The organism is Nocardia sp. NPDC050412, assembly GCF_044458825.1.
GTDB lineage: Bacteria > Actinomycetota > Actinomycetes > Mycobacteriales > Mycobacteriaceae > Nocardia.
On sequence record NZ_JBITIJ010000011.1, the window covers coordinates 228,684 to 327,232 of the forward strand.

Below are 98,549 nucleotides of genomic sequence, written 5' to 3' on the forward strand. Positions count from 1 at the left end.
TCCCGTCACCGCTTACGACGAAAACGGTTCCGCTCGGCGCCCTTCCGTGGGTTCCACCAAGTTCGAATACGTGCGAAGGGCGAATGCGCGGCACAAAAAAGGCGCCTGCGGACCGAAATCCACAGGCGCCCTTCCGCTCCGGTAAGAGAGGGTCTAGCGTTGCGCGACCGCCGTCGGCGGGATCGGCGCGGGTAGCGCGGTCTCGCCTTCGAGGAACTTGTCGACCGCCGACGCGGCGGCGCGGCCCTCGGCGATGGCCCAGACGATCAGCGACTGGCCGCGGCCCATATCACCGGCGACGAAGACGCCCGGGATATTGGTCGCCCAGTTCTTATCGCGCTGGACATTGCCGCGCTGGTCGTAGCCGACACCGAGACCTTCGAGCAGGCCCGGCTTCTCGGGTCCGGTGAAGCCCATGGCGAGCAGCACCAGATCGGCCTCGAGGGTGAAGTCGGTGCCCTCGACCTTCTCGAAGCGGCCGTTGACCATCTTGACCTCGTGCGCCTCGAGCGCGGTGACCTTGCCGTCCTTGCCGACGAAACGCTCGGTGTTGACCGAGAACACGCGTTCGCCGCCCTCCTCATGCGCCGAGGAGACCCGGTACATGAGCGGGTAGGTCGGCCACGGGGTTGAGGAGGCGCGCTCCTCCGGCGGCCGCGGCATGATCTCGAACTGGTGGATGCTGGCCGCGCCCTGGCGATGCGAGGTGCCGAGGCAGTCCGCGCCAGTGTCACCGCCACCGATGATGACGACCTTCTTGTCCTTCGCATGGATCGGCGGCAGGCCGTTCTCGTCGGTGACATCGTCGCCGAGCTGTACCCGGTTGGACCACGGCAGGAATTCCATCGCCTGGTGGATGCCGTCCAGATCCCGGCCCGGGATCGGCAGGTCACGCGCCAGGGTGGCGCCACCGGCCAGCACGATCGCGTCGAACCGCTCGCGCAGCTGCGCGGCGGTGATATCGACACCGACGTTCACTCCGGTCTTGAAGATGGTGCCCTCGGCCTCCATCTGCGCGAGACGGCGGTCGATGAAGCGCTTCTCCATCTTGAACTCCGGGATGCCGTAGCGCAGCAGACCACCGATGCGGTCGGCGCGCTCGAAGACGGTCACGGTGTGACCGGCCCTGGTCAGCTGCTGCGCGGCGGCCAACCCGGCCGGGCCGGAGCCGACCACGGCGACCTTCTTGCCGGTGAGGCGGGTCGGGTAGACAGGGGTCACCCAGCCCTCGTCGAAGGCGTTCTCGATGAGCTCGACCTCGACCTGCTTGATCGTCACCGGATCCTGGTTGATGCCGAGGACACAGGACGCCTCGCACGGTGCCGGGCAAAGCCGACCGGTGAACTCCGGGAAGTTGTTGGTCGCGTGCAGCCGGTCGATGCCCTCACGCCACTGGCCCTTGTGAACCAGGTCGTTCCACTCCGGGATGAGGTTGCCCAGCGGACAACCGTTGTGACAGAACGGAATACCGCAGTCCATACAACGGCTGGCCTGGGTCTGCAGGGTCTGGTGCGAGAAATCCTGCTCGTAGACCTCTTTCCAGTCCATCAGGCGCAGCGGAACCGGACGACGCGTCGGCAGTTCCCGTTTGGTGTGCTTCAGAAATCCTTGCGGGTCAGCCACGTGCCGCCCCCGAATAGTCACAGCGCCTCGTCGACATTTTTAGAACTTTCTGGTCAGCCACGTGCCGCCTCCATAATCGCCTCGTCGACATCCGTGCCGTTCTTCTCGGCTTCGGAAATCGCGAGCAAAACCTTCTTGTATTCGCGCGGCATAACCTTCACGAAGTGGTTCACCTGCTGGGACCAGTCGCTCAGGATGCGTTCGGCGACAGCCGAACCCGTCTGATCGCGGTGCTGGGTGATGATGTCGCGCAGCCAGGTGAAGTCGTCACCGGCGAGCTGCTCGACCGCGTCGGCCTGCTCCGGGTTGAGCTTTGCCTCGAAGGTGCCGTTCGGGTTGTAGACGAAGGCGACACCGCCGGACATACCGGCACCGAAGTTGCGGCCGGTCTCACCGAGGATGACCACCCGACCGCCGGTCATGTACTCACAGCCGTGGTCACCGACGCCCTCGACCACCGCGGTGGCGCCGGAGTTGCGCACGGCGAACCGCTCGCCGACCACACCGTTGATGAAGGCCTGGCCGCTGGTGGCGCCGAACAGGATCACGTTGCCCGCGATGATGTTCTGCTCGGCGACGAATTCGGCCGGCGCGTTCAGCGACGGCCGCACGATGATGTGGCCACCGGAAAGACCCTTGCCCACATAGTCGTTCGCGTCACCCTGCACCCGCAGCGTGATGCCCGCGGGCACGAACGCGCCGAAGCTGTTGCCCGCCGAACCGGTGAAGGTGATGTCGATGGTGTCGTCGGGCAGGCCCGCGCCACCGTAGAGCTTGGTCACCTCGTGGCCGAGCATGGTGCCGACGGTGCGGTTCACGTTCGTGATCTTGGTCTCGAACTTCACCGCCTGACCGCGCTCGAGCGCATCGGCGCTCTGCGCGATCAACTGCACGTCCAACGCTCGGTCCAGACCGTGGTCCTGGGTCTTGGTGCGGTACCGGTCCTGGCGCATGAATGCCGTCTCGACATCGTCGAGGATCGGCGACAGATCCAGCTTGCTGGCCTTCCAATGCGCCTTGGCCTGGGCGGTGTCGAGCATATCGACCCGGCCGATGGCCTCATCCAGGGTGCGGAAGCCCAACTCCGCCAACAGTTCCCGGACCTCTTCGGCGATGAACAGCATGAAGTTCTCGACGAATTCCGGCTTGCCGGTGAAGCGTTCGCGCAGCACCGGATTCTGCGTCGCGACACCGACGGGGCAGGTGTCGAGGTGACAGACCCGCATCATGATGCAGCCCGAAACGACTAGAGGCGCGGTGGCGAAACCGAATTCCTCGGCGCCGAGCAGTGCGGCGATCACCACGTCGCGGCCGGTCTTCATCTGGCCGTCGACCTGCACGACGATGCGATCGCGAAGTCCGTTGAGCAGCAACGTCTGCTGGGTTTCGGCAAGACCGAGCTCCCAGGGACCACCCGCATGCTTGAGCGAGGTCAGCGGCGAGGCGCCGGTACCGCCGTCATGGCCGGAGATCAGCACCACGTCCGCATGCGCCTTCGACACACCGGCGGCAACCGTGCCGACACCGGGCTCCGCAACAAGTTTCACGTGAATCCGCGCCTGCGGGTTCGCGTTCTTCAGGTCGTGGATCAGCTGCGCCAGATCCTCGATCGAGTAGATGTCGTGATGCGGCGGCGGCGAGATCAGGCCGACGCCCGGCGTCGAGTGCCGTACCTCGGCCACCCACGGGTACACCTTGTGCGCGGGCAGCTGACCGCCCTCACCGGGCTTGGCGCCCTGGGCCATCTTGATCTGGATATCGGTGCAGTTGGTCAGGTAGTGCGCGGTGACACCGAAGCGACCTGAGGCGACCTGCTTGATCGCCGAACGCCGCCAGTCACCGTTCTCCTCGACCTCGAAGCGGGCCGGATGTTCGCCGCCCTCACCGGAATTCGAGCGACCGCCGAGGCGGTTCATCGCGATCGCGAGAGTCTCGTGCGCCTCGGAGGAGATGGAGCCGTAGCTCATCGCGCCGGTGGAGAAACGCTTGACGATGGCGCTGGCCGGTTCGACCTCGTCGATCGAAATCGGCTTGCGCTCACCGGTCTTGAACTTGAACAGACCGCGCAGCGAGGCCAGCCGCTCGGACTGATCGTCGACCAGCTTGGTGTACTCCTTGAAGATCGAGTACTGACCGCTGCGGGTGGCGTGCTGCAGCTTGAAGACGGTGTCCGGGTTGAACAGGTGGTATTCACCCTCGCGCCGCCACTGGTATTCACCGCCCACCTCGAGTTCGCGATGCGCGCGCTCGTTACGGTTCTCCAGGAACGCCACGGTGTGTCGGGCCGCCACATCGGCGGCAATCTCGTCCAGACCGATGCCGTCCAGGTGGGAACGCAGACCGGTGAAGTACTCGTCCACCAACTCCTGCGACAGGCCGATGACCTGGAACAGCTGCGCTCCGGTGTAGGAGGCGATGGTGGAGATGCCCATCTTGGACATCACCTTCAGCACACCCTTGCTCGCGGCCTTGTTGTAGTTCGCGACCGCCTTGCGGTAGTCGGCGGGCAGATCGCCGGTGCTGCCGGGCATCTGGAGCCCGCCGCGCTCGAGCAGGTCCTCGATGGTCTCGAAGGCCATGTACGGGTTGATCGCGGCCGCGCCGAAGCCGACCAGCATGGCCATGTGGTGCACCTCGCGGGCGTCACCGGCCTCGACGACCAGGCCGACCATGGTGCGGGTGCGCTCGCGCACCAGGTGGTGGTGCACCGACGCGGTCAGCAGCAGCGACGGAATCGGCGCCAGCTTCTCATTGGACTCGCGGTCGGACAGCACGATGATCCGCGCGCCGCCCTCGATGGCGGCCGAGACCTGGGTGTTGATGGCCTCGAGCGCCTTGCGCAGGCCCTTGCCACCCTTCTTCACCGGATATAGACCGTGCACAACCACCGAGCGCAGCTCCGGATGCGAGCCGTCGTCGTTGATGTGGATGAGCTTGGCCAGCTCGTCGTTGTCCAGGATCGGCTGCGGGATGGTGATCTGGTGGCAGGACTCCGGTCCCGGATGCAGCAGATCGGCCTCCGGACCCAGAGCCCGCCGCAGGCTGGTCACCACTTCTTCGCGGATCGCGTCCAGCGGCGGGTTGGTCACCTGCGCGAAGAGCTGGGAGAAGTAGTCGAAAAGCAGTCGAGGGCGCGAGGACAGCACCGCGATCGGGGTGTCGGTGCCCATCGAGCCGAGCGCCTCACCGCCGGTCTTGGCCATCGGCGAGATCAGCAGGTTCAGCTCTTCATTGGTGTATCCGAAGATCTGCTGCCGGATCAGTACGCGGTCGTGGGACATGTGCTCATGCGGACGATCGGGCAGATCGGCCAGCTTGGTGACACCGGCGTCGAGCCAGTCCTGGTAGGGGTGCTCGCCGGCGAGCTGGCTCTTGAGCTCATCGTCGCCGACGATGCGGCCCTGCGAGGTGTCGACCAGGAACATGCGGCCCGGCTGCAGCCGGACCTTCTTGACCACCTTGGCCGGATCGATGTCGAGCACCCCGACCTCGGAGGCCATGACGACCAGACCGTCATCGGTGACCCAGATGCGGCTGGGGCGCAGGCCGTTGCGGTCGAGGACGGCGCCGACCACGGTGCCGTCGGAGAAGCACACCGATGCCGGGCCGTCCCACGGCTCCATCAGCATCGAGTGGTAGCGGTAGAACGCCCGCCGCTGCGGGTCCATGTTCTCGTTGCGTTCCCAGGCCTCGGGAATCATCATCAGCACCGCGTGGGGCAAGCTGCGGCCGCCGAGATGCAGCAGTTCCAGCACCTCGTCGAAGCGCGCGGTATCGCTCGCCCCCGGGGTACAGACGGGGAAGATCTTCTGCAGGCGGTTGTTGCCCGCCTCGTCGATGCCGAAAACATCCGAACGCAGTAGCGCCTCGCGGGCGCGCATCCAGTTCTCGTTACCGGTGACGGTGTTGATCTCACCGTTGTGCGCGACCCGGCGGAACGGATGCGCCAGCGGCCACGACGGGAAGGTGTTGGTGGAGAACCGGGAGTGCACGATGCCGAGCGCGGACTCCATCCGGCCGTCCTGCAGGTCCAGGTAGAACGCGCGCAGCTGCGGCGTGGTGAACATGCCCTTGTAGACGAAGGTCTGACCGGACAGGCTCGGGAAGTACACCGATTCCTTGCCGACCGCGCCCTCACCCGCGCCGGCTTTGCCCAGTTCGTGCTCGACGCGCTTGCGCACGACGTAGGCCCGACGTTCCAGATCCATGCCCGAGAGCGGTTCGGCCGAACCCTTCGGCGAGCCGATGAAGACCTGCCGGAATGTCGGCATGGCGTCGCGGGCCAGCGCACCCAGGGTGGACTCATCGGTGGGCACTTCGCGCCAGCCGAGCACGGCCAGGCCCTCGGATTCGACGATCCGCTCCAGGCCGTAGGCGGCCTTGGTCGCCTCGCGGCGGGCCTGCGGCAGGAAGGCGATACCGGTGGCGTAGGAACCCTCCGGCGGCAACTCGAAATCGACCACGGCACGGAAGAACCGGTCCGGAATCTGGATCAGGATGCCGGCGCCGTCACCACTATTGGGTTCGGCACCTGCGGCACCGCGGTGCTCCAGGTTCAACAGAGCCGTAATAGCCTTGTCGACGATGTCGCGGCTGCGGCGGCCGTGCATGTCGACGACGAATGCGACACCGCAGGCGTCGTGCTCGTTCGCCGGGTCATAGAGCCCGATGGGTCCGGGGGACCTGTGGCCAGGAAGTTGCGTCATGCCTCTGCCTTCAAGAAAGTCGGCCTCGATGAATCGGCCTATGGGAAAGGGGCCTTTCGTCGATTGCCTCCGTCAAGACTGCGCCTGTACGTTGCGAAACCAGCCGCGCTGATGGTCTTCTTCGTGCAGTCACGTCTCCAGTTGTCCACCCGCTGCGATGACGTAGGGGTGCTCGTCGGTAACGGAACGCTTACGTGTTCCTTACCTCCGCACGGGTGCGCGCCCGCTACGCTTGGGCACCGGATTTCCGAGCCCGAGCGGGCGCTATTGCCGAACATTGTTGTGTTCGGCGTAAGAGCAAACGATAAGTCAGGTCCGGGGCCCAACCAACTTAGGTCGTGCTAATAACCGGGTCTAGCTGGGCTTCTTCAATCGGTCCTCCACGTGTGCGCGTCGTCCAGTGTAAAGCAGCGAACGCAGTGCGATCGATCCCCTTGGCACCGGGTGCCAACCAGCGAGAACGGGCGCCCAGGACCCGCACAACGGCGCACCTCGCACCCAGAGAACCGGCGCTCACCTGCATCGAAGTGGATTTCCCCTGCTTCAGTCGAGGCAAACCCGATTCGCTGTGGCTAACCGGTCAGCGGGCTGGATGAGAGATTTCTGACAGGGGTGTGACAAGCACACAACCCGATCCGACCGTCCGGACTCTTTTGCTCGATGTGGGATTCAGCACATCTCCAGCAATCTGATTCGAGTGGTTTACGACACATTTACACCGGGCGACACGCGGTGCCTGAAAACATGGCTCGCGGCACATACATCTAGGAACCGCATAGCGCGGCGGCGGCGCGGACCAGCGCCGCCTGATGCAGCGCATCGCGGTCGGCGGCGAGCACTCCGAAAACGGGCGGTACCAGGCGCTCGGTACAGGTCGGTCCGGTGAGCTCGGCACGCCGCAGAGCGAGTTGGTCGACGATTTCCACATTCACCCGGTCGATCACCGGGCGCACGGACGCCAGATCGGGCGGCGCGCTCGGGACCGCGGCCGGATCGAAGCGCCAGCGGGTGACCAGGCCGCGCTGCACGATTTTGTTGGCCTCGATCTGGCCGTAGAACACCTGGTGGATCCAGCTTTCCGGGAGACCCCGATCGGCGCCGAGGCGCGCCATCGCGTCGTAGACCTGCGCTTCGCGGACCGGATCGTCGATGGATGGTTCGCCCCCGTTCTGCGTGGCGGTCGCCCATTTGGCCGCGGCGACGGCGTCGGCGGTATCCAGGCGTTCGGTCACCAACGCGACGATGCGGTCCAAGGCCGGATCGTTGTCGAGTGTTTGCGCACGGCTATCGGGGGCGGCCAGCAACAGGGTCGCCGCCACACACACCAAAACCCTTGCCGAGCCTCGGAAAAGCATTCGCAACACCTCGTTCAGGTCCGGTCATTCATGCCAGATTAAGGGTGAGCGGGGGCACAAGTCCGGCGGCGTTGGCGAACGCTGTGAGCCTGACCACATCCCCGGCTCCGTGCTCGGTGTGTCGCGGTCGCGCCTGTCACGCTGTGACAACGAATCTGTGACAGTTTCGGCGAGTTCTTTCGAGCGACCTGCAAGCAGTCGCTAGCGGGCAGCCACTTTGACTTGGGATGTAGAGGATGTGGGATCCCATGACAATTACCGGCTTGTTCACCTGGCTCGGCGGGGGTCTCGGGCGCGAGCAGGGTGGGACCGAACTCTATTACCCGCATGAGCGGGCGGATTATGCCGTGACCGGCACCGTTGTACTGCTGTTCGCGGCGGTGGCCGGGATCGTCGGCACGGTCGCCCTTGCCACGGCCGATGCCATGCCGCTGTTCGCGGTCGCGTTCGTCGCGTTGGTCATCGCGCTGCTGGCCGGCGCGGTGGCCCGCGCCTTGGCGACCGCACGCCCCGCCGGTGGGCCGGATCGTCGCGGTCTCGTCGGACGGATCGCGGTCGCGATGCTCGCCGGGGTACTGGTCGCGGAGCTCGCTTCGACGGTGCTCTTCGGCGGCACCATAGATCGGCTGCTCGATGAAAAAGCGCAGCGTGCGGTCGATTCCGCACCCGCCGTGAGCACCGTGCGAACCGAGCTCGAGCGTGCGAAGGCCGATCGCGCCGCACTGGATCAGTCGATTACCAAGGCGCAGGCCGATATCGACCACGCGCTGGTGATCGCGCGCTGCGAATACAACCCGACGCCGGAGTGCCCGCAGACCAGGATCACCGGAGTGCCCGGTCGCGGCCCCGAATCGCAGACCGCCAATGCGATGCTCGATGACGCGCGCAAGCAGTTGGTCGCGGCGCAGGACCGGGTGGCCGGACTGGATCAACGAGTCACCGATGACCAGAAGGCCCTCGACACAGCCGGTTCCGCCGCGTTCACCGCAGCCGATCGCGGCCTCGGGGCGCGCTGGCTGGCCATGAACGACTACACCACCGGCAGCGCGGGCGCATTTCTGCTCCGGGTGCTGACCATCGGCACCTTCGTACTGCTCGCGCTGCTGCCGCTGACCCTGCGGTGGTGGCGCGGTGAGACCTCACTCGATCGGAGACTGGCCTTCCACACCGTGCAAGATCGCGCCGAACGCAGCGCCGATGCCGCCATCGCGGTGAAACGCGCCGAGGTGCGGACCGAGGCCGAAAATCTGCGCGCCGAACAACTATTGACCGCCGCCCGACTGGCCGTCGAGGCCGATACCGCCATCGATCGGGAGCGTCAGCGCACCCGGATCATCGCCGCCATCGGCGGGTTGGAAATCGGCGTCACCGAACCGGGGCGAGGTGAACTTCCAGCCGGTACGGCTGGCGATCGAGAGGACAGCACCGTGTCTCATGAGGTGACCCCCAATCTTCCGGCCACCGTGAGTGCGGGTGCGCTCGCACCGACCGGCGGTGCAGGCGCGGTGGTGCCGCATACCGCCTCGGCCGCACCCAAGGGCGGCGGCCTGGAACTTCCGCTGATCGGCACCGTGCCGTTCTCCGATACCGCGGCCCGCTTCATCCGCCCGCTGGTACCCGCCTTCGTCGCCAATGCGATCGACACCGCGACCCACCCCCTGCGCACCGCCCGCCAGGCCTTCGAAGAGGTCGAGGAAATCACCTTCACCCTGCGCCGCACCCGCAAAGTGACCGTGGACTCCCAGGACTCACACGCCCAGGCCATGACCCAGCCCCCGCACCCCGGCTACCAATTGCCCGGCACCCCCGACTCCTGGCACGCCCAGCGCGTCGCGGCCACCGTCGTCGACGCGGACTACACCCAGGACCCCCGCTACTCGGCCCTCCCCCCGGCCACCGCACCCCAAGGCTATGGCCTGCCCCAAGCCGTGCAGCGCGACGAGCTCTCGGCCCACCACCGCAACGAACTCCCCAACCACCGCGGCCCACGCGAACTACCACCCGCCAACTAGCCGATCGCACCATCCGGCGGGCCGATTCGTGCGGCCTACGGATTGCACCAGCCACGGCGCGACGCCCCCGGATCAGCCGCCGTGACTGGTGCACCCGAATAGCTCGGCGCGCGGGACGTGGAGCCCCCCTGCTGGCCGAAGTCACTCCGAAGGCGGAGGGAACTGTCCCGTCAACTGACCGGCGGCCGCACGATGCGGGCGACACGATGGCCACCCCTGGTGCATCGCGGCATTATTCGGCGTCCGCGGGGTGGTGCCCTCCTAGGCGATTCACTCCGCGGCCCGAAGACTGCAGCCCGCCGACTGACCGGCACGATCCAGCCGCCGATGCCGCCTGACAGATCGCACCATCCGAGACCCGACTTCCTTGGATCAGCCGCCTGGGCCACATCTGATGCATCGCAGCATCGTTCGACCGCGCACGATGCGATGCCCCGCTGCTGGCGAAACTCACTCAGCGACCGAGGAACTGCCGCCAACTGACCGCCGGCCGCACGACGCGACGCGCCACGCGGCCACACCTGATGCATCACAGCATTGCTCGACCGCGCACGACGCGATGCCCCGCTGCTGGCGAAACTCACTCAGCGACCCGAGGAACTGCCGCCCACCAACTGAGCGCCGCCGCACGACGCGATGCGCCACGCGGCCACACCTGATGCACCGCGGCATTGCTCGACGCATGCGGGAGGGGTGCCGGACATCGGTCGGCGGCGATGCGGGCAGCGCTGGCTGCAGGTGGGGCGCATAGTCTGCAACGCATGCCCGACAGTGACTTGCCGACCGTGCCGGATGCTGGGGCTGCCCCTTGGGGGTCGCGGCTGCTCGGGTCGGCGGCGGAGTCGGCTGGGAAGCGGCGGGTTCGGGTTCAGTTGTTGTTGACGGTGCCGTTGTTGATTGCGAATGTCACCGGTATCACTGTCTCGATCGCATTGATCGGCTTCGTATTGCCCGGGCCGACGGTGTTCACCAGGCGGTTGGTGCTGCTCAATTTTGTTGCGACGCCGCTGTATGGGGTGCTGGCGCTGCTGATCGGGATGTGGTGGGGCACGACGCGCGGGCTGCGGGCGTTGCGCTGGGCCATCGACCCGGATCAGGTGCCGAACGAGGCGGAGCAGGTCGCCGCGACGCGAGTGCCGATGCTGCTCGTAGGGTGCCAGGCGGTGCTGTGGCTGGGCGGGATGACGCTGCTGACCACGCTGTACGGATTGTCGGATCCGGCGCTGATTCCGAAGATCGTCTTCGGCATCGGGATCAGCGCAATCGTGGTGTCCGCCAATAGTTATCTGATCATCGAGTTCGCACTGCGACCCGCGACCGCGCGAGTCCTCGAAGCCGCGGTCTCCCGACAGCGGCGCGGGATCGGCGTCTTCGGCCGCTCGATTCTGGCCTGGACGCTCGGTTCCGCGGTACCGGTCGCGGGCTCCATGGTGCTCGCCCTCATGGCGCTGGCCATGGACAACATCAGCACGGCGCGACTGGCGGTGTGCATGCTCGCGCTCGGCGGGGCCGGGTTGTGCTTCGGTCTATTGCTGATGGCGCAGACGCTTTCGGCGACGGTCGCACCCATTCGTGGTGTGCGGCGCGCACTGCGTCAAGTAGAGGACGGCGATCTCGATGTCGCTGTCACGGTGTACGACGGCACCGAATTGGGTGAGCTGCAAAGCGGATTCAATCGCATGGTCGCGGGACTGCGTGAGCGCGAACAGATCAGGGACCTGTTCGGTCGACATGTCGGCCACGAGGTCGCCGAGGCGGCGCTCGAGCGCGAGCCGAATCTCGGCGGTGTGGAGTGCGAGGCGGCGGTGCTGTTCATCGACATCATCGGCTCGACGACCATGACCGCCACCCATCCCGCCACCGAAATCGTCGCCATTCTGAACAGCTTCTTCGAGATCGTGGTCGACGAGGTCGAAGGGTGCGGCGGCCTGCTCAACAAATTCGAGGGCGACGCCGCGCTCGCCGTCTTCGGTACGCCGGCACCGCTCGACGACGCGGCGGGCGCAGCCCTGGCCTGTGCCCGCGCCATCCGAAACCGCTTGACCGCAAAGGCGTCCGATTTCACCGCCGCCATCGGCGTTGCCGCGGGCCGCGTCGTCGCGGGCAATGTCGGCGCGCACCAACGCTACGAATTCACCGTCATCGGTGATGCGGTCAACGAGGCCGCCCGCCTCTGCGAACTCGCCAAAACCGATCCCGGTCGCCTGCTCACCTCGGCATCCACCATCGCCGCCGCCGATTCGTCCGAGGCGATGCATTGGCAGCTCGGCGAATCCGTCACCCTCCGCGGCCGTGTCACACCGACCGGATTGGGACGGCCGCGACTGGATTAGCCGGTCGGCACAGCACACCCGTATCCGCACCGATTACCCGCTACCGGGCTTCAACACGGAACCGGACAACTGTTCCGAACCGGACAGATATCCCGGTGATCTAGTGAAGTCGCAGGTCAGCATCGTAATTTCGAGACAATACGATACGAGCGCACGGCCGGGTGCGCACCAAGCAAATTCAGACCGATTGGTATCTAAAATGACTTCGCCCCCGCTCCGGATACGGAACAGGGGCGAAATCTTCACCGAGATATGCCGTTACGCATGAGCCGTCCGCAGCCGCAAGGCGACCACAGCGGCGATCAAAAGCACCACGGCGGTACCAACGGCGGCCGTATGCACACCCGAGACGAATGCCTCGTGCACCGAGGTCAGAAATCCATCGGCCACCGACTGCGGTAGCTGACGAGCGAATTCGGTAGCACCGCCGAGGGATTCCGACGCCGCACCGGCCTGCGCGCTCGGCACTTCGGACAGGTCGAGCCCAGCACGGAACACCGCCATGGTCACGCTGCCGAGGACGGCGACACCGAGTGCGATGCCGATCTCGTAGGCGGTCTCCGAAACCGCCGCGGCCGCGCCGGCCCGCTGCGCCGGAGCCGAACTCACGACCAGATCCGACGAAACCGTCAGCGCCACACCGACGCCTGCCCCGATGAACAGGAACCCGAGGACGAACGGCAACGTACTGGTCGCCGCATCCGGGCTCAGCCACAGCAACAGCACCGAACCCACCGCGGCAAGCACCAGCGCACCACCGAGCACCGATCCCGGACGCAGCACCCGAACCAACCACGCCGCCGCCAGCGAAGCGAATACGCTGGCCGCGAGACCGGGCAGCAGGAGCAGTCCGGCCTGCATCGGCGACTGCCCCAGCACCAACTGCAGATACTGCGAACCGGAGAACAGCACACCGGCCAGCGCGAATACCGCGAGCAGATTGGTCAGCACCGCGGTTCGGAATCCGGGCAATGCGAACAGCTTCAGATCGAGCATCGGATGCGCGAGTCCGCGCTGCCTGCGCACGAACAGCGCACCGGCGAGCACACCGATCGCACCGATTACCAAGAGCCGCAGGCTCATACCGTGCGCCGCGGCCTCCTTGACGGCGTACACCGCCGGCACCAGGGCCAGCATTGACAGCACCGCACTCACCGGATCGAAGCGGCCGGGCTTGGGGTCACGGGATTCCGGAACGAGCACCGGCCCCACCGCGAGCAGCACCAGCATGACCGGCAGATTCACCAGGAATACCGAACCCCACCAGTAGTGCTCGAGCAGCCAGCCGCCGAGCAGTGGACCGGCCGCCGCACCGCCACCGGCCATCGCCGCCCAGACCGAAATGGCGACGGTGCGCTGTCGCGGATCCAGGAACATCGACCGGATCAGTCCCAGCGTCGCGGGCATGAGAGTCGCACCGGCGACACCCTGCAGTACCCGTGCGGTGATGAGCATTTCCGGATTGACCGACCAGGCGGCGAGCAACGACGCGAGACCGAATCCGACAGCGCCGATCAGCAGCAACCTGCGCCGTCCGATCCGGTCACCCAGATTGCCCATTACGACGAGCAGTCCGGCCAGCACGAACGAGTACACGTCGATGATCCACAGCAGCTGCGGTGTGGTCGGCGCCAGTTCCGCGCTGATCGCGGGCACCGCGAGGTCGAGCACGGTCGCGTCGACGGCGAGCAACAGCAGGGCCAATGCCAGCACCACCAGACCGGCCCAATCACGCGCCGTGGCGCGCGGCGGCACGTGTCCGTTGTCCTTCTCGATCTGTGTGGTCATCGCCTTCTCGACTGCCATCGTTCGGTCTTATTACCGTCCAGACGGTACAGTACACCGACCTTACCGTCCAGCCGGTATAGTGACCGGAGTGACCGCAAACACCCGCGACCGGATCCTGGACGCGCTCGAGACCCTGCTGCTGGAAAAGGGCATGTCCCAGGTGACCCTGGAGAATGTGGCCGCGACCGCCGGGGTCTCCAAGGGTGGCCTGCTCTACCACTTCAAGAGCAAGGACGCCCTACTCGCAGGCCTGGTGCACCGGCTGAACGAACGCGCCGAACAACAACTCGGCGCCGCCGTCGCCAAGGGCTCATCCGTCGCCGAGTGGTATCTGCAGACCCCGAATCCGGACAATGCCGCGGACGCGCTCGAATTGGCGCTCTACCGTTCGATGGTCGCGGCCATGCGCACCGTCGACGCCAACTCCGGCCCGGCAGCCGACGAGGTGCAGCAGGCGCTGTCGGACATGATGGACAGCTGGTCGGACAGCCTGGACATCGACATCGACGATCCGGTGCGAGCCGACATCATCCGTTTGGTCGGCGACGGTGTGTACCTGCGCGCACTGCTGGGCTTCCCACCGGTCGACCCGAAGCGGTACCGAAAAGTCGTCGACCGACTGCTCGAGCGTTGACCCCCTATGTTGCGGCCAGCCCGGCGGGTCCCCGGCGGCTAGACTCGGCCGCGTGCTACCAGCCGCCGAGCCGGCCGGTGCCGTCGGGGCGGGGAATGATCCGGTGCCAACCTCCCCTGGAACGACGGTGCCGATCCGCCCACTGAGCTTCCGCGAACTGCTCGACGAGCCGTTCGCGCTGATCCAGGCGAATGTCATCGTGCTGGCATGCACGACCGCGATCGGACTCGTCCTCGCCGAACTGCTGGTCGTCGCGGTCACCGGCGCAATCTCCCATCTGACCGACGGCTCCGACGCGGGCACCGCATGGGCGGCCATCCTGACGACGGCGGCCGCCGCATGGTTGCTCCGGTTTTTGCTGCGCGGGATGACGGTCGCGCTCGGCCTCGCGACGGTCGCTGGATCACCGATCGGCTGGCGCACGGCGCTGGGCCGGGTGGGTGCGGTCGGCGGTCCGCTGTTGGTCTTCCACGTGCTGTTCACGCTGGTCGGTATCGGCGTGCTCATCCTCGGCAGCCTGCTGATCATCACGTATCCGTTCGCGCTGATCTGGCTGGGCTATCTGCGGGCCGGACGCTTCGTCGCGGTGCCGGTGATCTTCGTCGAACGGACCACGCACGCCGGGGCGGTCGCACGCTCGAAACTGCTCGTCCAGGGCGCGCAGTCGTCGATAACCGGATTGTGGTTCACGTGCCGCGCACTGGTCGTCCTCGTCGCCGTACCGCTGCTCGGCATTCCGTGGTACCTCTCGGATTTCACCGGCACCCATCGCTGGCAGATCATCGTCCTGCTTTCGACGTGCGCATTGTTGATCATCGCCTTCGGCGAGGTGGTCGAATCGGCGACGCGGGTGGTCTCGTATGTGGATCGCCGGTGCCGTCGCGAAGGGCTCGATATCCGGGTCCCCGGGACGGATAAGCGATGACAGAACCCACCTCGAACGAGCCCGCGGCCCCGGCCCCGCCACGACTCGGACCCGCCGACGCCCACCGCGACGCCGCCGAAAGCGCCGCACTGCACCGGGATTTCGATACCGCACTACGCGAGCGGTTCCGCGCGGTACTGCGCGGACTGGAACAGCGCGGCATGCTGGAGGTCCGCCGCTCGCGAACCGCGCGGGAAACCGCTGACGACGCGACCACCGCGCTGCCACTCGAGGATGCGAGCGAATTACATCCGGCCGCACACAGTTTCGACGAGGTCGTCTACGGCGGCCGCCGCGCCACCGAGGACGAATACCGCCGCCTCGAATACGCCGACCGCTACTCGCGCAGCGCCCCACCGCCCGCACCGGAACCGGTCGAGGCGACGATAACCGAGAAAACCAAGACCCGCAGACAACTTCCACCGCTGCCCGATCTACTGCGCAACCCGAAATTCTGGGCCGCGGTGCTCGCCGCCATCGCGCTGGTAGTGCTGCTGTACGCGGTGCTGAATTCGTGTGCGGCGCCCGCGCCACATAAGCCGACACCACCGGATATTCCGCCACCCAAACCGCCCGAGCAGCCGCCGGATGACAACCGCGACGACTCCGGCTTCGGTGCGGGCCAGGACTCCATATTCGGCCGGCTGCCCGCACCGGTCGCCTTCGGCGGCCTGCAATTCCTCATCGCCGCGGCGGTGCTGGTGTGGTGGCGGGCGCGTCGTCGCGGTGCGCTGGTCGGTGAACCGCGACCGGTGGAGGTGGCCGCGAACGAACTACTCGGCGGCCAGGCAGCGCTCTATCGCCGGTCGAAGGACTACGAACATGTGGCCGTCCGACTGCGCGCAGCCACCCTGCGCCGCATCCGGCCGATGCTCGGCGTCGGCACCGATGTCACGCCGGAGCGGCTGGTCGCGACCGTCGCCGCGCGTACCCGAGCCGATCCGTCCATGGTCGGCCCTGCACTGTACGGACCGGTGCCCGATGCGAGCACCCTGCAACTCGTTGCAACACAACTCGAATGGATAGAGGCAGAGGTCGGATGACCAGCACGGACACCAACCACACCCCGACCGCCGAGGAGGCGGGCGCCGCATTCGCCGCACTGCGTGCCGAGATCGGCAAGGCGGTGATCGGCAACGATAACGCGATCATGTACCTGGTGCTCGCACTGCTCTGCCGTGGCCATGTGCTGCTGGAAGGCGTTCCCGGCGTGGCGAAGACGCTGTTGGTCCGTGCGCTCGCGACGGCCCTGGACCTCGAGCACGCCAGGGTCCAGTTCACCCCGGACCTGATGCCGGGCGATGTGACCGGTTCGCAGATCTACGATCCGCACACCACCGAATTCACCTTCCGGCACGGCCCGGTCTTCACCAATCTGCTGCTCGCCGACGAGATCAACCGGACGCCCCCGAAAACCCAATCGGCGCTGCTGGAATCGATGGAGGAGCGTCAGGTTTCGGTGGACGGAAAGCCGCAGCCACTGCCGGACCCATTCGTCGTGGTCGCTACCCAGAACCCGATCGAGCAGGAGGGCACCTATCCGCTGCCGGAGGCGCAGCTGGACCGGTTCCTGTTCAAGGTCGATATCCAATTGCCCGGTCGCGATGACGAATTCCGCATTCTGCAGCGGCATGCGGGCGGCTTCGATCCGCGCGATCTGACCGCGGCCGGTCTGCGTCCGGTCGCGGGCGCGGCGCATATCGCCGCGGCGCGGGCGGCGATCACCCGGGTCACCATCAGTCCGGAGGTGCTCGCCTATACGGTGGATATCTGCCGGGCCACCCGCAACTCCCCGGCGGTCCAACACGGTGCGTCCACCCGCGGCGCGACCGCTTTGATGGCGGCCTCGCGCGCCTTCGCCTGGCTGAACGGGCGCGGGTTCGTGACCCCGGACGATGTGAAATCGGTTGCGGTCGCGGTGCTTCGGCATCGGCTGCAGCTGCGGCCCGAGGCCGAGTTGGACGGTGTGACGACCGAGGGTGTCATGTCGTCGCTGCTGCTTTCGGTTCCGGTTCCGGTGTAGCTCGTGGTCGTTACCGGTCGGCTCGCCCTGACGGCGGCGGTGCTCGCGCTGTTCGTCTGCTTCGTCATGCCGTCGTGGCTCGGTGTCGTCTTGATGACGAGTGTGCTCGCCGCCCTTGTTCTTTTCGACCTGGGCACGGTGGCGCGAGCACGCGACCTCATGCTGACCAGGGAATCGTTGACCGTGATCCGGCTCGGGCGCAGCGCCGAAGTGGAACTCGGCGTGGTGAACAACGGAACCAGAACCGCTCGCGGGCGGCTGTGGGACGACTGGCCCGGCAGTGCCCGCGCCGAAACCCGCACGCACCGCCTGGATCTGCCACCGAATACCCGCATGCGAGTGCAAACCACATTGACCCCGACCTACCGCGGCGATCGAGTCGCCGGTCCGGTGACGGTCCGATTGTTCGGCCTGCTCGGCATGGCCGGATGGCAGAGCCGCCACACCGTGCCCGCGCGGGTCCGCGCGCTGCCCGAATTTCGCAGCGAACGGCTGCTGCGCTCGAAAGTCAAACGGCTGCAACATCTCGAGGGCCGCAATGTCGCGAATATGCGTGGTCAGGGTACCGAATTCGATTCCTTCCGCGAGTATGTCGCCGGTGACGATGTGCGAGCCATCGACTGGCGCGCCACCGCCCGCGCTACCGATGTGCTGGTACGGACCTGGCGTCCGGAACGCAACCGGCACATGCTGATGATGCTCGATACCGGCCGCATCAGCGCGGGTCGCGTCGGTACGGGTACCCGTCTGGACGCGAGTATCGAGGCCGCGCTGCTGCTCGGCGGATTGGCCGCGGCCGCAGGCGATTCGGTGGATCTGCTCGCCTACGACCGCCGAGTCCGCACCGAGGTCCGCGGTGTCGGTGGCCGCCGCCTGCAACTGAAGCTCATGCACGCCATGGCGGGCGTCACCCCAGCGCTGGTCGATACCGACAGCGCGGGCCTGGTGCGCGCCGCCATTCAACGTGCTCGCCGACGCAGCCTGGTCGTCTGGTTCACCAGTCTGGATGGGGCTGCCGTCGAAGAGAACCTGCTGCCGGTCCTGCCGACCCTCGCCCAACGCCATCGCGTCCTGATCGTCTCGGTCACCGACCCTGACGTCGCTGCGGCCGCCGCCAAACGCGACACCCTCGCCGACCTCTATCCGGCTGCCGCCGCCGAATCCCTGATCGCCGAACGCGCCCTGGTCCAGGAATCCCTGCGCCGCATGGGCATTGCCGTCGTCGCGGCATCTCCGGAACGTCTCCCAGAAGCCTTGGCCGACGAATACTTGGAGCTCAAACAGTCCGGCACTATGTGACTCCAAGATCGCTCGGCGGGCCCGACGCCGCCTTGGCATCGATATCGATCCGGGACAACGGCATCATCCGTACCTGATCGCGATCTCCCGTTGTGGGGTGCCGCCAGCGGGTCGATCTTCCCCTCAGCGCGGCGTCCTGCGTCGACATCGTGTCCAGCTCGAGTTACGGCCGAATGACCGTATTGCCGAGAAAGATTCGACGAGGCTCAGCTCGCGCGGGCGATCGGCATCGGCCGCGGACCCGCCATCACCATCGGTGTGATGATCGGGGCGAGGGTGCGGCGTTGGCGTTCGGCGATGACCGCGCCGAGGATCTGCACAGGCGGGTACCCGGCGGGTACCGGGATTTGCATGCGGTCACAGACGGCGAGGAGCAGGGTGTGGCCGAGGTTCGCTTGGGCGGCAGGGGTGAGGGTATTGATGCGCGACAGGTACTGACGTATCGCGAGTGCGAGATCCTCGGTGATGCCGGACAGGTCCAACTGGCCGGACCAGGCGATGAGCCAGGGCGGTGCGACGGCCAGCAGCGGGTAGGGCACGCGGCGCTGACCGTGCACGACAACGGTGCCCGCGAGCACATCGCCGACCCGGCGCGCATTCGGCGAGCACATCGAGGTGATCACCCCGACCGCACCGAATGCGCCCAACATCCAGAAGTCGACGATCACACCCGCCAGACCCCGCGTCAGGGCATGGCGGAAATCAATCGGTCCGCCGTCGCCCCGCACCACCCGCAGCCCGAGCGCGAGCTTTCCGACGGTACGTCCGCGCAGGAGGGTTTCGCAGACCACCGGATAGCCGACCAGCGTCCCGACGATCGTGGTGATCGCCGCGGCGCCGTACCAGGCGGAGTCGGCGCCGAAGTACAGCAGTGCCATGCTGAGGCCGAGCATCAGCGTGCTGCCCAGCATGAATTGCACCAGCACGTCCAAGAGGAACGCGGTGGCCCTGGTCGGGATCCGCGCGATCGGCAGCTGGAGTGCGACCGCTTCGCCGGTGGTGAATTCAGCCATGTCGATAGCATTCTTCCGACCGGCGGTATGGGAGGCAACCAATGGACGTAGATGCGTACAGCTACGCGCAGCGGGGGGCATGGGATCGACTGGCGTATCTGGCCGGCCGACGCAAGCTCAGTGGCACGGAGGCCGACGAACTGGTCGCGCTGTACCGGCGCACCTCACAGCAGTTGGCGCGGCTGCAATCGCGCAGTCCGGATCCGGAACTCATCGCCGGACTCAGCGCACTGCTGACCAAGGCGCGCGGCCGAGTGCTCGGCACCAAGGGGGATGCGTGGAGCCAAGTCGGCCGCTTCTTCACCCATCGCTTCCCCGCGACGCTGTATCGGGCGTGGCCGTGGTGGGTCGCGGTGGCGGCGGTCTTCATCATCGTCGCCACCGGTCTGGCGGTCTGGATTGCCGGATCCGGTTCGGCCCGCGATCTGTTCGGCATCTCCGATGACAACGACTGGCTCACCGCACCCGGCGGTGAATTCGAGACGTACTACTCCGAACATCCACACGACGCGTTCGCCGCGCAGGTGTGGACCAATAACGCCTGGGTGACCGCGATGGTGCTGTTCACCGGGGTGCTGATCCTGCCTGCGGTGTACCTGCTGTTCGGGAATGCACTCAATACGGCGGTGACCGGCGGGTTGATGGCCGATGCCGGTCGGATCGATTCGTTCTTCGGATTCATCCTGCCGCACGGCACGCTCGAGCTGACCGCGATCTTCGTGGCGGGCGGAGTCGGCCTGAAGCTGGGCTGGACGCTGATCGATCCCGGGCGGTCGAGTCGGCTGGAGGCGGTCGCGCGCCAGGGCCGGGCCACCGCGACGGTCGCGCTCGGTCTGGTCGCGGTGCTGCTGGCCTGCGGGCTGCTGGAGGGTTTCGTGACACCGAGTTCGCTGCCGGTACCGGTGAAGGTCGGCATCGGATTCATCGCGGAGGCACTGTTTCTCGGCTACGTGTTCGTGGTGGGTCGCCGGGCCGCACTCGAGCAGGATGCCCGAGCCGCGGCTGCATTGGGATTCGGTGGCGCTGAGGAGGATTCCGCGAAGCGCTGGCAGACAACGCCGAGCACACGGTGAGTGAAATGGGTCCGGGGAATCAGTAGCAACGCTACGTTACGGATCAGTTCGGAAGTCCCCCAATTGAGTTCCGCTGGCCGCAGCGAGTCCAGCTCAGCTGCGGCCAGCGTTACCGTCAACTCTACACAATCGTTATCCCGACGCAACCCTCCCCGCCGAGGTCAGGCGTATAAAGCAGCGCTCCAGCAAACCCTGGTGAGTACCTCATTTTTCAGCCGTCCAGCAAACTTTTGGCGGTCATTTGGCGGGCTATACCGGACCGCCGAACCGACCATCGGCGGCCGATCCCAGATCACGATCCAGAAACCATAGGTCTCCTACAAACATTCTTCGAGCGATTAGCTATTTTGTTAACATAGAGCCCTCAATGGTCGCCGAATGCCAGTCGGACCTGCGCATTCACTACCCTATAATTAGGGTTGCTGACAGTTGGATGAGGTAAAAGAAACTTCAGGTTGGTTTACCGCGTTATAAACGTGATGTACACCTAGCCGTAACGCCTCGAGGTGGACTTACATCCGGTCAAGATCATGATTAACCAGTTGCGGAAATGTGGTCGCCGGAGTACGAGATCGGATCGCGGTCAGCACCACGACCGCAACCATAACCGGCTCTGTGATCTCTGCCACCTTCCGCTCCCAACCTGGCCGAATCGGGCGAAAACGACAGTGCGACAAGCGAACGCGGCCCCGCACTACGCATGCGGAGCCGCGTGACGTACGTCTCAGGCTTCGGCCAGGCCTACCCGCCCATGCACCAATCGCAACGGCTTCGGCGCGTACCAGGCGGCCCGACCGAGCAGTCGCATCGCCACCGGCACCAGCACGCCACGCACCAGCGTCGCGTCGATCAGAATCGCCAGGCCCGCGCCGAGCCCGAAGAACTGGATAAACCGGACATCACTGCTGGTGAAGGCCAGGAAGCTGATCGAAATCAGCGCCGCCGCGGTGGTCACCAAGCGCCCGGTGCGGGCCAGCCCTTCGATAACGGCTTCCTTCGTGGACGCACCGCGATCGTGCAGTTCCTTGATCCGGCTGATCACGAACACCTCATAGTCCATCGACAGTCCGAAGGTGATGCAGAACAGCAGCAGCAACATCGAAACATCCAGCGGCGCAGGGGTGAATCCGATCAATCCGGACAGGTGCCCCTGCTGGAAGATGAACACCATCAGTCCGAGCGTGGCGGCCAGACTCAACACATTCGACAGCAGAGCGCGCAGCGGCTGCACGACGCTGCCGGTGAACAGGAACAGCAGCACGAAGGTCGTCACCACGATCCACCCGATGGCGATCGGCAGTTTCGCACCGATCGATGCGAGACTGTCGCGCAGTTCGGCCACCTGCCCCCCGACCAGCGCATTGGCCCCGGCCGGACCTGGTATGTCACGCACTCGATCGACCAGATCGCGGGCGGCGGAGGAATTGCGGTCCAGATCGGTGAGCACGGTCAGGCGCTGCGCATCCGGTCGCGCGAACCGGGCATCGGCAGGGGTGCTCGCCGTCAGCTCGCCGCGCACGAATGTGCCAGCACTCGAATCGACCTGGGTGACGTGCTCGACGCGGGACAGATTGCGCGCGTAATCCGCGAGCGGCGCTGCGGCGACGCCGGTTTCGGTGATCACCGACAGCGCGTTGACATCTCCGCCGCCGAAATCGTCGCGCATCGCGTCACCGACCTGACGCACCTCGGTGCTCGTGGGCAGCACCCGATCGTCGGGCGTCCCGAACTGCACATGCAATAGCGGCGCGGCAGCGAGCAGCAGCACCGCCACCACCGGCACACCCGCCAGCAGCGGCCGACGCATTGCGAATCCGGCCACTGCGGCCCAGAACGGCGTCGCGTCACCGCGGATGCCGCGGACACCGGGCACCCGCCACGCATCGGTCCGCGTGCCGAGCACCGCGAGCAGTGCGGGCAATACGACCACCGCGGCAATGGCGGAGATGGCGACCACGCCGATGCCACCGTAGGCGAAGGACCGTAGGAAGTACTGCGGGAAGATCACCAATGCGGATAGGGCCGCCACAACGGTGGCCGCACTGAAGGCGATGGTGCGCCCGGCCGTCGATACAGCCGCGATCACCGCGTCGTCCGGTTCGGCTCCGGCCGCGCGGCGCTCGCGGAAGCGGCTCACCATCAGCAGCCCGTAATCCACCGCGAGCCCGAGTCCGAGTCCGGTGGTCAGATTGACCGCGTAGATCGACACATCGGTCACGGACCCGAGGATGGATAGTTCGGTGAAGGTGCCGAGGATGGCGATCCCACCGACCACCAGGGTGAGCAGCGCGGCGACCACATTGCCGAAGGCAAGCACCAGCAGCGCCAGAATCAGCGGCACCGCAACGGCTTCCGCGAGACCGAGATCCTTGCCGATCTGCTCGGTAATCGAGTGGAAGATCGCGGTGCCGCCGCCGACCTTGATCTGCGCGACCGGGCCGTCGCCACGGTAGGTATCGACAATCGAGGCGGCGGACTTCTCCTTGTCGGTAGCGTCCTTGTCGACATTGCCCGCCAGGACAACGGCCGCGGTCCCGTCACCGGAGCGCATGGCCGTGGATCCGGTATCCCAATACGAGACGACATTGGTCAGGCGCTGGTCAGCCGCGAGCCGCCGAGCCAGATCACGGCCGACGGCGGCAACCGCATCGCCGTCGACCGTGCCCTGCTTCGCCTCGACCAGGAAGACGTAGTCGGTATCGGTGCCGAACTTATCGGCCAATTGGGTTATCGCGGCACTGGATTGGGCGTTGGGATCCTCCTGGCCACCGGGCTGCATCTTGCTGAAGGCCGTAGCGCCGACCACACCGCCCGCGATGAGGGCGAGCACGCCGACGACCAGGATCCAGCGGGCGCGGTGGACAACGAAGCTGCCGAGTCTTTCGAACATATCGGGTCTCCGATCGGACATGTTGTCATGCGTAAACTTTATGGGTGTTAACTTGCCACGCCATGTGTGCAGGTGTCAACATCGAACTGATGACAGATTCGGAAGCAGCAACGAAGCACTCCACTCGCGACGGCCCGTATCACCACGGAGACCTGCGCAATGCCCTGGTGCGCGCGGCCGCCGAACTCGCCGAGATCGGCGGTCCGGAGGCGGTGACCGTGCGCGCGGCGGCACGGCATGTCGGCGTCACGCCGACCGCGGCCTATCGGCACTTCACCAATCACGAGGAGTTGCTGAACGCCGCGCAGGAACAGGCACAGCAGACCCTGTTCGGCGCGATGGCCGAGACGATGGCGAGCCTGGCGCCGCAAGCTGATGCGATCACTCGACTCGGTGCGGTGGGTCGGGGCTACATCACCTTCGCGCTGCGCGAACCCGGACTGTTTCGAACCGCATTCTGCGGCGACCAGATGCCGTCGCCCGCCTTCGATCTGCTGGCCGGACTCCTGGACGAACTCGTCGACGTCGGCTTCCTCGCCCCGGCGGACCGACCGGACGCCGAATACGCCGCCTGGTCAACGGTGCACGGCATGGCTTCGCTGATCATCGATGGGGTACTCGACGAGCTCGACGATGCGGCCAGGGATCAGGCGATTCACCGGACCCTCGCGGTGGTCGAGCGAGGTTTGGCCACCGGACCGAATGCCCGCGACTTCAGCTGACGCGCAGGATCCCGGTGATCGTGCCCTGCAGGATCTTGCGGTCGTGCGTGATAAGCGGTGATGTCTGCAGCGGGTCGTCGACAATGGTTCCGGCCAGCGGCCTATTCGAAATCACCGCGCCGGTATCGGGATCGACGACGGTGAAGGCGTAACCGTCGAGCGGGGTCGTGATGTCGAGTCCGATGCGGGTCACGGTGTAGATGGAACCGTCGGCGGTGGACAGATGCGGAACGGCTGCGCTGCGGACGGTGTTGTCCCACACCGTGTGGCAGCCGGTGTCGTCGACATCGACCCTGGTCATGCCGCCGACGAACGGCGCGGACGCCGGCACCGCTGGACCCGCGCCGTCGGGGACCGTCGGATACGGGTAGCCGTATGTGCTGGCGACGAACAGCGACCGGCCGATGCCGATCGGCGAGTTCTCGCTGCCCGCACCGCCGTGGGAGAGTACCGGCTGCGAGCACACCAATTGTCCAGTGCCGGAACCGAAGACCAGCGCGTGGACCTGTCCGTCCGCATTGTCGACGATGGTCAGATATTCCGCGCCCGAACTCGGCCCGAAGTAGGTCGGGGTTGAGCCGGTACCCCAACTGAGTTGGCCGGGCTTGCGCGCGGATCCGCGATCGTAGGCCGCGCGCCACAGCACCTCCGGCCGCCCCGCGGCATCGGCGCGCAATTCGTACAGCGCGTGCGTCGTGGCCACCGCGACCCGACCGCTCGGTGCCGACGAGATGCTGTTGGCCAGCGATTCACCCGCTGGCAGCGCGACGGTGGCCGCCGCGCCCGCGGGCGTCACCAGCCCGACCACACTTTTACCGGTGGCGAACCAGACATTGCCGGACCAGTCCGGCACCAGCCCGGTCACGTTGTCGCCCACCGGAATTACCGAGCTGAGATCGGTGGACGAATCGATCGATAGCCGCCATTTGCCCGTCGCGTCGCGCGCATGGCCGACGCGCAGCAGGGTGCGGTTACCGTCCACGATGACCAGGCGGTCGGCATTGTCGAGATAGGCGTAGACACCGCCGAGCAGGCTGCCCTTGGCGATCTCCAGCGAAGCCAGTGGCGTGCCGGCCGGACCTGCGAAGGACGGATCGAGCAGATGGATGGTCGGAGTCTGGCCGATGACGGGTGTGCACAGCGCGACGACCAGATTGTCCGCCCCCTGCAGCAGCGTCGGACAGGCCGATGCCAACGGGTACCCGGCCACCGAGATCCCGCCGGTGCCAGGCCCGGCCAGCGGCGTCGCATCCGACGATCCGGCATCGCCGTGCATGGTCGAGGTGCCGAGCGGCCCGAGGTACGGATTGGGCGGTGCCAGCGGACCCCAGGAGCCCGCCGCTTCGGCGGTACCGGTCGGCACGAGCGCCAGGACGGCGGCGGCAAGGAGTACGAAATACCGGCCGATACTATGGCCGCCATGAACGGTATCCGGACCCGCGTGCTGTCCACGATCGCCGGTCAACTCGGCAATCCGCACGGAACGCTCGGCAAGGGCTTCGCCTTCATTCTCAATCGTGGTAATAAACGCGCCATCGCGGGCGCGGTCGATGCGGCCGGGATCGCGGCGGGTGCGACGGTCGCGGATATCGGATTCGGCGGCGGCGCAGGGCTTTCGATACTGCTCGAGCGGGTCGGCGCGAACGGGACGGTGCACGGTTTCGAGATCTCGCCGGACATGTTGGCCAGGGCGAAGCCGAAGTTCGCCGAGGAAATCGGTACGGGCCGAATGCAACTCACGCAGGGCTCGATGACCGATCTGCCGCTGGCCGATGACGCCCTCGATGCCGCCATCACCGTCAACACCGTCTACTTCGTGCCGGATCTGGCCGCCGCCTGTGCCGAACTCGTGCGCGTCGTCCGTCCCGGCGGCAGTCTTGTCGTCGGTATCGGCGATCCGGACGCGATGGCGAAAATGCCGTTCACCGCATACGGTTTCACGCTGCGGCCGGTGGCCGAGGTAATCGCCGCGCTGGAAAGCGCGGGCTGCACCGTCGACCATAAGCAACTTGCCAATCCACCGATTCCGCATCATCTACTCGTCGCCCGACCCGCCTGACTACATCAGGGCGCCGCCGTCGATGCGGATCTCGGTTCCGGTCATGTAGCGGCCGTCATCGGAGGCGACCATGGCGACCACACCGGCGATATCCTCCGGACTGCCGAGCGCACCGCCGTTGAGCCAGCCGGTCATGCGGGAGAACAGCTTCGGATCGAAGCCCTCCGGCTGATCGAGGATGGACTTGGTGGTGATCCCACTGGTGATGCCCGCGGGCACGATATTCACCGCGCGCAATCCCTGCTTGGCGTATTCCAGCGCGATCGCGTGCGTGAAGGCGTTCACCCCGCCCTTCGACGCCGCATACGACGCCAGATACGGCGCCGCGCTGAAGGCCGCGGTCGAGGAGAGGTTCACCACGACGCCGTGGCCGGACTCCAACAGCGCGGGCAATGCGCTCTGGGTCATCAGGAAGGTCCCGGTCAGATTGACCCCGATCACCTGATTCCACACTTCGAGCGGCATCTCCTCGGTGCGCGCGGGCCGCAGAATGCCCGCCGCGTTCACCAGCACATCCAGACCGCCGAGGAATTCGACCGCCTCGCCCGTCGCGGTGCGCACCGACTCGATATCGGCGATATTCACCTGCACGGTGCGCAGCCGCTCAGCCGCATCACCCGCCTTCGCCGCGGTGCTCTCCAGACCCGCCGCATCGATATCGGCGGCGACCAACGTCGCCCCCTCATCGAGCAGCCGCAGGGCGATCCCCTGCCCGATACCCGATCCCGCTCCGGTGACCAATACGCGGCGGTCGTCAAATCTACGCATGCCAAAAATTAGAACAGGTTCTCATTAGGAGTCAACAGGTTCTGGCGGAACCGAGGTCAGGAGGCGGCGTTGCCACGGACTGCCTCGAGGTATTCGGCGATGGCGTCGCGGTTGCGGGACAGGCAGCTGATGCGGTCGGACATGCGGTCGCGTTCGCGTTCCAGGGTGGCCAGCATTTCCGGGGTCGCGTCCGGGAAGTAGATGGTGCGCGGCTTGTCCAGGCAGGGCAGGATCTGTTTGATGATACGGGTCGGCAGGCCCGCGTCGAGTAGGCCGCGGATCTGCAGGACGCGGTCGACAAAGCGGTCGTCGTAGGTGCGATAGCCATTGGCGCAGCGGTCGGCGACGATGAGGCCCTGCTCCTCGTAGTAGCGCAGCAGCCGCCGCGAGGTGCCGGTGCGCTCCGACAGTTCTCCGATCCGCATATTTCACCTCGCATTTGACCTTCACATGTATGTGATGGTTCGAGCATAGGCCGCATGGACAACACACTCTTCGACTACAGCCCGATCGTCGACCGCGCACCGATTCGCTGGCCCAACGATGCTCGGGTCGCGTTCTACGTCGGGCTCAATATCGAGCACTACCAGGTGGACCGGCCCTCGACCAGCATCTTCCCCGGCACGGCCACCCTCACCCCGGATCCGCTGAACTACGGCTGGCGCGATTACGGTCCCCGGGTCGGCATCTGGCGGATCGTGCAGGCGCTGGACAAGTACGGCATCCGCGCCAGCGCCCTGCTCAACTCCGATGTCGCACACCATAATCCGCAGATCATCGCCGCCGGGCGGGAGCGGAACTGGACCTGGTTGGCACATGGCAAGAACAACTCGATCTTCCAGGCCGATATGTCCATCGACGACGAGCGCGCCTACCTCACCGATATCGTCGAAACCATCGAGCGCGCGACCGGCCGCCGCCCGCACGGCTGGATGGGCCCCGCGCTCACCGAGACCTTCCATACGCCGGAACTGCTCGCCGAACTCGGCCTCGATTACGTACTGGACTGGACCAATGACGATCAGCCGTATCGGCTCAATGTGCCCGGACTGCTCAGCGTTCCGTACTCGGTCGAACTCAACGACAACAGCCTGTTCCTCGGAACCGGTTTGCGCGGTGCGGATTTCGTGCAGATCGTCAAGGACCAGTTGGACCGGCTCTACGAGGAGTCCGGTCGCGTCATGGCCCTTGCCCTGCACCCGTTCGTCATCGGGCAGGCCTTCCGCATCAAATATCTGGCGCAGGCCTTGGACTATGTGGCGAACCACCCGGGCGTATGGCTCACCACCAGTGACGAGATCGCCGACCATTACGGCGCTGCGGTTGGGTGAACAGCTATTGCGAGCAACGCCGCCTAGGACCATTATTCACACATGAGTAAGGTAACCCTAACTACAGAGCTGCCGATCGGCGCCGAGGTGGCGTGCGCACTGGCACGCACGTCGGAGTTGTTCGCATACGTTGTGGCACCGATCCTTTCGGTGCCACAACTGCAAATCCCGGACCACATCGAACCGGGCTCCGAGGGTTGCGCCCGTCTCTGGTGGTTCGGCATCATCCCCTCCTGGCGCCATCACCTGCGTCTGGTGCGACTCGATGCCCGGGAGATCTACACCAACGAATGGGGCGGCCCCATCCGCACCTGGAACCATCGCCTCACCTTTGAGCCGATCACCGAATCCAGCTGCCGCTACACCGACGAAATCGAAATCGAGTCCGGCCTGCGCGGTGCCCCAGCCCACATCTTCGTCCACCTGATGTTCCGTCACCGCCACCGCCGCTGGCACCAACTCGCCACCCTCCTCGCCAACAGCCCCGTCGAGCTCAGCGCCCCGGCCCGCGACCACTGACTACGACCGTGCTCACCGGTCGAAGCCTTCGGTGCCGTCCTGAATTCGGTTGCCGCACAGATACCGCGCCGGAATCGGTATCCGCCGGCGTCGACGAGGCGACCGGGATGGCACTGGCGGTCACTTTCCGGATCATCGCCCCGGCTGAAGGCTGGTTTGGACGAGTGCCACAGTCAGTAGGGCCGCCCCCAGCAGACCGGTTGGGGTCAGCCGTTCGCCGAGGATTGCGGCGGCCAATATCGCGCCGCTCAGGGGTTCGAGGAGGGCGAGCACTGCGGCTGTGCCCGGACCGACTTCGGCGAGACCGCGGAAATACAGGGTGTATGCCATAGCGGTCGAGATCAGGCCGAACACGATTACCAGGCCGACGCTGTGTGGAGTCGGGTCGAAGGTGAGTCCGGATATCGCGGCGAGTGGCGTCAGCAGCACGGCGCCGCCGGTGACGGCGAAACCCGTTGTGGTCATCGCGTCGAGGCCCGGCACCGGACGAGCACTTATCAGGGTGACCGTCGCGAAGGCGCAAGCGGAGACCAATGCCATTGCCGCACCGGCGAATATCGCACCGACTGCGGCGTAATCGGCGGGCGCGCCGACCAACAGGATCACACCGAACACCGCGATTCCGATCGTCGCCGCATGCCGACGATCCAGAACCCGCCTGCCGGTCAGATGTTCCAGCAGCGAGACAACCACCGGGGACAGACCAAGGGTGATCAGCGTCGCAAGGCTCACCGACGAGGCCGCGACCGCACCGAAGTAGCTCGCCTGAATGATCGCGACAAGAACCGCGACCACACCGATCCTGCGCCAAGCCGAGGCATTTCGTGGCAACGGCCGCCGTGTCACGGTCAGGAGAGCGATCAGCAAAAGCCCGCCGACGGCGAGCCGACAGGCGGCGACGGATACCGGCGAAAGACCGGTCGCACGGTGCAGGAGGGTGCCGACTGAACCGCCGGTCCCCGCCGACAGCCCGGCGCCGAGAAGACAGACCAACCCGAATCGGTTGACCGCGGATAGCGGCGTGGACATTCGCGCTCCTGCGACAGAAATGGATTGCGGTCGCGGAAGCGAGGTGCACAACCAGATGGGGCGCGCGGTCCTACACCTCGCTCAGGAGCGCGGCGGCGGGGTAATTACGAACCATCGGTACACCCGACCGATACTAAGGATCGCCGGAACGAGCTGTCATTCGATTTTCCGCCGTGGTCGGAGCGGGCCACGGGCATAGCTGGTTCGGCGTTGGCCGCCGCGCCAGCAAATCGAGTTCGATGGGCCGACCAGATCGAGATACTTCGCGACGGTAACCGGCACGCCGGGATGCCGCCGCTGTGCCAGCTACCAGCCCTATTGCGCCTTCGACAGTGGATATCTCGGCTCTACCGTGGCGTCCACGCACACCATCGACGCGCCTCCCCGGATTCGGAAACGGTCAGCCGAAAGAATTCCGGCAAACTTACGGCATTTGCCTATGTGGGATCAGTTATTCGAGCGAGTCGACGCCGGTGGACGGGACCGAGTGTCGGTAGCCGGCGGCCTGAGTCGTTTCGTCGGCCACCCGGACGCCGTAGTGGTAGGCGAGCTTGCCACCGAGAAAACCCGAGACGCCGAGGACGGCGAGGGCAATGATCGACAACACCAACTGACCGATCGGCACGGCGCCATCCGGTCCGCGACCGGACTGCCGCCACCAGAAGTCGAGGGCGAAGGTGACCGTCACTATCAAATTCAGACTCATGTGGACTAGGCCGGTGCGAAACGCCGTAGTGCCGGTCGGGATCGCGAGCAGATCCAGCAGACCGATCACGGCCGCGACCAGCGCACCGAGCACACCGACCGCGAGGAGCCACGCCGAGCCACGGGCGAGGGCCTGCGGGTCACCCGCCACATGCGAAGCGATATCGAATACCAGACTCGCCACCCATGCCCCGATCGGCACGGTGACCAGGATCGGATGGAACGGGTGTCCGTACGGACCGGCCAGCATCGCGCTGACCGGACGCTTGGCATGTTGCATGTCACTGGTCACGACAACCTCCTAGCGCGACTCGGCCGAGTGGGACCACTCGGCCACAGTGGGCGCATACCCACTCGGTTTCGACCAACACGCCGACAGGGAGGTCAGGATCGGCCGCCGCGCCGGAACCGAATGGGGCCTGATACGTCAAAACCACTGCCGCACAAGGAAATGCAGACAGAACCCCGCAGACGACAAAAGCCGCAGACCGGAGAAATTCTCTGATCCGCGGCTTTCCGCATATCTGTGGGCGAAGGGGGACTTGAACCCCCACGTCCCGAAGGACACTGGCACCTGAAGCCAGCGCGTCTGCCATTCCGCCACTCGCCCGAGCGACTGAGAGACAGTATCACGCGGGTCAGCGAGACACGAAATCGCCTGTTGACGGCACTGGGTGCCGGTCCGGACCGGCACGGGAACCCCGGCTGGCTTCCAGGAGTTACAGGTGTGGACGATCGTGGATATCATGCAATGAACGTGGTCGATACGCGACACGCCATATCCGCGTGTCGTTGTTATGAATCAACACAGACGCTCACCGAAGGGAGGCCGAGATGGGCATCGTTTCTCGATTCGAGCGTCGCCTGCAAGGCGCCGTCGGTGACGTGTTCGCCAGAGCCTTCGGGGGCAGTGTCGTTCCCCAGGAGGTGGAAGCGGCACTCAAGCAGGAGGCCGCCGACAGTATCCAGGATCTGGGTGGCGGACATCTGTTGGCGCCCAACAGTTATGTGATCACCATCAACACCTCTGATCACCAACAACTCGCCGCCGACCACGACCTCACCACCCGCGCATTCGCCAAACACCTTCAGGACTACATCCGCGAGCAAGGCTGGCAGACCTACGGCGAAGTACACGTGGCATTCGAGGCATCACCTACGCTGCACACCGGACAGTTCAGGGCGAGCGGTCGGGTCGATCCCGACATCGGCCGCAGAGCCACCCCGGCTCGCAGCCCCGAACCCACGCCACAACGACCTGCACACCCGCAACCAGGAGCTGGCCCCATGACGCAGAACTCAGGCTACGACCCAAGCCGTGAGCCCGCGGAGTCCGATCCACGCAGCCGCGGGTACGCACCGCCGCCTGCGGGCCGGTCCGGGCCGCCGAACGGTGCGTACCGCGAAGACTACGGCCGGGGCGGGGCGCCCTACGGCGGTGGCTCCGATTACCAGGCGCCGGACGCGCAACAGGGTTATGGCGACTACCAGAACGGCTACGACTACCAACAGGGTGGCCAGGGCTACGGCCAGCAGGCCTATCAGGAGCCGGGGTACGGCCAGGGCTACGGCGAGCGCGGCGGCTACGGCCAGCAGCAGGGTGGCTACGCCGAACAGGACTATGGCCAGCAAGGCTACGGACAGGCCGGCTACGGCGAACAGGGCTACGCCGAACAGGGTTATGGCCAGCAAGGCTACGGACAGGCCGGCTACGGCGAACAGGGCTACGCCGAACAGGGCGGTTACGGTCAGCAGCCGGGTTACGGCCAGCAGGGCTACGCGCAGGCCGGCTACGGCGAACAGGGCTACGCGGAACCGGGTTACGGCGAGCCGGGCTACGCCGCGCCCGAGGAGCCGGGCGGCTATGGTCAGGCCTACTCGCAACAGCCCGGCTACGGCGCGCAGGGCGGCGGCTACCAGGCCCCCGCGCCCGCGTATGGCGGTGGCGCACAAGCCGGTTCGGGCTACTCCGCGACGCTGCAGCTCGACGACGGCAGCGGCCGCACCTACCAGCTCCGCGAGGGCAGCAACATCATCGGCCGCGGTCAGGACGCGCACTTCCGGCTGCCGGATACCGGAGTTTCGCGCAGGCACATCGAAGTCCGCTGGGACGGGCAGACCGCGATGCTCTCGGACCTGGGTTCGACCAACGGCACGCTCGTCAACGGCTCCCCGGTTCAGGACTGGCAGCTGGCCGACGGCGATGTTATCCGCGCCGGGCACTCCGAGATCCTGATCCGTATCGTCTGATCCCGTAAGCTCGCGGTGCAGGTCACGACATGGCGTACAGGGATTCTGCCGCCGTATCGTGATCGAACTCGACCCACGGCCCTATGATGCTGCCAACACACGCGCGTCGCCAGGACCGGGGCTCGCGAAACCAGCAAGCCGGTGGGGGCGAACTCGCACCTACGGGCACCGATACACGGTCGAACAGGAGGTGGAGCGCCGTGCAGGGACTGATCCTGCAATTGACCCGTGCGGGGTTCCTGCTGCTGCTGTGGTTATTCGTGTGGGCGGTATTGCGCACCCTGCGCAGCGACATCTACGCGGCATCCGGCATCCGGATCCAGCCCAGGGCCGCACGCGGTTCCGCGGTGCTGCCGTCTTTCAGCCGAGGCCAGAAGGGCGCCAAATTTCTTGTGGTGACTCAAGGTTCACTCGCCGGCACTCGCATCTCGCTCGGCACCCAACCGGTGCTGATCGGACGTGCGGACGACTCAACGCTGGTACTCACCGATGATTACGCCTCGACCAGACATGCGCGGCTCTCGCCGCGCGGTGACGACTGGTACGTCGAAGACCTCGGCTCGACGAACGGCACCTACCTCGACCGCGCGAAAGTCACCACCGCAGTCCGAGTTCCACTCGGCACCCCCGTCCGTGTCGGCAAAACAGTGATCGAGCTGCGATCGTGACACTTGTTCTCCGCTACGCAGCGCGTAGCGACCGCGGTCTTGTCCGAGGCAACAACGAGGACTCCGTCTATGCGGGCGCACGGCTGCTCGCACTAGCCGACGGTATGGGCGGCCACGCCGCCGGCGAGGTGGCGTCGCAGTTGATGATCGCCGCGCTCGCCCACCTCGACGACGACGAACCAGGCGACGATCTGCTCGGCAAGCTCAATACCGCCGTCCACGAGGGCAATGCCGCCATTGCCGATCACGTCGAGGAAGAGCCCGAACTGGACGGCATGGGCACCACGCTCACCGCAATCCTGTTCGCGGGCAAAAAACTCGGCCTGGTCCACATCGGCGACTCGCGCGCGTATCTGCTGCGCGGCGGCGAGCTGGCCCAGATCACCCGCGACGACACCTTCGTCCAGTCGCTGGTCGACGAGGGCCGGATCACCCCCGAGCAGGCGCACACCCATCCGCAACGTTCGCTGATCATGCGCGCCCTGACCGGCAACGAGATCGAGCCGACGCTGATCATGCGCGAAGCCCGCGCCGGTGATCGCTATCTGCTGTGCTCCGACGGTCTGTCCGATGTGGTCAGCGATGAGACCATCGCCAACACCATGCGCGAGGGCAGCACCGACGAATGTGCCGACCGGCTCATCGAACTCGCCTTGCGCAGCGGCGGTCCGGATAACGTCACTGTGGTCGTCGCCGATGTCATAGATCTGGACTACGGGCAGAGCCATCCGATCGTCGCGGGCGCGGCATCAGGTCAGGACGAGGACACCCCACCGCCCAATACCGCCGCCGGGCGGGCCGCCGCGATGCGTCCACCGCGGGCCGAACCGCGCAGGGCCGCCGCCACACCGCAGACGCCGCCGCAGGGCAAATCGCATAAGCTGCGCTGGATTCTACTCGCCGCCGCCCTGGTGCTGGCCGCGGCAATCGGACTGCTGGTCGGCTACAACATGATTCGCAGCAACTACTACGTCGGCGCGGATAACGACCAGGTCGTCATCATGCGTGGCCTGCCGGGTTCGGTGCTGGGTTACTCGATCCACGAGGTCGAAACGATCGCCTGTGTCGACCCGACCGGCTCCCTCACCCTGCTGCAGCCGGGCGAGAGTCTGCCGGCGAAATGCAAGGTGCTCAAGGTTTCCGATCTCAAGCAGACCGGACACGACCAGGTCGACAAGGGACTGCCGCCGGGTTCGCTGGACGAGGCGCGCAAGCAGATGCAGATGCTGGCGCGCAACGAACTGCTGCGTGCCTGCCCGTCCAAGGAGCCGGTGCCGCAGCCCGGCGTCGTGCCGCCCAGCGAACCGCCGACGCAGCCCGGTGCATCCGCGCCGACCACGGTCGCGCCGACCACCGAGAACCGGGCGCCCGCGCCCGAACCGCAGCCGGCCGAGACCAAGAGCCCCGACGCCAAGACCCCGACGGCGACGGCGTCGCCGAACCCCCAGACGGCGGGGGAGCCTTGCCGGGTGACGGACTGATGTCCGCTCCGGCACCACCGTCCGCTGGGGCCTTTCCCAGTCCCCCCGGCGGATTCGCGCCAGCGCCGCCGCCGTCGACGAAGCGCAATGCCGAACTCATCTTGCTCGCCGGTGCGACGGGCATCGTCACCGTTTCGCTGTTCCTTGTCGAGGCGAGTCAGGAACAATCGGTCACCTGGGATATCGCCAAGTACGGTCTCGCCTATCTGGCCCTCTTCGCGGTGGCGCATCTCGCGGTGCGGCGCTTCGCACCGTTCGCCGATCCGCTGCTCTTACCGATCGCCGCGCTGCTCAACGGACTCGGCTTGGTGCTGATCCATCGGCTCGATCTCGCCGATGCGCAGACCGCCGCCTACAATTCCTGGCCCATCCCCTCCCCCGACGCCAATCAACAGATCCTGTGGACCGGTCTGGGGATGATCATCTTCATCGCGATCCTGGTCGTGCTGAACGATTACCGCACGCTGGCCAAATACAGCTATACCCTGGGCCTGGTAGGCCTTGTCGCGCTGGCGATTCCGGCATTGCTGCCCGGGGCGTATTCGGAGACCAACGGCTCCAAGATCTGGATCAGACTGCCCGGATTGAGCGTGCAGCCGGGTGAATTCGCAAAGATCCTGCTGATCATCTTCTTCGCCTCGGTGCTGGTCGCCAAGCGCGATCTGTTCACCGCGGCCGGTCGGCATTTCCTCGGCATGGAGTTCCCGCGCGCCCGCGACCTCGGCCCGATTCTGGTGGTCTGGATCGTCTGCATCGGCGTGCTGGTCTTCGAAAAGGACCTCGGCACTTCACTGTTGATCTTCAGCACGGTGCTGGTGATGCTCTATATCGCGACCGAACGGGTCGGCTGGCTCGTCATCGGCGGCGCACTGCTGTGCATCGGATTCTTCTTCGCCTACCAGGCCTTCAGTCATGTGCGCGTGCGCACCCAGACCTGGTTGCACCCGTTCGCGGATTACAACAACACCGGCTACCAGATCTCGCAGTCGCTGTTCGGCCTGGCCACCGGCGGATTGGCGGGCACCGGCCTGGGCAGCGGACGGCCATCGCAGGTGCCCTTCGCCAAGACCGACTTCATCATCACCACCATCGGCGAGGAACTCGGCCTGTTCGGACTTGCCGCGGTGCTGCTGCTGTTCCTGGTGTTCGTGGTGCGCGGTCTGCGGACCGCACTGGCCGTGCGTGACAGCTTCGGCAAACTGCTGGCCGCCGGGTTGTCGTTCACCATCGCCATCCAGCTGTTCGTGGTGGTCGGCGGTGTCACCAAACTGATTCCGCTGACCGGTCTCACCACGCCGTTCATGTCCTACGGCGGTTCGTCGCTGCTGGCCAACTACGCCCTACTGGCACTGTTGATCAAGGTCTCCGACGCGGCACGTGCCCCGGCGCCGGTGCGCAAGAAGGATCCGGTGGCCCCGATCGCGGATGCGACCACCGAGCTTCTGCGCAAACCGGAAGCGAGGCCGCAGGAATGAACACGCCGCTACGACGGGTCGCGGTCGCGGTGATGCTCATGATCGTCGCGCTGCTGCTCAATGCCACCTATGTGCAGGTGATCAAGGCCGACGACTACCGCACCGATCCACGCAACTCACGCGTGCTGCTCGACGAATACGCCCGCCAGCGCGGGCAGATCTCCGCGGGCGGTACGGTACTGGCCAGTTCGGTCGCCACCGACGACCGTTACAAGTACCTGCGCACCTACCCCACCGACCCGGAAGCGTACGCACCGGCCACCGGCTTCTACTCGATGCAGTACGGCAGCACGGGTCTGGAGCGCGCCGAGGATACGGTGCTGAACGGTTCGGACAATGCGCTGTTCGGACGCCGCCTGATCGATATGATCTCCGGTCGTGATCCGCGCGGCGGCAATGTGCTCACCACGCTGGACCCGGTGATGCAGCAGACCGCCTACGAACAGTTGACCGCCAAGGGCTACACCGGTTCGGTGGTGGCGATCGAGCCGAGTACCGGCAAGATTCTCACCATGGTGTCCACCCCCAGCTACGACCCGAACCTGTTGTCCGGGCACGATGGCGCCCAGGGCACCAAGTCTTGGGAAGAGCTGAGTGCGGACCAGCGCCAACCCATGTTGAATCGTGCTGTGTCGCAGACCTATCCGCCGGGCTCCACCTTCAAGGTGGTCCTCACCGCCGCCGCGTTGGCCAACGGCACCGCAAACCCGGACGACCAGTTCACCGCCGCGCCGAACATCACATTGCCGGGGACAACCACGACGCTGGAGAACTACAACGGCACCACCTGCGGCAGCGGGCCCACCGCGACGCTCACCGAGGCGTTCCGCAGATCCTGCAATACCGCATTCGTCGAACTCGGACTCAAGGTCGGCTCCTCCAACCTCAAGGACGAGGCCGCCGCATTCGGCATCGGCGCGCACCGCGGCATCCCGATTCCGGTCGCGGAGAGCACCGTCGGTACGATTCCGGACAATGGCGCGCTGGCCCAGAGCAGCATCGGCCAGCGCGATGTCGCACTCACCCCACTGGACAATGCGGTCATCGCCGCGACCATCGCGAACGGCGGCGTCCGCATGGAGCCGTACCTGGTCGACCAACTGCAGGGACCCGATCTGAGCGAGCTCTCGAAAAATAAACCGGTCTCGGTCGGCCAAGCTGTCAGCGCCCAGGTAGCGTCGACGCTGACCAACCTGATGATCGCGTCGGAGGACAACACCGTCGGACACGGCCAGACCCGGTACCAAATCGCCTCTAAGACCGGAACCGCCGAACACGGAAGCAATCCGCGCAATACGCCACCACACGCCTGGTACATCGCCTTCGCGCCCGCCCAGAACCCCAAGATCGCCATCGCGGTGATCGTGGAGAACGGCGGCGACCGGGCGTTGGCCGCGACCGGTGGCTCGGTGGCCGCGCCGATTGCCCGCGCGGTGTTGGACGCCGGTTTGCGAGGGCGCTGAGGGATATGAACGTGCGAGTGGATGTACGGGGGCCGGGATGCTGAACAACGGCGCGATGATCGCCGACCGATATCGGCTGCAACGCCTGATCGCCACGGGCGGTATGGGTCAGGTATGGGAGGCACTCGACACCCGGCTGGACCGCCGGGTTGCGGTGAAGGTGCTCAAATCCGAGTTCTCCGCCGACCCGACCTTCCGGCATCGGTTCCGCAGTGAGGCCAAGACCACGGCCCAGCTGAATCACCCGGGTATCGCCGGAATCTACGACTACGGCGAAACCATGGATCCCAGCGGCGGGGAAACCGCCTATCTGGTCATGGAATTGGTGCAGGGCGAACCGCTCAATACGGTGCTGAACCGGCTGGGCCGACTTTCGGTGGTCCAGGGTCTGGACATGCTGGAGCAGACCGGTCGCGCACTCGAGGTGGCGCACGCCGCGGGCGTCGTGCACCGTGACGTTAAGCCGGGCAATATCCTCGTCACGCCGACCGGTCAGGTGAAGATCACCGACTTCGGCATCGCCAAGGCGGTCGACGCCTCCCCGGTGACCAAGACCGGCATGGTGATGGGCACCGCCCAGTACATCGCGCCCGAGCAGGCGGTCGGCGAGGACGCGACCTCGGCCAGTGATGTGTACGCACTCGGTGTGGTCGGCTACGAGGCGCTGGCCGGGCAGCGGCCGTTCACCGGTGATGGTGCGATCACCGTCGCGATGAAACATGTGCGCGAGGCCCCGCCGCCGATGCCGTCGGATCTGCCGCCCAATGTGCGCGAGCTGATCGAGATCACCATGGGCAAGGATCCGGCCCTGCGCTATGCCAGCGGCGGCGAATTCGCCGATGCCGTTGCCGCCGTGCGCGCCGGACGCCGCCCACCACCGCCGATCGCCACCGGCACACCGACGGCGACCGGTGCGACCCGGGTGCTGCCGCCAGGTCCGACCGTGATTCTGCCGTCGCATGACCACGATGGCCCGACGGTCCGGTACAACACCCCGGCCACCCCGATGGGGGTAGGGGGCGCTGCTTCGACCAGACAAACGCCCGCGCCCAGGACTGTGATGAGCTCCGGCGCCACGCGCACCAATCCCGGGCCCGATCCGGAGACCTCGAGGTTTACCACCGGCCAGAAGGTCGGCGCTGCCGTCGCGGTCGGCGCGGTGCTGCTCGTCGGTCTGGTGCTGTGGCTGCTGTTCGGCGGCGATACCAATCCGGATACCGTGCGCCCTGCCACCAGCACGTCGAAAGTCGCGCCGCCACCACCGGTCACCACACCGCCGACCACGACAACCGAGCCGCCGACGACCGTCATCACCACGACCAGACCGGCTCCGCCACCGCCGCCGACCGCGGAACCCACGACGACGACGCAGCCGCCGACCACAACACCGACCACCACAGCGCCGACCACGACGAAGTCGTCGAAGACAACGAGTCCGTCGACCACCACAAGAAGCTCGTGGTTCCCTACGCTCGATTTACCATTTCCGGATAGTCCCGGTGCCCGAGGACCCTCGGCCACTCCAGGCGCTGCTACTCCGCAAGGACAACCATGACGACCCCGAAGAATCTCTCCTCCCGCTACGAGCTGGGTGAGATCATCGGGTTCGGCGGCATGTCCGAAGTCCACAAGGCGCGGGATCTACGGCTCAGCCGAGATGTCGCGATCAAGGTGTTGCGTGCCGATCTGGCCCGCGACCCGACGTTCTATCTGCGCTTCAAGCGCGAGGCGCAGAACGCCGCCGCACTGAACCATCCGGCCATCGTCGCGGTCTACGACACCGGTGAGGCGGAGGTGGACGGCGGACCGCTGCCGTACATCGTGATGGAGTACGTCGACGGTGAGACGCTGCGTGACATCGTGCGCGGTAAGGGTCCGATACCACCGCGCCGGGCCATGGAGGTCGTCGCCGACGTCTGCGCCGCACTGGATTTCAGCCATAAGGCCGGAATCGTGCATCGCGATATGAAGCCCGCCAACATCATGATCAACCGGGCCGGTGCGGTGAAGGTGATGGACTTCGGCATCGCGCGCGCACTCGCCGACAGCTCCAACCCGATGACCCAGACCGCGGCCGTTATCGGTACCGCGCAATATCTTTCGCCCGAGCAGGCGCGCGGTGAGACCGTCGACGCCCGCTCGGATGTGTATTCCGTCGGCTGTGTGCTGTTCGAAATCCTCACCGGCGAGCCGCCTTTCACCGGTGACTCGCCGATCGCCGTCGCCTACCAGCACGTCCGGGAGGATCCGCGGCTGCCGTCGCATGTACACACCGGGGTGCCGCGCGAATTGGATTCCGTGGTGCTCAAGGCGATGAGCAAGAATCCGGCCAACCGGTACCAGTCGGCCGCCGAGATGCGTGCCGATCTGATCCGGGTGCTCGGCGGCCAGAAGCCGAGCGCGCCGATGGTGATGACCGACGAGGACCGCACCACCATCCTCGGCTCGAACGAACCGGCGCCGCGCAGCTTCCGCACCGTCGAACGCAATGACGACACCGCTGAGCAGGAACCCGCGGAACCGGCGAGTCCGCGACGCAATCTCTATATCGCGCTCGGCGCCGCCGCGGCGGTAATCGTGGCGTTCGCCCTGTTCTGGGTATTGATCGGGCCGGGCGCGCGCCCGGATCAGATCGCCATACCCGACCTTTCGAACAAATCCGCGCAACAGGCCCAGGATTCGCTGCAGAAGCTCGGCTTCACGGTGGCCATCCAGCAGAAGCCGGATAACAAGGTCGCCACCGGCAATGTCATCTCCACCCAGCCGCTCGGCGGTTCCCGGGTCGACAAGGGCAGCACGATCACCGTGCAGGTCTCTGCCGGACCGGCGCAGGTGCAGATTCCTCGCCTCGACGGCATGACGCAGGAGCAGGCCGAGCAACAGCTGAACGCGAGCGGGTTGCGGATGGATCCGAATGTGCAGCGCAAGCCTTCGAGTGCGCAGGAGACGGACAAGGTGATCGGCACCGATCCGTCGGCGGGTTCGCGCGTCGATGTCGACCGGGCCATCGTCGTGATCCTCGGCTCCGGACCGGAGCAGATCCGGGTGCCGAATGTGGTCGGTCAGGACATCAGCGTCGCGCAGCCGAATCTGGTGGACAGCTCCGGATTCAAGATCACCATCCAGGATGTGCCGTCCTCGAAGCCCAAGGGCGAGGTCATCGCGACCACCCCGTCGGGTGGCAGCACCGCGGACAAGGGGTCCACAGTCACCGTGCAGGTTTCCAGCGGCGACATCGTCATGCCGAGCCTGATCGGCCTCACCACGGCGCAGGCGGTGGACAAGCTGCGGCAGGCAGGCTGGACCGGCACATCGGCACAGATCAGCCAATCCACCCAGGGCACCTTCGATACGAACAGCGTCGGTCGGGTCGTCAGCCAACAGCCTGCGGCCGGGTCGGCGATCGGGAAGAACGGAACGGTATCGATCACCACTTACGTCCTCGGTCCGCCGTAATAGCGGAGCCCAGGTCAGGGGTCTGAATACGCGGAGCGGCGGACCGCACGGTCCGATCGGCGCGAGAATGGGGCTGCTCATCCCAACCCACCGTGGAACAGGAGACAGCCCCATGACCACTGCCAGGGACATCATGAAACCCGGGGCCCAGTGGATTTCCAAGGACGATACCGTCGGGAAGGCTTCGCGGGTGATGGCCGAACTCGGCGTCGGCGCGCTGGTCATCGCCGACCACAACGAGCGGATGTGCGGGATCATCACCGACCGCGACATTGTGGTCAAATGCATTGCCCAGGGGCGATCCCCGGCCACTACGCGTGCCGAAGACCTCTGCGACGCGACGCCGCGGTGGATCGCCACCGATGCGGATGTCGAAGAGGTGCTCGATGCGATGGAAAGTCACCGGATCAAGCGGATGCCGGTGATCGATGCCAAGCGGCTGGTCGGGATGATCAGCGAGGCCGACCTGGCACGCCACCTCGACGACAACCAGCTCAGCGAATTCGTCACCGCGGTCTACGGCAGGCCCTGACCGATCAGGAAAGATTCAGGTGGCGATTCATCGACATCGCCTCCTCGGCCAGCTCCGTCAATTCGACCACCTCGACGCCGTGCTGGCGCAACTGCTCCACCCCGACACAATTGGTTACGAAGGTCGTCGGTTCCCGCCAGGCGATGACGACGCGTGCAATCCCGGCCCGCAGAATCCGGTCGGTGCACGGCAGCCGGGCCGCGGTGGCGCGCTGCGAACACGGTTCCAGGGTGCTGTAAATCGTCGCCCGCGCCAACCGGGGATCGTCCGCGTCGAGCTTGTCGAGCGCGGCCTCCTCGGCATGGACCTTCTCGTCGGTCTCGCGCGAGTAGCCGGTCGAGATCTCGACGCCGTCGGCCACGATTACCGCGCCGACGGAGAACGCGGTCGAGCTGGGCGGGCACAGCCGTGCCAGTTCGATTGCCCGGCGCATGAATTGGATATCGGTCTGCTCCTCGGACTCGCGCGGCAGGTAGCGCAGCAATGCGACATCGCCGATCCGAGTGACATCAGCCAGGTGCATTCGGCGGGCCGGGTAGCTCGCGGGGCCGAGAAAGCGCGGCGCCGCGGCATGTCCGACGACGATCGGCGCGACCGCCATCTGCAATTCGTCGGCCAGATCCGCTGCGAGAAACCGCGTGAGGATGCGGGTGCCGCCCTCTACCATCAGCCGGGCGATGCCGCGGCGGCCGAGATCGTCGAGCAACGCACCGAGGTCGATATCGACACCGAGCCGGACCACCTCCGCCAGACCCGCCAACCGATCATCGAGCTTCGACGCACCGGCATCTGTGGTGTAGACGAGTTTGTCACCGCCGTGGTGCCAGAAACGCAGCTCCGGATCCAGATCACCGCGTGCGCTCACGGCAATCTTCAACGGATACTCCGGTCTTCCGGCCGCGACGCGCGCGGCCCGCCGGTCGGCACTGTTGACCAGCAATCGCGGATTATCGCGCCGCAGCGTCTCGGCGCCGATCAGGATCGCATCGGACTCCGCCCGTACCTGATCTACCCGATCGAAATCCGCGTCATTGGACAGCTTCAGCCGCTCCGGGGTCGCATCGTCGATGTATCCGTCGACACTGACCGCGACGGACAGCAGCACATAGGGCCGTCGCGTCACTGAGTCACCAGTGCCGCGACCTCCGCCTCCAGCATCTCCACCAGCCCCTCGGACGGACGCTCGCCGCATACCTCCAGCCAGTTCGCCAACATCCGATGCCCGCCCTGGGTCAGCACCGATTCGGGATGGAACTGCACGCCGTGAATCGGCAGCGTGCGGTGCCGCATGGCCATCACGATCTCGGATTCGGTCCGGCCGATCACCTCGATATCGGCGGGCAGGGTGTTCTCGAGAACGGTGAGCGAGTGGTATCGAGTCGCGGTGAACGGATCGGGCAGACCGCCCAGCACACCCACGCCGAGGTGGAAGACCGAGCTGGTCTTGCCGTGCAGCAGCTCCGGTGCGCGAGTCACGGTGGCGCCGAACGCCTCTCCGATGGCCTGATGGCCGAGGCATACCCCGAGCAGCGGAATGCCGTGCCGCGCGCAGGCGTGCACCAGATCGATGCTCGCGCCCGCCCGATCCGGGGTGCCCGGACCGGGGCTGATCAGAATGCCGTCGTATTCGGTGACAACCGCATCCAGATCGGCCAACTGCGGGTCGTCATTGCGCCAGACCACGGCCTCGGCACCCAACTGGCCGAGGTACTGCACCAGGTTGAACACGAAGCTGTCGTAGTTGTCGACGACCAGTACACGCATGCTGACGAGATTACGTGGCGACCCGGCGGACCGTCGCGCGCATTACCAGTTGGGATAGCCTAGAGGCAGACCGGAGGGGACCTGAGCCCTCACCCGGACCGTCTCGGCCCCCGCCGGATCGGGTTCTGTGGTGCGCGAGCTCGGCCATAATTCAACCGAATCTCCCCGCCGGTATCCGACCCGAACGCCGAACACGAGGACGACATGCCCAAGTCGAAGGTCCGTAAGAAGACCGACTACACGATCAATCCCGCCAGCCGCACACCGGTCAAGGTGAAGGCGGGACCGTCCCCGGTCTGGTACGTCGTGATCATGCTCGGCTTCATGCTGGCCGGGCTGGTCTGGCTGCTCGTCTACTACCTCGCCAATGACCGCATTACCTGGATGGCGGATCTCGGGGCGTGGAACTTCCTGATCGGCTTCGGTCTCATGGTTATCGGCCTGATCATGACGATGCGGTGGCGTTGATCCGCATAACGCCGGGATTACAGACGTGTCATTCATGCACACCTGTGGATAACCATGTGGACAACTCGAGGAACGATTGGGGAAAGTGACACGTGGATCCCGAATCCGATTCGCCTGATCCGCTCCCCGAACCACGCACCACCTGGACCACACCGATGGCCGGGCTCATCGCGGTCACCATCGGCGGCGTGGTGCTGGCCGGTGCCGCCATCCTCGCGAAGGACGGCCCGAGTCGACTGCTGATCGGATTGGCGGCGGTCGGCCTGCTGGCCTTGGCCGGACTCGGATTCCGACAGCGCCCGCGCCTGAGCATTACCGCCGATCCACAGCCACGGCTGGTGGTTCGCACTCTCACCGGACCGACCGAATACACTCGCGATCAGATCATGCGGGCCCGGGTCGTCGGCTATCGCCGCCTCGGCCGCAAAAATCCCATGCTCGAAATCGACGTCGAGCACCACGGCGATGAACGCCTGCTGATCTTCGGCCGCTGGGACCTCGGCACCAGTCCGGACGAGGTCTTCGAAACCCTCGTCGCACACGGATTGGCGCAATAGCCGCGCGCCGAACGTGCGCGGCAGCAACGTTTCACGTGAAGCATTTACCGCAGCGATATCGCCGCGGCCACGATGACGGCGAGTGCCGCCACGGCAACGGCGGCGACTGCGGCCCAACCGATCAGTCGTGCGTTCTCTTGTGTTTTCGCGCGCAGCCACTCCGGCAGGAACAGAATGCCGAGTGCGGCAAGAGTGCCCGCGGCGAGTCCGCCGAGGTGTCCGGCCAACGAGATACCGGGCAGCGAGAAGCTGATGAAGACATTGATGCCGATGAGGATCAACATCTGATTCGGATTCTGCCGCACCCGGATCAGGACCACCGTGATCGCGCCGAACAGTCCGTAGACCGCACACGATGCGCCCGCGGTGAGGCTGTCCCTGGCGAAAACCATCACCGCGGCCGAACCGCCGAGCAGTGCCACCAGGTAGACCACCAGATAGCGCGCCCGTCCGAGCACCGGCTCGATACTGCGGCCGACCACATACAGCGCGAACATATTGAGCAGCAGGTGGATCGGACCGTAGTGCAGGAAGCCGGAGCCGATCAGCCGCACGTACTGGCCGTGCGCCACCGCGGGTGGATACAGCACCCAGTCGATGTAGAGCGCGGAATGCCCGGTGTTCTCCACCAGACTCTTCGATTGACCCGCGGTGACCGCGAAGACAATCGTGTTCAGCGCGATCAGCACATAGGTGACGTACGGAATCGGGGTCCGCTCGGTCTGCGCACCGGCGACGGTGCGCACCGGCCGGACCTCACGCTGCGCCTGACGGACGCAGTCGACACAGTGCTGTCCGACTGCCGCGGGTCGCAGACATTCCGGACAGGCCGGTCGCCCGCACCGAGTGCAGGCCAGGCCCGTAGGACGATTGGGGTGGCGGACGCACGTCGGTGCGGGCGGTTGAGCATTCATCGGATTATTCGATAGTGATCTTGGAGATGGTGACGGCTTCCTTGGGACGGTCGTTGCGATCGGTCGGCGTGGTCGCGATGGCATCCACGACCTTGCGCGAATCGGGGTCGACGACCTCCCCGAAGATGGTGTGCTTGCGGTTCAGATGCGGCTGCGCGCCGACGGTGACGAAGAACTGCGAACCATTGGTGCCCGGTCCCGCATTCGCCATCGCCAGCAGGTAGCCGCGATCGAAGCGCAGCTCCGGATGGAATTCGTCGCCGAATTCGTAGCCGGGTCCACCGCGTCCGGTGCCGGTTGGGTCACCACCTTGAATCATGAACCCGTCGATCACCCGGTGGAAACTCACGCCGTCGTAGAACGGGCCGGAGGTGCCGCCGCTGGCGTTCTCCGTCGTGTACGGTGCCGATCCATCGGCCAGGCCGACGAAGTTCCGCACCGTCTTCGGGGCGTGGTTACCGAAGAGCGAGATCTTGATGTCGCCGTGGTTGGTGTGCAACGTGGCCACGGCGGTCTGATTCGGTGAGGTCACCCCGTCATGCTAGTCAGCGAGACATCGATGTTCGCCACACCGGTCCCTAGGCACGCAGGGATCACATGATTCTGGCCCTACTGCGCGATGCGCCGTCATGTGCCACAGTTGTCGAATGACCTTGGGGCGCCTACTCACCTCCGCACGTTCTCGTAACCGACTGATCGCCGCGGTCGTCGTCGCGCTGGCCGGTGGCGTGGCCTGGTTGGTTCGCAGCAAGCGCCCCCAACCGCCGGAACCGGCGCCGGCGCCGCCGCGAATCGGTTACTCCCGCAATGGCTCCGCGCCGAACCCATTGGCAGGTGCCGGCGCGGACAACGGTCGCTGACGACCGAGAGCTCGCACCCGGTCAGCGGCTGACGGTGCGCTTGTACTGCCGCAGCGCGAGCGGGATGAACAGCGCGAGGATGATCACCACCCACGCCAGCGTGGTCGCCACCGGATGCTGCATGGACCAGGCGTCCGACTTCGGCGCCATCGGACTGGTATTGCCGAACAGATCGCGGGTCGCCTGGGTGACCGCTGAGACCGGATTCCACTCGGCGAATACCCGCAGCGCCGTCGGCAGATTCTCTAGCGGCACGAAGGTATTGGCCAGGAACGTCAGCGGGAAGATCACCATGAAGCTGGCGTTGTTGAACACCTCGGGCGCGCGAACCAGCAGGCCGACCACGGCCATGATCCAGGAGATCGCGTACGCGAACAGCAGCAACAGCACATAGGCCAGCACCGCGTCGAGCAAGGATCCGCGAATCCGCCAGCCGACGACATAACCGGTCACCGACATCACCACCAGGCTGACCACATTGATCACCACATCGCTGATGGTGCGCCCGACCAGCACGGCCGACGGCGCCATCGGGAGCGAGCGGAACCGGTCGATAATGCCCTTCTGCATATCCTCGGCCAGGCCCAATCCGGTGAACGTCGCGCCGAAGACCACCGACTGCGCGAAGATGCCCGCGATAAGGAACTCCCGGTAGCCGCCCGACATGCCGGGCACCTCGATCGCCGAGCCGAAGATATAGGCGAACAGCAGCACGAACATGATCGGCGACAGCGTCGAGAAGATCAGCACGTCGGGTACACGCTTGATCTTGATGACATTGCGCTTCGCGATGGTCACACTGTCGGTGCAGACGATGACGAGGCGTTCGCCGAGTGGCATGCGAATTCTGGTGTCCACGCTGGCCGCGGTCATCACTTGCGTCCTTCCGTTACTTCGAGCCGATCCGCAGGCTTATCGCCGTTACCGTTGATCAACTCCTCGGCCTCGTGACCGGTGAGCGTGAGGAAGACGTCGTCCAGTGACGGACGACGCAAACCGACATCGTGGATCTGCACATTGTGTGTGGTCAGCCGGCCGATGGCATCGACGAGCGCCTGCGATCCGTCACTGACCGGAACGGTGATCCGGCGCAGTCCGGGTTCGAGATGGATCTCCCCGTCCGCCAAACCCTCGAGCGCCTGCTGGGCGGTCGCGAGATTGTCGGCATGGTCGACGGTGAGTTCGATGCGATCGCCGCCGACCAGCGTTTTGAGTTCATCCGCGGTGCCGCGGGCGATCACCTTGCCGTGGTCGATCACCGCGATGGCATCGGCCAGCCGATCGGCCTCCTCCATGTACTGCGTGGTGAGCAAGAGCGTGGTGCCGCCGGCCACCAGTTCCTCGATGACATCCCAGAGGTCGAGGCGCGCACGCGGGTCGAGTCCGGTGGTCGGCTCGTCCAGGAAGAGCACCGGTGGATTGGCCACCAGTGCACCGGCCAGGTCGAGCCGTCGGCGCATACCGCCCGAATAGCCCTTGACCGGCCGGTCGGCGGCATCACTGAGTCGGAAGCGCTCCAGCAATTCCCGCGCGCGCTCCTTACTGCGCTGCACGCCCATGTGATAGAGCCGACCGACCATCTCCAGGTTCTCGAATCCGGTGAGATATTCGTCGACGGCGGCATATTGCCCGGACGCGCCGATGCGCGAGCGCAGGGCCTGTGGATTGCGCAGCACGTCGATACCCGCGACGGTCGCGCGGCCGGCATCCGGAATGAGCAGGGTGGTGAACACCCGGACCGTGGTGGTCTTGCCCGCACCGTTGGGTCCGAGCAATGCGGTGACGGTACCCTCGGGCACCGCCAGGTCGAGTCCATCGAGGGCGACCAACTGGCCGTATCGCTTGACCAGACCCTCGGCGACGATTGCGTCGGGCATGCTTCTCCTGAGGTTCGCTCGCTCGGGCGAGGTGGCTCATTACTCGAGTCAGTATTGCCCTGGGCACCGACAATTTCCGGTGATTTTTCGTCCACCTGGGCTTTTCAGCGATCGAACGGGCCCGAGTTGCGACCGAACACCAAAACGGTCGCATCCCTTTCCAGGCGGTGCTCGGGGGTGCCGGTTCGGGATGCGACCGATTCGATCGTCCCGCCGGGTACCGGTCCGATCGCGCGTAGCGCACTACCCGATTCGGACCTGGCCGCTACTCGGGATCCGCGTGGCCGACATGCCCGCGCCCGAACGACACGCGACAAATCCGACCGAATCTGCCGTGCAACCGCTCAACCCACACAGCGATTACGGACGCGCAGCAACCGGTCGGCATGGTTTTCACATTTACCTCGACCGCGTAGTGAGCTCCCATCCCGGCCGTAAAACACTGCGCGCCAACATTTTTGATAGCAGTCATCGAATCGACGAGCGGGCCGTCAACCCACCGGTCCGGCTATCCAGGCGGCGTCCGCAGCTGTCGCAGGTGAGCCGTCCCGAAAAATCTTGGAAAGTGGTGATCCCCACGCACACACAAACCCGGATCATCGCGTAGGATCGTTCACGTCGGCCCCTCCCCCCCGGGCCGACCTTACGCGGGCCTCGGCTAACTCCCCCCCTTCGCCGAGGCCCGCTCCCCATTTCCGGGGCAGCTCAGCCCCACTCAGCTATCTGTCGGCACCGCCGGTTCGTCCGCCGTGCCCACCGATAGCCAGGCCGCCGTCAATCGTTGCGCCCGTACCTTTCCGGCGGTCGCCAGCAACCGACGATCCCGCTCCCACCGCTCGCGAACGACCGGATCGGCCTCAGCCCACAGCGGCTCCAGTTCCGTCAGCACCTGCTCGAAATACTCGTACGCGCCGCCCAATGCGATATGACCGCCGGGCGAGGTCGGCCGATCCATCTCGAGGCCGCGCACGAACGCCACCGCCGCGAGTAACCGCTGCAGCGTCGCCCGCGGCCAGCCGGACTCGCGCCCGACCCGCACCAGCCAGCCGAGGGTGGCCGCGAGCACATGGACGTCTTCGATGGTGCGGAACGGTTTGAGGTAGTCCGAGTAGCCGTCGCCAGGCAGCGGTTCGGCCGCGGCATCGGTGAATGTGACCGAGGCGTGCGGGATTTCGGGTGCGAACGGTACGCCGGGCAGATTCGTCACATTGACGCCGGGCTGTGTCGCATCGACGAGCACGGCGCGCAGCAGATTGCGCCCGCCCGCCGCCGTGCCCGCACTGGCGATCACCAACAGTCGCCGCGCGAGTATCCCCAATGTGGTGAATGTCTTGGTGCCGTTGACCCGCCAGCCGCCGTCGGTCTCGGTCACCTGGGTCGTGATCGCCGACGGATGCGCGCCGCCCGCCTCGGTCGCGGAGACCGCGACCAGCTCATCGGCCGGGAGTTCGGGCAGCAACGCCCGCAGCGCCTGCTGATATCCGGACAGGAATGCGAAACCCAGTCGGTCCGCACCGAAACCACCGGCGATCGCGATATCGATCGTGGTATCGAACCGCTCGGTGGCCGCCCGGTGCTGCGTCCACGCATCGGTGATCGATTCGAGCGGTGTCGAATCGAGCGCCTCGGTCAGCAAATAGTCGAACACAGAGTTCACTCGTGCACGCTAACCGACAATCATCGCCCTGCTCGCGCCAGCAAGGCCCTGCTCGCGCCAGCAAGCCAGCGACACCTCGCGATCCTTATCCGGAACGTCGGCGATGCGACAGGAGAATCTCAGGATCACCAGGTATCACTGACTCGTCATTCCCTGAGGAGCCTGACCAGTGACGAAACCCGATCTCGCGCGCCGAAGGGCGCTCTACGACGCCGAGGCACGGCTGTCATGGGTGCTCGCCGCACTGGCCGGTCTCATCGGAGCCGCGGCATTCATGCATACCGAGGGCTACTTCGTCACGTTCATGACCGGCAATACCGAGCGCGCCGTGCTCGGCTACTTCCACGACGAACCCGAAATCGCCGTCGCAGCGGCCCTGCTCATGCTCTCGTTCCTCGCCGGCGTAGTGGTGGCTTCCTGGTGCCGCAGGCACTACTGGTCCGGTCATCCGCACGGCCCGACCCTGCTCACCACACTCAGTCTCGCCGTGGCATCCCTGCTGGACGGTATCCTCTACTGGGCGACGAACGCCACCAATATCGACCTCATCCCAATCCTGTTCGTAGCCTTCGGCGTCGGCGCGCTCAACACCTCATTCGTCAAGAACGGCGAGGTCTCGATCCCCCTCAGTTACGTCACCGGCACCCTCGTCAAGATGGGCCAGGGCATCGAACGCCATATCAGCGGCGGCGATTACGCCGACTGGCTCGGCTACTTCCTGCTGTATGCCGCCTTCGGCGCGGGCGCGCTCTTCGGCGGATTACTGAGCCTGCTCATCGCGGGCTGGGCCATGCTCATCACCGCCACCGTGGTGTGCCTGATCACTACCGGCTACACCTACCTGCACCTGGACCGCCACGGCCCGCCCACGACGAGCTGACCCATGTGCGCGCCGTCGAGGCGACGGATACGGTTGTCCGGTGGGGAGTTTCGATCATCCGAAGCCGGATCACCTTGCGGCACTTGCACAACACCGCACCTGGGCCGAAGTCCGGCCACTACTTCGGCCGATTCTGCGTCCGACAACCTACAAGCAAGCCGCGCTCGACAATCTGCTGCACCGCCGGCCCGAGGCCGACGAGATCGACACCCGGTTCGTCAGCCGCCCGACCTTCCCATTCGTCGACGAATTGGTCGCGATCGACCTGCCGAATACGCGATCGGTCATCAACTACTCGACCCTGGCGATGTGGCCGGTCTCCACCGACGAGGTCTTCGCGGCGGCCCGCGAAAATCTGGAAGCAATTGCGCAGCCGCATAATCCGCGCGGCAATGCCATCCTCACCCGCACCGATCGCGACGGCGACGCGTATCTCACCTCCTGGCCACTCGCTCCGGGTTGGTTGGCGAGTTTCAGCCAGCGCTACGCCGGCCGTCGCCCGGTCGTCTTCATGCCCGATATCGATACTCTGATCGTGGTCCCCGATATCCCACATCTACTCGCCCGCATCTACCGTCAGGTCGAGCAACAGTACGTCGATGCACGCCACCGCCTTTCGCCCCAGGGTTACACCCTCGACGAGGACAACGCCGTTGTCCCCTTCGACCGCGCAGGCCGACACGAACAACACCGAACCGCCGCCCGCGCCGGATACCGCCTGGCCATCGAGGAATACGCCGCGCAGGCCGACTGGCTCAACGAAGCACTCGAACGCGACCTCGAATTCACCCACTGCGGCTTGCAGATGGCCATCGTCGGCGAGGTAAAGCTGGCAGGCACCGACACTCGCCCCTACACCTACACCATCTGGGGCAAAGGCGTCGACTATCTACTCCCTGCCGCCGACTACATCATGTTCGCCAGCACCGATGCCGACAACAACGCCGTTCCCGTTTGCACCGTGCCGCTCACCGCGGCCCTCGAAATAACCGGCCTCGCACCGATTCCCGGCATGTCACCCATCCGCTTCGAAGCCCCCTTCTGGCCCGATGAAACAATGCTCACCCAGTTGAAGCAGGCCTCGGTCGCCCTGTGAATCGGGCCGGGACTCGGTCCTGATATCCGGCTGCCCACCATCGCGTCCGCTTGGACGGGGTGTTCGGCTGGATGATCGTCGATCACGACGTGGCCAAGCAGTCCTTCGTCGAGCCGACCATCAGCAAGAAGATCGGATCGCAGCAGGGGCGGGTCGTTATGGCCGAACACGGTGCCGACGGCTAGTACAACGGCGCCATCGACGACAACATGCTTTTCGCCGACCCGCCGCAGCACATCCGCCAGCGCAGCCTCGTCGCGAAGGCTTTCGCGAGCCGCGCCATCCGCGATCTCGGACCTCGAATCGAGCAGATCGCCGACACCCTGCTGGACGACCTGACCACCTTCGACCCGACCCGCAACGACACCCGAAACATCGCATTCGGCCACGGCATCCACTACTACATCGGCGCCGCCCCAGCCCGCATGGAAGCAACAATCGCCCGCACCCGCCTACTGGCTCGCATCCCAGCCACGTCGCTGGACATACCGGCCACCGAGCTGACATGGCGAAAGAGCCTCCTGATCCGCGGCCTCACCACCCTCCCCGTCCACCTCTCGTCCACCACCGCGGTCGATACCGAAGCCGGAACGATTTGCGACACCGTGGACCCAGCCACCCCCTGGACCGAGCCCGACAACCTCGACGAGCCAGCTAGCCCTCCTGCCCGGGCCCGGTCACCCAATGCGCGCATCAAGCGCCGAGGCACTCCCTCTCACGCAACCACAACCAAGGGGCAGCGCGCGGCATCCGGTCACGCGAATCAGGTATGAGGCCCCCGCCCTCGGTACGGCAACTGGAATGCAAGCCAGGCCAGGTCCGAGACACAGCGCGTCATCTGTACAAGCGATTCAGGCCGGGTCCGGGGCCACAGCCCGTCATCTGTACAAGCGATTCAGGCCGGGTCCGGGGCCACAGCCCGTCATCTGTACAAGCGATTCAGGCCGGGTCCGGGGCCACAGCGCGTCATCTATGCAAGCGATCCAGGCCGGGTCCGAGACACAGCGCATCACCTATGCAAGCGATCCAGGCACGTGGGGGGTCCCGGGGGGCGAAGCCCCCTCCGGGGTGGGGCTTGGGGGCTTCGCCCCCAAAAAATACGCGGAACAAACAAAAGCGAGCGCTCTCCGCGAGCACTCGCCTCCCAGTTTGTGGAGCCTAGGGGAATCGAACCCCTAACCCCTGCCTTGCAAAGGCAGTGCTCTGCCAATTGAGCTAAGGCCCCGAATCCCTACTGTCCGAAGACAGTTCAGCGGGTGGTGACTTCGTGCCACAGGTCCGCATCGTCGCGCTTGCGCAGCTTGGTGATTCCGATGAGAACCGCGACAACGACACTGACCGTGAGAAGGATTTTCATGATTCCCACCCTACTGTGATGTTCGGGAGTGGGCCTAGGAGGACTTGAACCTCCGACCTCTTCGTTATCAGCGAAGCGCTCTAACCGCCTGAGCTATAGGCCCTTATTTCCTGTTCGGATACCCGCCGAAGCTGCTAACCGAACCGAGGCACGAGATTACCTTACCCGCCCGCCGATGACCAAAACGGCCGGTCACCGCCCTGTGTGAGGACAACGACCGGCCGTGTGGACATTGTTCTAATCGGGGTCGGCCAGGGTGACCTGGATGCCGCCGACGAGGTCGCAGCACTGGTTGTAGATGAAGACGCCGACGGTCGCCAATGCGGTGAAAAGCACCACATTGATCAGACCGATGACACCCGCATAGCCGAATACCGAACCGGCATCGACCAACCCTACTGAGCCGCTGTCGGAGGAGACCATATCGGTGAAGGTGCTGTTGAGCCGCTCCCACACACCCATGCCCTCGAGCACGATGTAGAGCAGACCGACCGCGAGCATCCACACGAAGAACATGGCCACGCTGATCACCAGCGAGATCTTCAGCGTCGACCATGGGTCGATCCGGCGGATCTGCACCGTGGCTCGCAATGGTTCACCGGAGGCGACGGCCGCCGCGACTGCGACCGGAACCGCGGGCGAGACCGGTGTGGCCTGCGGACCCGCCGGGGTCTCGACCGGCAGCGGGTGCCGGATCTCGGACAGGTCCGGCATGTCCTTGATCAGTTCCGGTCGAGCGATGCTGCGGGTCGGCCCGTCGATGCCGACGGACTTCACCATCGCCGCTTCCTTGCGCGCCGCCTTGGCCGCGAGATCCGCTGTTGTGCGGGCATTGCCGCCACCGAGACCGCCACCGCCGAGGCCACCACCCCCGCCGCCGCCACCGCCGCTGTTGAGCCCACCACCACTGTTGAGCCCACCACCGCCGAGTCCACCACTGGTGGAATTCGGGCGACCGGTTACCGGCGACTGTCCGGGACGGTACAGGTTCGACTGCGGCTCCCGCTGCGGCAGCTGCGACCAGCCCTCCTGGAAGGGCGACTGGCCACCGCCGTTCGATGCCGAGCGCTCGCCTGGCGCCGGCGCGGCCGACTCGCCGGAGTTACCCGGCCGAGCCGCCCGCTGATCGAATGCCTCCGGCCCGTCCGCACCCGAGCTCGGCTCCGGCGCCTTGAACGCGACTTCGCCTTGCTGGCTGTGCATTTCGTGCGGCTGGACCCCTCCCTGCGGGCCACTCGGCTGGCCGTTCTCGGCCGATGCGACCGGCCGTGGGATCGGCCGCGGCGGAATCGGTGACGGTGCGATCCGTTCGGTTACACCGTTCGTCTGGTGCCGCTCGTCGTTCGGCTGATTCGTGGTCAATGGGAATCCTTAGATCCGTTCGTTGCCGCCGCTATGGGGTTACTGCTCAGAGGAACCGGTGTCGCCGTCTCCGCCGACGATCGAATCAGGATCGGGTTCGTCGGCATTGCGCGCGATAGCAAGCAACGTATCGCCATCGGCGAGGTTCATCAATCGCACGCCCTTGGTCTGTCGTCCAGCCTTACGAACCTGCTTCGCCGCCGTCCGGATTACGCCACCGCCGGACGTGATCGCATACAACTCATCCTCGTCGTCGACGATGAGCGCACCGACCAGGGTGCCACGCTTGGTGTCGTATTGGATAGTCAATACGCCTTTACCGCCACGACCCTGCGGGGTGTATTCCTCGATCGCGGTCCGCTTGGCGTAACCACCGGAGGTCGCGACGAGCAGATAGGTGTCGGCGCGAACCACATTGAGCGACAACAGTTCATCGTCGGCATTGAATCGCATGCCCTGCACACCGGAGGTGGCCCGACCCATCGGACGCAGTGCCTCATCGGTGGCGGAGAAGCGGATCGACTGACCGCGCGCCGACACCAGCAGCAGATCGTCATCGGCCGAGCACAGTACGGCGCCGACCAATTCGTCGTCATCGCGCAGATTCACCGCGACGATGCCGCCGCTGCGGTTGGAATCGAAGTCGGACAGCTTCGACTTCTTGACCAGGCCGTTCTTGGTGGCGAGCACCAGATAGGGCGCATCTTCGTAACCCTTGATCTGAATGATCTGGGCGATCTTCTCATCTGGCTGGAACGCAAGCAGGTTCGCGACGTGCTGACCGCGCGCGGTCCGGCTGGCCTCGGGCAATTCGTAGGCCTTGGCCCGGTACACCCGGCCCTTATTGGTGAAGAACAGCAGCCAGTCGTGCGTGGAGCTGATGAAGAAGTGCTTGACGATATCGTCCTGCTTGAGGCCCGCACCCTGCACGCCCTTGCCGCCGCGCTTCTGGCTGCGATACAGGTCGGTCTTGGTGCGCTTGGCGTAGCCGGTCTCCGTCACGGTGACGACCACGTCCTCACGGGCGATCAGGTCCTCGTCGGCCATATCGCCGTCGTTGGCCACGATCTTGGTGCGCCGGTCGTCGCCGTACTTCTCGACGATCTCCTTCAGCTCGTCGCGCACGATCGCGCGCTGGCGTTCCGGCTTCTCGAGAATGTCCTTGAGGTCGGCGATCTCGGCCTCGATCTTGGCCAATTCGTCGACGATCTTCTGCCGCTCCAGGGCCGAGAGGCGCCGCAGCTGCATGTCGAGGATGGCGGTGGCCTGGATTTCGTCGATATCGAGCAGCTGCATCAGGCCGGTGCGCGCGGTATCGGTGTTGGCCGAGCGCCGGATCAGCGCGATGACCTCGTCCAACGCGTCCAGTGCCTTGACCAGGCCGCGCAGGATGTGGGCCCGCTCCTCGGCCTTGCGCAGCAGGTAACGGGTGCGCCGGATGATGACTTCCAACTGGTGCTCGACGTAGAGCCGGATCATCTGATCCAGGCGCAGCGTGCGCGGCACACCGTCCACGATGGAGAGCATGTTGGCGCCGAAGCTGGTCTGCAGCTGGGTGTGCTTGTAGAGGTTGTTCAGCACGACCTTGGCGACCGCGTCCCGCTTGACGGTCACCACGATGCGCATGCCGGCCCGGTCGGAGGACTCGTCGTGGATATCCGAGATACCCGCGATCTTGCCGTCCTTCACCTGCTCGGCGATCGAGTTTATGAAGTTGTCGGTGTTGACCTGGTAGGGCAGCTCGGTGATGACGATCGTGGTGCGACCGCGATTGTCCTCTTCGATCTCGACGACACCGCGCATCCGGATCGAACCGCGACCGGTGGTGTAAGCGTCGTGGATGCCCTGGCCGCCGACGATCAGGCCGTAGGTCGGGAAGTCCGGCCCCTTCACCCGCTCCATACAGGCGGCGAGGGTGGATTCCTCGTCGGCCTCGTAGTTCTCCAGCGCCCAGTAGATGGCCTCGGCCAGCTCGTTGAGATTGTGCGGCGGCACATTGGTGGCCATACCGACCGCGATGCCGTTGCTGCCGTTCATCAGCAGGGCGGGCACCCGGCTCGGCAGCACGGTCGGCTCCTGCGAGCGACCGTCGTAGTTGGGGATGAAATTGACCGTCTCATGGTCGATTTCGCGCAGCATCTCCATCGCGAGCGGGGTCAGCCTGCACTCGGTGTAGCGCATCGCGGCCGCGCCGTCATTGCCCCGCGAACCGAAGTTGCCCTGGCCGTCGACCAGCGGATAGCGCAGCGACCACGGCTGCGCCATGCGCACGAGGGTGTCGTAGATCGACGAGTCGCCGTGCGGGTGATAGTTACCCATGGTCTCGGCGACCGGACGGGCGGACTTCACATAACCGCGGTCGGGCCGATAGCCGTTGTCGTACATCGCGTACAGCACCCGGCGGTGCACCGGCTTGAGGCCGTCGCGCACCTCGGGCAGCGCGCGGCCGACGATCACGCTCATCGCGTAATCGATGTAGCTGTTCTGCATCTCGTTCTGGATATCGACCGGTTCGATCCGGTCGCCCGCTCCGCCGTTCGGTGGCAGCGTTGTTTCAGTCATCTGGAGATCTCCTTATAGCGGACGTGGAATCGGCCTTCGCGCAGCGCAATTCACGTCGGCTACACGTCGAGGAAGCGAACGTCCTTGGCATTTCGGGTGATGAAGCTGCGGCGTGCCTCGACGTCCTCGCCCATCAGGATGGAGAACAGTTCGTCGGCAGCCGCGGCGTCATCCAGGGTGACCAGGCGCAGTACCCGCACCGATGGATCCATCGTGGTTTCCCACAGCTCCTTGGCGTTCATCTCGCCGAGACCCTTGTAGCGCTGTACGCCGTCGTCCTTGTTGATCTTCTTGCCCGCCGCGAGACCGGCCTCCAGCAGACCGTCGCGCTCCTTGTCGGAATAGGCGAACTCGGGATCGGAGCGCTGCCACTTGAGCTTGTACAGCGGCGGCTGCGCCAGATAGACGTGCCCGTGCTCGACCAGCGGCCGCATGAACCGGAACAGCAGCGTCAGCAGCAGGGTCGAGATGTGCTGGCCGTCCACGTCGGCGTCGGCCATCAGCACGATCTTGTGGTAGCGCAGCTTGCTGATGTCGAACTCGTCGTGGATGCCGGTACCGAAGGCGGTGATGATCGACTGAACTTCGTTGTTCTTGAGCACGCGGTCGATGCGCGCCTTCTCGACGTTGATGATCTTTCCGCGCAGCGGCAGGATCGCCTGGTACATCGAGTCGCGGCCGGACTTCGCCGAACCACCGGCGGAGTCGCCCTCCACGATGTAGATCTCGGACTTGCTCGGATCCTTGGACCGGCAGTCGGCCAGCTTGCCGGGCAGGCCACCGAGATCGGTCGCACTCTTGCGCCGCACCAGCTCACGCGCCTTGCGGGCCGCGACCCGGGCCTGTGCCGAGGAGACCGCCTTGTTCACGATGGTCTTCGCGTCGGCAGGGTTCGCCTCGAACCAGTGCGAGAGGTGCTCGTTGCAGGTGCGCTGCACGAACGACTTCACCTCGGTGTTGCCGAGCTTGGTCTTGGTCTGACCCTCGAACTGCGGCTCGCCGACCTTCACGCTGACGATCGCGGCCAAGCCCTCGCGAATGTCGTCACCGGTGAGGTTGCCGTCCTTGTCCTTGAGCAGTTTCTTGTCTTTGGCGTACTTGTTGACCACCGTGGTGAGCGCCGCGCGGAAGCCCTCCTCGTGGGTGCCGCCCTCATGGGTGTTGATGGTATTCGCGAAGGTGTGCACCGACTCGGAGTAACCCGAGTTCCACTGCATGGCGACCTCGAGCTCGTGGCCGGTGCCCTTGCCGGTGAAGCTCACCACCGAGTTGTGGATGGGCTGCTTGGTCCGGTTGATGTGCTTGACGAAGTCCTCGAGCCCACCGGGGTAGTGGTAGGTGCGGGTCTTCACCTTGTGCGCGGGCGCAGGCGTTTGCTCGTCGGCGTGCTTCGGCGCCTCGGCGGTCTCGCTGACCACTTCGTCGGTGACGTCGGTATCGCTCACCCGCTCATCGGTGAGGATGATGGTGAGGCCCTTGTTCAGGAATGCCATCTCCTGCAGCCGGCGGGCCACCGTCTCGAAGTTGTAGGTAGTGGTCTCGAAGATTTCCGGATCCGCCCAGAAGCGGATGGTCGTGCCGGTCCGCTTGGTCGGCTCACCCTGCACGAGCTTGCCGGGCTTGGCGTCCTTGTAGGTCTGGCTCCAGTGGTAACCGTCGTGGTCGATCTCGGCTTCGAGCCGGTGCGACAGCGCGTTGACCACGGAAATGCCGACACCGTGCAGACCACCGGACACCGCATAGGAGTCGGAGTCGAACTTGCCACCCGCGTGCAGCTGGGTCATGACCACCTCGACGGTGGGAATGCCCTGGGCGTGCATGCCGGTCGGGATGCCACGGCCGTCGTCGACGACCTCGACACCACCGTCGGCGAGCAGCGTGACCTCGACCTTCGTGGCGTAGCCCGCCATCGCCTCGTCGACAGAGTTGTCGACGACCTCCCAGATCAGGTGGTGCAGGCCGCGCTCGCCGGTAGAGCCGATGTACATGCCCGGGCGCTTGCGAACCGCCTCCAGGCCTTCCAGAACCGTGATGGAGGAGGCACCGTAGTCCTGCTTGCCCGATGTCGCGTTGGTCGAGCCCGTTGCGTTGGAGTCCTTGGCAGCCACTGGTGGGTAGCTCTCCTTACTTGCTGATCCCTGGCGCAGCGGTCGGACAGCACGCGTGGGGCCCCGGTCTGATTCTGGTCGTGAAATACGGGTCCACGCGCGGGCTGTATCGAACGCGCCGAAGGTTCGCCGCTAGTTACCCCACCATCCTACTGGTAGACCCAAGCCACAATGCACCTACGACACCCCTGACGGCTCCGTGGATGCGAGAAATCGGTCGAGCACGGGTCGGTTCCGCCTTCGGATGGTTTGAGTCCGCCATTCCGCCTCCCCGAGCCTTTTGCCGACCGTTAGGTGAATCGAGGGTTCGCTGAGGGCCGACGGTCGAGTATGTGGCCGCGTCTCGGGCGTACCCGACGAGTTACATGTTCTCCCGAAATCAGTTGTCCGGTCCGGGCCGTTTCACGTGGAACGACCTCGGGCAACACGCTTATCCGTAGGTGTCCCGTGGACCCCGGCCTTTGATGTGCCGCTCGCCCTTGCGCCAGCTCGGCGCCGCCGGACCGGTGATCTTCAAGGACGTCACAACGCCCTGTCCCACCGCCGCATTGATCTTCGCCAGGATCTGGCCCTGCAGCATGCGCAGCTGGGTGGCCCATGCCGTGGATTCGGCGGCAATGCTCAGCACGCCGTCCTTCAATGTCATCGGGGTCGCATGCGAGGCGATGTCCTCACCCACCACACCGGCCCAGCGGCCGAAGACCATGCCCTCGGCGACCTTGGCCGACCAGCCCCGGTTCTTCGCGATGGCGCCGGTCAGGCTCGAAAGCAGTTGCGGGTCACGTTCATCGGGCCGTGCACCCGACCAGCCGGTGCGGCGGCGGGCTCCGGTGCGCAGCCGACGCGGCGATGCCCGGCCCTGCCCAACCGATTTACCGCTCGCCTTGGCAGCCGCCCGCGCCTCCTCGAGCGCGCGCCGCGCGAGATCGATACCGCGCAGCTCCGGTTCCGGCTCGGATGCGGAAGCATTCGACGCTGTTCCATCGCTCACCGGTCCGCCTCTCTCCCCGAATCTTTTGCCGGTCGCAGGTGCGTCGAATCTTCATCACCGGACCGACGGTGGGATGCGCGACAAGTTCTGGCCGTACCCGGCAAGTTACCCATGTTCATACGAAATCAGTTCGTGCGCTGGTAGCCACGGCGTTGCACTGCATCCGCGGGTGATCTTACAGAGCAGCCGCACGAAAAGAGCCACTGACGTCAGGCCCGAATAGGCCGCGCGGATCAGGCGGTCGTGGTGGGAGTTTCGGTGTCGGCGATCTGGGAGATGCGGGCGTCCGCACCGCCGTTCGTCTCCACCCGCAGCGGCACCGCGGAAAGTTCCGCGGGCACGTCCTCGGGGACCGCGGCGGTGATCAGCACCTGTTCGGCCCCGGCCGCGACCTCGGCGAGTGCCGTACGCCGACGGCGATCGAGCTCGGCGAAGACGTCATCGAGCAGCAGTACCGGCTCGACACCGGTGGCGCGCAGCAGTTCGAAAGCCGCCAGCCGCAGCGCCAGCGCGAACGACCACGACTCACCATGGCTGGCAAATCCTTTCGCGGGGGCGGTGCCGAGCATCAGATCCAGCTCGTCGCGGTGCGGGCCGACCAGACAGACCCCGCGTTCCAATTCCTTCGGCCGAGCCGCCGTCAATTCGCGCAGCATATTCGCCTCCAGCGCCTCTACGTCATCGGGCTGCGGTGCGCGCGCCGGATCCAGGAATTCCGGCGGCAGGCTCGCGCTGCGGTAGCCGATCGCGGCGGGACGTGATTCGGGCGCGATCGACGAGTATGCCTGTGCGAGATAGGGATACAGATCGTGGACCAAGCGCAGCCGCTGGGCGAGCAGTACCGAGGCGTGGGTCGCCAAATGTCCGTCCCATACATCCAGGGTGCTCAGTTCCGCCTTCGAGCGGGCCTGACGCCCAGCGGATTTCAACAGGGCCGAGCGCTGTCGCAGTACCCGGTCGTAGTCGGCCCGCACGGCGGCCAGCCGCGGCAACCTGGCTGTGCACAACTCGTCGAGGAAGCGCCGCCGTTCGCCCGGATCGCCGCGGACCAGGGCCAGGTCCTCCGGTGCGAAGAGCACCGTTTGCAGAATGCCGAGGATTTCTCGCGGCCTGCGCACCGGAGATCGGTTGATCTGGGCGCGATTCGCGGCGCCCTGGTTCAGCTCGAGATCGATGCGCAGTTCGCGACCCGCGTTGACGACGGTCGCGCCGATCCTCGCGCGATCGGTGCCGATCCGGATCATCGGTGCGTCGGCGGCGACCCGATGTGAGCCCAAGGTCGCGAGGTAGCCGACCGCCTCGAGCAGATTCGTTTTGCCGTTGCCATTGGACCCGAGAAAAACCGTTCGGCCTGGGGATAATTCGAGTTCGGCGTGCTCCCAGGAACGGAAGTCGCGCAGTGACAGCGTCCGGATGAACACCTGTCTACTCCGCTCCGGCCGTCGTCATCGCCGTTTTCCGCCGCTGATGGCGACTAATCGGACCCAGACCACAACATCTTGTGGTCCATCCACTGCCTGTGGACGAACTGTGGATAAATCGCATCGCCGCCGATGCTCAGCCCGGCAACCGAACCGGCATCAACAGGTAGATGTACGCGCTCTCCAGTGCCACGAACGCACCCGACTCCGTCACCTTGGGTTCCTCGTCGCTCGCGGGCAGCAGTACCGCGGGGCGGCTCGGCGTGGTGAAGCCGAAGGTGACCCGATCGGCGTGCAGCGCGGAGAGTCCGTCAATGAGATAGCCAGGATTGAACGCGATTGTCAGTGCCTCACCGCGGAATTCGGCCTCCAACCACTCCTCGGCACGGCCCGCGTCATCACCGCCCGCCGAAAGCAGCAGCCCCTCGTCGGTGAATTCCAGCCGGACCTGGGCACCGCGCTCGGCGACCAGCGCGACGCGCTTGATGGCGTCGGTCAGCGTGGCGACCGGGAGGGTGGCGATCGAGGTGTGTTCCTTGGGGAGCAATTGCCGGAACTTGGGGAATTCCGCGTCGAGCAGACGGGTGGTGGTCCTGCGGCCCGCATTCACGATGCCGAGCAGACCATCCGCGCCACCGCCGGTGCCGAGCGAAAGCTGCACGGGAGCGTCGGATGGGCCCAGCGTTTTCGCGGCCTCCGACAGGGTCCGCGCCGGAATGAGCACCGAGGTCTCGATATCGGTGCGGGCCGGCTGCCATTCGATGTGCCGGACCGCCAGGCGGAATCGGTCGGTGGCCGCGAGTACGACCTGCGGCCCCTCGATCTCGACGCGGATACCGGTGAGCATCGGCAGTGTGTCGTCGCGCCCAGCGGCGACCGCGACCTGGCCGACCGCCTCGGCGAAGACATCCACGCTCAGCTCACCGGTCTGCTGGGGCACCTCGGGCAGCTGGGGATAGTCCTCGACCGGCATGGTCGGCAGCGAGAATTTCGCACTGCCACACGTGATCAGCACGCGGGTGCCCTCGACGGCGACATCGACGGGCTTATTGGACAGCGCCTTGGTGATATCCGCGAGCAGTCGGCCGGAGACGAGCACCTCACCCGGGCCGGCGACCTCGGCCGCGACGCGCATCTGCGCGGAGACCTCGTAGTCGAATCCGGAGACGGTGAGTCCGTCCTCACCTGCCACGAGTAGAACACCGCCGAGTACGGGCACCGGAGGCCGTGACGGGAGGCTGCGCGCCACCCATGCAACGGACTCGGCGAAATCCTCTCGGGCGACCCGAAATTTCATACTCGCCAGCTCCATCGCCCGATCTGTCCTCTCCCGGTTCCGTGATCTCTGTCGGCTTCGTCAGCGTTGATTCTCGAAAAAGGGGTGCTGTACCTGCCGCCTTGCAGTCTGGCATAGGCGACCGACATTGAACCGTACTCGTCCGGAGCAGCTGAACCTAGCCCGACCCTCCGGTTGTTCTGTGTAGCGAAGACGATCCGCGCTCCGAAATATCGAGCAAGGAGAACAGCTCCGGGTGAATCGCGCGGATGTGTCGCCGCGTCTTCTCCTTGCTTGTCTGAGCGAGTGGCTCGGATGCCGATGCTCCCCGACCGACTTTCCACACACCCTGTTTTGAAGAGAGATCTTCTAGAAGAAGACCTGAAGTAGTAGTAGGCACTGTGGAATCTGTGGACTGCGGGCGAATCCGCAGGTCTGCGGGCGTGGTGCGCTGGGGATGACCACTGGGTGACTCGAGGATGAACGGATGGGGGTTGTGGAAGCTGCGAGGTTGTTCCTCATTCATCCTCGAGTGCTCCTCGAGTTGTTCCACCTGATTCACCAGGTTGTTCACACGTGTGCACCGAATCGTGGATAGCTCGTGGAATCCTCGAGGACTCCACATGGAATCCTCGAGGATTCCACAAGCTGCTGACCGAGACATCGCTGGTCAAGGCCTGTGTGTGGAGTTGGCTGTGGACTCTGTTGATTCCACACCTGTTAGCAACCGATCCGCGATCAGGCGCACAACCTGTGGACGAACCGGTGCACAACTCGCAGTTTCCTCGAGGACTCCACAAGAATTCCTCGAGGACTCCACAGGGCATAAAAAAGCACCGCCCCAGGTCAGGGGCGGTGCCGGGGTGTTAGTACCGGGTCAGCGCGAACGCTGTTTAATCCGGGCTGTTAGTTCTTGTACTTGGTCGTATACGCGCCGCCGCTCGGTCATCTCCTTGCGCACTTTCTTCTCTGCGTACATGACCGTGGTGTGGTCGCGACCGAAGGCCTGGCCGATCTTGGGCAGCGATAGATCGGTTAGTTCCCGGCACAGATACATGGCGATCTGTCGGGCTTGGGCCAGCGGCCGGGCCTTACCGGGCCCGGTCAGCTCTTCGAGCGTGGTGTTGAAGTATTCGGCGGTGACGGCCATGATCGTCGCCGCATTGATCTCCAACGTCGCGGTATCCGGCATGAGATCGCGCAGTACGACCTCGGCCAATGGCAGATCCAGTGGCTGGCCGTTCAGCGAGGCAAAGGCCGTCACCCGGATCAGCGCACCCTCGAGCTCACGGATATTGCGCTCGACCCGACTCGCGATCAGCTCCAGCACGTCGTGCGGTACGTCGAGCCGGTCCATCCGCGCCTTCTTGCGCAGAATCGCGATGCGCGTCTCCAACTCCGGCGGCTGCACATCGGTGATCAGTCCCCATTCGAACCGGGTCCGCAGCCGCTCTTCCAGCGTGGCGAGCTGTTTGGGTGGCCGATCCGAGGACACGACGATCTGCTTATTGGCGTTGTGCAGGGTGTTGAAGGTGTGGAAGAACTCCTCCTGGATACCTTCCTTGCCCTCGATGAACTGGATGTCGTCGACCAGCAGAATGTCGGTCTCGCGGTAGCGGCGCTTGAACGCCACCTTCCGGTCGTCACGCAGACTGTTGATGAAGTCGTTGGTGAATTCCTCGGTTGATACGTACTTCACCCGCATGCCGGGGAACAGCCGCTGGGCATAGTGTCCAGCCGCGTGCAGCAGATGGGTCTTGCCCAGACCCGAGGCGCCCCAGACGAACAGCGGGTTGTAGGCGCGTGCGGGCGCCTCCGCGATCGCGACCGCGGCTGCGTGCGCGAAGCGATTGGACGCGCCGATGACGAAGGTCTCGAAGGTGTACTTCGCATTCAGGCTCGCCGAGGAATTCGACGGTGCCGGATTCTCCTGCGACTTGGTGAAGTAGGTGGGCCACGAATTGCGCACATTGACGATCGGTTCGTCGTCGTGTGAGTTGTCCGAGAGCGGCTCGCGGACCGATTCGTGCGCGGCCGCGATGGCCGGATCAGCGCTCGGCCGGGAATCCCGTGGGGGCGCAGCCTCCCGCGTCGGCGCGCGGCCCTGTGCCCGCACCGGTTCCGGTGTCGGCTCCGGGTTGAACAGTGACTCCTGTCCGGGCGGCACAGAATCGCGTCGCGGCGGGAGTCCGGATTCGCGCCGGGGCGTGGGCGGGTGCTCCGGCCGTTCGCCGTTGGTCTGGCTCGGATAGTCGCCACGGCTCGGGTATTCGTCGGTTGGATACTCCCCAGCCACTTCATATCCGGGCACCGGCAAGTAGTCCGGTGCGCCCGGGTAATCGGGCGCGGTCTCGTAGTCGGGTGCCGCCGAGTAGCCCGGTCCGCCCGAATAGTCGGGAGTCGCCGGATAATCGTTGGGCTGTGCATAACGCGGCGGGGCGTAGTCGTTGCGTCCGGGATAGTCGGGTGCGGGAAAACCGGCCGGCCCGCGCCCGCTGTCGCGGCCACGTTCGGGCCGACTCGTCATGCGCGCGTGGCGGGGATTGTTGCCGGGACGTTCGATCGGCTGCGTCGCCGGTGCCGCGATCCGGACGCCGAGGCCCTCGACCTGTGGACCGAGACGACGGCCCAGGGAGCGCAGAATGGGTTCGCGCAGATCGCGTTCGATGGCCTCCTGGGCCAACGACGATGGCACCGAGAGCAAGGCGAAGCCCTGCGCCACGGTCAGCGGCTTGACCAGTTTGAGCCAGGCCTGCTGTGCCCGGGACACCGGCGGGATGGCACCATCGGCCGAGCCGGTGGTGAGCTCGGCGACCACCTCCGGCCATACGGTGGCCAACACGTTCTGCTCGTCGTCCATGCAGTTTCCTCCCCGGAAGTAGGCGATAGGAGCAGACGGTCGGAGCCTGCGGAGTATCGGCCATGGATGAGCCGATGTTTGTGATCCCGCGTACGTCCGTAACCGGTTCGGACGCTGCCCGGGTCCCCCATCCGGGCGGCGGCGTGGCACCGTCGGCCCTACGAATATGCCACTCCAGGGGTCTTTCCACACAATTATCCACAGATGTGGAGAACCCTGGGGAAATGTGAAACGAGGTTGCGCTCCGCCGCTATACGACCTGGACCTGCGGTTCTGCAGCAATCTTCTGGCTACGCGCCTTAGCTGGTGCGACGGCCGACGGCTAGGGGTGTGGACGAACTCACGGTTATACCCAGGATGCGTGACTCAGTGGAGCCGTTCCGAGCAGACCATGCGACGGGTGGGCCGAGTTTGACCCGCACTTTGCCGATCAGTACCCTCGTACAGTCACCCCTTGGTGCGGTGGCGGTCCTGTGCTGACCGTGGCAGGTCGTATCGACCTCGTGCGCCAGGACCGACGCGCATCGATGATGACCACCTCGCGATTCATCGCGCAAAGACGTATCACCGACAAACTTTGGGCGCCGAACGGTGCCCACCTACTCGAGGAGTGTTGACCGTGGCCAAGGGCAAGCGGACGTTCCAGCCGAACAACCGTCGTCGGGCGCGGGTCCACGGCTTCCGTCTCCGGATGCGCACCCGCGCTGGTCGCGCCATCGTTTCCGCGCGTCGCGGCAAGGGCCGCAAGTCCCTTACTGCCTGATCCTCGCTCTCGGACGCTCGGGTGTTGCCTGAGCCGTATCGGTTGCATCATCGTGCCGACTTCTCCCGGACGGTGCGCCGCGGCCAGCGAATCGGGAGGCGAGATCTGGTCGTACACGTGCTCGTGCACGGGTATGACGGAAGCATGGGCGCGAGTGGACGACGAAGCGATGCGGCAGGGGCCGGATCGTTGGTCCGCGTGGGCGGTCCGCGGTTCGGATTGATTGTCAGCAAGGCGGTGGGCAACGCGGTGATACGACACCGCGTCGCCCGCCGCCTGCGTCATATGTGCGGTCAGGTGATCGCCGAGCTACCCGCCGATGCCGATATCGTGATCCGCGCATTGCCCGGCGCCGCGACCACCGACTCGACAGAGTTGCTCCGTCAGCTGCGCGGCGCGCTGCGCAAGCTCGATATCGTCGGTCCATCGGCTACCGTGGCCGGTGCGGGATGAGTGCGCGCTCCACCGTTGCTCGGCTACCCGCGAACACGGTGATCTTCCTGATCGAGCTCTACCGGACGTATGTCTCCCCCATGCGCCTGCCGGTGTGCCGTTTCACCCCGACCTGTAGCGAGTACGCGGTGACCGCGTTACGCACTCGCGGCCTGTTCTTCGGCCTCGGATTGACGGTCGTGCGATTGGCGAAATGCGCACCCTGGCACCCTGGTGGGTGGGATCCCGTTCCGGAGCGAAAAAAACGCGAACGGAACGAGTCAGCCGCCGACCAGCAGGCCTCGGCGCCACACGCTTGTAAAGGATCACCGCGCGCGGTGATCGGCGATACGAACGACGGGAGTGCATAGAGCCGTGCTCGACTTCATTTATTATCCGGTGTCCTGGATCCTCTGGTTCTGGCATCGGGTCTTCGGGTTCGCGTTCGGCGCGGACAACGGTCTCACCTGGGCACTGGCCGTGGTGTTCCTGGTGTTCACGCTGCGCCTGGTGCTATACAAGCCGTTCGTCAAGCAGGTGCGCACCACCAAGCAGATGCAGGAGCTCCAGCCCCAGATCAAGGAGCTGCAGAAGAAGTACAAGAACGATCGCCAGAAGATGGCGACCGAGATGCAGAAGCTGCAGAAGGATCACGGCTTCAACCCGTTGATGGGCTGCCTGCCGATTCTGGCGCAGGTGCCGGTCTTCCTCGGTCTGTTCCATGTGTTGCGCTCGTTCAACCGCACCGGCACCGGCATCGGCCAGCTCAGCATGTCGGCCTACGACAATGCGCACACGCCGAACTACGTCTTCAGCGCCACCGATGTCCAGTCCTTCCTGAGCGCGCGTATCTTCGGCGCCCCGATCTCGGCCTACATCACCAGCCCACCGAGCCAGCTGCAGGCCTTCGCCGATTACGGCGGTGTGCCGACCAAGCTGAGCATCGCGCTGGTCTCCATCCCGCTGATGGTGATCGCCGGCCTGGCGACGCACTTCAACGCGCGCGCCTCGGTTGCCCGGCAGAGTCCGGAGGCTGCGGCCAATCCGCAGTCGGCCATGATGAACAAGCTCGCGCTGTGGGTGTTCCCGCTCGGCGTGCTGGTCGGTGGTCCCTTCCTGCCGATCGCCATCCTGCTCTACTGGGTCTCCAATAACATCTGGACCTACGGACAGCAGCACCTCGTCTTCGGCCGCATGGCGAAGGAAGAGGAAGTCAAGAAGCAGCAGAAGCTGGAGCAGCGCGCGCAGAACGCGCCGAAGCCCGGTGCGAAGCCGGTCAATGTCAAGAAGAAGCAGTCACCCGCCGATGAGACACCCGTCGATGCGAATGCCGATGCCGTGGATACGGTCGACGCGGCACCGTCGACGAACGGCACCGCGAAGTCCCCGACCAAGGCGGGACAGCGGCGCTCGGGCGGACAGAAGCGACCGGGCAATCGCGGGCGACCCAATCAGAAGCGACGGCGCTGACACATCGCGAGCCTGTGGGATCTCTGAGCAACCCTGTTCGCGTTCTCCGATCGGCGCCGGTCGCCGGTCGCGCGCGATGAGCAGATGAAGGAAATCAAATGACTGTTGAAACCGACGGAGGGGACGCCACTGTGGCGACGACGACGATGGTGAACGGCGAAGCCGATGCGGGGGCCGAATCCACCGAGGCCGCGAACGATGCTGAGGAAGCTCTCATCGAAGAGGGGGAAATCGCGGGCGACTATCTTGAGCAGTTGCTCGATGTGCTCGACTTCGATGGCGATATCGATCTCGATGTCGAGGGCGACCGTGCCGTGGTGAGTATCGATGGCGGCCGCGATCTCTCGAAGCTGGTCGGCCGTAACGGCGAGGTCCTCGATGCACTGCAGGAGCTGACCCGACTGGCCGTGCAGCAGACGACCGGGGTGCGCAGTCGGCTCATGCTCGATGTGGCGGGCTGGCGTGCCAAGCGTCGCTCGGAGTTGAGTGCGCTTGGCACCGCCGCCGCGCAGCGGGTGCTGGAATCCGGTAAGCCGGAGCCGTTGGCGCCGATGACTCCGTTCGAGCGGAAGATCGTGCATGACGCGGTCGCCGCCGTCGACGGTGTCGGCAGCGAGAGCGAGGGTGTTGAGCCGAATCGGCACGTCGTCGTGGTGCCTGCCTGAATCGCGCTCTGTGATTGGATTAGGGCCTCCGGTCTTCGGACCGGAGGCCCTCTTCATGTCTCGGATGCTCTCCCCTCCCCCGGCCCCATCGCCGCACTGATCGACTCGAGTTCGGAAGGATGTTTCACGTGGAACGAGATCTCGGTGGCATCACCGCGTTGCCGAATGAGCTGGAGCCCCCGGCCGCGGCCGCGGTGGTTTTCGGAGACCGGCTGGATCTCGCGCGTCGGTACTGTGCCGCCCTCGCCGCCGCCGGTGTCGAGCGCGGACTGATCGGTCCCCGCGAGGTGCCGAGGCTATGGGATCGGCACATTCTCAACTGTGCGGTGGTCGGGGAGTTGATGGCGGAGGGCGCCACGGTTGTCGATATCGGCAGCGGCGCCGGATTACCCGGAATCCCCTTGGCGATCGCACGCCCGGATCTCCGGATCACCTTGGTGGAGCCGCTCTTGCGGCGCACCATCTTTCTGAGCGAATTCATCGAGTCGGCCGGACTCGATGTGACCGTGGTGCGCGGTCGGGCGGAGCAGTCGGGTGTGACGAAGGAAGCGGGCGGCGCCGATGTGGTGACCTCCCGCGCGGTCGCTCCGCTGGCGAAGCTAGCGCAGTGGTCGCTCCCCCTGTTGCGCGATCATGGACGGATGCTCGCGCTGAAGGGAGTCAGCGCGGCCGAAGAACTCGAGCGCGACGGTGAGGCATTGGCTAAGGCGGGTGCCGGAAATGCGACCGTGCTGGAGTGTGGCGCCGGACTCGTCTCCACCCCCACTCTGGTGATCAGTGCCGAGCGGCTGCCGCGCGCCGAGCGTCCCTCCCGTCGGGGCGGCAGGTCGACGCGGAAGTCGAAGTAGCACTATCCGATTCGCGGCAATGTTTCATGTGAAACGGCGTGCCTGGGCGCCGATGCTGTCGTAGCCGCGACACCAAACTTCACGTGACGATTCGAACCTGGTGCCATTGGATGGGGAAACCGATGATCCCCATTGCGCGAGGCTCATTCGCCACGAGAGCGACGGGCATGGCAAACCTGCTTCCGCCCCGAGTTCCCCTCGGATAGCGCTGCCGACGCTGAGGCGCATCGGCTGTAACGCCGGAATCTCCGGAAACCCATTGGAATTGCGCGCCCGGATCATTCTGTAATGCGGCGCCGGACGCGTCTCGATCCCCAACGTTTCATGTGAAACCGAAGTTCGAGTCGGTCCGGTGCTTGGTGTTTCATGTGAAGCCGGGCCGCGGTGTCGGACTGTAGCTTCGTGCTTCATGTGAAGCCGAACTCGGGCGTTGGTCCGAAGCTTCGTGTTTCATCCGAAGCCGAGCCGCAGTGTCGGACTGGAGGTTCGCGTTTCATATGAAACCGACGTTCGAGTCAGTCAGTCCGGTGCTTCGTGTTTCACATGAAACTGAACTCGGGCGTTGGTCCGAAGCTTCGTGTTTCATGTGAAGCCAAACCGCTGGGCCTGTCCGGAGGTTCGTGTTCATGTGAAGCCAAACCGCGGTGTCGGTCGCGTGCTTCATGTTTCATCCGAAGCGGAACCGCAGTGTCGGACTGGAGGTTCGTGTTTCATGTGAAGCCGACGTTCGAGTCAGTCGGTCCGGTGCTTCGTGTTTGATATGAAGCCGAGCCGCGGTGTCGGAGCTTCATGTTTCATGTGAAACCGAACGCCGGGGTTGATCCGGAGCTTCGTGTTTCATGTGAAGCGAGCTGCGGTGTCGGTCCGGAGCTTCGTGTTTCATGTGAAACAGCGAGTCGGGTGCGTCAATCTTGTTCGCAACGACATGATTCGGTCCAGATTCGCGTGTCCTTTGCGCATTGCCGCGATTCAGCTTTCTTATCGCGCTGACTGCTGGCAAGCTAGTGAACGTCGGGCGTGAGCGTTGGTGCCACGGAGGATGTGGGTGTCGCAGCGGCGGGAGCTCCGCTCGGTCGATCGGGCGCCGCGGTCCCGATTGAGCATCAAGTTCGATCCGACACAGCTAGTGATGACACGGCGCCGAATTCGGTCGGGCGCACGTGATCTGAGGTTCTCGCGTTAGGAGCTGTCTATGTCGAGCGGTCCGGCGAATGTTTCACGGGAAACAACGTCGCGCGTGCCGGGGATGCTGGACTCCAGCACCTTGGATGCGGAGGCATTCGGAAGCACACCGTTCGGGCACATCTCCCCCAGTGAGACCCCGATAGCGGCCGAAGCCCAACGTGCAAGCCAGATATTGCATCCAGGAAAGGTGACAGTGCCGAAACCGCACGAGCAACGGATCATCACCATCGCCAATCAGAAGGGTGGCGTCGGGAAGACGACAACTGCCGTGAATCTTGCGGCCGCCCTGGCGCATACCGGGATGACGGTTCTCGTGATCGACCTCGATCCCCAGGGCAATGCCAGCACCGCCCTGGGCATCGAACATCACTCGGGTGTCCCGTCGAGTTATGAACTCCTCATCGGCGAGGTGTCGGTGCGGGAGGCGATTCAGCAGAGTCCGCACAGCGAGCGCCTGTTGTGCATTCCGGCGACCATTGATCTGGCCGGTGCCGAGATCGAATTGGTTTCCATGGTGGCCAGGGAGGGGCGACTCAAGGCCGCCATCCAGGAGGCCAATATCGCCGGCTACGACATCGATTACGTGATGATCGACTGCCCGCCGTCACTCGGCCTGCTCACCGTCAACGCGCTCGTCGCCGCCAGGGAGGTGCTGATCCCGATCCAGTGCGAGTACTACGCGCTGGAGGGTGTCGGACAGCTGCTCCGCAATATCGGTCTGGTGCAGGCGCATCTGAATCCCGAACTACATGTCTCGACGGTGATTCTCACGATGTACGACGGCCGGACCAAGTTGGCCGATCAGGTCGCCGAGGAGGTGCGCGGGCACTTCGGCGATGTGGTGCTGAAGTCGGTCATCCCCCGCAGTGTGAAGGTCTCCGAGGCGCCGGGCTATGGCATGACGGTACTCGATTATGATCCAGGCTCCCGGGGTGCGATGAGTTATCTGGACGCCGGTCGCGAAATGGCCGCGCGCACGGCGATTCGGCCGGGTGCGGCGGAACGCGCGCAGTGACGAACGAGGAAAGGGTCGGTAGCCGATGACTCAGGCGAAGAAGGGCGGGCTAGGCCGCGGACTTGCCGCGTTGATTCCGACGGGGCCGGCGGCCACACCGGGACTCGGTGCCACACCCGGACTCGGCAGTGCCGCCGCCAATGTCGTCATCGGTGTCGACCCGATCGGACCGCAACCGGCCTCCGCCTTCCTGCATCGGGTCCCCGACCCCAGCGATGAGCAGCTGTCGGATGGCGGTGCGACCTACCGCGAAATCCCGCCCGAGCAGATCGAACCGAATCCCAAGCAGCCGCGCCACGTCTTCGAGGAAGAGGCGCTCGCCGAACTGGTGCACTCCATCAAGGAATTCGGCCTGATGCAGCCCATCGTGGTGCGTCGGCTCGAGCCGGGGGTGGACAAGTATCAGATCGTCATGGGCGAGCGTCGTTGGCGCGCTTGCCAGGAGGCCGGGCTGGCGGCGATTCCGGCTATTGTCCGGGAGACCGCGGACGACGCGATGCTGCGGGACGCCCTCTTGGAGAACATCCACCGGGTGCAGCTGAACCCGCTCGAAGAGGCGGCAGCCTATCAGCAGCTGCTCGAGGAGTTCGATGTCACCCATGAGGAATTGGCCGCCCGAATCGGTCGATCCCGACCGGTAGTGACGAATATGATTCGCCTGTTGAAACTGCCGATCCCGGTGCAGCGCCGGGTTGCGGCCGGCGTACTTTCCGCCGGACACGCTCGTGCGCTGCTCGGTCTCGAGGCAGGCGCCGATGCCCAAGAGGTACTCGCCGCCCGCATCGTTGCCGAGGGATTGTCGGTCCGGGCCACCGAGGAAGCCGTCACCCTGGCGAACCGGGATCCGGATAAGGCCGCTCCCCCTGCATCCCGACGCAAGCCGATTCATATGCCGGGTTTGCAGGATGTGGCCGAGCGGCTGTCGGAATCCTTCGACACTCGCGTCACCGTGAGCCTCGGCAAGCGGAAGGGCAAGATCGTCGTCGAATTCGGTTCGGTCGAAGACCTCGAACGCATCGTGGGCATGATGGAGCAGCAGCAGCTCGGTAAGTGACAGAAGTGGCAAAAATGGCCGCGTGTTTCCGGTAGGCAGGGTGTTCGGCGTCGAAACGTCACTGTGACGGCGCAGAAAATCGGCCTACGGAGCGGCTCCTTACCAACATCACAGCGGCGTGAACGACGGGCCCGGAGGCGGTAGCTTGCGTAACCACGCAGGGCCCCGGAAACGCCGCAATCAAACACTGCGACGTGGAATGAGGCGGGTTCGCTTTGATCGCATATTCTTGCTGGCGAGTGAATGCAGCGTGAGTGTGGATGAATCGGATAGCTGGAGGCTGAGCAAAGCGGTGTCGACCAGCGTCACAGCACTAACCCTCGGCGGGCTCGACAAGTTACCCGCGCATGCGCGGCGTTGCGTGTTCTGGGAGATCGATCCGGCCGTGGCCGCGACCTCCCGTGAGTTCAGCGATCCGGTCTTCGAGAAGGAGGCTTGGCTGTCCACGGTCATGCTGGAGTGGGGTTCGTGCGGTCAGGTCGCGAACGTGGACGGCAATATCGCGGGGTGTGCGCTGTATTCGCCACCGAGCGCGGTCCCCCGTGCCGGCCTCTTCCCCACATCGCCGGTCAGCCCGGATGCGGTCCTGCTGACCACGCTGCGGGCCGAATTCCCGTATCAGGATGCCGACATAGCCCAACGCCTCATGACGGCTGTGGTGGCCGATCTGGTGCGTCGTGGTGTACGTGCGTTGGAGGCCTTCGGGATTCGCACCGATCCCCCGGCGACCGCGATGTCGGATCGTTCGCTCGGCTCGATGCGGCTGATGGAGCGGATCGGGTCACCGGTCCGGGACGCGGCCTCGGCCGGTAAGGCGACCGAATGTTCGCCGGCGACCTGCATGATCGAGGCCGACTTCCTGGAGGACGTGGGCTTCGAAGTGGTGGCGCCGCATCATCGTTTCCCCCGGCTGCGTTTGGAGCTCGACTCCGATCATGGCTGGAAGGAAGATGTCGAGCGCGCGCTCGATCAGCTGCTCGCCGCCGCCTCCCTGACGGTCCCGTTCCGCGTTGGAGCACCCTGAGGCTCCGGACCAATAACAGTGCGCCCCTGCCGACGGTTTCGGCTGGGGCGCACTCGTATCGGAAGTATTTGTAATCTATTGAGTCAGAGGGTAATTCACTACATCCGGTCGGCGGCGGCCAGTTCCTCCGCGAGCAATTCGGCGAAAGTGTATGTGCCTGTTGGCTGATCGTCCTGGCCGAGCAGATACAGCCGCTTCACCGAGATGAGGATGGCCTCGGCGATCACATCGCGCACCCGCGGGTTGGCGAGTATCGTCGCGTCGTATTCATTTGTGAGATAACCGATATCGACCTGGACGGTCGGCATCTTGGTGAGCCGCAATAGATCCCAGGTGCGCGCGTGAGTTCGGCAGTCCTGCAAAGAGGTTCGCGCGACCACCTCCCGCTGGATGAAGCCGGCGAGCACCTGGCCGATCATCGATACCGAACCGTGCGAATTGCCGAAGTGGAAGCTCGCGACACCGTTGGCGGACGGGCTCGGATTCGTCGCACAGCGCAGCGAGATCATCAGATCGGCGTCGAAGGCATTGGAGGTATCGGCGCGCTCGGCATCGGTCGGATTGGCCCCCCACGGCCGCGACAGGAAGGTTTCCATGCCGGTGGCGGCCATCCGGCCCTCCAGCCTGCTGGCCAGATCCCAGAGGATCTCCGACTCGTAGACATCGCCGTATTCCGTAGGCACTGCGAAGCCCTTATCGGGGCCGCCGAGGCCGGGATCGATGACGATGCGCTTACCGGTCAACTGCGGCCCAGCCCGGTGCACGACCTCTTCCTCGGCGATCCGATGCGGATTACCGCCGGTGACGCGCGCCCCGAGCAACTCCAGCGAACGCAGCGTATCCGGACCGCAGATGCCGTCCGCCGCCAAGCCGATCTCCCGCTGGAATGCGGTGAGCGCCTCATGAGTGTGCGGGCCGAAGTAACCGTCGACGCGGTGCACATAGAAACCGAGGTCCTGTAGCCGACGCTGCAGGGTTGCCACATCGTCGCCGTAGAGCGGCGCCGAGAGCTGGTAGATCAACGTGCGGGCACCCAGGCGATATGAGGCTTCCTTCAGCGCGCGGTAGGTGGCCGGCCCGACAACGCCGTCTACCAGCAGGCCGCGGTGCTGTTGGAAGGCGCGAACCGCCGAGTCGAGCTGGCGATCGAACGAAGCGTCGGTGTCCATCCAGTACTCTCGCGCATCAGTGTGATCTGTCGCGGCGGAGTGCGTATGCAGAAACCCGAGACTTGCCAGGGTGCTCCGAACCTCGGCGACGGCTGGACCGGTATCGCCGTGACGAAGTCGGTGCATGCGTGAGAGCCCTTTCCTTCCGTCAACCCGGGTACCCACTCATGCGATGGCTCACACCCTCGCACGACCGGAGGTCGGTCGATTGTCTCAGACCCGGACCGGATTACAGCAATTCCCGGCGTCCAGGCATCCTACGGCGCGTCGTCGATTGACGGCGTTGTTTGACGAATACGTCAGATGATGCCGTCGAGTTCACGCAGCAGGGCGGCTTTGCCCTTTGCTCCGACAATCTGCTTAACCGGCTTACCACCGGAGAACAGCATCATAGTCGGCAGCGAGAGGATCTGATAATCGCGGGCGACGCCCGGATTGGCATCCACATCCACCTTGGCCACGGTCAGCTTATCCGCGTGCGTGCCCGCGATCTCCTCCAGCACCGGGGCGACCATCTTGCACGGACCGCACCAGTCGGCCCAGAAGTCGACGAGTACCGGCTTCTCACTGAGCAGCACATCGTCGGCGAAGGACGCGTCGGTCACGGTGACCGTATTTTCGGACATGGGTATCTCCTTTGTTGAATTGCGGCGCTCCGGGGCCCTCCGTGGTCACGCAAGCTTCCGCCTCCGGGCCCGTCGCTCACGCCGCGGGTAGTGCAAAAATGATGAGATCAGTTGGCGGGCACGGCAACCGAGTTGCCTGCGTGATCCAGGGTGTTCGAGGTGATGTCACCCTGTTCGGCCAGCCAGCGCTCGGCGTCGATCGCGGCGCGGCAGCCGGTACCGGCGGCGGTGATGGCCTGGCGGTAGGTGTGGTCGACCAGATCGCCCGCGGCGAAGACACCGGGCACCTTGGTCGCGGTCGAGGGGTGCAGCACCTGCACGTAGCCCTCGTCGTCCAACTCCACCTGATCCTTGACCAGCTCGCTGCGCGGGTCGTGGCCGATCGCCACGAACAGGCCGGTCGCGGCCAGCTCGGAGGTCTCGCCGGTGCGGGTATCGCGCAAGGTCAGACTGGCCACGCTGGTATCGCCGTTGACAGCGGCGACCTCGGCATTGAGTACGAACTTGATCTTCTCGTTGGCCTTGGCGCGCTCCAGCATGATGCGCGAGGCGCGGAATTCCTCGCGGCGGTGCACGATGGTGACGCTGCTGGCGAACTTGGTGAGGAAGGTCGCCTCCTCCATCGCGGAGTCGCCCCCGCCGACCACGACGATGTCCTGGCCCTTGAAGAAGAAGCCGTCGCAGGTGGCGCAGGCGCTGACACCGCGGCCGAGCAGCTTCTGCTCACCCGGGACGTTCAGGTAGCGCGCGGCCGAGCCCATGGCGAGGATTACGGCGTAGGCCTGGTGGGTCTCATCGCCGACGGTGACCGTCTTGATCGGACCGCTCAGGTCAATGGCGTCCACATCCTCGGTCCGGATATCGGCACCGAACCGCTTGGCCTGTTCGCGCATCTCCTCCATCAGATCCGGGCCCATGATGCCCGCGCGGAAGCCGGGGAAGTTTTCGACCTCGGTGGTGGTCATCAGTGCGCCACCGAACTGGGTGCCCTCGAACAGCAGGGGCTGGAGTTCGGCGCGGGCTGCGTAGACGGCGGCGGTGTAGCCGGCGGGTCCGGAGCCGACGATGATCAAGTCGCGAACTGCGTTGCTCATGTGACCCTTCCGAGGGAGATTCATTAGACGTGTCGGTCAACAACAGGGTAAACGGTGTTGTTCCCGACGTGATGTGGGACAACCGCACGACGTGACCTCGCCCACTCGCTAACCGATATCGGTGCGGGCCAGCTGCTGCGGATCGTCGGCGCCGCAACCGATTCCGACGACCAACGCGGTGATCTTGTGTGGGCGGGGGCCGGTGAGCAGGATCAGCACGGCATCCTTGCCCTGGAAGGTGGTGTTGGTCGAACCGAGCACGGTGCGATCCAGGCCGTTGGCGTGGACGCACCGATTCAGGGCCGCCGGGGTGCCGAGTGCGCCGGTGACGTCATTGCGACCGAGGACACTGAGTGCGACGGTGGCGTCGAGTTCGTCACCGAGTTGGACATTGCTGATGGTCGGTTGGGCGCTGGGCGTCACCTCGTGCCCGCGTAGCGCGTCCATTACGACCGCGACGCAGGCCACGACAGCGATTACGGCGGCCGCGGCGGCGAGCCAGCGGAGGTTGCGGGTGCGGCGTTGCGTCAGCGGGATGGGCGCCTTGTACTCGGAATCCTTTGCGTCATCGGCGGATTCGGGCCACACCGCAGCTGATGGTTCCGGCCGTGTGGCGGCCGATGGCAGCCGATGGACGGTTGCGACCTGCTCGATGGGCCCCTGCGCCGCATCGAGGCCTTCGACGAAATCCTCCAGCCGGGCTGCGATATCGGCGGGCATGGCGTGGATGACGCGCTCGTCCCGGCCGAGCGCGCGCAATTCGGCACTGACATCGTCGAGCGAGTTCAGGAACCGAAGCGCGTCCGGATCATTGCGGACCACCGGCCACAGTTGCTCACTGAGCTCCGGCGCCACATTGTCGGCGTGTAGATCGGCGAGCAGTTCGGGTGAGAACGGAGGCTGCGGAACGGGTCGGCTCGCCATCGCACCTCCGGGTTCTCGAATAGATGCCCGCCCGCACGGCGCGGGCACTGCCTGTACATCGTCTGGTAGTCCGTCACTATTAATGACGCATCTCAGCTACTTCCGGTTCCGCGGATCACGCAGAAATTCCAAACGTTCTTGGAGCCGCTGCCGGCCCCGCGCGCATCGGCTCTTGATGGTGCCCTCCGGAACGCCGAGCAGCGCCGCCGTCTCGGCGACACTACGCCCCTCGAGTTCCACCGCGACAAGCGCCGCCCGCTGCTCCTCCGGCAGCGTGAACAGGGCGCGGTCGACGACGAGTGACATTTCCAGTTCGGCGATATCGTCGCGGGTGTCCTTCGGTTCCGGCATGGTCTCCGGCGACAGCGATACCGCGCGGCGAGTCTTATTGCGCCGGATCCGGTCCAGGCAGGCATTCACCACGATGGCGTGCAACCAGCTGCGCACCTCGGCCTCCGCGCGGAATTTGGCGGCGGTGCGGTGTGCCGAGAGCAGGGCGTCCTGCAGCGAATCGGCGGCGTCCTCGCGGGTGTAGGAGGTGCGCAGGGCGGTCTGCCAGAGGTGGTCGTTATGGCGGCGCAGCAGTTCGGCGAAGGCATGCCGCTGACCGCGCACATGGGCTTGCAGCAATTCGACGTCGGTGAGCTCGTCGGGAACGAACGAACGCTCGCGGAACGCAACAGGCCGCGACTTCCCTCCGGGGGAATCCTCGTTCAGTTCGGACGGCAAAACCAACCCCTTGGACAGCTCTCACGGCGATGACGGACACGGGCGACCGCCATCGAAATTTCGCAGCATCCAGGATCGAACAACCAGAACCCGGGGAGCTCCCCCTGCTGTGAGAGCGCGGCTAGATCATATCGTTAGTAAAGAATTGGCAGCAACCAGACCAGTGCGGGCTGAATTGTGCGGTATGCCCGGGGAAATCGACACCTGCGGGCGGGATGCGAGACGCGACAACTGGTTTCGCGAGACATGGGTAACTCGTCGGGTACGCCCAAAAGTCGATGGGCACTCGACGCAGGACCTGAAGGCGGCCCTAGCGGAACTTACTGGTATGGCCTGAGTATTCGGGGAGGCGGTCAAGCAGCGGCGTCGAAGCGGAGATCGGCGATCGAGGTCTGGAACTGGCCACCGGAGTTGCCGAGTCCGGTGATCCATACGAGCACATAGCGGGCGGCCTGATCGCCGCGGACCGGGATTTCGGTGATGCCGTTCTCTAGTCGTGCCGAACCGATCAGCTGGGTCTGGTCCAGCGTCGGCGAGGCCGTCGGCGAGGTGCGGATCTCGACCGAGGTGCCCGCACTGGGCGACTCGATCGAGACGCTGGTCAGCTTTGCCGGACTCGGCAGGGTGGCCAGCAGCCCGACGCCCTTCTTGAGCGCCGGGAACTGCTGAAAGTACTGATCGGTGCGCCAGACGGTGCCCGGATCGTGATCGAGCACCGCACCGGTACCGCCGACATTGTCGGGCGTGCCCTCCGGGGAGAAGACCGACACACTCGTCACCGGAACCGGTACCCCGCCCGCGGCCGTCCCCGTCGTACCACCGGAGGTCGGCGCGGGCGCGGGTGAACTGTTCGTGGTGAGGCCGATATTGCGCTGCTCGTTGAGCGGCGCGTCCGAGGCAGTCGGTGCGAAGACACTGACCATCCACCAGATGATGATGCCGACCACCAGCGCGGCCAGGATGCCGAGCCCGACCATGATCCACATCATCCGCTGCGAGCGTTCCCGTTCGGCCGCAAGCAATTCCGGATCGGCGAGCGATTCTTCGGCGCCGCTCGGCGGACGCTGCCCGAGGCGCAGCACCGGAATGAAATCGGTCTTCTGGTCGACCACCGAGGCCTGTTCGAGCACATGCTGCACGGTCGCCGCGGTGCGCACACCCTTATTCGATTCCAGCGAACGGACCGCGACCGCCGAAATCTCGAACGGCACCTCGGGCCGGATCTGCCGTGGCTCGACGGGGGTGCCGTCGGAACCGAAATCGGCCAGCCGCAACCCGCCGACCGTCGCGGCGGTACCGGTCATACCACCGGCGCGGATCGGCCATCGCGCGGTGATCAGCGCGTAGAGCATGGCGCCGAGGCCGCGCACATCCGATTGCGCGTCGGAATCGGACAACGTGCCGGGGAAAGCGAGTACCGCGTCACCGGTGGCGCTGATCCGGACCCGGTCCGGATGGTCGATGGACAGCGAACCACCGCCGCGATGCGCCAACTCGGCGGCCGAGGCCAGTGCCCGGATGGCACGGGCGGCACCGATGGGAGACGGCACCGTCTCGGCCATTTCGCGCAGCGATCGGCCCGGCGTCCATTCGGCCACCACGATGCCGCCGGAACTGCCACGCACCACGTCCAGTACGCGAGCCAGGCCCGGCGAGTTGATCCGGCCCAACCGCAGCGTGCGCGACAGTATGGCCTGCGGACCGTCGTGACCGGAGTTGTCGGTGGCCTTTTGATCGGCGTCGACGAAGGTGAGCGCGACCTCGCGGTCGAGCTTGATATCGAGCGCCTGCCAGAACTTGAGTCCGCGGGATCCGCCGTGACTCGCGAGCAGCCGGTAGCGGCCGCCCGCTACGGAAGCGCCCGGAATCAGCTTGGGTCCGCGCTGCGTTCTTCGGCCGGTGTCGTCCATCGGCGGTAGTTGCGGCGGGATCGGGATCATCCCGGTGTCGTACATCGGATCGCGCTGCGGGGCCTCCCGCGGTTGCTCGCCGGGTCCGGACGCCGAATCGTGCTCCGGCGGACCGTTATCGGCACTCTGATTCGCGTATGCGGGATCGGAGGCCTCCCCGGCGGGCGGAACATCTGTGGAGAGCCCGCCTGCCTTGGTCGCAGCAGATTCGGCGGCTGGGACGCCGCCCAGCGCCGCGTCGTCGCTCACCCTCGTTCCTCCTTCGCCCTGATATGTCGAAGTTCCGGCGAACTCGCCACTTGTGCTTCTCTGCCGAACAGGGTACGGGAACTCACCCATACCGGTGCTGTCAACGGTATGAGCTCGGATCACGGGTAGCACCATGGTCTGGGCATCCATGTACGGGTCGAAACCAGGGTATGCCACATACGGCTCGGGCCGCCGGAATACCTGTGTCGCGTACTCGTCCTCGACCGGGCCCTCGAGATCGAGATCCGGGGCGGGCGGGGTGAAGCCGAGACGCCGGGAGATCGCGACGGTGATCGCGACGATCTCCGGAATACCGGCCAGGCGCATCAGCCCGAAGGCGACCGCGAACATCACGATGGCCGAGACGATGACCCGGATCAGCGAGCCGGGTCCGCCGGAGAGGCGGTCGAGTCCGAGCACCTTGTCCACGATGAGCATGACCGCGCCGCCCGCGATCGAGGACAGCAGGACGCGGCTCACCGTGCGTCCGACATTGACCATGCGTAGATCGCCGAGGCTCTGGTGCAGCAGATAGCCGCCGATCACGGCACCGGCCAGGAAGCCGAGTCCGGTCGCGACACCGAGGATGATCACGACCTGATCGCTGCTGCTCGCCAACACCGGTGCCAGCGCCGAGAACAGGATCTTGATCGTGGTGATGCCGAGGATGATCCATGTCGGCGTCCAAGCCTGCTCCCTGGCGTAGAAGACGCGCAGATGGATCAGCACCAAGGAATACGGAATCAGTGCGAAGGCCGACCAGCTCACGGCCTCACCGAGGCGTGCGGCGTCGCCGGAGAACCGTGCGTAACCGAACAGGGCCTCACCGACCTGCGGTCCGGCCAGCGTCAAGAAGGTGACCACCGGAACGAGGGCGATCATCGTCAAGCGGGTCGCGACGGACAGATCGTCGACGACGGCGGGGGTGTCATCGGCGGCGGCATTGCGGCTCAGCCGCGGCATGATCGCGGTGAGCAGCGTGACACCGAGCACGCCGTAAGGCAGTTGGAGCAGCAGCCAAGCATTGGTATAGATCGCCGGGCCCGCCTCATCGGCTGCCGAGGCGATGTGGTTCGAGACGATCAGACCGATCTGGCTGATCACCACGTACAGGATGATGGCCGAACCCATCTTGCCGAACTGCTTGAGCCGCGCGTCGACACCCCACAGCGGACGCAGATCGATCTGATTGCGCTTGATCGCGGGCAGCAGGCTCAGCGCCTGGGTGGCCACACCGAGGGTGATGCCACCGCCGAGGACCAGCAGTTTCGGATCGCTCATCCGGACCGGATCCAGCGTGATCTCGCCCGGAGTGAGGGCATAGAGACCGAGCACGACCAGCACGACGAGGTTGTTCAGCACCGGCGCCCAGGCCCCGGGTTTGAAGTTCTGGCGGGTATTGAGGATCGCCGTGAACAGCGCCGACATGCCGTAGAACAGGATGGCGGGCACCAACAGATAGGTCAGCGCCGTGGTCAGTTCGGTGTTGACCTTGCCGTCCGAGGAGACGAAGACTCTGGTCGCAAGCAGCGGCGTGGCCGCCGCGGCGAAGAGGGTGGCCGCGGCGAGCACCGCGAAGGCGGCGGTCACCAGCCTGCGGACGAACGCGACGCCGCCGTCGTCGTCCTCTTGTTCGGCGCGCACCAGCGTCGGCACCACCATCGCGGTCAAGACCGCGCCGAGGACGAGCTCGGTGATCATATTGGGGATGAGATTGGCCGAGGTGTAGGCACTCGCGACGGCCGGCCCGAGCGCGGTCAGCAGCAGCAGCTGTTTGCCGAAGCCGGTGACGCGACTGATCAGGGTGGCGAGCGCGATGGATCCGGAGTCGCGCAGCAGGCGCGAACTCGCGTTCTGTTTGGCTTCGGTGGCGACCGGCCCCGATGCGGGTGCGGCGGGCCATTCCTGGGTGCGCGGCCTCGCAGCTTCCCGAGGTGCGGGACGATGCTGTTGTTCAACCGGTTGCCGCCGTTCGACCGGCGGCTGATGCTCTACCGGTCGCTGTCGTTCGACCAGGGGCTGTCGTTCGACCGGGGTCTGCCGCATGACCGGGGGCTGTGGCGGCGGTGTCTGATAGCTCGGTCGCGGCGCCTGATAGTTCGGCGGCGGCGCGAAACGCTGAGGCGGCATCCGCGGTGCACCCGGTGGTCCAGGTACTGGCTGTCCGGGCGGCATCGGTTGACCTTGCGGCATCGGACGTGGCCGGGCCGGGCCGGGCTGTTGCGGCGGCGCCGGGTATTGCCGCTGACCCGGATGCGGCTGCTGACTCGGATGCGGGCGGGGTTCGGGATACTGCTGCGGTTCCGGATATTGCGGTGTACGGGGTACCGGCCGCTGCTGCGGCCGAGGTTGCCTGGGCAATGCGCCGGACGGCGGTGCCATCGGTCCGGTGGGTGGCTGCGGGACGCGCGGTGCCGGGCGGGGTGGCGGCACCGGTCGCTGCGGCTGACCGGGACGACTCACCTGGGGTACGCGCGGCGAATCGCCGAAATGTTCATCGGGAGTCATCTGCGCGTCCTCCGGTTCCGCCGGTGGCTGCGCCAGGGGCCGTTCCCAGGGTGCCGAGGGCGCCCGGCGGGCCGGGGGTCCGTCGGGGCGATCAACAGGTGGTTGCCGATGAGCGGATAGATCATCGTCGCTCATCGTGCCTCCTGCGCCATGCCATCCCCCGCCGCCGGGCCGAATGACGCCCAGGGTGTTACGCGATTGTCCTCCACGATGCCATGCGCGGTGCGGGGTCGGCACCGATCGGCGGCAACCGACTGCCTACCGGTCGGTCGAATGAGCACAGCGACGACAGCCGAGCATGAGCGAGGTGTCCTCGTCCTCATCCCGCCTCCTGCTGCTCCCGCTGTACACGCATGCGCGCCCGTCGGTACCTATTCACCCGGCGTCGAGTGCCCGGATCGAAACCCTCGTCGGCCGGATCCGGCTGTCCGCGGAACCGACGCCACAACCGGCGCCCGGCCAACAAGAACAGCAGTATTCCGGCACACGCCGTAATTATTGCCAAGGTCTGACCGTAAGCGTTCGAACGCACCGAGACCGAGGTGGGATTGCCGAGTGCGACGCCGTCGGACGTGGTAAGGGAGATCGGAATGACCAGGTTACGGCTATCGGTGACCTCGGTGGGGATCTGGAACGATCGGCTTCCGGTGGGGGGCAGCGTCTCCTCACCCGGATCGGTGATTTTCGTCTCCGTCGGCGCCTCGATCCGGAACCGGACCCGAATGGCGACCGGCAGATCGTTGCGTGCGACCAATAGCAATGGGCTCTGTTCGGAGGCCAAGGTGTACACCCCGCCGGGCGGCAGCACAGTGACCGAACCGTAGAGCCGGCCCAGCGTGCGTGTCGTCTGGTCGAGTCGGCGCTGGGCATAGGTGTCCGGCTGTGCGGAATCGCCGGAGCGCCGGTCCGAGAGGGTCATTACGCGCAGCAGATCGTCGCGCAGCGGGGTCAGATATTGGTTGGGCGTCGGCTCGTTCTCGGGCACCTCGACGAGCGAGCGCATGAGATCGGTGATCCGACGGCCCTGGTCGCGGACCGGGAACACGAAGCGCTCCGGTACTGCGTCATGGGCGGCCTGCGGCAGATAGTCGGGTTCGTGCGGCTGTGCGTCGGGCGATTCGGCGACCAGCTCGGCGAGCGTGCGCGGGGTCGCCAGGTTATTGCGCAGCAGCAGGTCGACCTGCTTCAGGATCGCGGTGGCCTCTTCCCGGTTCGCGCTCCACTGCTGCGGCGGCACCAGCAGCAAGGAGCGCGGGCGGTTCGGTTCCGGGTTCAGCGCGGACCAGGTGATGGCGCCGAGTGCGTCCTGCAGGCGGGCCATTCGGGAGTCGTTGGTGACGTCGTAGCGGACGCGTGCCGGAGTGAACGACGGCGTCGGTGGGTTGGAGCCGACGGCGGCGAGGGCCGTCGCGGACCAGATATCGAAGCTCGCCGCATGCAATGCCGGATCGGCGGGTGGATTGGCGGGCGGGGTCTGGGTGCTGGAAGGGGCGGCGCTGGTCGTGGGCGCGGATGTGGTCGGTGTCGCGCTGGTCTGCGGTTCCGGCGTGGGCTCCGGCGTGACGGAAACCGGGGCGATCTCGGCGAGCCGGACCACATCCGGCGTGCTCGTCTCCGGCAGCGGCTGAGTCGCGGTGGTCTGGTTGGCGGTGCTCTGATTACCGTTGCCGCCGCGTCCGGTGGTGATCGGCTCCGAATCCGTCGAGGCACCGGCGGTGCCGAGCGGGACGGCGGCGTTATCGGCCACTACGGCGGTTCCGAAACCGTGGCCGCGCAACAACATTCCCGCGCTCTCATCGATACTGCCGGAATCCGGCACGCTCACCCCGCGCACCGATTTGGTGGCCAGGATCGAATCGACGATATCGGCGGGATCGTTCAGCGCCCGGGTGGACAGTTCGGGATCGTCGACCGCGGCCAGTGCGGTGAGATCGACCTGCGCGAAGGGCAGCGCGACCGTACAGGTCGATGCGGCGACCGCGCGCAATCGGTCCAGCCAGGTCTGGGCCTGGTCGGCGCCGGTGCCCGCTCTGGTCGCACCGTCCGGATCGGACGGGCTGGCCAGTACGCGATACCCCTTGGTCATCACCTGCGCGGTGATCAGCAGATCGGGATCGATCGCGACGCAGACCGCCGAGTTCAGCGTGCGATCGCGACTGGCCGGATTGGTGCCGAGTACCGATTCCAAGGCCCCGAGCAATTGATCCAGCCGTCCGCCCTTGCCCAGCGATGCGGCCAGTTCGTCATCGGTGAGCTCGGCCTTTCCGTTGAGTGGGCCGGTGACACCGGCGACCAGCCGCGGGCGGTCGGCCAGCGGCCACAGCAGTGTCGTCGCCACCGGGGTATCGGGCGTGGCGGGCACCGGCGAGTTGATATCGACCGCGGGCGGCACGCCGAGCACCGGCAGCAGGAAACGCGCGTCGTCGAGGCGAGCCTGGGTGCCGTAGGCCGGTTCACCATTGACATTCAGCAGCAGCGGATAAACGCCGGGCTTGCTGATATCCAGCGCGAGCGCACCGCCGTTGGAGCGCAACGCGATGCTGATCGTGAACTGTTTGCGCTGGCCGGGACTCAATCGATCGGCGATATCTTCGAACGGACCGGTCACGTCGTAGTTGACCTGATCCAGGCGCAGCGTCGAGCGCAGCGCACTGGGTGTCGACACCGCGGCGGCCCGCTGGATGCGGACGCTGATGTCCTGCACCACCCGATCACCGATATTGGTGACGGTCCCCGCGACCGTCAACGTCGGATCGCTGGTGGTGGTCACCGCGGCCGGATTCACCGAATCCAGGGTCAGCTTCAGGAATTTCGGCGACGACGAACTATTCGGCGTCGTCGGCTGGGCGGCGGCGGGCTGGGCGAGCAATACCGGAACCGCCGGTGCCGAGCCGAGAATGGTCAGGACCGCAGCGATGATCCGGAACAGGCCCACCCGTCGCCCGACCACCACCCCCCACGGAATCGCTGCGCGATGCCGGAAAGTCTGGGTCATCTCTTGCCGGTCTCCATCCGGTCGATCATCCGATTCGCCACTTCGGCGAGGCGCCGCTCATCGGCATAGGCGAGCCGAGAATCCAATTCGCTCAACGGAACCCACGCCACCTGGGTGACCTCGACGTCAGCATCGGAGAGCTCACCACCGATGGAGCGCAGCAGATAATGATGCACGGTCTTGTGTACCCGGCGACCCTCGGTAACGAACCAGTAATCGATGCTGCCGAGTTCGGCGACCACTATCCCATTTATTCCGGTCTCCTCGGCGACTTCCCGGATCGCGGTCTGCTCGGGCGTCTCCCCCTCTTCGATATGTCCCTTGGGCAGCGACCACAGCAGTCTGCCACGCCGATCGGTCCGCCCGATCAACGCCGCACTGCGTTTATCGCTCGGCCCGTCCAACCCGTCGACCACGAGTCCACCCGCCGAGGTTTCCCGTACCGTGCGCATGCGAGGTTTCGCCGCATTGGCGGCCGAACCGCGGCGCCGGGGCTGGCGGCGTCGACTGTTCGCGCGATCGGCCGGAGACACCACGCAATCCTACTTTGCTGAATTGCCGCGCCTCCGGCGCCGCCAACTCCTCGGTCCCGTGGTGGTCACCGAAGTGCGGATCGTTCGGCGCCGGATGTACACAGCCTCAGCGGCCGAGACTCGCGCCTGCAGCACCCGCGCTTCGGCCACTCGATCGCGAGACGGGCCGCCAACTCCTCGCTCGTCGGACTCGCTCCGTTGGAGTTGTGTGGGTGCCGAGGTCGCGACCTGAGTGTTCGTGTCCGAGGAGGTGCTGGATGTTCGACGACTCGGTACCTCCACCCGCGCCGGATGCGTCTGGCCTTATATATCTGCGCGCTGCGTGGGTTGCGCTGGAATATCGGTTGTGCGGGCTCGGTAAGCTGCTGCTTCGTGGTTTCGCCCAAGTCCGAGGATGCAGCGTTGGATCGACGTACCCGATTGCTGGCCGCGGCCGCGGTCACGCTGGGACGGTTGTCCGAGGTGTTGACGCCGCTGGGCGAGTTGTTCGCCGCGCGCGGGTATGAGCTGTACCTGGTCGGGGGCAGTGTGCGCGATGCGGTGCTCGGGCGTTTGGGGACGGATCTGGATTTCACCACCGATGCCAGGCCCGAGCAGGTGCAGGAGTTGTTGCGCGGGTGGGCCGATCATCTGTGGGATACCGGCGGGTTGGCATTCGGCACGGTGAGTGCGTCGAAGGCCGATCAGCAGTTGGAGATCACCACCTTCCGCAGCGACACCTATGACCGGGTGTCGCGCAATCCCGAGGTCACTTTCGGTGATTCGCTCGAGGGTGATCTGGTGCGGCGCGATTTCACGGTCAATGCGATGGCGGTGAAGATCGGCGCCGATGGGTCGCTGGAATTCGTCGATCCACTCGGCGGGATGGACGCGCTGCTCGCCGGAATGCTGGATACGCCTGCGGCGCCGGAGGATTCGTTCCACGACGATCCGCTGCGGATGCTGCGGGCCGCGCGGTTCGTCGCGCAGCTCGGTTTCGAACTAGAGCCGCGGGTGCGGGCCGCGATCGCCGCCATGGCGGGTGAGCTCGAGCGGATCACCGCCGAGCGGGTGCGCACCGAACTGGATAAGCTCATCGCCTCCGCGCATCCGATCGACGGCATCAACATCATGTGCGAGACCGGCCTGGCCCAGTTGGTGCTGCCCGAGGTGCCCGCCATGAAGCTGGAGATCGACGAGCACCACCAGCACAAGGATGTCTACTGGCATTCGCTGACCGTGTTGCAGCAGGCCATCGACTTGGAGGAGGGCGATCCGGATCTGGTGCTGCGCTGGGCCGCGCTGCTGCACGATATCGGCAAGCCCGATACCAAGCGCAATGAACCGGGCGGCGGGGTCAGCTTCCATCACCACGAGGTGGTCGGCGCGAAAATGGTGCGCAAGCGATTGCGCGCGCTCAAGTACTCCAAGCAGTTCACCGAGGACGTGGCGCGACTGGTCTTCCTGCACTTGCGTTTCCACGGCTACGGCAAGGGACAGTGGACCGATTCGGCGGTGCGCCGCTACGTCACCGATGCCGCTGACCTGTTACCTCGGCTGCACAAACTGGTCCGCGCCGACTGCACCACCCGCAATAAGCGTCGCGCCGCCGCACTGCGCGCCACCTATGACGAGCTGGAGACGCGGATCGCCAGACTGCAGGAGCAGGAGGATCTGGATCGGGTGCGTCCGGACCTGGACGGCAACGCGATCATGGAACTGCTCGGCATTCCCGCCGGTCCCGAGGTCGGCAACGCGTGGCGATACCTGAAGGAATTGCGCCTGGATCGCGGACCGCTCACCAGGGATGAGGCCGAGGCCGCGCTGCTGGAATGGTGGAAAGCCCAGGTCTGAACGCAATCGCCACCTCGGTCAGAAGATGATCAGCGTGGTGCCCGCCACGATGGCCGAGCGGATCTGTGCCAGATCGAATGATCCGATGATCCCCGGCAGCTCCACGCGGAACCGGACCAGATCGCCCTCGCGGGTGGCGTGCACGATGCGCGCGTCATTCGGTAGCCGATCCAGCGGGATCGCCGGCGCGATTACCAGCTTTCGCGGGACTCGGATGCCCAACCAGTTCGCCCGGTGGATATCGACGGTCAGCAAGTTGTCGCGCACTTGCGCCTCCACCAGCGCGCTGATCGGGCGCCTTCGATGCTTCGCCCGGATCAATCCGCTCGCGTCGATGTCGAGTTTCCAATCGAGCTGCTGGGTATCGAGCCAGCCCACCAGCGCCGCGGTGGTGACGGTCCCGTTCAGATCCAGCTGCTGCACCCGCGCCTTCGTCGGCACGCCGGGCACCAGCCGAACGCCGTGCGCGATCACGGTGACCTGTTCGATCGGGTGATCGTCCCAGCGCAGCCGCGACAGCACTGTCTTGGTCTGGAAATGCGCGCCGCGTCGGCGCACCTTGAGCACCTGCAGGGTCGCGTGCAGATCGTGGCCGAGCAGGGTGGCGCTGACCTCCTGGCCGCCGAAACGGCTCAGAATGCCCTCGCTGAGCACCGTCATCAGTACGTCCGGCATGAGTGCGGTCACAGTGCCCGCGCCGAAATCGGCCAATGGATCCACCCAGGCAGTGGTGTAGGCGAGCCATTGTTCGAGCAGTGATTGATCGAAGAGGCGTTTACCCATGTCGACGGCCCGCATCGGTGACCATGACGTCGGATCGAAGTACGTGGCCATGATTGCTCCGAGCGTACTTGGCGTCGGCGCACCCGACCACGTTCGCGGCTGTGACGATGCGGGCAATTGTGCGTATCCACAGAATGACGCGCCTCGGCGGCTCGCGGCTCTACGCGCTGATCGGCTAGCCGTGCTGCGCGGCGGCCAAAGCGCGCATGCCATCGGCGCAGGACGGATAGCGCGGTGTCCAACCGAGCTCCGTCTTCGCCTTGGCGTTGGACACTCGCATACTGGCCTGCGTCATGCGGTAGGCGTACGACATGGGCCGCATCATCCAGGCCGGTACGGTCAATGGCTTTGGTGTGCCGAAGGTTTCGGCCACCAGCTTGACGTATGCACCAAAGCCGAGCGGGGTGTCGTCCACGATGTTGTATGCGGCACCGGGCTTTCCGCCTTCGACGGCCAGCGCCACCGCCGCACCCGCATCGGCCAGATCGACCCACGGCAGCACCCGTCCGTGATCGTTCACCGTCGGCAGCTGTCGCTTGCGCAGCATCTCGATAATGGCCTCTGTGCCGCCCGCGCCGTAGAACATGCCGTAGCGCAATGAGATCCCTTCGATCCCATCGGCATTCAGCATCAGCTCTTCCTTGACCCGCATGCCTTCGAGGTGGGGTTCCACTGCTTTGTCGCCGGTCGATGCGAAGGGGTCGTCCTCGGTGAGCACGTGATCGCCGAAATCGCCGTAGCCGTAACCGAGGACCACGGATTCGGCGATGACCCGCCGGGCACCGACGGCGCGCGCGGCCTCCAGCAGGTTGGCGGTGCCAGTGATCCGCAGCTCATTGGTCGCGTACATATCCTTGTGCCGCATGGGCGCCTTGCGCAGTGCCGTCGCCGCGTGCACCACGGTGTCGACGGTGCGGCCCTCGACCGCGCGCAGCAGTTGGTCGCGATTCATCAGATCGGCCTGGACATCGGCCCCGGCGCCGCGGGACAGCGAAATCACCGTGTAGCCGGACTGCCGGAGAGCGGTGGTGATGTGGGCGCCCAGCACTCCGCTCGCCCCGGCCAGCAATACGTTCTTGTTGTCGTTCATGGTCATCAGACAGCTGACCTCCTTCCGACGTGACACTGTCGAATGTGAGCTACCTCACTCTCGAAAAGCATGCCAGGGCGGCGCGCCGACCGTGATCAGTTCCCGTACCCGCCGCCGCCGGGCGTCTCGATGACCAGCACATCCCCGGGGTCGAGGTGCGCCGAATCCGCCCCGCTCAGGTCCTGCACCGTGCCATTGGCACGCTCGATCCGGTTTCGGCCGAGTGCGCCGGGCGCGCCGCCCGCCATGCCGTACGGGGGCACCCGACGGTGACTCGACAGCGTCGAGACCGTCACCGCTTCGGTGAACCGCAGTCGACGCACCGCTCCGTCACCGCCACGCCATCGCCCGGAGCCCCCGCTACCCGCCCGTACCGAGAACTCCTCGAGCAGCACCGGCAGCCGCCACTCCAGCACTTCCGGATCGGTGAGCCGCGAGTTGGTCATATGGGTCTGGACCACCGGCGCGCCGTCGAAGCCGTCGCCCGCACCGGATCCGGATCCGATCGTCTCGTAGTACTGGCTGCGATCATTGCCGAAGGTGATGTTGTTCATCGTGCCCGAACCTTCGGCCTGCACCCCGAGCGCCGCGTACAGCGCGCCGGTAATCGCCTGGGAGGTCTCGACATTGCCCGCGACCACCGCGGCCGGCGGTTCCGGCGCGAGCATCGAACCAGCCGGCACGATGATCCGCAGCGGGCGCAGGCAGCCGTCATTGAGCGGAATATCGTCGGCGACCAGCGTGCGGAAGACATACAAGACCGCCGCGTTCGCGACGGCATAGGGCGCGTTGAAATTACCGTCGAGCTGCGCCGACGTGCCGCTGAAATCGATGGTGGCGCTGCGGTTTTCCCGATCAACCGTGACCCGAACCCGAATGGTCGCACCTAGATCGGTCGCATAGGCGTATTCGCCGTCGTCGAGCGCATCGATGACGCGCCGCACCGCCTCCTCCGCATTGTCCTGCACATGCCGCATATACGCCTCGACGACATCGAGTCCGAAGTGCTCGATCATCTTCCGGACTTCTTCGACACCCTTGGCATTTGCGGCGATCTGGGCCCGCAGATCGGCGATATTGGTGGCCGGATTGCGGGAGGGATACGGCGCTTCGGTCAGCAACCGCAGCGTCTCATCCTCCCGGAACCGGCCGTCCTCGACGAGCAGCCAGTTGTCGAAGATAACGCCCTCCTCCTCGATGCGACGACTGTTGGCCGGCATCGAACCGGGCGCGATACCGCCGATCTCGGCGTGATGACCGCGTGATGCGACATAGAAGAGGATCTCGGTGCCTGCAGTATCGAATACCGGCGTGATCACCGTGACATCGGGCAGATGGGTGCCGCCGTGGTAGGGATCGTTGACCGCATAGGTGTCGCCGGGACGCATGCCCCCGGCCTGCCTGCGCCGGATAACCTCCTTGACACTGGTCCCCATCGATCCGAGATGCACCGGGATATGCGGCGCATTGGCGACGAGATTGCCGTCAGGATCGAAGAGCGCGCACGAGAAGTCCAGGCGCTCTTTGATATTGACCGACTGCGCGGTCGACTCCAGCCGCGCGCCCATCTGCTCGGCGATGGACATGAACAGATTGTTGAAGACCTCCAGCAGCACCGGATCCGCTTCGGTGTCCGCCTCCGGTCCGGCCACCGCGGCGACCCGTTCCATGATCAGATGGCCGAGGTCGTTCACCACGGCCTGCCAACCGTCGTCGACGACCGTGGTGGAGTTGGCCTCGGTGATGATCGCGGGTCCGCGCACCGCCCGCCCCGGCATCAATTCGGCACGCCGATAAAGGAATACTTCGCGTCGAGCGCCTCCGGTATGCAGCCACACCGACTCCGACTCGCCGGTGGCCGAGCGCGGTCCGGCGAGGTCGGCGAGATCGGGTGGTTCGGTGAGTCCGGTCGCCTCGACCGAAAGCGCCTCGATCACGATCGGGCGGTCCAGCACGAAGGAATAGGTGCTCCGATGGCGTTCGACGAAATCCGTTGCCATCTGCGTCGGTTCGGTGAGTTCGACGGTGAGCGTGGTGTCGGTGCCGTCGTAGCGCAGCTGGGCGCGCCGCACGATGCGCACCCGGTGCGCGGGTACGTCCTCACCGAGTAGTTCGGCGCGCGTGATGGCCTCCAGATCATCGGCGATCTCGACGACACGCTCCATCGACTCGTCGCGCAGCGGCAACTCCACCGAACGCTCGCGCATGGCGGTGGTATCGGCGAGACCGATGCCGAGAGCCGAGAGCACACCGGCCATCGGCGGCACCACAACCGTGCGAATGCCGAGGGAATCGGCCACTTTACAGGCGAGTTGGCCACCTGCACCGCCGAAGGTGGTCAGCGCGTACCGGGTCACATCGTGGCCCTTCTGCACCGAGATCCGCTTGATGGCGGCCGCGATATTCGCGACCGCGATTTCGAGATAGCCCTCGGCGACCTGCTCCGGTGTGCGATCGTCACCGGTGCTCTCCGCGATTTCGGCGGCCAGTTCCGCGAATCGGTTGCGCACCAGCGCATCATCGAGCGGTTCGTTGCCCTCCGGCCCGAAAACCCGTGGAAAATGCGCGGATTGGATTCGACCGAGCATCACATTGGCATCGGTGACGGTGAGCGGTCCGCCACCGCGATAGCAGGCCGGTCCGGGTGCCGCGCCCGCGGAATCTGGTCCCACGCGGTAGCGGCTGCCGTCGAAGTGCAGGATCGAACCGCCACCGGCCGCGACGGTATGGATATCGAGCATCGGCGCGCGTAACCGGACACCGGCGATCTGCGTGATGAACACCCGCTCGTACTCACCCGCGAAATGCGATACGTCCGTGGAGGTTCCACCCATATCGAAACCGATGACCCGATCGAATCCGGCGAGTTCGGACATCCGAACCATGCCGACGATGCCGCCCGCCGGGCCGGACAGGATCGCATCCTTACCGCGGAACTGTCCGGCCTCGGTGAGTCCGCCGTTGGACTGCATGAACATCAGCCGCACACCGGTGAGCTGGTCGGCGACCTGCTGGACATAGCGACGCAGCACCGGTGAGAGATAGGCGTCCACCACCGTGGTGTCCCCGCGCGGCACCAGCTTCATCAGCGCGCTCACCTCGCTGGACAGCGAGACCTGCGGAAATCCGATATCCCGGGCCAGCCGGCCGATCGCCTGTTCGTGCTCGGGATACAGATGTGAATGCATGCAGACGACGGCGACGGCACGAATACCACTGTCGTACAACGGCTTCAGCTCGGCGGCGAGGGCCTGCAGGTTCGGTGGTTTCAGCACGGTGCCGTCCGCCGTTACGCGCTCGTCCACCTCGATCACGCGCTCGTGCAACAACTCCGGCAGCACGATCTCGCGCGCGAAAATCTGCGGACGATTCTGATAGGCGATGCGCAGTGCATCGCGGAAGCCACGCGTGATGACCAGCACAGTCCGTTCACCCTTGCGCTCGAGCAGCGCGTTGGTCGCGACCGTTGTGCCCATCCGGACGGCATCGATCTCGGCGGAGCCCCCCGCGTCGGCGAGGATTTCGCGAATGCCCGCCACCGCGGAATCGGCATAGCGCGCCGGATTCTCCGAGAGCAGCTTGTGTGTAACGAGCTTGCCGTCGGGACGGCGAGCCACCACATCGGTGAAGGTGCCGCCCTGATCGATCCAGAACTGCCAGCCCGGTGTCTCGCTCGTCACCGGAGCCGCCCGTGCGAAATGGGTATGCGCTGGTCGATCACATCCGCACCATACCCAATCACCGTCGGAGCCGATCCGAGCGCGATCAGTGCGGCGGATCGAGTTTCGCGTGCATGAGGTACACGTTGTAGCTATCCCATGCCGAGATGGTGAAGTACAGATCCTCGCTCGTCGACCACGGATGGATGAAGCCGCCGTAGGCCTTCGGATAGTCGTCGGTAGAGACCAGCTGGACACCATCGGTCCAGGCGCCCTGTGGGCTGGCCGCGGTGCGCATCACGATCGCACCGCGCGCCGAATCCAGATAGACCATCTGCCACTGCCGGCTGCCCTTGTCGAAGCGCACCGACAGCTCGCTTGCCATACCGACAACCAGAGGCGTGGCCTGGTTTTCGACCGCCGGCGCCCAGGTCCCACCCACCCAGTACTGGTAGGCCGATTTGTTCAGCACCTCGGTCTTGCGCACCCTGGCCAGGCCGATGACCCCGACGCGGCCGTTGGGCGTGCCGAACATGTAGACGTAGTCGCCCTGCGGCACCATGGCCGTCACCTGGAACCGGCCGAGCCCGAAGAAGTTGTCCCACCTGGCGTACTGATCCTTGACCCAGGTGCGGCCGTTGTCGTCGGAGTACGCCAGCCCGCCGTAGTTGGTCGACCACAGGCCGGGGATGCGGCTCCAGTGGTTCACCGACATGTAGCTCATGAACTGGCGCTGTCCGATCGCGAACCCGGAGGTCGGGATGGTGGTCGTCTCCCAGTTCTTGATCTTGCGGCTGGACAGCAGTTCGGTGGCGTGACAACGGCTGTCCTGCACCATGGTGTCGATGCTGAGGCCGTCGGCGAGGTCGTGGTCGGTGCTGTAGCCGAGCACATTGCTGCGCCAATCGGGCCCGCCGACGCCACCGAAGGTCCAACCGTCGCCGAAGGTATCGCCGAAGGCCACGGCGACCTCGCCCGGTTTGGTCTCCCACATGATGCCGAGATCGGTGCCGTCGACCTGCCAGCGCATATCGGTGCGATTCGCCGAACCGTGCCCGGTCACCTGACCGACCAGCTCCACCGACTCCAGCAGCGGCGGGCCGATGGCGGCGGTCAGTGGTCCGGGTTCGGCCGGGTGCACGATCGGCGGCGGCGCGGGTTGCGGTTCGATTCCGTCGGGGCCGGGCACCGGGATCGGAACGGGTTCGATCTCCGGACGGAACGCTATGCGCGGCAGGCGGAGCGCGCCGGAACCCGAACTCGATCCGGAGCCCGAGCCGGATCCGGAACTCGATCCGGTGTCGGGCGCGATTTCCGGTTCTGTCTCCGTGGCGGGATCCGACGGTTTGGGTTCAGTGGCGGGATCTGGCGGTTTCGGCGTGTCTCGAATATCCGGGCACGGGTTGCGACATGGGTCCGGTGGCAGTGGCTCCGGATCGATCCGGGTGTTGTCCGGCGCCGGATCGGGGACAGGTACCGGCGTGATCTCGGGAATCGGCACCGGTATATCGATCTGCGGGGGCAGCTCGGGCAGCGGCGGAGGCGGCGGTGCGTTGGGGTCCGGCGCCCGGTTCAACGGGTCGAATCCGATCTCGCCACAGCTGTTCACCGGCGGTGGCGCCCACGGATGCTGCGCGGCTTGCGCGACTGGAGCCGGTACGGTCAGCGCTCCGGCGAGCATTACACCGAGGATTACGGGCGCACAGGGATGCTTGGCCGCCGACGCGGACGCACGCGTACCGCTCGGCCGAAATCCCATTCCTTGTTGACTCCCTGTCGATTCGGGTCGATGGGAGATCAACTTACCCGACCGAATGGCGCGACGGGGGGAACCGGATGGGGCGCAGTCGCGTCCAATCAGATATGAGCGAGATCGAGTACGTATTCGGGACCGGTGACGGCACGGTCCACGTCTGGGCCAGTCAGGCGGATCGGGATCTATCCGGGTCGGGACTGGGCGATGCGGTGGCACTCGACTTCGACGGCGACGGCCTGGTCGATGACGTGCTGTGGGATTCGGACGGCACCGGCATCGCCGATGTGGCCGGGCTGGATCTGGACGACGACGGTGTACCCGACCATTTCTTCACCGACCCCATTGGCAACGGCACCTGGAATCACCAGATCACCGGGAGTCCGACCGATGCGGGCAGCGAAGATCTGGCCTGGATCGAGCGCACCGAGCCGGAGCTGGATCACCTCGCCGCCGACGAATTCGGTGCAGCCTTGGCGAATGACGATGAGCCGCCGCAGGATTCGCAATGGCCGGATCCGCATGCCTCGATCGAACAGGTCGCAGCGCTGCGGGATCACCGGCCCTGGTCGGTCGATGAATCCGGCTACCCGACAATGCCATTCAGCCAGTGACCGGCGAGCGCCGATTGTTCAAGGCAATGGCCGCGATCCCCGCGCAATAGATACCGGCGCCGACGAGCACAACTGCGATCGAGCGCCCATCCTCCGGGATCACCAATGCGGTGAGCGCGATCGCCAGTACGAACGCGATATTGAATACGGTGTCCTGCAAGGCGAAAACCTGACCGCGCCTGGTGTCATCGATATCGATCTGCATGGTCGCATCGCCGGTCAGTTTGATGGTCTGCCCCGCGAGCCCGAGTAGGAAGGCAGCCACCAACAGCAATTGATGCGCCCGATGCGCCGCGGTTCCGGTGGAGGCGATCGCGGTCGGGGTGACCAGCGCCAACTGCACCACGGTCGCGGTCAACAGCCCGAGCACCACCGTGCGCGACCGGCCGAGCCGCGGAATCAATACCGGTGCGACCACCGCCGCCACCAACATGCCCGCCGCGGTGCAGCCGATGGCGAGTCCGAACCGGGTCAGTCCGGTATTCGCGCCGCCGCCGTCGACCGGCGCCTGCCGCAGCACCAGCACCATGATCAACGTATTGGTGCCGAATACGATCCGATGCGTGCCGATGCCGAGCATCGCGGTGGTGACCTGAACAGCTCCCCAGACCGCGCCCGCACCGTGGCGCAGACCGGTCGCGATCGCGCGCACGGCACTGCCGCGCGCCGCAGTCCCACGCTCCGGCCCCAGCGCCCCGGCCCCGAATCCGGCCGCGAATACCGCACCGCAGACCGACCACACCGCACTGATCGCCACCGCGACCGCCGATGCGAAATCACCCGCGCCGATCAACCCGATGATCGCGACCGCCGCGGCCGCGCCGACACCGGCACAGCCGGACGCCACCGTGGCCAGCACCGAATTCGCGGGCACCAGCCAGTGCTGATCGAGCACCCTCGGCAGCGCCGCGGACACGCCCGAGAGCACGAACCTACTGACTCCCACCACGGCGAGCGCGAGCAACAACAACGGCGTCGCACTACTGCCCGCAAGCAGTCCGACACTCACCGCAGCGATCAGCACCGCCCGCAGCACATTGGCGACAAGCAGCACCGCCCGCCGATCCCACCGGTCCAGCAGCGCACCGGCATACGGCCCGATCAGCGAATACGGCAGCAGCAGCACCGCGAACGCGGCCGCGATGGCGAGCGGATCGGTCTCCCGCTCCGGGTTGAAAAGAATGGCACCGGACAGCGCCGCCTGGAACATGCCATCACCGAACTGACCGGTAAAGCGGATCAGCGCCAACCGCAATACGCCGGGACTCTCGCGCAGCGCCGTATGCAGCGAAACCGGCCGCTCATCCGCGGGAGTGGAGCCGTTGGGGCGACCAGTAGACACGCCCAGAGGCTACTGGGTTGGAGTGCCCTACCTCCGGCGCGGCTCTGTTTAATGGCAGCGCCTTCGGCGCTGCGTGTTCGCGGCCCCCTGGTGTCTCGCGTCCGAGCCGTCGAGACTCGCGACTTCGTCGCATGCGCTTC

At 65.6% G+C, this 98,549-nt stretch carries 77 protein-coding genes and 3 tRNA genes; 38 read left to right on the forward strand and 42 right to left on the reverse strand.

Annotation, left to right across the window (positions count from 1 at the left end):
- Positions 1-153 precede the first annotated feature (153 nt).
- From ACIBI6_RS29065 to aroQ, 3 genes are all read right to left on the reverse strand, one after another.
- Positions 154-1,623 (reverse strand): glutamate synthase subunit beta, encoded by a 1,470-nt coding sequence (locus tag ACIBI6_RS29065; RefSeq protein ID WP_364350906.1) that lies wholly within the window; start codon positions 1,621-1,623, stop codon positions 154-156.
- Between the two features lie 53 nt (positions 1,624-1,676).
- Positions 1,677-6,329, reverse strand: a complete 4,653-nt coding sequence (gene gltB / locus ACIBI6_RS29070) for a glutamate synthase large subunit (protein WP_364350903.1) — start codon at positions 6,327-6,329, stop codon at positions 1,677-1,679.
- 764 nt (positions 6,330-7,093) lie between these two features.
- A complete protein-coding gene (aroQ, locus tag ACIBI6_RS29075) occupies positions 7,094-7,684 on the reverse strand; it encodes a gamma subclass chorismate mutase AroQ (protein WP_364350900.1) in 591 nt (196 codons plus the stop codon).
- A 248-nt stretch (positions 7,685-7,932) separates the two neighbouring features.
- On the opposite strand from aroQ, the gene ACIBI6_RS29080 reads away from it, so the two are divergent.
- Positions 7,933-9,696, forward strand: a complete 1,764-nt coding sequence (locus ACIBI6_RS29080; protein ID WP_364350897.1) for a DUF4407 domain-containing protein — start codon at positions 7,933-7,935, stop codon at positions 9,694-9,696.
- A 761-nt stretch (positions 9,697-10,457) separates the two neighbouring features.
- Positions 10,458-12,029 carry an adenylate/guanylate cyclase domain-containing protein gene (locus ACIBI6_RS29085; protein WP_364350894.1) on the forward strand — a complete coding sequence of 524 codons (1,572 nt, stop codon included), beginning with the start codon at positions 10,458-10,460 and terminating at the stop codon, positions 12,027-12,029.
- A 258-nt stretch (positions 12,030-12,287) separates the two neighbouring features.
- Here ACIBI6_RS29085 and ACIBI6_RS29090 read toward each other — a convergent pair whose 3' ends face one another.
- Positions 12,288-13,817 (reverse strand): MFS transporter, encoded by a 1,530-nt coding sequence (locus ACIBI6_RS29090; protein WP_364351130.1) that lies wholly within the window; start codon positions 13,815-13,817, stop codon positions 12,288-12,290.
- Positions 13,818-13,905: 88 nt separating this feature from the next.
- On the opposite strand from ACIBI6_RS29090, the gene ACIBI6_RS29095 reads away from it, so the two are divergent.
- The 5 genes from ACIBI6_RS29095 (at position 13,906) to ACIBI6_RS29115 (ending at position 18,698) form a co-directional block, all read left to right on the forward strand.
- Complete coding sequence (locus ACIBI6_RS29095) at positions 13,906-14,451, forward strand: TetR/AcrR family transcriptional regulator (protein ID WP_396958465.1); 546 nt, start codon at positions 13,906-13,908, stop codon at positions 14,449-14,451.
- A gap of 103 nt (positions 14,452-14,554) precedes the next feature.
- Entirely contained in the window at positions 14,555-15,376 is an 822-nt protein-coding gene (locus ACIBI6_RS29100) for a hypothetical protein (protein ID WP_364350888.1), read from the forward strand.
- On the forward strand, positions 15,373-16,419 hold the full coding sequence (locus ACIBI6_RS29105) for a DUF4129 domain-containing protein (protein ID WP_396958467.1): 1,047 nt from the start codon (positions 15,373-15,375) through the stop codon (positions 16,417-16,419). Before ACIBI6_RS29100 ends, ACIBI6_RS29105 begins: the two co-directional genes overlap by 4 nt.
- On the forward strand, positions 16,416-17,399 hold the full coding sequence (locus tag ACIBI6_RS29110; protein ID WP_364350882.1) for a MoxR family ATPase: 984 nt from the start codon (positions 16,416-16,418) through the stop codon (positions 17,397-17,399). The genes ACIBI6_RS29105 and ACIBI6_RS29110 overlap by 4 nt, the downstream gene beginning before the upstream one ends.
- Positions 17,400-17,402: 3 nt before the next feature.
- The gene (locus ACIBI6_RS29115; protein WP_396958468.1) at positions 17,403-18,698 is read left to right on the forward strand and encodes a DUF58 domain-containing protein; all 1,296 of its coding nucleotides are present in this window, start codon (positions 17,403-17,405) and stop codon (positions 18,696-18,698) included.
- Between the two features lie 206 nt (positions 18,699-18,904).
- Here the strand turns inward: ACIBI6_RS29115 and ACIBI6_RS29120 are convergent, their stop codons facing one another.
- Positions 18,905-19,711: an RDD family protein gene (locus ACIBI6_RS29120; protein WP_364350876.1), complete on the reverse strand. Its 807-nt coding sequence runs from the start codon at positions 19,709-19,711 to the stop codon at positions 18,905-18,907.
- Positions 19,712-19,752: 41 nt separating this feature from the next.
- On the opposite strand from ACIBI6_RS29120, the gene ACIBI6_RS29125 reads away from it, so the two are divergent.
- Positions 19,753-20,784, forward strand: a complete 1,032-nt coding sequence (locus ACIBI6_RS29125) for a stage II sporulation protein M (protein ID WP_364350873.1) — start codon at positions 19,753-19,755, stop codon at positions 20,782-20,784.
- A 724-nt stretch (positions 20,785-21,508) separates the two neighbouring features.
- Here ACIBI6_RS29125 and ACIBI6_RS29130 read toward each other — a convergent pair.
- The gene (locus ACIBI6_RS29130; RefSeq protein ID WP_396958469.1) at positions 21,509-23,674 is read right to left on the reverse strand and encodes an MMPL family transporter; all 2,166 of its coding nucleotides are present in this window, start codon (positions 23,672-23,674) and stop codon (positions 21,509-21,511) included.
- 89 nt (positions 23,675-23,763) lie between these two features.
- On the opposite strand from ACIBI6_RS29130, the gene ACIBI6_RS29135 reads away from it, so the two are divergent.
- A complete protein-coding gene (locus ACIBI6_RS29135; RefSeq protein ID WP_364350867.1) occupies positions 23,764-24,396 on the forward strand; it encodes a TetR/AcrR family transcriptional regulator in 633 nt (210 codons plus the stop codon).
- On the opposite strand, the gene ACIBI6_RS29140 is transcribed toward ACIBI6_RS29135, so the two are convergent.
- Positions 24,389-25,804, reverse strand: a complete 1,416-nt coding sequence (locus ACIBI6_RS29140) for a hypothetical protein (protein ID WP_396958529.1) — start codon at positions 25,802-25,804, stop codon at positions 24,389-24,391. The two genes, ACIBI6_RS29135 and ACIBI6_RS29140, sit on opposite strands and share 8 nt — an antisense overlap.
- A gap of 12 nt (positions 25,805-25,816) precedes the next feature.
- Here ACIBI6_RS29140 and ACIBI6_RS29145 point away from each other — a divergent pair, with 12 nt between their 5' ends.
- Positions 25,817-26,455 (forward strand): class I SAM-dependent methyltransferase, encoded by a 639-nt coding sequence (locus ACIBI6_RS29145; protein ID WP_396958471.1) that lies wholly within the window; start codon positions 25,817-25,819, stop codon positions 26,453-26,455.
- Here ACIBI6_RS29145 and ACIBI6_RS29150 read toward each other — a convergent pair whose 3' ends face one another.
- A complete protein-coding gene (locus ACIBI6_RS29150; protein ID WP_364350861.1) occupies positions 26,456-27,223 on the reverse strand; it encodes an SDR family NAD(P)-dependent oxidoreductase in 768 nt (255 codons plus the stop codon).
- A gap of 56 nt (positions 27,224-27,279) precedes the next feature.
- Entirely contained in the window at positions 27,280-27,648 is a 369-nt protein-coding gene (locus tag ACIBI6_RS29155) for a MerR family transcriptional regulator (RefSeq protein ID WP_396958473.1), read from the reverse strand.
- A 54-nt stretch (positions 27,649-27,702) separates the two neighbouring features.
- On the opposite strand from ACIBI6_RS29155, the gene ACIBI6_RS29160 reads away from it, so the two are divergent.
- The gene (locus ACIBI6_RS29160) at positions 27,703-28,554 is read left to right on the forward strand and encodes a polysaccharide deacetylase family protein (RefSeq protein WP_396958474.1); all 852 of its coding nucleotides are present in this window, start codon (positions 27,703-27,705) and stop codon (positions 28,552-28,554) included.
- A 42-nt stretch (positions 28,555-28,596) separates the two neighbouring features.
- Complete coding sequence (locus tag ACIBI6_RS29165; protein ID WP_396958476.1) at positions 28,597-29,073, forward strand: hypothetical protein; 477 nt, start codon at positions 28,597-28,599, stop codon at positions 29,071-29,073.
- A gap of 132 nt (positions 29,074-29,205) precedes the next feature.
- Here the strand turns inward: ACIBI6_RS29165 and ACIBI6_RS29170 are convergent, their stop codons facing one another.
- The 3 genes from ACIBI6_RS29170 to ACIBI6_RS29180 form a co-directional block, all read right to left on the reverse strand.
- The gene (locus ACIBI6_RS29170; protein ID WP_396958477.1) at positions 29,206-30,102 is read right to left on the reverse strand and encodes a DMT family transporter; all 897 of its coding nucleotides are present in this window, start codon (positions 30,100-30,102) and stop codon (positions 29,206-29,208) included.
- A 451-nt stretch (positions 30,103-30,553) separates the two neighbouring features.
- Positions 30,554-31,099: a DUF2231 domain-containing protein gene (locus tag ACIBI6_RS29175; RefSeq protein ID WP_396958478.1), complete on the reverse strand. Its 546-nt coding sequence runs from the start codon at positions 31,097-31,099 to the stop codon at positions 30,554-30,556.
- Positions 31,100-31,334: 235 nt separating this feature from the next.
- Positions 31,335-31,417, reverse strand: a tRNA-Leu gene (locus tag ACIBI6_RS29180).
- A 224-nt stretch (positions 31,418-31,641) separates the two neighbouring features.
- Between ACIBI6_RS29180 and ACIBI6_RS29185 the strand changes: the two genes are divergently transcribed.
- The 8 genes from ACIBI6_RS29185 (at position 31,642) to ACIBI6_RS29220 (ending at position 42,132) form a co-directional block, all read left to right on the forward strand.
- A complete protein-coding gene (locus tag ACIBI6_RS29185) occupies positions 31,642-33,057 on the forward strand; it encodes a DUF3662 and FHA domain-containing protein (protein ID WP_364350843.1) in 1,416 nt (471 codons plus the stop codon).
- Between the two features lie 200 nt (positions 33,058-33,257).
- The gene (locus ACIBI6_RS29190; RefSeq protein WP_014980860.1) at positions 33,258-33,725 is read left to right on the forward strand and encodes an FHA domain-containing protein; all 468 of its coding nucleotides are present in this window, start codon (positions 33,258-33,260) and stop codon (positions 33,723-33,725) included.
- Positions 33,722-35,206: a protein phosphatase 2C domain-containing protein gene (locus ACIBI6_RS29195; RefSeq protein WP_364350840.1), complete on the forward strand. Its 1,485-nt coding sequence runs from the start codon at positions 33,722-33,724 to the stop codon at positions 35,204-35,206. The genes ACIBI6_RS29190 and ACIBI6_RS29195 overlap by 4 nt, the downstream gene beginning before the upstream one ends.
- Positions 35,206-36,681: an FtsW/RodA/SpoVE family cell cycle protein gene (locus tag ACIBI6_RS29200; protein WP_364350837.1), complete on the forward strand. Its 1,476-nt coding sequence runs from the start codon at positions 35,206-35,208 to the stop codon at positions 36,679-36,681. The genes ACIBI6_RS29195 and ACIBI6_RS29200 overlap by 1 nt, the downstream gene beginning before the upstream one ends.
- Positions 36,678-38,144 carry a peptidoglycan D,D-transpeptidase FtsI family protein gene (locus ACIBI6_RS29205; RefSeq protein ID WP_396958480.1) on the forward strand — a complete coding sequence of 489 codons (1,467 nt, stop codon included), beginning with the start codon at positions 36,678-36,680 and terminating at the stop codon, positions 38,142-38,144. Before ACIBI6_RS29200 ends, ACIBI6_RS29205 begins: the two co-directional genes overlap by 4 nt.
- Before the next feature lie 37 nt (positions 38,145-38,181).
- Positions 38,182-39,699: a serine/threonine-protein kinase gene (locus tag ACIBI6_RS29210; RefSeq protein ID WP_396958482.1), complete on the forward strand. Its 1,518-nt coding sequence runs from the start codon at positions 38,182-38,184 to the stop codon at positions 39,697-39,699.
- On the forward strand, positions 39,696-41,600 hold the full coding sequence (gene pknB / locus ACIBI6_RS29215) for a Stk1 family PASTA domain-containing Ser/Thr kinase (protein ID WP_396958484.1): 1,905 nt from the start codon (positions 39,696-39,698) through the stop codon (positions 41,598-41,600). Before ACIBI6_RS29210 ends, pknB begins: the two co-directional genes overlap by 4 nt.
- A gap of 112 nt (positions 41,601-41,712) precedes the next feature.
- Positions 41,713-42,132, forward strand: coding sequence for a CBS domain-containing protein (locus ACIBI6_RS29220; RefSeq protein WP_396958485.1), 420 nt, complete (start codon positions 41,713-41,715; stop codon positions 42,130-42,132).
- Positions 42,133-42,136: 4 nt separating this feature from the next.
- Here ACIBI6_RS29220 and ACIBI6_RS29225 read toward each other — a convergent pair whose 3' ends face one another.
- Both ACIBI6_RS29225 and ACIBI6_RS29230 read right to left on the reverse strand, forming a co-directional pair.
- The gene (locus ACIBI6_RS29225) at positions 42,137-43,255 is read right to left on the reverse strand and encodes a dihydrofolate reductase family protein (protein ID WP_396958487.1); all 1,119 of its coding nucleotides are present in this window, start codon (positions 43,253-43,255) and stop codon (positions 42,137-42,139) included.
- Positions 43,252-43,896, reverse strand: coding sequence for an aminodeoxychorismate/anthranilate synthase component II (locus tag ACIBI6_RS29230; RefSeq protein WP_364350818.1), 645 nt, complete (start codon positions 43,894-43,896; stop codon positions 43,252-43,254). The genes ACIBI6_RS29225 and ACIBI6_RS29230 overlap by 4 nt, the downstream gene beginning before the upstream one ends.
- A 204-nt stretch (positions 43,897-44,100) precedes the next feature.
- Here ACIBI6_RS29230 and crgA point away from each other — a divergent pair, with 204 nt between their 5' ends.
- Complete coding sequence (crgA, locus tag ACIBI6_RS29235) at positions 44,101-44,364, forward strand: cell division protein CrgA (protein ID WP_364350815.1); 264 nt, start codon at positions 44,101-44,103, stop codon at positions 44,362-44,364.
- 92 nt (positions 44,365-44,456) lie between these two features.
- Positions 44,457-44,921, forward strand: coding sequence for a PH domain-containing protein (locus tag ACIBI6_RS29240; protein WP_396958489.1), 465 nt, complete (start codon positions 44,457-44,459; stop codon positions 44,919-44,921).
- 44 nt (positions 44,922-44,965) lie between these two features.
- On the opposite strand, the gene ACIBI6_RS29245 is transcribed toward ACIBI6_RS29240, so the two are convergent.
- Positions 44,966-45,835 carry a rhomboid family intramembrane serine protease gene (locus ACIBI6_RS29245; RefSeq protein ID WP_364350812.1) on the reverse strand — a complete coding sequence of 290 codons (870 nt, stop codon included), beginning with the start codon at positions 45,833-45,835 and terminating at the stop codon, positions 44,966-44,968.
- A gap of 4 nt (positions 45,836-45,839) precedes the next feature.
- Positions 45,840-46,367 (reverse strand): peptidylprolyl isomerase, encoded by a 528-nt coding sequence (locus ACIBI6_RS29250; protein ID WP_364350808.1) that lies wholly within the window; start codon positions 46,365-46,367, stop codon positions 45,840-45,842.
- Positions 46,368-46,482: 115 nt separating this feature from the next.
- On the opposite strand from ACIBI6_RS29250, the gene ACIBI6_RS29255 reads away from it, so the two are divergent.
- On the forward strand, positions 46,483-46,695 hold the full coding sequence (locus ACIBI6_RS29255) for a hypothetical protein (RefSeq protein WP_063044151.1): 213 nt from the start codon (positions 46,483-46,485) through the stop codon (positions 46,693-46,695).
- Between the two features lie 21 nt (positions 46,696-46,716).
- Here the strand turns inward: ACIBI6_RS29255 and ACIBI6_RS29260 are convergent, their stop codons facing one another.
- The 3 genes from ACIBI6_RS29260 to ACIBI6_RS29270 all read right to left on the reverse strand — a co-directional run bounded on the left by ACIBI6_RS29260 (position 46,717) and on the right by ACIBI6_RS29270 (position 50,229).
- Positions 46,717-47,535 carry an ABC transporter permease gene (locus ACIBI6_RS29260; RefSeq protein ID WP_364351121.1) on the reverse strand — a complete coding sequence of 273 codons (819 nt, stop codon included), beginning with the start codon at positions 47,533-47,535 and terminating at the stop codon, positions 46,717-46,719.
- A gap of 32 nt (positions 47,536-47,567) precedes the next feature.
- A complete protein-coding gene (locus ACIBI6_RS29265; RefSeq protein ID WP_364350803.1) occupies positions 47,568-48,572 on the reverse strand; it encodes an ATP-binding cassette domain-containing protein in 1,005 nt (334 codons plus the stop codon).
- A gap of 715 nt (positions 48,573-49,287) precedes the next feature.
- Positions 49,288-50,229: an acyl-CoA dehydrogenase family protein gene (locus ACIBI6_RS29270; RefSeq protein ID WP_396958492.1), complete on the reverse strand. Its 942-nt coding sequence runs from the start codon at positions 50,227-50,229 to the stop codon at positions 49,288-49,290.
- A 169-nt stretch (positions 50,230-50,398) separates the two neighbouring features.
- Between ACIBI6_RS29270 and ACIBI6_RS29275 the strand changes: the two genes are divergently transcribed.
- From ACIBI6_RS29275 to ACIBI6_RS29290, 4 genes are read left to right on the forward strand one after another with little or no spacing between them, the layout of a single operon-like run.
- A complete protein-coding gene (locus tag ACIBI6_RS29275) occupies positions 50,399-51,109 on the forward strand; it encodes a YoaK family protein (RefSeq protein WP_396958493.1) in 711 nt (236 codons plus the stop codon).
- A gap of 40 nt (positions 51,110-51,149) precedes the next feature.
- Entirely contained in the window at positions 51,150-52,205 is a 1,056-nt protein-coding gene (locus ACIBI6_RS29280; RefSeq protein ID WP_396958494.1) for a hypothetical protein, read from the forward strand.
- Between the two features lie 50 nt (positions 52,206-52,255).
- A complete protein-coding gene (locus ACIBI6_RS29285) occupies positions 52,256-52,390 on the forward strand; it encodes a hypothetical protein (protein ID WP_396958496.1) in 135 nt (44 codons plus the stop codon).
- Between the two features lie 24 nt (positions 52,391-52,414).
- Complete coding sequence (locus ACIBI6_RS29290) at positions 52,415-52,978, forward strand: hypothetical protein (protein ID WP_396958497.1); 564 nt, start codon at positions 52,415-52,417, stop codon at positions 52,976-52,978.
- Positions 52,979-53,357: 379 nt separating this feature from the next.
- Here the strand turns inward: ACIBI6_RS29290 and ACIBI6_RS29295 are convergent.
- From ACIBI6_RS29295 to dnaA, 10 genes are all read right to left on the reverse strand, one after another.
- A tRNA-Ala gene (locus tag ACIBI6_RS29295) sits at positions 53,358-53,430 on the reverse strand.
- A gap of 24 nt (positions 53,431-53,454) precedes the next feature.
- Positions 53,455-53,562 (reverse strand): DLW-39 family protein, encoded by a 108-nt coding sequence (locus ACIBI6_RS29300; protein ID WP_364350785.1) that lies wholly within the window; start codon positions 53,560-53,562, stop codon positions 53,455-53,457.
- Positions 53,563-53,591: 29 nt separating this feature from the next.
- Positions 53,592-53,665 (reverse strand) — tRNA-Ile (locus ACIBI6_RS29305).
- 134 nt (positions 53,666-53,799) lie between these two features.
- Positions 53,800-54,924: a DUF3566 domain-containing protein gene (locus tag ACIBI6_RS29310; protein ID WP_396958499.1), complete on the reverse strand. Its 1,125-nt coding sequence runs from the start codon at positions 54,922-54,924 to the stop codon at positions 53,800-53,802.
- A 39-nt stretch (positions 54,925-54,963) separates the two neighbouring features.
- Positions 54,964-57,486 (reverse strand): DNA gyrase subunit A, encoded by a 2,523-nt coding sequence (gyrA, locus tag ACIBI6_RS29315; RefSeq protein WP_396958500.1) that lies wholly within the window; start codon positions 57,484-57,486, stop codon positions 54,964-54,966.
- Positions 57,487-57,545: 59 nt separating this feature from the next.
- Complete coding sequence (gyrB, locus tag ACIBI6_RS29320) at positions 57,546-59,594, reverse strand: DNA topoisomerase (ATP-hydrolyzing) subunit B (protein WP_364350779.1); 2,049 nt, start codon at positions 59,592-59,594, stop codon at positions 57,546-57,548.
- 430 nt (positions 59,595-60,024) lie between these two features.
- Positions 60,025-60,585: a DUF721 family protein gene (locus ACIBI6_RS29325; protein ID WP_396958502.1), complete on the reverse strand. Its 561-nt coding sequence runs from the start codon at positions 60,583-60,585 to the stop codon at positions 60,025-60,027.
- 233 nt (positions 60,586-60,818) lie between these two features.
- Positions 60,819-62,006, reverse strand: coding sequence for a DNA replication/repair protein RecF (gene recF, locus ACIBI6_RS29330; RefSeq protein ID WP_364350773.1), 1,188 nt, complete (start codon positions 62,004-62,006; stop codon positions 60,819-60,821).
- 136 nt (positions 62,007-62,142) lie between these two features.
- Positions 62,143-63,318 carry a DNA polymerase III subunit beta gene (dnaN, locus tag ACIBI6_RS29335; protein ID WP_364350770.1) on the reverse strand — a complete coding sequence of 392 codons (1,176 nt, stop codon included), beginning with the start codon at positions 63,316-63,318 and terminating at the stop codon, positions 62,143-62,145.
- A gap of 841 nt (positions 63,319-64,159) precedes the next feature.
- On the reverse strand, positions 64,160-66,142 hold the full coding sequence (gene dnaA / locus ACIBI6_RS29340) for a chromosomal replication initiator protein DnaA (protein WP_364350767.1): 1,983 nt from the start codon (positions 66,140-66,142) through the stop codon (positions 64,160-64,162).
- A 619-nt stretch (positions 66,143-66,761) separates the two neighbouring features.
- Between dnaA and rpmH the strand changes: the two genes are divergently transcribed.
- From rpmH to ACIBI6_RS29385, 9 genes are all read left to right on the forward strand, one after another.
- Entirely contained in the window at positions 66,762-66,905 is a 144-nt protein-coding gene (gene rpmH, locus ACIBI6_RS29345) for a 50S ribosomal protein L34 (protein ID WP_083898281.1), read from the forward strand.
- Positions 66,906-66,926: 21 nt separating this feature from the next.
- Positions 66,927-67,358 (forward strand): ribonuclease P protein component, encoded by a 432-nt coding sequence (gene rnpA, locus ACIBI6_RS29350; RefSeq protein WP_364350762.1) that lies wholly within the window; start codon positions 66,927-66,929, stop codon positions 67,356-67,358.
- Entirely contained in the window at positions 67,355-67,708 is a 354-nt protein-coding gene (gene yidD, locus ACIBI6_RS29355) for a membrane protein insertion efficiency factor YidD (protein WP_396958504.1), read from the forward strand. The genes rnpA and yidD overlap by 4 nt, the downstream gene beginning before the upstream one ends.
- Before the next feature lie 4 nt (positions 67,709-67,712).
- On the forward strand, positions 67,713-68,807 hold the full coding sequence (gene yidC, locus ACIBI6_RS29360) for a membrane protein insertase YidC (protein ID WP_364350756.1): 1,095 nt from the start codon (positions 67,713-67,715) through the stop codon (positions 68,805-68,807).
- A 146-nt stretch (positions 68,808-68,953) separates the two neighbouring features.
- On the forward strand, positions 68,954-69,472 hold the full coding sequence (locus tag ACIBI6_RS29365) for a protein jag (RefSeq protein WP_364351115.1): 519 nt from the start codon (positions 68,954-68,956) through the stop codon (positions 69,470-69,472).
- A 119-nt stretch (positions 69,473-69,591) separates the two neighbouring features.
- Positions 69,592-70,320, forward strand: a complete 729-nt coding sequence (gene rsmG, locus ACIBI6_RS29370) for a 16S rRNA (guanine(527)-N(7))-methyltransferase RsmG (RefSeq protein ID WP_364350753.1) — start codon at positions 69,592-69,594, stop codon at positions 70,318-70,320.
- Positions 70,321-71,566: 1,246 nt separating this feature from the next.
- Positions 71,567-72,520: a ParA family protein gene (locus ACIBI6_RS29375; RefSeq protein WP_396958531.1), complete on the forward strand. Its 954-nt coding sequence runs from the start codon at positions 71,567-71,569 to the stop codon at positions 72,518-72,520.
- Positions 72,521-72,545: 25 nt separating this feature from the next.
- Positions 72,546-73,574, forward strand: coding sequence for a ParB/RepB/Spo0J family partition protein (locus ACIBI6_RS29380; RefSeq protein ID WP_396958506.1), 1,029 nt, complete (start codon positions 72,546-72,548; stop codon positions 73,572-73,574).
- Between the two features lie 292 nt (positions 73,575-73,866).
- Positions 73,867-74,598 carry a GNAT family N-acetyltransferase gene (locus tag ACIBI6_RS29385; protein ID WP_364351112.1) on the forward strand — a complete coding sequence of 244 codons (732 nt, stop codon included), beginning with the start codon at positions 73,867-73,869 and terminating at the stop codon, positions 74,596-74,598.
- A 98-nt stretch (positions 74,599-74,696) separates the two neighbouring features.
- On the opposite strand, the gene ACIBI6_RS29390 is transcribed toward ACIBI6_RS29385, so the two are convergent.
- The 8 genes from ACIBI6_RS29390 to ACIBI6_RS29425 all read right to left on the reverse strand — a co-directional run bounded on the left by ACIBI6_RS29390 (position 74,697) and on the right by ACIBI6_RS29425 (position 87,335).
- Positions 74,697-75,893 carry an N-acetylmuramoyl-L-alanine amidase gene (locus ACIBI6_RS29390; protein WP_364350744.1) on the reverse strand — a complete coding sequence of 399 codons (1,197 nt, stop codon included), beginning with the start codon at positions 75,891-75,893 and terminating at the stop codon, positions 74,697-74,699.
- A 173-nt stretch (positions 75,894-76,066) separates the two neighbouring features.
- Positions 76,067-76,393: a thioredoxin gene (gene trxA / locus ACIBI6_RS29395; RefSeq protein ID WP_062981517.1), complete on the reverse strand. Its 327-nt coding sequence runs from the start codon at positions 76,391-76,393 to the stop codon at positions 76,067-76,069.
- Positions 76,394-76,500: 107 nt separating this feature from the next.
- Positions 76,501-77,487: a thioredoxin-disulfide reductase gene (gene trxB, locus ACIBI6_RS29400; RefSeq protein WP_364350740.1), complete on the reverse strand. Its 987-nt coding sequence runs from the start codon at positions 77,485-77,487 to the stop codon at positions 76,501-76,503.
- Between the two features lie 108 nt (positions 77,488-77,595).
- Positions 77,596-78,411, reverse strand: coding sequence for a hypothetical protein (locus tag ACIBI6_RS29405; RefSeq protein WP_396958509.1), 816 nt, complete (start codon positions 78,409-78,411; stop codon positions 77,596-77,598).
- 96 nt (positions 78,412-78,507) lie between these two features.
- Positions 78,508-79,041: an RNA polymerase sigma factor SigM gene (sigM, locus tag ACIBI6_RS29410; protein WP_396958532.1), complete on the reverse strand. Its 534-nt coding sequence runs from the start codon at positions 79,039-79,041 to the stop codon at positions 78,508-78,510.
- A gap of 452 nt (positions 79,042-79,493) precedes the next feature.
- Positions 79,494-83,345, reverse strand: coding sequence for a lipid II flippase MurJ (locus ACIBI6_RS29415; RefSeq protein WP_364350734.1), 3,852 nt, complete (start codon positions 83,343-83,345; stop codon positions 79,494-79,496).
- Positions 83,346-84,126: 781 nt separating this feature from the next.
- The gene (locus ACIBI6_RS29420) at positions 84,127-86,802 is read right to left on the reverse strand and encodes a DUF6049 family protein (RefSeq protein WP_396958511.1); all 2,676 of its coding nucleotides are present in this window, start codon (positions 86,800-86,802) and stop codon (positions 84,127-84,129) included.
- On the reverse strand, positions 86,799-87,335 hold the full coding sequence (locus ACIBI6_RS29425) for an NUDIX hydrolase (protein ID WP_062981726.1): 537 nt from the start codon (positions 87,333-87,335) through the stop codon (positions 86,799-86,801). The genes ACIBI6_RS29420 and ACIBI6_RS29425 overlap by 4 nt, the downstream gene beginning before the upstream one ends.
- A 372-nt stretch (positions 87,336-87,707) precedes the next feature.
- Between ACIBI6_RS29425 and ACIBI6_RS29430 the strand changes: the two genes are divergently transcribed.
- Positions 87,708-89,168, forward strand: a complete 1,461-nt coding sequence (locus ACIBI6_RS29430) for a CCA tRNA nucleotidyltransferase (RefSeq protein WP_364350726.1) — start codon at positions 87,708-87,710, stop codon at positions 89,166-89,168.
- An 18-nt stretch (positions 89,169-89,186) separates the two neighbouring features.
- Here the strand turns inward: ACIBI6_RS29430 and ACIBI6_RS29435 are convergent, their stop codons facing one another.
- From ACIBI6_RS29435 to ACIBI6_RS29450, 4 genes are all read right to left on the reverse strand, one after another.
- Positions 89,187-90,002: a hypothetical protein gene (locus ACIBI6_RS29435; RefSeq protein WP_396958512.1), complete on the reverse strand. Its 816-nt coding sequence runs from the start codon at positions 90,000-90,002 to the stop codon at positions 89,187-89,189.
- 124 nt (positions 90,003-90,126) lie between these two features.
- On the reverse strand, positions 90,127-91,047 hold the full coding sequence (locus ACIBI6_RS29440; protein ID WP_364350720.1) for an NAD(P)-dependent oxidoreductase: 921 nt from the start codon (positions 91,045-91,047) through the stop codon (positions 90,127-90,129).
- An 89-nt stretch (positions 91,048-91,136) separates the two neighbouring features.
- Entirely contained in the window at positions 91,137-94,721 is a 3,585-nt protein-coding gene (locus tag ACIBI6_RS29445; RefSeq protein WP_396958513.1) for a hydantoinase B/oxoprolinase family protein, read from the reverse strand.
- Positions 94,722-94,806: 85 nt separating this feature from the next.
- Positions 94,807-96,459 carry a DUF4185 domain-containing protein gene (locus ACIBI6_RS29450; RefSeq protein ID WP_396958514.1) on the reverse strand — a complete coding sequence of 551 codons (1,653 nt, stop codon included), beginning with the start codon at positions 96,457-96,459 and terminating at the stop codon, positions 94,807-94,809.
- Between the two features lie 104 nt (positions 96,460-96,563).
- Here ACIBI6_RS29450 and ACIBI6_RS29455 point away from each other — a divergent pair, with 104 nt between their 5' ends.
- Positions 96,564-97,067 carry a hypothetical protein gene (locus ACIBI6_RS29455; RefSeq protein ID WP_396958516.1) on the forward strand — a complete coding sequence of 168 codons (504 nt, stop codon included), beginning with the start codon at positions 96,564-96,566 and terminating at the stop codon, positions 97,065-97,067.
- Here ACIBI6_RS29455 and ACIBI6_RS29460 read toward each other — a convergent pair.
- Positions 97,057-98,409 (reverse strand): MFS transporter, encoded by a 1,353-nt coding sequence (locus ACIBI6_RS29460; RefSeq protein WP_364350708.1) that lies wholly within the window; start codon positions 98,407-98,409, stop codon positions 97,057-97,059. The genes ACIBI6_RS29455 and ACIBI6_RS29460 overlap by 11 nt on opposite strands.
- Positions 98,410-98,549 lie beyond the last annotated feature (140 nt).

What these genes read in the sequence shown, in the direction of transcription:
- gltB (WP_364350903.1), bottom strand. Translation starts at nt 6,329, where the DNA reads ATGACGCAACTTCCTGGCCACAGGTCCCCCGGACCCATCGGGCTCTAT.
- aroQ (WP_364350900.1), bottom strand. Translation starts at nt 7,684, where the DNA reads ATGCTTTTCCGAGGCTCGGCAAGGGTTTTGGTGTGTGTGGCGGCGACC.
- ACIBI6_RS29080 (WP_364350897.1), top strand. Translation starts at nt 7,933, where the DNA reads ATGACAATTACCGGCTTGTTCACCTGGCTCGGCGGGGGTCTCGGGCGC.
- ACIBI6_RS29085 (WP_364350894.1), top strand. Translation starts at nt 10,458, where the DNA reads ATGCCCGACAGTGACTTGCCGACCGTGCCGGATGCTGGGGCTGCCCCT.
- ACIBI6_RS29090 (WP_364351130.1), bottom strand. Translation starts at nt 13,817, where the DNA reads ATGACCACACAGATCGAGAAGGACAACGGACACGTGCCGCCGCGCGCC.
- ACIBI6_RS29105 (WP_396958467.1), top strand. Translation starts at nt 15,373, where the DNA reads ATGACAGAACCCACCTCGAACGAGCCCGCGGCCCCGGCCCCGCCACGA.
- ACIBI6_RS29110 (WP_364350882.1), top strand. Translation starts at nt 16,416, where the DNA reads ATGACCAGCACGGACACCAACCACACCCCGACCGCCGAGGAGGCGGGC.
- ACIBI6_RS29120 (WP_364350876.1), bottom strand. Translation starts at nt 19,711, where the DNA reads ATGGCTGAATTCACCACCGGCGAAGCGGTCGCACTCCAGCTGCCGATC.
- ACIBI6_RS29125 (WP_364350873.1), top strand. Translation starts at nt 19,753, where the DNA reads ATGGACGTAGATGCGTACAGCTACGCGCAGCGGGGGGCATGGGATCGA.
- ACIBI6_RS29130 (WP_396958469.1), bottom strand. Translation starts at nt 23,674, where the DNA reads ATGTTCGAAAGACTCGGCAGCTTCGTTGTCCACCGCGCCCGCTGGATC.
- ACIBI6_RS29135 (WP_364350867.1), top strand. Translation starts at nt 23,764, where the DNA reads ATGACAGATTCGGAAGCAGCAACGAAGCACTCCACTCGCGACGGCCCG.
- ACIBI6_RS29145 (WP_396958471.1), top strand. Translation starts at nt 25,817, where the DNA reads ATGAACGGTATCCGGACCCGCGTGCTGTCCACGATCGCCGGTCAACTC.
- ACIBI6_RS29150 (WP_364350861.1), bottom strand. Translation starts at nt 27,223, where the DNA reads ATGCGTAGATTTGACGACCGCCGCGTATTGGTCACCGGAGCGGGATCG.
- ACIBI6_RS29155 (WP_396958473.1), bottom strand. Translation starts at nt 27,648, where the DNA reads ATGCGGATCGGAGAACTGTCGGAGCGCACCGGCACCTCGCGGCGGCTG.
- ACIBI6_RS29160 (WP_396958474.1), top strand. Translation starts at nt 27,703, where the DNA reads ATGGACAACACACTCTTCGACTACAGCCCGATCGTCGACCGCGCACCG.
- ACIBI6_RS29165 (WP_396958476.1), top strand. Translation starts at nt 28,597, where the DNA reads ATGAGTAAGGTAACCCTAACTACAGAGCTGCCGATCGGCGCCGAGGTG.
- ACIBI6_RS29170 (WP_396958477.1), bottom strand. Translation starts at nt 30,102, where the DNA reads ATGTCCACGCCGCTATCCGCGGTCAACCGATTCGGGTTGGTCTGTCTT.
- ACIBI6_RS29185 (WP_364350843.1), top strand. Translation starts at nt 31,642, where the DNA reads ATGGGCATCGTTTCTCGATTCGAGCGTCGCCTGCAAGGCGCCGTCGGT.
- ACIBI6_RS29200 (WP_364350837.1), top strand. Translation starts at nt 35,206, where the DNA reads ATGTCCGCTCCGGCACCACCGTCCGCTGGGGCCTTTCCCAGTCCCCCC.
- ACIBI6_RS29205 (WP_396958480.1), top strand. Translation starts at nt 36,678, where the DNA reads ATGAACACGCCGCTACGACGGGTCGCGGTCGCGGTGATGCTCATGATC.
- ACIBI6_RS29210 (WP_396958482.1), top strand. Translation starts at nt 38,182, where the DNA reads ATGCTGAACAACGGCGCGATGATCGCCGACCGATATCGGCTGCAACGC.
- pknB (WP_396958484.1), top strand. Translation starts at nt 39,696, where the DNA reads ATGACGACCCCGAAGAATCTCTCCTCCCGCTACGAGCTGGGTGAGATC.
- ACIBI6_RS29220 (WP_396958485.1), top strand. Translation starts at nt 41,713, where the DNA reads ATGACCACTGCCAGGGACATCATGAAACCCGGGGCCCAGTGGATTTCC.
- ACIBI6_RS29230 (WP_364350818.1), bottom strand. Translation starts at nt 43,896, where the DNA reads ATGCGTGTACTGGTCGTCGACAACTACGACAGCTTCGTGTTCAACCTG.
- crgA (WP_364350815.1), top strand. Translation starts at nt 44,101, where the DNA reads ATGCCCAAGTCGAAGGTCCGTAAGAAGACCGACTACACGATCAATCCC.
- ACIBI6_RS29245 (WP_364350812.1), bottom strand. Translation starts at nt 45,835, where the DNA reads ATGAATGCTCAACCGCCCGCACCGACGTGCGTCCGCCACCCCAATCGT.
- ACIBI6_RS29255 (WP_063044151.1), top strand. Translation starts at nt 46,483, where the DNA reads ATGACCTTGGGGCGCCTACTCACCTCCGCACGTTCTCGTAACCGACTG.
- ACIBI6_RS29260 (WP_364351121.1), bottom strand. Translation starts at nt 47,535, where the DNA reads ATGCCACTCGGCGAACGCCTCGTCATCGTCTGCACCGACAGTGTGACC.
- ACIBI6_RS29265 (WP_364350803.1), bottom strand. Translation starts at nt 48,572, where the DNA reads ATGCCCGACGCAATCGTCGCCGAGGGTCTGGTCAAGCGATACGGCCAG.
- ACIBI6_RS29290 (WP_396958497.1), top strand. Translation starts at nt 52,415, where the DNA reads ATGCTTTTCGCCGACCCGCCGCAGCACATCCGCCAGCGCAGCCTCGTC.
- ACIBI6_RS29300 (WP_364350785.1), bottom strand. Translation starts at nt 53,562, where the DNA reads ATGAAAATCCTTCTCACGGTCAGTGTCGTTGTCGCGGTTCTCATCGGA.
- gyrA (WP_396958500.1), bottom strand. Translation starts at nt 57,486, where the DNA reads ATGACTGAAACAACGCTGCCACCGAACGGCGGAGCGGGCGACCGGATC.
- dnaN (WP_364350770.1), bottom strand. Translation starts at nt 63,318, where the DNA reads ATGGAGCTGGCGAGTATGAAATTTCGGGTCGCCCGAGAGGATTTCGCC.
- dnaA (WP_364350767.1), bottom strand. Translation starts at nt 66,142, where the DNA reads ATGGACGACGAGCAGAACGTGTTGGCCACCGTATGGCCGGAGGTGGTC.
- yidD (WP_396958504.1), top strand. Translation starts at nt 67,355, where the DNA reads ATGAGTGCGCGCTCCACCGTTGCTCGGCTACCCGCGAACACGGTGATC.
- ACIBI6_RS29365 (WP_364351115.1), top strand. Translation starts at nt 68,954, where the DNA reads ATGGTGAACGGCGAAGCCGATGCGGGGGCCGAATCCACCGAGGCCGCG.
- rsmG (WP_364350753.1), top strand. Translation starts at nt 69,592, where the DNA reads ATGTTTCACGTGGAACGAGATCTCGGTGGCATCACCGCGTTGCCGAAT.
- ACIBI6_RS29375 (WP_396958531.1), top strand. Translation starts at nt 71,567, where the DNA reads ATGCTGGACTCCAGCACCTTGGATGCGGAGGCATTCGGAAGCACACCG.
- ACIBI6_RS29380 (WP_396958506.1), top strand. Translation starts at nt 72,546, where the DNA reads ATGACTCAGGCGAAGAAGGGCGGGCTAGGCCGCGGACTTGCCGCGTTG.
- ACIBI6_RS29390 (WP_364350744.1), bottom strand. Translation starts at nt 75,893, where the DNA reads ATGCACCGACTTCGTCACGGCGATACCGGTCCAGCCGTCGCCGAGGTT.
- trxA (WP_062981517.1), bottom strand. Translation starts at nt 76,393, where the DNA reads ATGTCCGAAAATACGGTCACCGTGACCGACGCGTCCTTCGCCGACGAT.
- trxB (WP_364350740.1), bottom strand. Translation starts at nt 77,487, where the DNA reads ATGAGCAACGCAGTTCGCGACTTGATCATCGTCGGCTCCGGACCCGCC.
- ACIBI6_RS29405 (WP_396958509.1), bottom strand. Translation starts at nt 78,411, where the DNA reads ATGGCGAGCCGACCCGTTCCGCAGCCTCCGTTCTCACCCGAACTGCTC.
- ACIBI6_RS29415 (WP_364350734.1), bottom strand. Translation starts at nt 83,345, where the DNA reads ATGCGGCAGACCCCGGTCGAACGACAGCCCCTGGTCGAACGACAGCGA.
- ACIBI6_RS29420 (WP_396958511.1), bottom strand. Translation starts at nt 86,802, where the DNA reads ATGACCCAGACTTTCCGGCATCGCGCAGCGATTCCGTGGGGGGTGGTG.
- ACIBI6_RS29435 (WP_396958512.1), bottom strand. Translation starts at nt 90,002, where the DNA reads ATGGCCACGTACTTCGATCCGACGTCATGGTCACCGATGCGGGCCGTC.
- ACIBI6_RS29440 (WP_364350720.1), bottom strand. Translation starts at nt 91,047, where the DNA reads ATGACCATGAACGACAACAAGAACGTATTGCTGGCCGGGGCGAGCGGA.
- ACIBI6_RS29450 (WP_396958514.1), bottom strand. Translation starts at nt 96,459, where the DNA reads ATGGGATTTCGGCCGAGCGGTACGCGTGCGTCCGCGTCGGCGGCCAAG.
- ACIBI6_RS29455 (WP_396958516.1), top strand. Translation starts at nt 96,564, where the DNA reads ATGAGCGAGATCGAGTACGTATTCGGGACCGGTGACGGCACGGTCCAC.